114 protein-coding genes, 8 pseudogenes, 1 riboswitch and 3 other annotated features (2 of these 126 running past the window's edge) are annotated in these 115,343 nt (G+C 38.8%); of the genes and pseudogenes, 85 read left to right on the forward strand and 37 right to left on the reverse strand.

The annotated features are described in order from the left end of the window. Together ACWF5P_RS00590 and ACWF5P_RS00595 are read right to left on the reverse strand one after the other, a co-directional pair. Positions 1 to 336: the 5' portion of an ornithine cyclodeaminase family protein gene (locus ACWF5P_RS00590; protein WP_434167758.1), read on the reverse strand. Its footprint begins 648 nt before the window's first position; the window shows 336 of its 984 coding nt (coding positions 1-336); the start codon lies at positions 334 to 336; its stop codon lies beyond the left edge, outside the window. 33 nt (positions 337 to 369) lie between these two features. Then, positions 370 to 1,668 (reverse strand): MFS transporter, encoded by a 1,299-nt coding sequence (locus ACWF5P_RS00595; protein ID WP_452444440.1) that lies wholly within the window; start codon positions 1,666 to 1,668, stop codon positions 370 to 372. Positions 1,669 to 1,832: 164 nt separating this feature from the next. On the opposite strand from ACWF5P_RS00595, the gene ACWF5P_RS00600 reads away from it, so the two are divergent. From ACWF5P_RS00600 to ACWF5P_RS00620, 5 genes and pseudogenes are all read left to right on the forward strand, one after another. Next, complete coding sequence (locus ACWF5P_RS00600) at positions 1,833 to 2,345, forward strand: helix-turn-helix domain-containing protein (RefSeq protein ID WP_452444441.1); 513 nt, start codon at positions 1,833 to 1,835, stop codon at positions 2,343 to 2,345. Between the two features lie 31 nt (positions 2,346 to 2,376). Then, positions 2,377 to 2,746 (forward strand): annotated as a pseudogene (locus ACWF5P_RS00605) (IS1595 family transposase); the annotation flags it as partial. A 65-nt stretch (positions 2,747 to 2,811) separates the two neighbouring features. Next, a complete protein-coding gene (locus ACWF5P_RS00610; protein ID WP_452444442.1) occupies positions 2,812 to 2,976 on the forward strand; it encodes a hypothetical protein in 165 nt (54 codons plus the stop codon). A 423-nt stretch (positions 2,977 to 3,399) separates the two neighbouring features. After that, positions 3,400 to 3,642, forward strand: a complete 243-nt coding sequence (locus tag ACWF5P_RS00615) for a hypothetical protein (RefSeq protein WP_452444443.1) — start codon at positions 3,400 to 3,402, stop codon at positions 3,640 to 3,642. Between the two features lie 292 nt (positions 3,643 to 3,934). Then, a complete protein-coding gene (locus tag ACWF5P_RS00620; protein WP_452444444.1) occupies positions 3,935 to 4,261 on the forward strand; it encodes a hypothetical protein in 327 nt (108 codons plus the stop codon). A gap of 198 nt (positions 4,262 to 4,459) precedes the next feature. Here ACWF5P_RS00620 and ACWF5P_RS00625 read toward each other — a convergent pair whose 3' ends face one another. Together ACWF5P_RS00625 and ACWF5P_RS00630 are read right to left on the reverse strand one after the other, a co-directional pair. Continuing rightward, the gene (locus tag ACWF5P_RS00625) at positions 4,460 to 5,650 is read right to left on the reverse strand and encodes an MFS transporter (RefSeq protein ID WP_452444445.1); all 1,191 of its coding nucleotides are present in this window, start codon (positions 5,648 to 5,650) and stop codon (positions 4,460 to 4,462) included. Positions 5,651 to 5,929: 279 nt separating this feature from the next. Further along, positions 5,930 to 6,751, reverse strand: a complete 822-nt coding sequence (locus ACWF5P_RS00630) for an alpha/beta hydrolase (RefSeq protein WP_452444446.1) — start codon at positions 6,749 to 6,751, stop codon at positions 5,930 to 5,932. Positions 6,752 to 7,049: 298 nt separating this feature from the next. On the opposite strand from ACWF5P_RS00630, the gene ACWF5P_RS00635 reads away from it, so the two are divergent. From ACWF5P_RS00635 to ACWF5P_RS00735, 21 genes and pseudogenes are all read left to right on the forward strand, one after another. Continuing rightward, positions 7,050 to 7,799, forward strand: coding sequence for a methionine ABC transporter ATP-binding protein (locus ACWF5P_RS00635; RefSeq protein WP_452444447.1), 750 nt, complete (start codon positions 7,050 to 7,052; stop codon positions 7,797 to 7,799). Then, positions 7,792 to 8,454, forward strand: coding sequence for a methionine ABC transporter permease (locus ACWF5P_RS00640; protein WP_452444448.1), 663 nt, complete (start codon positions 7,792 to 7,794; stop codon positions 8,452 to 8,454). Before ACWF5P_RS00635 ends, ACWF5P_RS00640 begins: the two co-directional genes overlap by 8 nt. Before the next feature lie 18 nt (positions 8,455 to 8,472). Then, positions 8,473 to 9,300, forward strand: a complete 828-nt coding sequence (locus ACWF5P_RS00645) for a MetQ/NlpA family ABC transporter substrate-binding protein (protein ID WP_452444449.1) — start codon at positions 8,473 to 8,475, stop codon at positions 9,298 to 9,300. A gap of 300 nt (positions 9,301 to 9,600) precedes the next feature. Continuing rightward, positions 9,601 to 10,182: pseudogene (locus ACWF5P_RS00650) on the forward strand (T7SS effector LXG polymorphic toxin); the annotation flags it as partial. A 762-nt stretch (positions 10,183 to 10,944) separates the two neighbouring features. After that, positions 10,945 to 11,385 (forward strand): annotated as a pseudogene (locus ACWF5P_RS00655) (LXG family T7SS effector ribonuclease toxin YxiD); the annotation flags it as partial. Then, positions 11,385 to 11,825: an SMI1/KNR4 family protein gene (locus ACWF5P_RS00660; protein WP_452444450.1), complete on the forward strand. Its 441-nt coding sequence runs from the start codon at positions 11,385 to 11,387 to the stop codon at positions 11,823 to 11,825. The pseudogene ACWF5P_RS00655 and the gene ACWF5P_RS00660, both read left to right, overlap by 1 nt. A 284-nt stretch (positions 11,826 to 12,109) precedes the next feature. Continuing rightward, complete coding sequence (locus ACWF5P_RS00665) at positions 12,110 to 12,550, forward strand: SMI1/KNR4 family protein (protein ID WP_452444451.1); 441 nt, start codon at positions 12,110 to 12,112, stop codon at positions 12,548 to 12,550. A 112-nt stretch (positions 12,551 to 12,662) separates the two neighbouring features. Beyond that, entirely contained in the window at positions 12,663 to 13,007 is a 345-nt protein-coding gene (locus ACWF5P_RS00670; RefSeq protein WP_452444452.1) for a tRNA-Val4, read from the forward strand. Positions 13,008 to 13,067: 60 nt separating this feature from the next. After that, entirely contained in the window at positions 13,068 to 13,370 is a 303-nt protein-coding gene (locus ACWF5P_RS00675) for a contact-dependent growth inhibition system immunity protein (protein ID WP_452444453.1), read from the forward strand. Between the two features lie 256 nt (positions 13,371 to 13,626). Further along, entirely contained in the window at positions 13,627 to 13,908 is a 282-nt protein-coding gene (locus ACWF5P_RS00680; protein ID WP_452444454.1) for a hypothetical protein, read from the forward strand. 182 nt (positions 13,909 to 14,090) lie between these two features. After that, complete coding sequence (locus ACWF5P_RS00685; protein ID WP_452444455.1) at positions 14,091 to 14,462, forward strand: immunity 22 family protein; 372 nt, start codon at positions 14,091 to 14,093, stop codon at positions 14,460 to 14,462. Between the two features lie 38 nt (positions 14,463 to 14,500). After that, positions 14,501 to 14,956: a DUF4274 domain-containing protein gene (locus ACWF5P_RS00690; protein WP_452444456.1), complete on the forward strand. Its 456-nt coding sequence runs from the start codon at positions 14,501 to 14,503 to the stop codon at positions 14,954 to 14,956. Positions 14,957 to 15,068: 112 nt separating this feature from the next. Next, positions 15,069 to 15,585 (forward strand): annotated as a pseudogene (locus ACWF5P_RS00695) (SecY-interacting protein Syd). Positions 15,586 to 15,702: 117 nt separating this feature from the next. Next, positions 15,703 to 16,212: an ankyrin repeat domain-containing protein gene (locus tag ACWF5P_RS00700; protein WP_452444457.1), complete on the forward strand. Its 510-nt coding sequence runs from the start codon at positions 15,703 to 15,705 to the stop codon at positions 16,210 to 16,212. 231 nt (positions 16,213 to 16,443) lie between these two features. Then, a pseudogene (locus ACWF5P_RS00705) lies at positions 16,444 to 16,533 on the forward strand (HNH endonuclease); the annotation flags it as partial. A gap of 6 nt (positions 16,534 to 16,539) precedes the next feature. Next, on the forward strand, positions 16,540 to 16,968 hold the full coding sequence (locus tag ACWF5P_RS00710) for an SMI1/KNR4 family protein (protein WP_452444458.1): 429 nt from the start codon (positions 16,540 to 16,542) through the stop codon (positions 16,966 to 16,968). A 48-nt stretch (positions 16,969 to 17,016) separates the two neighbouring features. After that, positions 17,017 to 17,478: a YrhA family protein gene (locus ACWF5P_RS00715; protein ID WP_452444459.1), complete on the forward strand. Its 462-nt coding sequence runs from the start codon at positions 17,017 to 17,019 to the stop codon at positions 17,476 to 17,478. A 215-nt stretch (positions 17,479 to 17,693) separates the two neighbouring features. Continuing rightward, on the forward strand, positions 17,694 to 18,122 hold the full coding sequence (locus ACWF5P_RS00720; protein WP_452444460.1) for an SMI1/KNR4 family protein: 429 nt from the start codon (positions 17,694 to 17,696) through the stop codon (positions 18,120 to 18,122). A gap of 273 nt (positions 18,123 to 18,395) precedes the next feature. Beyond that, positions 18,396 to 18,851 carry an SMI1/KNR4 family protein gene (locus ACWF5P_RS00725; protein ID WP_452444461.1) on the forward strand — a complete coding sequence of 152 codons (456 nt, stop codon included), beginning with the start codon at positions 18,396 to 18,398 and terminating at the stop codon, positions 18,849 to 18,851. A 290-nt stretch (positions 18,852 to 19,141) separates the two neighbouring features. After that, complete coding sequence (locus ACWF5P_RS00730; protein ID WP_452444462.1) at positions 19,142 to 19,651, forward strand: ankyrin repeat domain-containing protein; 510 nt, start codon at positions 19,142 to 19,144, stop codon at positions 19,649 to 19,651. Positions 19,652 to 19,703: 52 nt separating this feature from the next. After that, positions 19,704 to 19,778 (forward strand): annotated as a pseudogene (locus tag ACWF5P_RS00735) (excalibur calcium-binding domain-containing protein); the annotation flags it as partial. 176 nt (positions 19,779 to 19,954) lie between these two features. Here ACWF5P_RS00735 and ACWF5P_RS00740 read toward each other — a convergent pair. Beyond that, positions 19,955 to 22,051 (reverse strand): GmrSD restriction endonuclease domain-containing protein, encoded by a 2,097-nt coding sequence (locus ACWF5P_RS00740; RefSeq protein ID WP_452444463.1) that lies wholly within the window; start codon positions 22,049 to 22,051, stop codon positions 19,955 to 19,957. Positions 22,052 to 22,418: 367 nt separating this feature from the next. Here ACWF5P_RS00740 and ACWF5P_RS00745 point away from each other — a divergent pair, with 367 nt between their 5' ends. Further along, positions 22,419 to 22,619: a hypothetical protein gene (locus ACWF5P_RS00745; RefSeq protein WP_452444464.1), complete on the forward strand. Its 201-nt coding sequence runs from the start codon at positions 22,419 to 22,421 to the stop codon at positions 22,617 to 22,619. Positions 22,620 to 23,115: 496 nt separating this feature from the next. Here ACWF5P_RS00745 and ACWF5P_RS00750 read toward each other — a convergent pair whose 3' ends face one another. From ACWF5P_RS00750 to ACWF5P_RS00775, 6 genes and pseudogenes are all read right to left on the reverse strand, one after another. Then, positions 23,116 to 23,268 carry a hypothetical protein gene (locus ACWF5P_RS00750; RefSeq protein ID WP_452444465.1) on the reverse strand — a complete coding sequence of 51 codons (153 nt, stop codon included), beginning with the start codon at positions 23,266 to 23,268 and terminating at the stop codon, positions 23,116 to 23,118. A 115-nt stretch (positions 23,269 to 23,383) separates the two neighbouring features. Further along, positions 23,384 to 23,602, reverse strand: a pseudogene (locus ACWF5P_RS00755) (YdbC family protein). Between the two features lie 32 nt (positions 23,603 to 23,634). Further along, entirely contained in the window at positions 23,635 to 26,733 is a 3,099-nt protein-coding gene (locus ACWF5P_RS00760; RefSeq protein WP_452444466.1) for a type I restriction endonuclease subunit R, read from the reverse strand. Between the two features lie 25 nt (positions 26,734 to 26,758). Beyond that, the gene (locus tag ACWF5P_RS00765) at positions 26,759 to 27,964 is read right to left on the reverse strand and encodes an AAA family ATPase (RefSeq protein WP_452444467.1); all 1,206 of its coding nucleotides are present in this window, start codon (positions 27,962 to 27,964) and stop codon (positions 26,759 to 26,761) included. Between the two features lies 1 nt (position 27,965). Further along, positions 27,966 to 29,198: a restriction endonuclease subunit S gene (locus ACWF5P_RS00770; protein ID WP_452444468.1), complete on the reverse strand. Its 1,233-nt coding sequence runs from the start codon at positions 29,196 to 29,198 to the stop codon at positions 27,966 to 27,968. Continuing rightward, complete coding sequence (locus tag ACWF5P_RS00775) at positions 29,195 to 30,742, reverse strand: type I restriction-modification system subunit M (protein ID WP_452444469.1); 1,548 nt, start codon at positions 30,740 to 30,742, stop codon at positions 29,195 to 29,197. Before ACWF5P_RS00775 ends, ACWF5P_RS00770 begins: the two co-directional genes overlap by 4 nt. Positions 30,743 to 31,970: 1,228 nt before the next feature. Here ACWF5P_RS00775 and ACWF5P_RS00780 point away from each other — a divergent pair. Together ACWF5P_RS00780 and ACWF5P_RS00785 are read left to right on the forward strand one after the other, a co-directional pair. Beyond that, positions 31,971 to 32,405, forward strand: coding sequence for a hypothetical protein (locus tag ACWF5P_RS00780; RefSeq protein WP_452444470.1), 435 nt, complete (start codon positions 31,971 to 31,973; stop codon positions 32,403 to 32,405). Between the two features lie 196 nt (positions 32,406 to 32,601). Beyond that, entirely contained in the window at positions 32,602 to 35,412 is a 2,811-nt protein-coding gene (locus tag ACWF5P_RS00785; protein WP_452444471.1) for a DEAD/DEAH box helicase, read from the forward strand. Between the two features lie 5 nt (positions 35,413 to 35,417). On the opposite strand, the gene ACWF5P_RS00790 is transcribed toward ACWF5P_RS00785, so the two are convergent. The 4 genes from ACWF5P_RS00790 to ACWF5P_RS00805 form a co-directional block, all read right to left on the reverse strand. Then, positions 35,418 to 35,831, reverse strand: a complete 414-nt coding sequence (locus tag ACWF5P_RS00790; RefSeq protein ID WP_452444472.1) for a (deoxy)nucleoside triphosphate pyrophosphohydrolase — start codon at positions 35,829 to 35,831, stop codon at positions 35,418 to 35,420. Positions 35,832 to 36,108: 277 nt separating this feature from the next. After that, positions 36,109 to 37,578: a protein kinase family protein gene (locus ACWF5P_RS00795; protein WP_452444473.1), complete on the reverse strand. Its 1,470-nt coding sequence runs from the start codon at positions 37,576 to 37,578 to the stop codon at positions 36,109 to 36,111. Between the two features lie 169 nt (positions 37,579 to 37,747). Continuing rightward, positions 37,748 to 38,296, reverse strand: coding sequence for an SMI1/KNR4 family protein (locus ACWF5P_RS00800; RefSeq protein WP_452444474.1), 549 nt, complete (start codon positions 38,294 to 38,296; stop codon positions 37,748 to 37,750). A 541-nt stretch (positions 38,297 to 38,837) separates the two neighbouring features. Next, the gene (locus ACWF5P_RS00805; protein WP_413020404.1) at positions 38,838 to 39,332 is read right to left on the reverse strand and encodes a L,D-transpeptidase family protein; all 495 of its coding nucleotides are present in this window, start codon (positions 39,330 to 39,332) and stop codon (positions 38,838 to 38,840) included. 204 nt (positions 39,333 to 39,536) lie between these two features. Here ACWF5P_RS00805 and ACWF5P_RS00810 point away from each other — a divergent pair, with 204 nt between their 5' ends. The 3 genes from ACWF5P_RS00810 (at position 39,537) to ACWF5P_RS00820 (ending at position 41,290) form a co-directional block, all read left to right on the forward strand. Then, positions 39,537 to 39,875, forward strand: coding sequence for a hypothetical protein (locus tag ACWF5P_RS00810; protein WP_101223228.1), 339 nt, complete (start codon positions 39,537 to 39,539; stop codon positions 39,873 to 39,875). A gap of 156 nt (positions 39,876 to 40,031) precedes the next feature. Further along, positions 40,032 to 40,757: a ZIP family metal transporter gene (locus ACWF5P_RS00815; protein WP_101223227.1), complete on the forward strand. Its 726-nt coding sequence runs from the start codon at positions 40,032 to 40,034 to the stop codon at positions 40,755 to 40,757. Between the two features lie 161 nt (positions 40,758 to 40,918). Next, positions 40,919 to 41,290: a hypothetical protein gene (locus tag ACWF5P_RS00820; RefSeq protein ID WP_101223516.1), complete on the forward strand. Its 372-nt coding sequence runs from the start codon at positions 40,919 to 40,921 to the stop codon at positions 41,288 to 41,290. A gap of 125 nt (positions 41,291 to 41,415) precedes the next feature. Here the strand turns inward: ACWF5P_RS00820 and ACWF5P_RS00825 are convergent, their stop codons facing one another. Continuing rightward, a complete protein-coding gene (locus ACWF5P_RS00825) occupies positions 41,416 to 42,285 on the reverse strand; it encodes a 5'-methylthioadenosine/S-adenosylhomocysteine nucleosidase (protein WP_452444475.1) in 870 nt (289 codons plus the stop codon). A gap of 182 nt (positions 42,286 to 42,467) precedes the next feature. Further along, a riboswitch (purine riboswitch) is annotated at positions 42,468 to 42,571 on the reverse strand. Between the two features lie 535 nt (positions 42,572 to 43,106). Here ACWF5P_RS00825 and ACWF5P_RS00830 point away from each other — a divergent pair. Then, positions 43,107 to 43,445 (forward strand): hypothetical protein, encoded by a 339-nt coding sequence (locus ACWF5P_RS00830; RefSeq protein WP_452444476.1) that lies wholly within the window; start codon positions 43,107 to 43,109, stop codon positions 43,443 to 43,445. A gap of 103 nt (positions 43,446 to 43,548) precedes the next feature. Here the strand turns inward: ACWF5P_RS00830 and ACWF5P_RS00835 are convergent, their stop codons facing one another. The 3 genes from ACWF5P_RS00835 to ACWF5P_RS00845 form a co-directional block, all read right to left on the reverse strand. Continuing rightward, on the reverse strand, positions 43,549 to 43,902 hold the full coding sequence (locus ACWF5P_RS00835; RefSeq protein ID WP_452444477.1) for a hypothetical protein: 354 nt from the start codon (positions 43,900 to 43,902) through the stop codon (positions 43,549 to 43,551). Between the two features lie 184 nt (positions 43,903 to 44,086). Further along, on the reverse strand, positions 44,087 to 45,007 hold the full coding sequence (locus ACWF5P_RS00840) for an NAD(P)-dependent alcohol dehydrogenase (protein WP_452444478.1): 921 nt from the start codon (positions 45,005 to 45,007) through the stop codon (positions 44,087 to 44,089). 157 nt (positions 45,008 to 45,164) lie between these two features. Continuing rightward, positions 45,165 to 46,076, reverse strand: a complete 912-nt coding sequence (locus tag ACWF5P_RS00845) for a LysR family transcriptional regulator (RefSeq protein ID WP_452444479.1) — start codon at positions 46,074 to 46,076, stop codon at positions 45,165 to 45,167. Positions 46,077 to 46,496: 420 nt separating this feature from the next. Here ACWF5P_RS00845 and ACWF5P_RS00850 point away from each other — a divergent pair, with 420 nt between their 5' ends. The 6 genes from ACWF5P_RS00850 to ACWF5P_RS00875 all read left to right on the forward strand — a co-directional run bounded on the left by ACWF5P_RS00850 (position 46,497) and on the right by ACWF5P_RS00875 (position 51,658). Beyond that, positions 46,497 to 47,780 carry a GntT/GntP/DsdX family permease gene (locus ACWF5P_RS00850; RefSeq protein WP_434167727.1) on the forward strand — a complete coding sequence of 428 codons (1,284 nt, stop codon included), beginning with the start codon at positions 46,497 to 46,499 and terminating at the stop codon, positions 47,778 to 47,780. Between the two features lie 44 nt (positions 47,781 to 47,824). Beyond that, positions 47,825 to 48,601 (forward strand): 3-hydroxybutyrate dehydrogenase, encoded by a 777-nt coding sequence (locus ACWF5P_RS00855; RefSeq protein ID WP_101223220.1) that lies wholly within the window; start codon positions 47,825 to 47,827, stop codon positions 48,599 to 48,601. Positions 48,602 to 48,736: 135 nt separating this feature from the next. Continuing rightward, positions 48,737 to 50,164, forward strand: a complete 1,428-nt coding sequence (locus ACWF5P_RS00860) for a GntP family permease (RefSeq protein WP_101223219.1) — start codon at positions 48,737 to 48,739, stop codon at positions 50,162 to 50,164. A gap of 413 nt (positions 50,165 to 50,577) precedes the next feature. Continuing rightward, positions 50,578 to 51,069 (forward strand): DUF6773 family protein, encoded by a 492-nt coding sequence (locus ACWF5P_RS00865; RefSeq protein WP_434167726.1) that lies wholly within the window; start codon positions 50,578 to 50,580, stop codon positions 51,067 to 51,069. Positions 51,070 to 51,097: 28 nt separating this feature from the next. Further along, complete coding sequence (locus ACWF5P_RS00870) at positions 51,098 to 51,295, forward strand: helix-turn-helix transcriptional regulator (protein ID WP_034309784.1); 198 nt, start codon at positions 51,098 to 51,100, stop codon at positions 51,293 to 51,295. A gap of 108 nt (positions 51,296 to 51,403) precedes the next feature. After that, positions 51,404 to 51,658, forward strand: coding sequence for a sigma-G-dependent sporulation-specific acid-soluble spore protein CsgA (locus tag ACWF5P_RS00875; RefSeq protein ID WP_101223217.1), 255 nt, complete (start codon positions 51,404 to 51,406; stop codon positions 51,656 to 51,658). A gap of 43 nt (positions 51,659 to 51,701) precedes the next feature. Here ACWF5P_RS00875 and ACWF5P_RS00880 read toward each other — a convergent pair whose 3' ends face one another. Together ACWF5P_RS00880 and ACWF5P_RS00885 are read right to left on the reverse strand one after the other, a co-directional pair. Then, positions 51,702 to 52,343, reverse strand: a complete 642-nt coding sequence (locus ACWF5P_RS00880; protein ID WP_101223216.1) for a hypothetical protein — start codon at positions 52,341 to 52,343, stop codon at positions 51,702 to 51,704. A gap of 163 nt (positions 52,344 to 52,506) precedes the next feature. Further along, positions 52,507 to 53,370, reverse strand: coding sequence for a LysR family transcriptional regulator (locus ACWF5P_RS00885; protein ID WP_230178190.1), 864 nt, complete (start codon positions 53,368 to 53,370; stop codon positions 52,507 to 52,509). A gap of 159 nt (positions 53,371 to 53,529) precedes the next feature. Here ACWF5P_RS00885 and ACWF5P_RS00890 point away from each other — a divergent pair, with 159 nt between their 5' ends. The 7 genes and pseudogenes from ACWF5P_RS00890 to ACWF5P_RS00920 all read left to right on the forward strand — a co-directional run bounded on the left by ACWF5P_RS00890 (position 53,530) and on the right by ACWF5P_RS00920 (position 57,139). Next, complete coding sequence (locus tag ACWF5P_RS00890) at positions 53,530 to 53,808, forward strand: DUF2798 domain-containing protein (protein WP_434167725.1); 279 nt, start codon at positions 53,530 to 53,532, stop codon at positions 53,806 to 53,808. A gap of 184 nt (positions 53,809 to 53,992) precedes the next feature. Then, positions 53,993 to 54,211, forward strand: coding sequence for a DUF1659 domain-containing protein (locus ACWF5P_RS00895; protein WP_402899170.1), 219 nt, complete (start codon positions 53,993 to 53,995; stop codon positions 54,209 to 54,211). Between the two features lie 42 nt (positions 54,212 to 54,253). After that, the gene (locus ACWF5P_RS00900; RefSeq protein ID WP_230178192.1) at positions 54,254 to 54,472 is read left to right on the forward strand and encodes a DUF2922 domain-containing protein; all 219 of its coding nucleotides are present in this window, start codon (positions 54,254 to 54,256) and stop codon (positions 54,470 to 54,472) included. 40 nt (positions 54,473 to 54,512) lie between these two features. Beyond that, complete coding sequence (locus ACWF5P_RS00905) at positions 54,513 to 54,662, forward strand: YvrJ family protein (protein WP_101223211.1); 150 nt, start codon at positions 54,513 to 54,515, stop codon at positions 54,660 to 54,662. A 143-nt stretch (positions 54,663 to 54,805) separates the two neighbouring features. After that, positions 54,806 to 55,003, forward strand: a pseudogene (locus tag ACWF5P_RS00910) (KGG domain-containing protein); the annotation flags it as partial. Between the two features lie 182 nt (positions 55,004 to 55,185). After that, positions 55,186 to 55,632, forward strand: coding sequence for a glucose starvation-inducible protein GsiB (gsiB, locus tag ACWF5P_RS00915; RefSeq protein ID WP_434167724.1), 447 nt, complete (start codon positions 55,186 to 55,188; stop codon positions 55,630 to 55,632). 124 nt (positions 55,633 to 55,756) lie between these two features. After that, complete coding sequence (locus ACWF5P_RS00920) at positions 55,757 to 57,139, forward strand: DUF3238 domain-containing protein (protein ID WP_452444481.1); 1,383 nt, start codon at positions 55,757 to 55,759, stop codon at positions 57,137 to 57,139. 88 nt (positions 57,140 to 57,227) lie between these two features. On the opposite strand, the gene ACWF5P_RS00925 is transcribed toward ACWF5P_RS00920, so the two are convergent. Further along, on the reverse strand, positions 57,228 to 57,620 hold the full coding sequence (locus ACWF5P_RS00925; protein WP_283866342.1) for a thiol-disulfide oxidoreductase DCC family protein: 393 nt from the start codon (positions 57,618 to 57,620) through the stop codon (positions 57,228 to 57,230). A 374-nt stretch (positions 57,621 to 57,994) separates the two neighbouring features. Between ACWF5P_RS00925 and ACWF5P_RS00930 the strand changes: the two genes are divergently transcribed. From ACWF5P_RS00930 to ACWF5P_RS00945, 4 genes are all read left to right on the forward strand, one after another. Further along, positions 57,995 to 58,972: an acyltransferase family protein gene (locus ACWF5P_RS00930; protein ID WP_434167722.1), complete on the forward strand. Its 978-nt coding sequence runs from the start codon at positions 57,995 to 57,997 to the stop codon at positions 58,970 to 58,972. A gap of 408 nt (positions 58,973 to 59,380) precedes the next feature. Then, positions 59,381 to 59,518, forward strand: coding sequence for a hypothetical protein (locus tag ACWF5P_RS00935; protein WP_452444483.1), 138 nt, complete (start codon positions 59,381 to 59,383; stop codon positions 59,516 to 59,518). A gap of 358 nt (positions 59,519 to 59,876) precedes the next feature. After that, positions 59,877 to 60,986 (forward strand): D-alanyl-D-alanine carboxypeptidase, encoded by a 1,110-nt coding sequence (locus ACWF5P_RS00940; protein WP_434167721.1) that lies wholly within the window; start codon positions 59,877 to 59,879, stop codon positions 60,984 to 60,986. A gap of 281 nt (positions 60,987 to 61,267) precedes the next feature. Then, positions 61,268 to 61,780, forward strand: coding sequence for a DUF3189 family protein (locus tag ACWF5P_RS00945; protein ID WP_434167720.1), 513 nt, complete (start codon positions 61,268 to 61,270; stop codon positions 61,778 to 61,780). Between the two features lie 214 nt (positions 61,781 to 61,994). Here ACWF5P_RS00945 and ACWF5P_RS00950 read toward each other — a convergent pair whose 3' ends face one another. Next, complete coding sequence (locus tag ACWF5P_RS00950) at positions 61,995 to 62,174, reverse strand: small acid-soluble spore protein H (RefSeq protein WP_101223203.1); 180 nt, start codon at positions 62,172 to 62,174, stop codon at positions 61,995 to 61,997. A gap of 219 nt (positions 62,175 to 62,393) precedes the next feature. Between ACWF5P_RS00950 and ACWF5P_RS00955 the strand changes: the two genes are divergently transcribed. From ACWF5P_RS00955 to ACWF5P_RS00975, 5 genes are all read left to right on the forward strand, one after another. Continuing rightward, positions 62,394 to 62,789 carry a GNAT family N-acetyltransferase gene (locus ACWF5P_RS00955; protein WP_434167719.1) on the forward strand — a complete coding sequence of 132 codons (396 nt, stop codon included), beginning with the start codon at positions 62,394 to 62,396 and terminating at the stop codon, positions 62,787 to 62,789. Positions 62,790 to 62,996: 207 nt separating this feature from the next. Continuing rightward, on the forward strand, positions 62,997 to 63,647 hold the full coding sequence (locus ACWF5P_RS00960) for a hypothetical protein (protein WP_434167718.1): 651 nt from the start codon (positions 62,997 to 62,999) through the stop codon (positions 63,645 to 63,647). Positions 63,648 to 63,895: 248 nt separating this feature from the next. Next, positions 63,896 to 64,768, forward strand: a complete 873-nt coding sequence (locus ACWF5P_RS00965; RefSeq protein ID WP_427571529.1) for an AraC family transcriptional regulator — start codon at positions 63,896 to 63,898, stop codon at positions 64,766 to 64,768. 150 nt (positions 64,769 to 64,918) lie between these two features. After that, positions 64,919 to 65,374, forward strand: a complete 456-nt coding sequence (locus ACWF5P_RS00970) for an SRPBCC family protein (RefSeq protein ID WP_434167716.1) — start codon at positions 64,919 to 64,921, stop codon at positions 65,372 to 65,374. A 751-nt stretch (positions 65,375 to 66,125) separates the two neighbouring features. Further along, the gene (locus ACWF5P_RS00975; protein ID WP_434167715.1) at positions 66,126 to 66,305 is read left to right on the forward strand and encodes a DUF4083 domain-containing protein; all 180 of its coding nucleotides are present in this window, start codon (positions 66,126 to 66,128) and stop codon (positions 66,303 to 66,305) included. Positions 66,306 to 66,347: 42 nt separating this feature from the next. On the opposite strand, the gene ACWF5P_RS00980 is transcribed toward ACWF5P_RS00975, so the two are convergent. Beyond that, positions 66,348 to 66,887 carry a hypothetical protein gene (locus ACWF5P_RS00980; RefSeq protein ID WP_434167714.1) on the reverse strand — a complete coding sequence of 180 codons (540 nt, stop codon included), beginning with the start codon at positions 66,885 to 66,887 and terminating at the stop codon, positions 66,348 to 66,350. A 322-nt stretch (positions 66,888 to 67,209) separates the two neighbouring features. Here ACWF5P_RS00980 and ACWF5P_RS00985 point away from each other — a divergent pair, with 322 nt between their 5' ends. Next, positions 67,210 to 67,395, forward strand: a complete 186-nt coding sequence (locus ACWF5P_RS00985) for a YjcZ family sporulation protein (protein ID WP_434167713.1) — start codon at positions 67,210 to 67,212, stop codon at positions 67,393 to 67,395. A gap of 61 nt (positions 67,396 to 67,456) precedes the next feature. Here ACWF5P_RS00985 and ACWF5P_RS00990 read toward each other — a convergent pair whose 3' ends face one another. Together ACWF5P_RS00990 and ACWF5P_RS00995 are read right to left on the reverse strand one after the other, a co-directional pair. Then, positions 67,457 to 68,299, reverse strand: coding sequence for an alpha/beta fold hydrolase (locus tag ACWF5P_RS00990; protein ID WP_452444485.1), 843 nt, complete (start codon positions 68,297 to 68,299; stop codon positions 67,457 to 67,459). 302 nt (positions 68,300 to 68,601) lie between these two features. After that, complete coding sequence (locus ACWF5P_RS00995; RefSeq protein WP_101223195.1) at positions 68,602 to 69,378, reverse strand: 3-hydroxybutyrate dehydrogenase; 777 nt, start codon at positions 69,376 to 69,378, stop codon at positions 68,602 to 68,604. A gap of 257 nt (positions 69,379 to 69,635) precedes the next feature. Between ACWF5P_RS00995 and ACWF5P_RS01000 the strand changes: the two genes are divergently transcribed. The 7 genes from ACWF5P_RS01000 to ACWF5P_RS01030 all read left to right on the forward strand — a co-directional run bounded on the left by ACWF5P_RS01000 (position 69,636) and on the right by ACWF5P_RS01030 (position 78,059). Then, on the forward strand, positions 69,636 to 70,583 hold the full coding sequence (locus tag ACWF5P_RS01000; RefSeq protein ID WP_434167712.1) for a 3-hydroxyacyl-CoA dehydrogenase NAD-binding domain-containing protein: 948 nt from the start codon (positions 69,636 to 69,638) through the stop codon (positions 70,581 to 70,583). Then, complete coding sequence (locus ACWF5P_RS01005; protein WP_452444486.1) at positions 70,580 to 71,755, forward strand: acetyl-CoA C-acetyltransferase; 1,176 nt, start codon at positions 70,580 to 70,582, stop codon at positions 71,753 to 71,755. The genes ACWF5P_RS01000 and ACWF5P_RS01005 overlap by 4 nt, the downstream gene beginning before the upstream one ends. A gap of 64 nt (positions 71,756 to 71,819) precedes the next feature. Beyond that, positions 71,820 to 73,490 carry a sigma-54 interaction domain-containing protein gene (locus ACWF5P_RS01010; RefSeq protein ID WP_452444487.1) on the forward strand — a complete coding sequence of 557 codons (1,671 nt, stop codon included), beginning with the start codon at positions 71,820 to 71,822 and terminating at the stop codon, positions 73,488 to 73,490. Positions 73,491 to 74,046: 556 nt separating this feature from the next. Then, on the forward strand, positions 74,047 to 75,432 hold the full coding sequence (locus tag ACWF5P_RS01015) for a GntT/GntP/DsdX family permease (RefSeq protein WP_434167710.1): 1,386 nt from the start codon (positions 74,047 to 74,049) through the stop codon (positions 75,430 to 75,432). 32 nt (positions 75,433 to 75,464) lie between these two features. Continuing rightward, a complete protein-coding gene (locus ACWF5P_RS01020; protein ID WP_434167709.1) occupies positions 75,465 to 76,160 on the forward strand; it encodes a 3-oxoacid CoA-transferase subunit A in 696 nt (231 codons plus the stop codon). A 17-nt stretch (positions 76,161 to 76,177) separates the two neighbouring features. Next, a complete protein-coding gene (locus tag ACWF5P_RS01025) occupies positions 76,178 to 76,825 on the forward strand; it encodes a 3-oxoacid CoA-transferase subunit B (protein ID WP_101223188.1) in 648 nt (215 codons plus the stop codon). Positions 76,826 to 77,135: 310 nt separating this feature from the next. Further along, positions 77,136 to 78,059, forward strand: coding sequence for a M15 family metallopeptidase (locus ACWF5P_RS01030; RefSeq protein ID WP_452444488.1), 924 nt, complete (start codon positions 77,136 to 77,138; stop codon positions 78,057 to 78,059). Between the two features lie 16 nt (positions 78,060 to 78,075). On the opposite strand, the gene ACWF5P_RS01035 is transcribed toward ACWF5P_RS01030, so the two are convergent. Next, entirely contained in the window at positions 78,076 to 78,924 is an 849-nt protein-coding gene (locus ACWF5P_RS01035) for an HAD-IIB family hydrolase (protein WP_434167707.1), read from the reverse strand. Positions 78,925 to 79,053: 129 nt separating this feature from the next. Between ACWF5P_RS01035 and ACWF5P_RS01040 the strand changes: the two genes are divergently transcribed. Continuing rightward, positions 79,054 to 80,043 carry a substrate-binding domain-containing protein gene (locus ACWF5P_RS01040; RefSeq protein ID WP_434167706.1) on the forward strand — a complete coding sequence of 330 codons (990 nt, stop codon included), beginning with the start codon at positions 79,054 to 79,056 and terminating at the stop codon, positions 80,041 to 80,043. A gap of 213 nt (positions 80,044 to 80,256) precedes the next feature. On the opposite strand, the gene ACWF5P_RS01045 is transcribed toward ACWF5P_RS01040, so the two are convergent. Further along, complete coding sequence (locus ACWF5P_RS01045; protein WP_434167705.1) at positions 80,257 to 80,766, reverse strand: GNAT family N-acetyltransferase; 510 nt, start codon at positions 80,764 to 80,766, stop codon at positions 80,257 to 80,259. A gap of 164 nt (positions 80,767 to 80,930) precedes the next feature. On the opposite strand from ACWF5P_RS01045, the gene ACWF5P_RS01050 reads away from it, so the two are divergent. The 12 genes from ACWF5P_RS01050 (at position 80,931) to ACWF5P_RS01105 (ending at position 93,355) form a co-directional block, all read left to right on the forward strand. Further along, positions 80,931 to 82,412 (forward strand): sigma 54-interacting transcriptional regulator, encoded by a 1,482-nt coding sequence (locus tag ACWF5P_RS01050; protein ID WP_434167704.1) that lies wholly within the window; start codon positions 80,931 to 80,933, stop codon positions 82,410 to 82,412. A 268-nt stretch (positions 82,413 to 82,680) separates the two neighbouring features. Further along, a complete protein-coding gene (kamA, locus tag ACWF5P_RS01055; RefSeq protein ID WP_434169722.1) occupies positions 82,681 to 84,123 on the forward strand; it encodes a lysine 2,3-aminomutase in 1,443 nt (480 codons plus the stop codon). Between the two features lie 2 nt (positions 84,124 to 84,125). Then, positions 84,126 to 84,392 (forward strand): YokU family protein, encoded by a 267-nt coding sequence (locus tag ACWF5P_RS01060; protein ID WP_179891117.1) that lies wholly within the window; start codon positions 84,126 to 84,128, stop codon positions 84,390 to 84,392. A 65-nt stretch (positions 84,393 to 84,457) separates the two neighbouring features. Then, positions 84,458 to 85,321 (forward strand): putative beta-lysine N-acetyltransferase, encoded by an 864-nt coding sequence (gene ablB / locus ACWF5P_RS01065; protein WP_434167703.1) that lies wholly within the window; start codon positions 84,458 to 84,460, stop codon positions 85,319 to 85,321. Positions 85,322 to 85,333: 12 nt separating this feature from the next. Further along, entirely contained in the window at positions 85,334 to 85,573 is a 240-nt protein-coding gene (locus tag ACWF5P_RS01070; RefSeq protein ID WP_434167702.1) for a 4Fe-4S domain-containing protein, read from the forward strand. A gap of 44 nt (positions 85,574 to 85,617) precedes the next feature. Next, complete coding sequence (locus ACWF5P_RS01075; RefSeq protein ID WP_434167701.1) at positions 85,618 to 86,985, forward strand: aspartate aminotransferase family protein; 1,368 nt, start codon at positions 85,618 to 85,620, stop codon at positions 86,983 to 86,985. Positions 86,986 to 86,995: 10 nt separating this feature from the next. Then, a complete protein-coding gene (locus tag ACWF5P_RS01080) occupies positions 86,996 to 87,694 on the forward strand; it encodes a 3-oxoacid CoA-transferase subunit A (RefSeq protein ID WP_434167700.1) in 699 nt (232 codons plus the stop codon). Further along, positions 87,679 to 88,341 (forward strand): 3-oxoacid CoA-transferase subunit B, encoded by a 663-nt coding sequence (locus tag ACWF5P_RS01085; RefSeq protein ID WP_434167699.1) that lies wholly within the window; start codon positions 87,679 to 87,681, stop codon positions 88,339 to 88,341. The genes ACWF5P_RS01080 and ACWF5P_RS01085 overlap by 16 nt, the downstream gene beginning before the upstream one ends. Positions 88,342 to 88,360: 19 nt before the next feature. Then, entirely contained in the window at positions 88,361 to 89,551 is a 1,191-nt protein-coding gene (locus ACWF5P_RS01090; RefSeq protein WP_434167698.1) for an acetyl-CoA C-acyltransferase, read from the forward strand. A 2-nt stretch (positions 89,552 to 89,553) separates the two neighbouring features. Beyond that, entirely contained in the window at positions 89,554 to 90,879 is a 1,326-nt protein-coding gene (locus ACWF5P_RS01095; protein WP_452444489.1) for a peptidase, read from the forward strand. A gap of 121 nt (positions 90,880 to 91,000) precedes the next feature. Then, positions 91,001 to 92,494, forward strand: coding sequence for an amino acid permease (locus ACWF5P_RS01100; RefSeq protein ID WP_452444617.1), 1,494 nt, complete (start codon positions 91,001 to 91,003; stop codon positions 92,492 to 92,494). A gap of 261 nt (positions 92,495 to 92,755) precedes the next feature. After that, positions 92,756 to 93,355 (forward strand): DUF7010 family protein, encoded by a 600-nt coding sequence (locus ACWF5P_RS01105; protein WP_452444490.1) that lies wholly within the window; start codon positions 92,756 to 92,758, stop codon positions 93,353 to 93,355. Between the two features lie 44 nt (positions 93,356 to 93,399). Here ACWF5P_RS01105 and ACWF5P_RS01110 read toward each other — a convergent pair whose 3' ends face one another. Further along, positions 93,400 to 93,675, reverse strand: coding sequence for a hypothetical protein (locus ACWF5P_RS01110; RefSeq protein WP_452444491.1), 276 nt, complete (start codon positions 93,673 to 93,675; stop codon positions 93,400 to 93,402). Positions 93,676 to 93,797: 122 nt separating this feature from the next. Continuing rightward, positions 93,798 to 94,018, forward strand: a binding site (T-box leader). A gap of 30 nt (positions 94,019 to 94,048) precedes the next feature. Then, positions 94,049 to 94,270: a binding site (T-box leader), on the forward strand. A 31-nt stretch (positions 94,271 to 94,301) separates the two neighbouring features. Next, positions 94,302 to 94,523: a binding site (T-box leader), on the forward strand. A 60-nt stretch (positions 94,524 to 94,583) separates the two neighbouring features. Here ACWF5P_RS01110 and thrS point away from each other — a divergent pair. Next, positions 94,584 to 96,491 carry a threonine--tRNA ligase gene (thrS, locus tag ACWF5P_RS01115; RefSeq protein ID WP_452444618.1) on the forward strand — a complete coding sequence of 636 codons (1,908 nt, stop codon included), beginning with the start codon at positions 94,584 to 94,586 and terminating at the stop codon, positions 96,489 to 96,491. Between the two features lie 137 nt (positions 96,492 to 96,628). Here the strand turns inward: thrS and ACWF5P_RS01120 are convergent, their stop codons facing one another. Together ACWF5P_RS01120 and ACWF5P_RS01125 are read right to left on the reverse strand one after the other, a co-directional pair. Next, complete coding sequence (locus tag ACWF5P_RS01120; RefSeq protein ID WP_452444492.1) at positions 96,629 to 97,168, reverse strand: hypothetical protein; 540 nt, start codon at positions 97,166 to 97,168, stop codon at positions 96,629 to 96,631. 132 nt (positions 97,169 to 97,300) lie between these two features. Then, complete coding sequence (locus ACWF5P_RS01125; protein WP_434167694.1) at positions 97,301 to 97,927, reverse strand: LysE family transporter; 627 nt, start codon at positions 97,925 to 97,927, stop codon at positions 97,301 to 97,303. A 268-nt stretch (positions 97,928 to 98,195) separates the two neighbouring features. Between ACWF5P_RS01125 and asnA the strand changes: the two genes are divergently transcribed. From asnA to ACWF5P_RS01145, 4 genes are all read left to right on the forward strand, one after another. Beyond that, positions 98,196 to 99,191: an aspartate--ammonia ligase gene (gene asnA, locus ACWF5P_RS01130; protein ID WP_434169719.1), complete on the forward strand. Its 996-nt coding sequence runs from the start codon at positions 98,196 to 98,198 to the stop codon at positions 99,189 to 99,191. A gap of 333 nt (positions 99,192 to 99,524) precedes the next feature. Next, on the forward strand, positions 99,525 to 100,757 hold the full coding sequence (locus ACWF5P_RS01135) for an MFS transporter (RefSeq protein WP_230176604.1): 1,233 nt from the start codon (positions 99,525 to 99,527) through the stop codon (positions 100,755 to 100,757). A 152-nt stretch (positions 100,758 to 100,909) separates the two neighbouring features. Further along, positions 100,910 to 101,542: a LysE family transporter gene (locus ACWF5P_RS01140; RefSeq protein ID WP_434167693.1), complete on the forward strand. Its 633-nt coding sequence runs from the start codon at positions 100,910 to 100,912 to the stop codon at positions 101,540 to 101,542. Positions 101,543 to 101,733: 191 nt separating this feature from the next. Continuing rightward, positions 101,734 to 103,071, forward strand: coding sequence for an amino acid permease (locus ACWF5P_RS01145; RefSeq protein ID WP_434169718.1), 1,338 nt, complete (start codon positions 101,734 to 101,736; stop codon positions 103,069 to 103,071). A 57-nt stretch (positions 103,072 to 103,128) separates the two neighbouring features. Here ACWF5P_RS01145 and ACWF5P_RS01150 read toward each other — a convergent pair whose 3' ends face one another. Together ACWF5P_RS01150 and ACWF5P_RS01155 are read right to left on the reverse strand one after the other, a co-directional pair. Further along, a complete protein-coding gene (locus ACWF5P_RS01150) occupies positions 103,129 to 104,802 on the reverse strand; it encodes an RNase J family beta-CASP ribonuclease (RefSeq protein WP_434167692.1) in 1,674 nt (557 codons plus the stop codon). Between the two features lie 144 nt (positions 104,803 to 104,946). Continuing rightward, positions 104,947 to 105,843 carry a TetR/AcrR family transcriptional regulator gene (locus ACWF5P_RS01155; RefSeq protein WP_260358477.1) on the reverse strand — a complete coding sequence of 299 codons (897 nt, stop codon included), beginning with the start codon at positions 105,841 to 105,843 and terminating at the stop codon, positions 104,947 to 104,949. A 257-nt stretch (positions 105,844 to 106,100) separates the two neighbouring features. Between ACWF5P_RS01155 and ACWF5P_RS01160 the strand changes: the two genes are divergently transcribed. Continuing rightward, positions 106,101 to 107,549, forward strand: coding sequence for a DHA2 family efflux MFS transporter permease subunit (locus tag ACWF5P_RS01160; protein WP_452444619.1), 1,449 nt, complete (start codon positions 106,101 to 106,103; stop codon positions 107,547 to 107,549). Between the two features lie 576 nt (positions 107,550 to 108,125). On the opposite strand, the gene ACWF5P_RS01165 is transcribed toward ACWF5P_RS01160, so the two are convergent. Then, positions 108,126 to 110,129, reverse strand: a complete 2,004-nt coding sequence (locus ACWF5P_RS01165) for a YhgE/Pip family protein (protein WP_452444493.1) — start codon at positions 110,127 to 110,129, stop codon at positions 108,126 to 108,128. Between the two features lie 120 nt (positions 110,130 to 110,249). Between ACWF5P_RS01165 and ACWF5P_RS01170 the strand changes: the two genes are divergently transcribed. Together ACWF5P_RS01170 and ACWF5P_RS01175 are read left to right on the forward strand one after the other, a co-directional pair. Further along, on the forward strand, positions 110,250 to 111,152 hold the full coding sequence (locus ACWF5P_RS01170; protein WP_452444494.1) for a LysR family transcriptional regulator: 903 nt from the start codon (positions 110,250 to 110,252) through the stop codon (positions 111,150 to 111,152). A gap of 156 nt (positions 111,153 to 111,308) precedes the next feature. Further along, complete coding sequence (locus ACWF5P_RS01175) at positions 111,309 to 112,010, forward strand: alpha/beta fold hydrolase (protein WP_452444495.1); 702 nt, start codon at positions 111,309 to 111,311, stop codon at positions 112,008 to 112,010. Between the two features lie 41 nt (positions 112,011 to 112,051). Here the strand turns inward: ACWF5P_RS01175 and ACWF5P_RS01180 are convergent, their stop codons facing one another. Beyond that, complete coding sequence (locus ACWF5P_RS01180; protein WP_434167688.1) at positions 112,052 to 112,660, reverse strand: TetR/AcrR family transcriptional regulator C-terminal domain-containing protein; 609 nt, start codon at positions 112,658 to 112,660, stop codon at positions 112,052 to 112,054. A gap of 191 nt (positions 112,661 to 112,851) precedes the next feature. Between ACWF5P_RS01180 and ACWF5P_RS01185 the strand changes: the two genes are divergently transcribed. Further along, positions 112,852 to 113,610 carry an SDR family oxidoreductase gene (locus tag ACWF5P_RS01185; RefSeq protein WP_452444496.1) on the forward strand — a complete coding sequence of 253 codons (759 nt, stop codon included), beginning with the start codon at positions 112,852 to 112,854 and terminating at the stop codon, positions 113,608 to 113,610. 387 nt (positions 113,611 to 113,997) lie between these two features. On the opposite strand, the gene ACWF5P_RS01190 is transcribed toward ACWF5P_RS01185, so the two are convergent. Both ACWF5P_RS01190 and gudD read right to left on the reverse strand, forming a co-directional pair. Next, positions 113,998 to 114,699 (reverse strand): FadR/GntR family transcriptional regulator, encoded by a 702-nt coding sequence (locus ACWF5P_RS01190; RefSeq protein WP_101223161.1) that lies wholly within the window; start codon positions 114,697 to 114,699, stop codon positions 113,998 to 114,000. A 161-nt stretch (positions 114,700 to 114,860) separates the two neighbouring features. Beyond that, on the reverse strand, positions 114,861 to 115,343 hold the 3' end of the coding sequence (gudD, locus tag ACWF5P_RS01195; protein WP_452444497.1) for a glucarate dehydratase. 876 nt of this gene lie beyond the right edge of the window; the window shows 483 of its 1,359 coding nt (coding positions 877-1,359); the start codon falls outside the window, past its right edge; the stop codon is at positions 114,861 to 114,863.

Here is a 115,343-nt window from a genome sequence, read left to right on the forward strand (position 1 = left end):
CCCCGTTCTGAGACGTGTTAAATAGGAGGCATTCAACAATGCTAAATGTTCGCCATTTTCTGCATCTGACAGCATGATGACTCCTTGTGTTGTGGCCATCCCCCTTGAAGGATTCTTTGGAAAAATGGTAACAACTTTGACCGCCGAAACTTCTTCAGATAAATCAGCGCTTGGCATGTAAAGTGCCGATGCCTCGTGTTGAGGGAAAGCAAGTACCGTGCGATGAGGGTTGTCTATACTTTGAGCACCGTGTGCACGTAATACGGCCTTTACATCCGATATTGCGTCCTTCATTCCATATGATTGTTGAATTTCCTTTTCATTTATAACCAACATTCAATTGACCTCCTTGAAGTAAAAAACCATAGATTACATGGCGCTAGTATTATGCGTTTCGTCTAATTTCTGATTGCTGCGATCCTTAACTGCCCAAATCGCTGCTAGTGACAGGACAGATGCAAAAATAATATAGATGGCGACAGGAACATAGGAGTTATTAAACCTATTAAGTAAAGCCGTTGCAACTAGCGGCGCTGTTCCTCCTGCCAGAGCTGCTCCGATTTGATAACCAAGCGTGATGCCGGTATAACGAATCCTTGCATCAAAAATTTCCGAGAACATCGTTCCAAGAACAGCAGTGATGGGAGCCCAAATAACCCCTAAACCTATCACTGTTGCAATGATTAATAGGAGTACTGATTTTTGCTGCAGCAACCAGAAGTATGGGAATGCAAACAGTGCCATCCCAATCGTTCCGCCTATAAACAGCTTTTTACGGCCAATTGTATCGGATAACATCCCCATGAATGGTATTAAAATTGTCGTTATAATTGTTGCAATCATGACTGCAGTCAATGTAGCTGTCCGTGAGAAACCGAGATTCGAAGTAGCATATGATACGACAAATGTGCTGAAAATATAAAATGGCGCTGTTTCTACCACTTTGGCTCCCACTGCGATAAGCACTTCACGCCAATAATTCTTAAGAGTTTCTACAATCGGCAGCTTTGGAACTTCTCCGGATTCCTTTACTTTTTTGAAAGACGGAGTTTCATCAATTCCTTTACGAATCCATAGGCCAAAAAATACAAGCAAAGCACTAAAAATGAATGGTATACGCCATCCCCAAGTCATGAATGCGTTTTCAGGAAGCAGTGTCATAATAGATAAGGCAACGGTTCCAAGCAGCATTCCTATTGTAACACCCATCTGGGGAATAGATCCGAACAAGCCCCGTTTTTCAGCGGGAGCATATTCAACGGCCAATAAAAGCGCGCCTCCCCATTCACCGCCAATTCCCAGACCTTGAACTAAGCGCAACGTGATTAATAAAATCGGCGCCCAAATACCAACGGCTTGATACGTAGGAAGAAGCCCCATCCCAAATGTTGCGACCCCCATTAAACTAAGTGTTATAACAAGTGTTTTCTTTCTCCCGATGCGATCGCCAATATGACTAAAGATCACTCCGCCAAAAGGGCGGATGAAGAATGCTAACGCAAAGGATGCATAGGAAAGCAACAGCCCTATTGTCGGATCCTCATTCACGAAGAATAGCTGGTTAAACACGAGAGCTGCAACGGTTCCATATAAAAAATAGTCAAACCACTCAATCGAACTTCCGACTAAACTCGCAATTAAAATTCGCCGCATTTGTTTCTTCTCCATCTTGAGTCACCCCATTAAAATTGAAGTGTCACTTCAATTTATTATTTCCTTCATTGTAAATAATTTTAAATTTTCTGTCAATTATTTTATTAATGACGGAACATTCATCAAAATTTGTACTGTATAATGTAGCTAGATACTATGTAAAAAAAGGGGGCATCTCTATGCCTTTTGATTCAATCGGGGAAAAAATGAAGTCATTGAGGAAAGAGCGAAAACTAACATTAAAGTGCCTTGCTGAACAAACAGGCGTTTCGATCAGCTTTTTATCACAAGTAGAACGAGGAAAATCAAGCGTCACATTAGAGTCATTAAAAAAAATCGCCGATACATTAGATGTCAGCCCAAGCTTCTTTTTTTCTGATGACCGCTCCCAAGAAAATTCAGATTACAATCATGAACAATTTCATTATCAGAATTTATCCAGCGGCATTCGTGATGCTGTTTTTTCGCCTATTCTAGTCACGTTAAAGCCAGGGGAGAATAAAGGAAGCGCTTTTTCTCATAGCGGACATGAATTCTTATTCATTATCGAAGGGAAGTTAACAGTGGAAATAGAGGGGGAAAGAATAGAACTCCATGAACAGCAGTCGTTCATGTTCGATGCTAGAAAAGCCCATTACTGGTTTAACTTCTCGGATCAAATTGTCCGGTTTTTGATGGTGTCGTCGAAATAACGTCACGGTATATGTCCAGTTAACGAAATAGGATGAAGCGATTGGCGGTCAGTTATCCGATTCAAACGTGCTTTGTACCGATTCATGGCGGGCATTCAGTTCCTATGCCAATTCAAAAGGTTTAGACCATTACCGGATTCAAGTCCGACGGGAAACAGCGTGTGAAAGACGTTTACCACATTCAGAACGTGAACAGCTACCATAGCCGACTCAAACGTTGAATTGACCGCATCAACGGCGTAGCAACCAAGTATCTTCAAAATTACTTGGCTTGGTTTCGCTACTTAGACAGCAAGGAATATAGGAACACAACGTCGAATAAGAAAAATATGTTGGTCGCCTCTTGTCTGTTTACTGTAAATGAAACAAACATTAAACTTCGACGAACGGCTTCTTATTGATGGACTAATCGGTAAAAATATGAAATTTTATATATGATATATTGAGTTCTGGAGGGAGATGTATTATGCAGAAGGCAATCGTAGTTTATTATATTACCGATAAGAAGAATAACTTAAGTGATTTAAATCAACTTTTGCAAGAGGGGTGGAAGGTTGTCTCTCAGAGTGCTATGTCAGGTGCAGGTGGTGGTGGAGCAGTTTATTCACTTGTTACATTAGAGAAAGATTAGGAAACAATGATTCGGGATTCATTGCCACTAACGGGTAACGAAAGTTTAATTAACCGCCTTTACAAAGGGCGGTTTTTTTGAGGGGTAAAACAACATTAAGATTTAACATAGCCTATCGGAAAGAAAGCGGAGTTTTCCATATTTGAAAATCCTGAATTCAATTTTGGAATCTTTTAATCTGTATTTATGGTTATTATGCCATTATAGGAATGAAAATTAAAAATGGGGGGAAAAGGAAAAAACAGTGATGAGTTGCCTATAGAGTTATTCGAGGAACTTGAAGGTATTTATACCTTTTAAGAGAACCATGTATGAAGTAGAGTTTGAACAATTTTAGAGATGAAGATAGATACTTTGGATAATATGAATTAAGTTTCAGTCTCACTCTCACTCATATTTACTAAGGGTCAGGGGGATAACATATTGAAAAAGTTTTTATTATCATTATTAGGTGGAGTTATAATTGGAGGAATTATTAGTTGCGTTTTTATGGATTATGAGACTTCGAACTATATAATTCAAAATTATAATGGACTTGATGAGAAAGAAATAAAAGAATGGGATTTTTCTTATATCACACAAGCTGGCTTCATAATTTTAATAACCACTCTGTTTATTTATTTTTCTTTGGTCGTATTAGAAAAGCGTGTAGACAAAAACAAATAAATGTGAAAAGTTATTAAAATTATTATAAATATTTCTCAGACATTACCTGGTTGTTGGACCGATAAAGTTATCAAGAAGACGACACCGCCATTTTAATTGGCAGTGTTTTTGGATACTCATAATTGTAAAAAAAAGTAATTTTAATAAGGGTACAGGGTCAATACTTGGACGGCCAACATCGGAATACATACCTTCCACTTTATAAAAATTATTGGAATTTAGAACCGTGGCGGCCAGTACTCATATTAAGAATTGTAATCCAGTATAAGTTATTTTTAGAAGGAGGTATAAGATGCTAATTGAAAGTATGAGTGATTTTTTTTATGAGCCAGTATACATACCTATTTTAGTGCTGCTGCTTGGATTATTATATGTAGGTATTTTAGTAGATAGTTTTACAAAAGTTAAGTTTAATATCATAGGATATTTTTTAATAGGAATATCTATAACAACATATCTTCTTGTTGGCTTGTATATGACCGGAAAAGGATATTATTTAGACGGGCACGCTCCGGAAATGTTAGTTTTTGGAGGTTTTGGGTTTTTAGAGCTTACCTTATTAACTTATCCTTATATATTCCTTATATTGGCGGTAACTCTAGGAAAAAAGGGCATATAATTCAGGCGGCCTAAATTGCAATTGTCCGCTTGGTTTTTAGCACCTAGTCTTTTAAAAAAAGAAGTATCAAAGAACAACTATCGTTCTTGATACTTCTTTCTTCCATTTATTTGAAGATATGTTTATTTTGCCATGAAAAGATTTTTGTTCTATTGGAGGTAACCAAAGGAAGCATACCAATGCGTTTTTAGTTTTCTCTTATGCTGCTTTCTTTTGTTTTTGGTCCAAGCGATAACTTAAGAATGTTAGAAGACTTGCAAAGATTGCAACCAGCCCACCGACCCATGTCACATTCAGCAAATTTCCCTGATGGTAAACAACTCCGCCCAGTGCGGAACCAAAGGCGATACCGACATTGCTTGCTACTGGCATCAGTGAAGCAGCTAGCCCTGTAGCTTTTGGTTGATAAATACCGGCAAGGTCTATCAAATAAAGCTGGGTAGATGTTGTTAAAAGGATGGCCATTAACGACATCAGGCCAATGTTAATCAATCCAAAGATAAAATGATTTGTCGTCCAATATAAACTGATCAGAACGATTGCCTGCACAAGGAAAACAAACCGGAGGCGTCCGATCGCATTGTAGCTGGCAATTTTACCAGCAAGGATGTTGCTGAAAATGGAAATGAATCCGTAGCCAAACAAGATCAAACTGATTGAACTGCCTGGTGCTTCCATTCCTTTCAGGATCGGAACGAGATACGTATAAACGGCATACGTTGCTCCAAATCCAAGAGATGGAATGAAAAAAGCCATTAAAATTCGCGGGTGTGTTAACAAAGAAAATTGATCACGCATCGAACTGCGAATTGTACTTTGCATAGTAGGCAAAACGAAGAAAGATGCCAGAAACGCAATAGCTCCGAGAAAAGTCGTTAACAGGAAGGATGCATTCCAGTCGTACCATTCAGCGATGACAGTGCCTATCGGTACTCCAATCACGTTTGCAAGCGTAAAGCCACCGAAAACGAATGATATAGCAAGTCCGCGTTTAGCGATCGGCATGGTTTCACTTGCAACAACCATGGCAAGTGAAATTAAAACGCCTGTTACAATCGCAGTCAGCATCCGAAGTGCAAGGAGCATGATGTAGCTCGTCGAAATCACGCACAAAGCATTCAGGACGATGAACGAACCTATCAAAAACAACATCCATTTACGCTTTGGAAAATGACTCGTTGCCGACATCACGAGCGGTGTGGCAACGGCAAACGTAAGCGCAAAAGCAGAAACGAGTGTGCCTGCTTTGGCATTTGTGATATGGAGACTCGAGGAAATATCGGTTAGGATCCCGACGATAACAAATTCGCTTGTCCCGAGAACAAATGTTAATAAAGTAAGTGTTAAGATGAGCAACCAATGTCGCTTGGTTAATTCTGTGGTGTGCATAAATACCTCTTTTCTTAGATGAATGTAGATGTGTCACAGGGTAGATAAACAATTTAACTATCATACCACAAAACATTTTTACGAGGAAAACCCTTGCTTAGTTATCGTTTGTTATTTCTTGCTAAAAAGCTTGTAGCTGAATCATTCACTAGCAGTTGAGCTGTATGTAGCGATGGAGGAAAATCATGCTTCTGTAGTGCCGACCATTATGAGTAGGGCCTTTCGATTCGCCAATAGATAAGGACTTTTGAAAAAGCAGCCCCCAAGACTGGAGGAAAATCACCATTCTTGGGGGCTGTTGTAATGCAATCGATCCAGCGTTTCGTTTTTAGTTTCCATGCCATATAACCAACGAAGGGACTGAATGAAGTAGTTAGTAAAGAATAGGTCATCATGAGTTCCTTCTGGATCAGACGCAAATAATAGATTGGATTCCGAATAGCCTTCCTTGATAAATTCAAGGTGGGCCTTCTTCGTGTAGCCAACCATATGCTTTTGTATCGTTTTTTTATAAATTCCCTCTAATTCCCCGACATATAAATAAAGCTGATGATCTTGACGCTTCACAGTTGGTTTGATATGGATATTTCCTTGCCGTTCGATCTTTTCTCCTTGAAGATAGCGAAGAACATCCTCGTACCAAAAGGAAGCCGATAATGAGATATATTGATGGAATACCTCTGGATAATAATAGGAGGCGAAAATCGAAACAAGCCCTCCTAATGAGCAGCCGGAAATAGCTGTATGAGAAGGTTCAGGATTCGTAGCATAATGGGCATCTATATATGGCTTTATTTCGGTTACAACAGTATGTAAATAAATCTGTGCTTGTCCTTCAAAGGTAGGAGCATGTGGTGCAAGTGATGGCGCATCCCACGGCGTATAGTCATTTTTGCGATCAATTGGTTCAATTCCAATAACGATAAGTGGCTCAATTTGACCTGAAAGAATTAAATGATCGATATAGTTTGCAGCTTGCTTGGCAGTTTCTCCAGCATCATGCATATAGATCGTTCGGTATTTCTTGGTTTGATCGTAATTTGAGGGTAAGATGACACATACCTCATAGTTGGCAATTTTCTCATCAAGGTACTGAATCATGTATTTTCCTCCATGTCCTTTAAGAATATTCGTATTTTGAAGATTAGAAAACAACATTTGATAATGATAACCATTATCAATTATAATGTACGCTCCATTATTTTGAAAGGAATAATCCGATTAATAGAAAAATCTAGTCATAAGGATGATAATAGGGTTGGAAGTCTTTAACTGTTAATTTGTGTCTTTGCATTAGATCCTCATTAGTTGATAAAATGATTTATCAGCTGTGTTTCTTTGATGAAACTATAATGAGGAGCGCTATACTTACCTGTCAACAAATAGAAAGTGGGATTTTATGATTAACCTGGATCAAGTGAGTAAAAAATTTTCACAGTTTCAGGCAATTAAGTCTGTTACTTTAACAATACCTAAAGGTGAAATTCATGGAATAATCGGAGCAAGTGGAGCAGGGAAATCAACGTTGCTGCGGCTAATGAATTTGTTGGAGACCCCAGATGCAGGTGACGTGGAGGTAAACGGCCAAAGGTTGACAACATTGAACAATAAAGCACTTCGAGGGGCACGGAAGTCGATTGGCATGATCTTTCAGCATTTTAATCTTGTGGCAAATAAAACGGTTCATGACAATGTGGCAGCCTCTTTAGAGCTGGCAAATTATCCAAAGAGAGAACGTCGGAGCCGTGTTATTGAGTGTCTTCAATTTGTCGGATTGGAGAAGGAGATGGAGAGATATCCTGCACAATTAAGCGGGGGACAAAAGCAACGTGTTGCCATTGCGAGGGCATTGGCAAATAACCCGCAAGTGTTGTTATGTGATGAACCGACCTCTTCCCTTGATCCAAATACAACGGCTGAAATATTAGATGTGCTACAGAACATAAACAAGCGCTTCGGTGTGACGATTGTCATTGTTAGTCATGAGCTGGATGTCATTAAAAGTATATGCAATCGTGTATCGATCATGGCAGAGGGAGAGATTTATGACACGGTCTTAATCGAACCAAATGGGATTCAAAAAAAGGATAATCGTCCAGAATACTTTATCGAACAATTAGCAGAGAATGGTGGGCTAGGTCATGCCTGAGATTTTAGTTCAATATGAGGCAGAAATTTGGCAGTCAATTGGAGAAACCATTACGATGGTTGGTGTGTCCATTTTTGCTGCGATTTTGATTGGATTGCCTGTCGGGACCTTGCTATTTCTTTGTAGGAAGGGTCATTTGCTTGAAAATCCGTGGGCTTTCTCGATTTTAAATTTACTTGTCAATATTATCCGTTCATTCCCATTTTTATTATTGGTTGTTTTTTTAATCCCGTTTACAAGGCTCATTATCGGCACAGCCATTGGTACAGCAGCTGCTTGCGTTCCATTATCGATCATTGCCATTGCCCATTATTCGCGATTGGTCGAGCAATCTTTATTGGACGTGCCAAAGGGTGTGATCGAGGCAGCCATTTCCATGGGGGCTTCTGTAAAGGATGTCATATTTAAATTTCTTTACGTGGAGGCTCGTTCAGGGCTTGTCCTTGGACTAACAACATCGATTATCAGCTTTATTTCCTATTCAACAATCATGGGAGTGGTCGGAGGCGGCGGTATCGGCGACTTTGCCATCAGGTATGGCTATCAGCAGTTTAAAACAGAGCTAATGATTTATATGATTATCATTATGATTATTCTAGTACAGCTTATCCAATTCATTGGAACAGCAGTAGCCAGAATGATTGATAAAAGATAAATAATGGAGGGAAACATCATGAAAAAAATACTCTTTCTCATGACAGCAATTATGTTGCTTTTAGTAGGATGTGGCAAGGCGGATGAAGGAAAAGAGAAAGAAAATGCGCAGAATCAGGAGAAGGAAGAGGTAACATTAAAAGTGGCCTCACTCATTCCCCCAATGACGGAAATTCTTGAGCTTGTTAAACCAAAGCTAGCAGAGGAGGGCATTAACCTGGAAATGGTTGTATTAGGTGATAATGTGCAGCCTAACACCGCACTGGCGGCAAAAGAAGTGGATGTGAACTTCTTCCAGCACGTTCCTTATATGGAGGAATTCAATCGAAACAAAAATGCCGAGCTTGTACCTGTGAAACCCATTTATTTTGCCAATTATGGTGTGTATTCCAAAGAATACGATTCAATGGATAAATTGCCAGAGGGTGCCGTTATTGCCATTGCAAATGATGTGTCGAATATTGATCGTTCATTGGCATTGCTGGCACAGCATAAAGTTATCACTTTAAAGGAAAAAAAGGGTCCATACTATACAATGTCTGATATCACTGAGAACCCTAAAAACTATAAGTTTAAAGAAGTCGATTTATTAATGCTGGCGAGAACGTATGATGAAGCAGATGCGATCGTGATAACACCTGCTTACGCTGCACCGCTTGGTTTGACACCAAAAAATGACGCTCTTCTCACAGAAGGTGTTGAAAATGACTTTGCGATTACATTAGTGGCACGCAAGGATAACGTGGATTCTGAGCCAGTCCAAAAATTGGCCAAGGCTATGACAAGCCCGGAGGTACGCAAATTTTTAGAAGAGAAATATAGTGAAACGGCCATTCCGGCATTTTAATTCTGATACAAAGAAAGGGTTATTCCTTCAACAGGAATAGCCCTTTTTTACGTGTCGGTTTAACATTGCCAATTTTGTGGCTCCTGGACAGCCTAGCTTTGTTCAATAATCCAAAGCTTAAAGAAATACACTTTTACTTCATTTTTAATCCGTTTAGTAAAAACTCCTTCCAATTCTTGAATAAATATAGAAACTCTTCTAAAATATATTTAGTCCATAATTTTACAGTGAATAAAAATATTACATACAAATGAAATCTAGTTATAAGAAAAGAAGTTGAAAGGACTTTCCATTATGTCGATGATTTACGAATCTCAAACACTAGTTTCTGCCATGCAAACGCGTGTCGGACAATATAAGGACCTAAAAGAACAGCTCACGGAATTAAAAAAAGGATTTGAGAGTATCGTTCATTTGGATGATGAGCTACAGGGTCAAGGCGCAGAGGCCATTAAAGGGTTTTACAAAGCACAGATCGATGTCGTGGATTCTTGGCTGCGTCTAATCAATCGGCATATTGCCTTTTTAAGTGGAATTCAAGGAGATACAATCGAAGCGAACCTTAGTGAAACCATAGTTACGGTTCCTTTTTTAGAGGAAGAGCTGACAAATGCGACTCGAAATTCTAAGGAAATGGTCACCGCCCAAAAAGATGATCTGAAAAAAATATTTGCTGGAATTGATGACATCATTCAGTTAGAGCCCTTTTCCGATGATGCGTTCTTTGAAAATATCGAGAAAGCTGAAACAAAACGGACCCAAACGATAGACAAAGTAAACGAAATCGATCATAAGTGGACGACTGAATATGCCAAATCCGAAGAGGACCAAGCGGCAGTGACGGCACTCATGGAGCAATTGAAAGTATCCAGTACAAGGGGAGGAGTAGTATCCCCGCTCTATTTTAATGCAGCAGCTTATAAAAATAGCGAAGCTTATAAAAACCTGGAAGTAAGGAAAAAAGAAACCGCGCAATATCTGAAGGTTAAGAAAGAAGAAGCGGAGAATCGCCGGATCAAAGACTTGAAGGCACAACTCGATCATGTAACAGATCCAGATGAGTTCCTCAAAATCGCCAAGCAAATCGGGTATGAAAACTTAGGGCAAACCCACCAGCAATATGTTATGCAGCTAGAAGCATCCAAGCAAACGGCAGACATTGCAAAAGGAATCGGCGTAGGCCTTTATGATGTAGGTAAAGACTTCGTGACAGGAGTTTGGGACTTTGTCACAGACCCTGGGGAAACGGTTGAAGGTGTAGCAAATTCAATCATGCACCCGATAAAAACCTATAAATATATTTCAAAGGCAATATCTGATTCATATGAACGGGATATGGTAAATGGCGATGCCTACTCGCGGTCTCATTGGGTAACTTATGCCCTCGGAACAGTCGTCACATCAGTAGTAGGAACAAAAGGAGCAGGTGCCGTAACGAAAACTGGGGTAGCGACCACAAAAGCGGCAGCAGTAAAAGGCGTTACGAAGGCAAAAGAACTTATCTCAATCCCTAACCTATTGCCATACAACCCAAAAAACCAACTGTCGTTGGCAGATGGAGTACCTTATAATGTGGTTAATGGTGTTGGGTTGAAGGATCAGTTAATTTCAATGGCGAAAGTGGAGTCTGAGATTAATAGTAAGGGTAATAAGATAGATTCTGATACAATAAAAAAATATATTAGAGATATAGAAGGACGAACTGGAAGAGAGTTACCTAAAAACCAAATAGAGAAGTTGAAGGAAGCTTTAAGAAATAAAAAATATAAAAAAATGTCACCAATAGAAACAGCTAAGCATAGGGCAGAATTTGATAAAGTAAAAAATAAAGTAATCAAAGAGTGGGAAGAAAATACTGGGCAAAAGTGGCCTATGTATAATGAAAATGTTATTTCAGAAAGAACAGGTAAAATAATTAGGAAAAAAGGAGATAAGTATGATGCACATCATATAATTGAAAATACCTTTGGAGGAGAACATGAATGGTGGAATATGCATCCTGCAAAATTCCCAAATGAACATCAAGCTGGTATTCATGGAACAGGTTCACCAGCAAATACACTATTTAAAGGAGGTAAAAAATAATGAACTATGAATTTATTAAGGCAAACCAAGAAAATAGTTTTAATCCAGTGACTGAAAACGAAATAAAAGAGGTTGAGAAGGATCTCGATTTAAAATTTCCTAAGGAGTTAGTTAATTTTTATATAGAGGTTGGCTACGGGTTTATTGAAGGTTCAGAGTTTAATATTAATCGTATTATGGATCCTTATTCCGTAAGAGATTTTCGATTAAGAGTTAATGATTTTGAGTTTTATCCCGACATAGAAATCTATGATGAATTTGAGAATAACAAACTAATATTTTTTGAAGGAAGTGAATCAGCTTTAATGTCAATCGAATTGAATGAAAATAATAGAAGTCCAGTTTACTATTATGATATTCAAATTGCGACTTCTCTTGAAGAATTTTTAAGAAAGATAGAAGAAAATGATAAATATTACTTGGAGTTACTAGCTGATTAAAGAACGAAAATAAAACTCATACCTTGATTGGTTTTACGCCTTTCAAGGTTTTTTACTTTAAATTATATAAATCAGCTGAATTGATTGATAAAAAAGAAAATGATTTGTTTGAGAATCGAGAACTCATGATGGTAGTACCATCAAGGAGTTTTATTTTTATACTGGCTGTGAGGAAAAGTGTGAGATCTTAGCGGAATCTTAAAATTTCAATAAGAGTATTGGAAGTGAAGTATTTTAGATATTGAAAGACAAGGATTGTAATTGCATAAAAGGAGGAATATAAATTGGAAAAAGAAAAAATTATAGAGATTATCAATGAAAATAATGATTCGATATTTTTAACTGGTGGAGTCAGTGTTGATCAAATAGGAGATATTGAAAACATGCTCAATGTAAGCCTACCAGATAGTTATAAATGGTTTTTAGAGCAATATGGTGAAGGTATACTACTTGTAATTGAAATTTATGGTGCAGGAGCAAAAGAAACAAATATTCCTTCTTGTGTAAAATTTACGGAGAAATCACGTGAAGATGACAATCTACCGAAAGAATATGTAATGGTAGAAGAATTAGGTGAGTTGGCGTACTGTATCGACACGTCAATATTCCGAAATAATGAGTGTTCAATTGTAAGCTGGGATCCAATTAATGAAGAAGTTGGAGAGGAAAAGTTTGATGACTTTTATAAGTATCTCTATTATCGTTTGGATGAAATGTTAGATTAGTATTGATAAGAACATTACATGATAAAAATAAGTGAGGTATGAGCGATTAATCTTAGGATTAATCGTTCTATTTATATTTATATATAAATGATCTAAAAGGGGATCAAAGCGTATGAAATATTCGTATGAATTTAAAAGAAACCCATTAGGATATCTAAGAATAATCCTACCACAAGAAATTAACCTTTTCTCAGACTTTATTGAAGATATTGTATTTGACACAGAAGTGGATGAGTATATTGATATTGTTCAGAAAGTAATGGAAGGTGAATACGATGAATTTGAAATAGAAGGGAATGCTACCAGTGTCTTGATAAAAAAAGATACAACGGTTCTTCACCACTTTTATATCTTCGATAAGCCAAATGAGAATGAAATGGAAACTGAACAATTTAAAGAACTTATGCTAATATGGAAAAACAAAATTCCAGAAAGGTATAAAGAACCTAAGAATTAAGTTTTATAGATTTAGATAAAGCACAGGGCTATCCAAATTAATACTAAAGGTTGTGATGTTATGTTGTCTTCTAATAAATTAGAAGAACCAGTTTTTCAGTTCTTGGCTGGAACTTTTCATCAGGATATTGAATCTCCAGAAGAGGCATTAGAAGAATTATTAACGGAGAAAAGTAAAGAGTATCTGGAATCTGCTATTGTCTTTTTAACAGATTTTATTGGAAGGGAGTATTCAGATATCGAAAAGAATGAATACGTTCAATCTTGTGCAGATGGTGTGTACTTTCCCGCTCTTGGTTTAGAGCCACTTCAGTGGCTCTATCAAGTAATTGAACAAATAAAAGAAGCTGTTAAAACAAAATAGAAAACCTTGATTGGCTAAAAGCCTTTCAAGGTTTCTCTTTTGTATGGGGCTCCCTGTGCCGAGTAAACAGCTTTTTATACAGAGAATAAGAATAAATCGCTTAAATCCCTATATGATGTTTTACCAAATAATATAGTACCTACAACAACAATAATAATTCTTCTTCTGAATTCTGGAAGAAAAGAGCGTTAACTTTTTTAAATAAGAGGAGAAGTTCCTAGCAAGTTTATAATAATTTCTCCAAAGGAGTGAGGTTATGTTCTTATATTTCCGTAATGAATGTTTGGGTGAAATACAGAATGATAATAAAGAAGGCGTGTGGTTTTATGGATCTATCGTAGCCTATGAAAATTTAATAAAGTATAAAGATTTTCTAGCGGTTCTTGTTAATGAGGAGAAAGAATTCAAGGAAGGTAGTTTTAGTGAAGAATGGCTTAACGATGATAATTGGTTTATTGTTGATGAGCATCAAAATAAAAAGGGAATATATTTACCGGCAATACATGAAGATGGGGAGATAAATTGGCGGTATAGATAAGTTGCAATTTGCCTTGAAAAGCGTAGGTCTTTCAAGGCTTTTCTGATAATATTTTAAGGTAACTAAACAGCTATTAAACATCGAATATAAAGCACAGATTCTCAAATGACTATAATACCTTTATTAGAAGGCGGTACTTCATCTTTACCAGAAGGTCTTAGATTAAAGCAGGAGGTTTTATAATGGAAAAACAAGGACTAGTTTCTATATGGTTAGGTAATATCAAAAAAGAAAACTCTATAGAAGAATATGTGGATATAACATATGCTGAAGATGGGGAGTCTGTTCCTTCTAAATTTTTTATGGATTTTAATATTGATATGGATGATACTGACGAGGATTTTATTGAAAAAGAAGTATTAGAAAATAGTAATGATATTTCTATATTGTTAGAAGGCTGTTCATATGAAGAAATTATAATCCCTAAAATTAATAAACACTTTAATTTAAGAAAGTCATATAATGCTGTAATTCTAATTTATAATTTTGAGTATGATAATAAAATTAATTCAATAGGTGAGTTTGATTTTATCACTTCTATTAGTTATGTATAATAGTAATTTTAAAATTATTGAAATTAAGGTGAGTTACTGTGGATAAAAAAGTTATTAGTTTCCTTGAACAGTTACTTTATAATACAGATAAACACTATATGATCAGTGAGCTAACGAATACATACAACCCTTTATTACTTCATTATTTTGCTGCAAATTATAATTGGAATAGTGGATTTGATGTACCAAGAGTTATTTTAGAAAACGAAGCTTGTGATTTAGGAACAGGTTTACTAATGTTTCATTATGCGGAAGGCATTCGTATGTTAGAAAATTCAGAGGAAGTTTCAAGTTCTTCATTAGAGGAATGGAAAGATTTTTTGAATAAGATTTATAATAAACTTATAAACTTTGAATTTAAATCCCAAAATATTTCCTTTGACCCTGAATTAACCAAAATTCAAAAGTATAAGTTGAAAAAGAATAACCCAAACATTCCTGATATTCTTATTAATAAATCACCAGGCGAAGTGGTTGACGTTCCTGAAATATAATGTAAATGTTTTAAACCTTGATTGGCTTAAGCTTTTCAAGGTTTTTTATGTCTTATAATTGGTTTAATAAAGTTAAACGAAAAGGGTGATATCTTTGTCTATTAAGAAATCAATGGGCCAATACTTCAGTATGAGACATGAGCTTGCTGATGAAGGAATGAACTTTTTATTTAAGGCTTCAGTTACTGAAGAGCTTAATTCAAATTTATGAAGGTGAAGTTGACGAAGAAGATTATATTACATGGAAACCTGTAGAAAAAACTACTTCACATGACTTAAAGGAGGTAGAAGAGAACTTAGGGGTGGGATTCCATAAATCAATTATTGAATATTTTAATTCGTATTGGTTCGCTAATTTAGACGGATTTTTAAATGATTTCTATATTAAATTAGATGCGGTTTTGCCAAACTTCGAGTTTGATTCATTCCGAGGGACCTTAGAGGGGTATAAGAGCAAACATAACAATAGACTAGAAAATATCCCTTTAGGTATCGAAGGGAATGGTTTGTTAGTGGTAATTGATAATGAGAACGGTAAAGTAAAGTTAGAGGATTTCGAAAGGAATTCATTTGAGGTTATATCAGAAAGTATTGAAGCATTAATTTCTAAACTAAGAATAAAAAGATAGTCGGAATTGACATTTGATAAAACCGAGGTGGTTCTATCAGAAAAGAACAATGGTGGGTGCAGGTCTTTGATGATATTTTGAAATACTAGAATACCTTGTAAATAAAGGAGAAACTAAATGGATAAAACTCAAATTGCGAAAGACATTAGAAGTGCCATAAAAAGTGACCAATTGGATACGTTAAGAGATTTACTTGAGAAAGAACCAGAAATGTTAACAGTGATGACTTCATTTGGAATGTGGTTGCATGTAGCTACCAAGAAGGGACACCTTGAAATGGTTGAGTACGTAATTAATAAAGGGATAGATATTGATGCTAGAGGTGGTACATTTGATGCTTCGGCATTAAATTTGGCAGCAGGTGCGGGGCATTTGGAGATAGTAAAGTATTTAATAGAGGCTGGCGCAGAATTAGATGAGAGCTTAGCGAAAAGAAACCCATTATTTGGAGCAATTTATGGTGGGCATAAAGAAGTAGTTGAGCTTCTAGTTGAAAACGGAATAGATATTTCAATTAGATATACGGGAGAGAGTATTAAGAATATGGATGCATATGAATATGCTAGAGAATTTGGGCAAACAGAAATTGCTGATTATTTAAAGCTGAAGATGGATGAAAAAGAATAAAGGGATCATACTGTTACTATAAAACTTACAAATTTAATGCTACTTAAAAACAGATGAACTTAAAGCACTTGATTGTCTATTAGTGCTTTTTTTGTTTATTAACGTGAAAAGTTAAAAGAGCATGAAGTGTCCAACATAGCGTAAGGGTAATTGATTACGATTTAGCTAAAGATTATATTAGAAATATCGAGAAAACAAGATTAAAAAATACAAAGCGCAAACGGAACAATTAATTTACATCCTGCCAAATTTCCTGATGAACATCAGGCAGGCATTCATGGTAAAGGATCTCCATCAAATAAATTGTTTCCAAGGAGGTAATTGATGGTGGCTAAATTTGATTATATAAAAAATAATCATAAGTTTTTTCCATTAAAAGAAAAAGATCTTATAGAAGCAGAGGAAAGACTCGGATTTAAATTTCCCCCTGAACTAAGGGAGTTTTACTTAGAAGTTGGATATGGTTTTTTAAAAGGCAATAATGAGAATTCAATAAGTAGATTAATGAATCCTGATACTATTGCAGATATTACACTAAGGGAAGGTATCTTTGAGTATGACCCTGACTTAGAGGGGATATATGATGAAGCAGACAAACTTGTTTTTTATGAAGTAAACGAGGGTGTATATTTAACCCTTGATTTAAATGATACTCAAAGGACCTCTGTACACTTCTTTGACAATAAAATAGCTGATTCATTAGAGAGTTTTATAAAAAAAGTTGATGAAGACAATGAATACTTTTTTGATATTTGAGGATTATGTTTACCCTTCAAAACGGTTTAAAAGAAAGGAGGAGTACATATGCCTCAGTGGAAAGACTTATTGATAGAAGTAGAAAAAATTGAAGGGAAATATGATGGTTCACTTAGGAATCCAGTATCGAATTCAGAAATTATAAAAATGAAACAAACTATTCAGCAGAAACTTGGAAACATTATTATTCCTGAATCTTATATTGAATTTCTAAAGAAAGTAAATGGATTAGACTTTAATGGATTAGTAATCTATGGAGTTGATGAAACGCTACTTGATAACGAAGTAGATGAAGAGGTTCAGGGGTTTATTGAAACAAACGAGTTTTGGTATGAAAATGATTGGCAAAAGCAATACATATTTATGGGGGATTCTGATATTGCATGGTTTTGTTATGACCTAAATGAGAGAGTATATGTAGAACTTGATAAACCCTCTGGAACTTTAATTCAGTTCTTTGATAGTTTCGATTCTATGTTGAGTGATGCACTTGAAGCAAGCCTTCTGTAATTCTATACGCCGAAAGTATTATAATGAAGGATCATATAATGCTGGAATTGGGTGACAAGAACAAAGAAAAGCACTTGATTGTCTAATATAGGCAACAAATGCTTTTTTGCTAATAAACCAAAACACCATTCACAACAAAAAGCATTGGGCTATCAACTAGGTATCATACATCAGTGGATAACAAGGGGACTAGAAGCTTTAGGAGGGAATTAAAAATGAGTATTTTGCCTGAGAAAATAGATCAAATTCTAGGAGAGGACATTTATAAACGTGAAGATAAAAGTAAAGTAAATGAGACATTAAATAGTTTAGAAGTAGATGTATCAGATACATTCCGTGGATTTTACCATTATTATGCTGGACCTTTTTGGGAAGAATTTGTACCTTTTGAATTACTTGATATCGTAGATGAAGAGAATAATATTGAATCATATACATTTATTTGCCGAAAAGAGCATGGCTTTCCGAAAAAGTATTTGATTTTAAGTGAAATGTCAGCAAATGCTGTATTAGTGCTTGATACTATAACGGATAAAGTCTATACGGTGAATTTTGAGGGCGGAGATGAGCTGCTTTTAAAAGGAGAATTAAAAGAAACGTGGCCTACATTTTATGAATTTTTGAAAGCATATTTTAACTGCTAGTAGAGGAAGCTCTAAACCACCACATCTTAGGCAAACAATGGATCAAACGTTAACTTGAATCTTCAGTAACGGTCGTATTCTTAGCATTGTATGTCAATGTATTAATCTTTCAAACCCTTGGCACCTCTGGTGTCAGGGGTTATTTCGGGCCTTCTTCATAATATTTTTTTTCTGTCCGATAAATTAGCAAAAAAAATTCAATCAATTATTCCCTGCATGTGTTCTTCAGACTTGTCCGTACAATACGAAATTTAAGTTTAGTAGGTGATTTTGGTGAAATATTCAGCTATACAGGAGTTTATTGAGCAGTTTGGCAAAGATGATGATTTTACTGGAGGGGTAAGTGAAGACAAAGTTAAAGAAACAGAAAATAAATTACAAGTCCCACTTCCGGAGAGCTACAAATGGTTTTTAAAAAACTATGGCTCAGGGGGAAGTTTTGGTATTGATATAATTGGTTATGACTTTGTAGGTCCATCAGTAGTAACTGCTACCAATGATCATCAAAAGTATTATGGTTTAATCGATGGAATAGTGGTTATAGAAGATATTGATGAATTTGCCTATTGCCTCGACACTAATAAAATGAAAAATGGAGAATGTCCAGTTATAATGTGGGATAATCAAGAAGGCTATGGTCGAAAGCTTGCTGATAATTTTGTGGATTATTTTATTGACCGCCTTGAATTGGCAAAAGAAGAATGGGATGAAGATGAAGAAGATTGGTAAAAGCTGAGGGGAATAGTTATTTATCATGTTTTGTTATAAGTAAGAAATATTTTTATAAAAGAAGAAGTGGATGGAGCCTGAAATCAAAGGGACTATCCATTTTTTTATTCATTAAGGTTTGGGCGCCAAATGCCGTAATAGAACAACATAGTTTTGATGCTTTAGAGGAAGTAGTGAATCGTTAAGGGCTGTTGAAGCAATGGACGGTGACTTTGATGATATTGTTGAAGCTCTTGAAGATTTAGGAGACATAGCTAGTACAAGATAGTAGAAATACAGGAGGTAATGTTATGGATGAAAAAAGTCTAAATAAAACTATAAGAAACGCTATTAAGCTCGGTGATATTAATAAAGTAAAGCGTTTAATAAAAGATAATCCAGAATCTTTACATACAATGACACCATTTGGTACGTGGTTACATGTTGCAGCAAAGAAAGGACATTTTGGAATAGTAGAATATCTGATACATAAAGGAATCGATGTTAATACAAAAGGTGATATATTTGATGCTTCTCCTTTAAGATTGGCTGCAGGAGCGGGGCATTTGGAGATAGTAAAGTATTTAATAGAGGCAGGCGCAGAATTAGATGTAAACTTAGCAAAAAGAAACCCATTATTTGGAGCAATTTATGGTGGGCATAAAGAAGTTGTGGAGTTTCTAGTTGAAAAAGGAATAGATATTTCAATTAGATATACGGGAGAGAGTATTAAGAATATGGATGCATATGAATATGCTAGAGAATTTGGGCAAACAGAAATTGCTGAATATTTAAAGCAGAAGATGGATGAAAAAGAATAGAAAAGAAAAGAGACTTTCTGGTTAATAGTATTTGCAATAGGTAAATACAACCCCTTATGTTTCAAAGGCACTATATGATGCCAATAAAAAAAGCGATCGTGATAAAGACTTGATCGCTAGTGAATGATAATTATTCTATATTATTCAAAAGACCCTTCCTGAAGAAGGGTCTCTTTCTATTTTTTTAGAGATTAAATGTTAATGTGAAATTTAATATGAAATGAATATCAATCAAGAATAAATAGAATAACTACTTAAACTAGAGTAAGGATTACAAATTTAGTTTGCTTATATATTCCTTATTCATTCTGAATCAGAGTTTAATATAAATGACTGCTGAATAAGGTCCATAATAGGTTCTAAATCAGTCTCAGATTTTAAGCTGATTTCAATGTCTCCATTTCCCCGGTGGCCAATATCTGTCACATCTCTTCCAAGATGATCAGGATCATGTAATTCACCGAATTTACAATTTAGCCAAATCTTTATAGTTTGTTTTGCTGGTAATAAATCTACGAAATTTCTATTCCCATACTTAAAGGCGATATAAAATTTCTTTACTTCCTCATGTACGGAACTATCTATGTTTAAGATACGAGTTTTTAATAAGTCATATAACTTATGGGTTTCAGAACTAAATGCATTGGCATGATGTTCAATTGAATAATCTGTTTTTGATTTTGACTCATTTTCGTTTTTCTTAAATCGTTTTAAAACATCTTCTGAAAGAGTCGGAGACTGCCAGACAGTAATTGCTCGTTCAGCTAAGATATTTGCTCTTTCTTCAATCGATTCTTTTTTCCATGTTGTAAATTTGGAAACACTACGATTTAACCATAATGGGCTATCTTTGAAGCCACCTACAAGAGATAATTTTTCAGAAAAACTTCGATCGCTTAATTCAGAATTATATCCAGTTAAAGTTAAATTGCCTAAAGTATGAAGGTAAGAAAGTTGGATTGCTTCCCACTCTGATCCTAAGGCTGTTTGCCATTCAACTGAAAGGTTTTTGTTTTGTGGCATTATATGTTCAATAGTATAATTTTCAACATTGACAATTTCTTTTCTATTATGATTTTCCAGCTTTCGTAACAGATAATTCCGATTTCTGAAGTTGTATAGATCTTTAATTAATAGGTCCCGACGAAATTCCTCATCAGATGGAAAGCGTCGATAGGATGTCTTAAATATAAATGCAGCTTTTAAGCTATTTAAGTAGTCAGTTTTATCAATCTCTTTTGACAAAGCTGCGAAAGTATTATTTAACGAATTTGTTGGTATACTACAAATTGCGCGTCTGAAAACGTAACTTTCAACTAATCTAAAAACAGTAATTAGTTCGTCTTTATTAATAATGTTTTGTACATAGTCATTGTAAACTTGCATTAAGAATGGATTTGCGGTATCTACTCTAAGTCCACGTATATCACGAAATACATTTTCAAGTACAGGATCTTTATCACACAAATTAAGATTTACATAATATTGCCCATATGAGTAAACATCGATAATTATTTCTTCAGTTGATAGGTGAGCGTGTTCAGTTACATAGGATTTAAATGCCTCGTATACAAAACCAATTTTGGGAATTACTCCTGTTTTAAGAGTTATATAATCCCTAATAAAGCGGTCAAAATAGCTTGAATCAGGCAGTTTGTCGAACTTCATTTCTAGCTTATACCAATATTTGTTGTATAGGTATTCCTGATCTTTTGGTTGCAACCCCATCAGGAAATAGTTTCGAATTAAATCAGCTTGTGATAAATCAAGCCCTGTGGAATTAAGACTCTCAAAGATTAATTGGGGGTTATCTTTATCACGATCTAAAGCTATATCCACAACAATAAGTTTATTAAGAGCTTGATAAATCTCATCTAAAGTTAATTTACTTTTCATTATTTTATCCTTAAAGAACTTCTGATTCTCTATAACTCTTTTTGAATAATCATCCTCGAATTCATTTCTTTCAAGTAAATCAATAAAAGTTTGACGATCTTTTTGGGTTAATAATAGCTTGTATTGGGTGTCATCATCTTCTTCAGCATTAAAAAGGAAGTAATTACGAATTTTCTTTGATGTAATTGATTCGCAGGTTTTAATCTGTTCTTCCATTACTTCAGAAAATGCAGATAATATTAGACTTAAGGTTGTTAACCTTTGCTGACCATCTATTACTAAAAGTTGGGGCACAGAAGTTACATGATATAAACCTTTCTCAACATAAACTATTGAACCTAAGAAATGTGCTGAAAGATTCTCATCTTCAGAAATTCGTTCAATATCGTCCCATAACTGAGCACATTGTTTTTTTGTCCAACTATATGTACGTTGATAAATCGGAATAACAAATTGCTTTGGCCCTTTTAGAAATTGTAAAAAGTTTGTCTCGGTGGCTTTCATAAATGTACCTCCATTATTCTTTACATAGTACATATTATAACTAAATATAGATACTGGGTATAATTAAACAGATCATGGTTGAAACATCAGGTTTATATTAAATTTAAAGTTGTCGATATTTATTTATGAGTAGAGAAGGTAAAACTTTTGAATGTGATAAGGTGAACCGTATCACAAGTGATGGTAAACAAGAAAATAGAATTTACAGTACATATAAATAAACTAAGAGAATTAAGGCATAATTATTCTAATTAAACTGCGTTGAGAAGACAAGTTCAAAAAGAGCTTGTCTTTTTTATTGGTTACTTAAAAAAATCATATATTTTCTTTTAGATTGTATGTAGCCAAAAGGAAGGAGGTGACATAAATGATTACAGTATTCGGTAGTCATGTTGTAATTGAGGTTAGTGGCATAAGTGCAGAAAAAGTCTCAAAAAAAGATTTTAATAAAAGTATTGATGAAATTTGTATTGCATTAAAGAAAAATGCTGATGATATTAAACACTACGTAGATAATTACCCGAATTCACATTTTAGTAAAGGACATCAGTTGAGAATTTATAAATAAATATTCTAGGGGTGTGAGAGTATGTTTGTTATTGAAAACCAAAAGTTATGGTGTGAACTTTTTTATGACGAAGATTTAATTGAGCAAGAATTATTAGAAAGTATTGAGTCTATTTAGGTGAGGTAAAACATTCAGATTTAAACGTAAAAGGTCAGCATGAGAATAAAATTACTTTTGGTAAAGTCCAATCCCAACTGAAAAGAAACAATCATAAGGGGGCGTAAATAGTGAAATTCGGCATTGAAAAATTACGTGAACTTCCTAGAAAGTCTTCAAATGACTACTTCAAGATTTTCAGGAGTAATCGCTCCTTCAGAAATACATTCCCGACCAAAGCTATATTTTAATGAGTCGTTGTCACATCTATTAAGACCTTCAGAGAAAGTATGATTAATACTAGAATTTGAGCAAAAAAATAACTGAAAGAGAAGCCCCTTCCAGTTAATAGTAGCATATTATTTTGTTGTGTTTTGTCGGATTGTGTAGATGCAAAATACTATATATCTGTTTTTACTAATGCTTCTGATAGTTCATCATCTCTAGAATTTTTACCATATTCAATCTTAAATATTAATTCACTTAGCATTTTCTTTAATTGACTAACATTCGTTGCTAAATATCCGTCCATTGTTGCACCAGTTTTTTTCATGAATTGTTCCATTTTCTGGTTGTTGAAGTTTTTTTTTCATGTAGTTCGTGATTGTACTTTTGTTACATCTACAATTTATTCAACCATTTCGATCTCCCTATTTTTTGAACAAAAGTTAGTTTATATCACTTGATATAGCCTTCAACTTCACCAACTCTTCCTTACTCAAAGTTACTCCTTTACCCATCCTCTCATGATCAGGAGCCCAATCACGAATGTCCTATTTGGGGTCACGGCCGTTCCAACTGATAAGATTCAGTTCCTTTCTCCAACCTTTTGGTGATTCTGACAATCTACCGTGTATTTGAGTTACTTTATATTTGAATTCTGCCATTTCTCCACATTGTACTTTCTATTTTAGATTTATTAAATCTTTCCACCTACTCCCTTAAACTTATCTACAAAGGCAGAGATTTTCTGAAAAACGCTCTGCTTTTTTGTTAAATACTGAGGATTAAGAGGACTCATTTTAGGAAGAACTTCATTAAGCTCCGTTCCATTTTCACTGGCATATTCTCTTTTTAGTGAATTTAAAATATATCTTTTTGCAGCCTCTTCATTAAGTTTTTCAGTATTAATCAACTCTTCTGCTTCACGTTTTTGCTCAGTTTGAGCAAATGAGAAGAAGGCATCAATAATACTTGCTTTATCTTGAATACTGTCTAAATCAGCTTGGTTGATAAAATCAACTACTAAGCTTTCTTTTGCACGGTTTCCTATGCTAGATCGAATTAAGCGACGAACCTCTTCAACCAATGTTGCTTTATCTTTTACTTTCTTGTTATGTTCAAAAATAAGTTCAAGAATGTAATCTAAATTAATCTCTTGGGATTTTAAAAGATCTACTTCAAAGACAACATCATCCCAATCAATAGAAACATTTTCCTTTTCTTTTCCATTTCTTTCACGGCGGAGCCAATCACGAATATCATTATATGTAGAACGATAATCTTGAATAGCTCTTTCTTCTAACACCTGAATCTCTTGCATAACAGCAATATCTTCATCAGTAACATAGTGAGTAGATTTGAAATCTTCTAAAGCTTTAGGATCAGTAATATCTATTTCTTGTAAAGCTTTTAAACCTGAAAATTCATCATAGTTCTGCAGGATATTTTCAATACGCAAATATTGACCAAAGAGTTTCGCAAACTCTTTTTTTTCCTTTTCAGTAACAATATCATCAACATTAAGAAAACGTTCCTTTAATTCTTTTACTACATCTACGTATCCACGACGGGCTTCACCAGTTGTCACATCAGTGAATCCTTGCATATACTCCTTGTAGCTTTTCTCCAGCACCACATTTTTAGTGTTTTTATCTCCAAAAAGAGTAATGGCGTCTATGGTTGCTTGTTCTAAATCTCTAAAAGTAACAATATTTCCAAAGGTTTTGGTGGAATTATAAATACGATTTGTTCTCGAAAAAGCTTGCATTAAACCATGATACCTAAGATTTTTATCAACGAATAAAGTATTTAATGTAGGTGCATCAAAACCAGTTAAAAACATTCCTACAACAATCAACAAATCAATCTCTTTGTCTTTTACTCGTTTAGCAAGATCACGATAATAATTTTGAAATTCCTTACTTTCTACGCCATAATTGGTTTTAAACATGGCATTATAGTCTTTAATGGCTAAACTTAAAAACTCTTTTGCACTACTATCCATTGCTGAAGGTTCAAAAGTTTCATCAAGAATTTCACCTATAGCATTTTGCTCTTCATTAGCAGCAAAGGAGAAGATTGTCGCAATCTTAAGGGGTTTACTGCTTTCCTGTTGTAAGTTATTTAATGATTCATAGTAGAGTTTGGCTGCGTCAACACTGCTCACAGCAAACATGGCATTAAATCCGTTTCCATTCGCATTTAAACGATGGGTTTTTATTCTAAAATTATTCAGAATATATTGAGAAATCTCTTTAATCCGTTCAGGATGTAGTAATGCTTCTTTATTTTCTGCTGCCGATAGCTTTTTCTCGTCCTGTTCTTTTTCAATCGTTTTGAACTTGGGACGTACATCGTTATAATCTACTTTGAACTTTAAAACTTTTTCATCTCTAATGGCATCCGTAATTACATAAGAGTGTAACTCTCGACCAAAGACAGAAGCAGTCGTTTCAGAACCTAACGCATTTTCTGGGAAAATAGGCGTACCTGTAAATCCAAAATGATAGAACTTCTTAAACTTTTTATTGATATTTTTTTGAGCTTCACCAAATTGTGAACGGTGGGCTTCATCAAAAATAAATACCACTTGCTTATTATATATAGGTAACTCTGTTTCGCTTTTAATTAAGTTATTGAGTTTTTGAATCGTCGTCACAATAATTTTATTATCATCTTTTTCAATGTTACGCTTTAATCCTGCGGTACTTTCTGAACCATTAACACTATCAGGGGAAAAACGCTGATACTCTTTCATCGTCTGAAAATCTAGGTCTTTCCTATCTACAACAAAAAATACTTTATCTATAAAATCCAGTTCAGTAGCTAAACGAGCTGCTTTAAAACTCGTAAGCGTTTTCCCCGAACCTGTTGTATGCCAAATATATCCACCACTTTCAGTAGTTCTCCAATTTTTGGCTAGGTATGAACTTTCAATTTTCCATAAAATCCTTTCCGTGGCAGCAATTTGATAAGGACGCATAATCAGCAGGTTATCGCTCACATCAAAAACGGAGTATTTCAGTAGTACATTCAATAAAGTATTTTTCTGAAAAAATGTAGCCGTGAAATCTTTTAGATCTTTAATCAGGGTATTATCCGATTTTGCCCAATTCATAGTAAAATCAAAACTGTTTTTATCACGTTTAGTCGAATTAGCAAAATAACGGCTATCTGTCCCATTAGAAATCACGAAAATCTGTAAATATTTAAACAGAGAGTTTTCTGAATTAAAGCTCTCTTTACTATATCGATGAACCTGATTAAAGGCTTCACGAATGGCAATTCCACGCTTTTTAAGCTCTACTTGTACTAAAGGTAAGCCATTGACTAAAATGGTAACATCATATCTATTGGCTTGGGTTCCTTTTTGTTCAAATTGGGAAATTACCTGCATTTTATTGTTGGCAATATTCTTTTTGTCTACTAGGTAAATGTTTTGAATATGCCCATCATCAAAAACAAAGTCATAAATATAATCGTTATGAATTTTACGGGTTTTATCAATGTGGTTATCACTGGGTTTATCTAAAAACTGCTCACAAAATCTAATCCATTCAGCTTCTGAAAATTGTACATTATTAAGGTTTTGAAGTTGCACTCGGACATTAGCAAGCATTTTCTCAGGAGTAGTTAAATTAGGTAAATGTTCATACCCTTGATTTACTAGATCTTGAATCAGTTCTCGTTCTAGAGCAGCTTCTGTTTGATAGCTAACTCCTTGTTGGTCTATTTTCGTATATTTATCTAATACTATAAAGTTATTTGATTCTGCGATGGGTTTGAAATCTATCATTAAATTCCCTCCCGAAAATTAATATTTATTCTCTTTCTTCTTGTTTAAATCTATATATTTCACTAATTTCATTAACAAGATGTCTTAAAACATTTTTGTCATCTTTTGTGAGCACAACAATTTCTTCAGCCGAATGCTTTGAATGACTAGATAAGTTTAGAATCCTTTTTTCATATGCATCCCGACTTCCTTTAACAGGTAATAACAATTCTCCCCAATCAGAATAACCTAAAAAAGTGGAAGTTTTCTCTAAAATATTTCGAAGAAAGTTAAAATGATATTTATGTACTTGATCAGTTTCAATAGCTTTTTCAATTTCATTTTTTAGAAAAAGATGATAAGAGAACGGCGAATCATTAGGCTGTCTTATTAGTTCATAAGTTCCCTCTTCTTTCTTTTCTAGTCTATGCTTTTTAAAGTGTTTATTGTTGTTGTAACCTATACTTTTATTAGAATTATTAAATTCATTACAAAGCACATTATAAAAAAGAGGATTATGTGTGGTTATAATGAATTTAAGGTCTGTTAATGCACTTGATTTTATTAATTGTGCTAAATTTACTGCTATTTCAATCAAGTGGTTATCGTCTAATGAACTTACAGGGTCATCTATAAATACATATTCCAACTGGTCAAACTGATTTGTCTCTCTGTCACTTGGTTCAGCTACATTTAAAACATCAATAACTTGTTCGAGTAGCGAATAAAACACACACCATACAAAGTTACTTTCTTCACCTTTTGAGATTTTAATGTTGTTTGAACGCTCATCATTACCACGCTCATATGAGAAGGTTATTTCTGTAAAAGCTTCTACGTTTATATTTTTTCCAGCTTTATTTTTAATGATATATTCTTCATTAAAATGTGGAGTTAATTTTTCATCGGTATAACGTTGAAAATAAGAAATAATATTTCTATCTTGTCCCTGCTCTGCAAAAATCCATTTTGTAAATGCGTTAGGGTGGATTTTAAGTTTTGGTTCAGCATCATTGTCTAAATCATTATCCCAATAAAATAAATCTTCCGTAAAGGCATTATAATAAAGGATTTTTTTACTAACTGATTCCGATTCCTCTAGCTCTGTATCAACATCTACTCTCGGTGCAACTAACAATTTGAATTCCCGTGATAGCCTAGTTTTACCAGTTCCATTAAAAGCATAAATCAGTTGAACTTTTTTATCACTATCTTTTAACTGTTCTGCAATATCCGTTAATAATGCTCCCATATTACACCTCTACTTCCTCTTTTGGAAAGCTAAGAAGCATATTACGGTAATATTCGTAATGTTTTTGACGCAATTCTATTTCACGAGGTAAACCCTCGGTTATAGAAGAGGTCAATGTGTCGAATTTATCAAGGATAGATACGATTCGGGCTTGTTCTTCCAGAGTTGGAATAGGGATTTTTGCTTTACTTAAACCGTTAGCATTAATCGCCGAAATTTTCCCCGAAGATATATGTTTCTTTATTTGGTTATGAAAATGCTTGGTTCGTAAAAAGTATGAAACATACTTAGGATTCAAAGAACTTCTATATGAAAAACACGCATCATGAATAACAACCCCCGTATTACCAAGCCAAGCAGTTCCTTTTCCAATATCTTCAATTGTTTCTCCAGCGGCAACAATTACCACATCACCATGATCTGCAACTCTCAGCTTTGCAGCTAAATCATGATTAACGAACGATTTTGTCTTCTCCGCCCAGATATTATAATGCGTATACATTTCACCATAGTGAATACATGGGAACCCCTCTGAAAGCATATCAGTTTTTACAAATCTCTTACCTCTTGTAAATTCACCCACTTCCCCTAACGATTTCCATTCAACTTCACACTCTTCAAAAGTAAACAACTTATCACGATAATAGTTATATTGCTTTTTACGAGCTATAAGCTCGGCGGTAAGCTCGGCGGTAAGCTCTGTGAACGCATCCAAAATATGGACGATTTCCTCTTGTACTTTTAGAGGTGGGATGGGGATTTCTAAAGATTTGATAATGTCTGAGTTAAGATTACTTACTGAGCCACTGTTAATCTTACTTATCCAATAGCTTCGAACTAACTCTGAAGAAAGGTAATGGTATAAATAATCGGAATTTAATTTATCCCCAAAATCACTTATTGACGCCCATCCATCGTGAATAGCCCCATCAATATTTAGAATGTAAGGTCGTCCAAAGCTCATAGAGTTTGACATTATGAAATCACCTTTTTTTAATATTCTTGATTTCATAGCACCTTCTGGTGTAATTCTTTGTTCTGTCTTATTCACATATTTTGTATTAGGTGAAGTGTCACCTATTTTAATCCAAGGAACACCATCTTCTTTATCAGTAATAAAATTCGCTATTGGTCGAGGTGAAGCACCTCTTTGGATTTTAGCAACTTCCCCCAACGTCTTCCACTCTACCTTAAACCCGTCAAGGAATTTATCGATAAAATTCGGCTTAATCATGATTCAATCACCTCAATAATGTCATCAATTTCGGCACGAAGTTGTTCTATCTTTGCTACAGTCGTTTTTATTTCTGCATTCAGCTCATTGATATTGATGACTTCTCTTGTGTCTATTGCTTCCACATAGGAACTAACAGAAAGGTTGTAATTATTTTGAACAATTGAATTATAATCAATAGATTTTGCAACATGATCAATATCGTCTTTGCTGTCAAACATTTTCATTATTTGCTCAATATGTTCATCTCTAAGTATGTTATTATTGGTTCCTTTTTTATAGAAATCTACTCCACTTGCATCAATAAATTGAGTTTTATTATCGGTTTTATGCTTAGAAAGAACCAAGATATTAACCGCTATTGAAGTCCCATAAAAAAGGTTCGGTGCTAATGAAATAACCGTTTCAACAAAGTTATTATCAATCAGATACTTTCTGATTTTTTGTTCTGAACCACCACGGTAAAAAATACCTGGGAAACAAACGATAGCAGCACGACCTTTGCTTGAAAGATAACTAAGGGCATGAAGTACAAAGGCAAAATCAGCTTTGGACTTTGGAGCTAATACTCCTGCAGGGGCAAAACGCTCATCATTAATAAGGGTTGGGTCATCACTTCCAATCCATTTTACTGAATAGGGTGGATTAGATACAATAGCATCAAAAGGTTTTTCATCACCAAAGCTAGGGTCTAATAGCGTATTTCCTAAAACAATATTAAACTTATCGTAATTTATATTGTGTAAAAACATATTCATACGAGCAAGGTTATAAGTTGTATGGTTAATCTCCTGTCCATAAAAACCATCTTCGATAATATGAGCATCAAACTGTTTCTTTGCTTGTAATAGCAATGAACCTGAACCGGCTGCAGGGTCATAAATTTTATTAATGGTTGTTTGCTTGTGTATTGCTAATTGAGCAATAAGTTTAGATACAGACTGCGGGGTGAAGAATTCTCCTCCAGATTTTCCAGCATTGGCAGCATAATTAGAGATTAAAAACTCATAGGCATCACCAAAAAGGTCAATTTGACTATCTTCAAAACCACCAAAATTAAGCCCTTCAACTCCTTTAATCACAGCAGCTAAACGACTGTTTTTATCCTTTACAGTATTTCCTAATCTATTGCTTGTCGTGTCAAAATCAGCGAATAATCCTTTAATATCCAATTCAGAAGGATAACCATTTGCTGAACTTTCAATAGCAGAAAATATAGCAGCTAAATCAGTATTCAAACTTTCATTTGTGTTGGCGGTTTTCGCAATATTAGCAAACAGCTGACTCGGATATATGAAATAACCTTTTGTTTTAATGGCATCCTCTTTGATTTCTTTCGTTATAATATCATCAGGAAGGTCTGCATACTTGACACTTTCGTCTCCAGCTTCAATATAGCTAGAAAAGTTCTCGCTAATGAAACGATAAAAAAGTGTTCCTAAAACATATTGTTTAAAATCCCATCCATCTACTGAGCCACGGACATCATTGGCTATTTTCCAGATTTGAGATTGTAATTCGGCACGTTGTGCTGCACTTGACATTTGTAAACCTCCAATTTTTCTTCTTATACATTGATTATAGAAGCACTTCTAAATAGGTTTGAAGTTTTCCTTCCACCTTTAGTTTCTTACCATATTCACACATGCAATGTTCTTTTCTTTTCTTCTAACGTAACGTTAAAAGGCATCTATGATGATCTGTATATCTGTTCTATTATGATTTCGCAAGATACGCAAAATGACCTTTCCATGTTATAGGTCCTCGCAGTATTACCAGCAGGCGTTTTTATATCTTACAACCTCACAGATCATACAGCTCGATAATGACACGATTGTACTTCATGTTTTCGCTTTTCACTGTAACATGCAGAGTGTGATTATTTTTTTCAATTGGTCTGTAAACTTAAAATAATGTTTGCCTACAACCTATCTTCTACATTTATCCCCAAAATCTTTAGCCACTAGGCTTTATAGCACCTTACCTACTCCACTTATTCTACCTAAGTTTTGACACCAATTACTACCTTTACACCGACATAATACTTCATGCAAAATCACTCCGTAATACCAGCATAATAGTCCAATTGTCTTATTTCACAACCCTACTGGAAAATCCTTTATTCGACAATGAATTACCACATTATACACCATTCCACCGTCAGCTTACTATCAGCGAGTATGTGTTCACATGAAAAAACTCCGTATAGTGATGGGTGGAGGTATCAAAGACTTCAATATGATTAGTTAAACTAACGTCAAGTTACATGAAGGCCAACGGAAATAAAATCACTAGACTCCTCCAGAATATCCCAATATTCCCCAACCTATATCCCGATTATTATAGAAATCGTTGCTACGCAGTAATAGTCTACTATGTACTAATCAAGTTATAGATTTTTCTTCCATATATAGCTTCTTTAATAAAATTAGCATTGCTTAATAAGTAGGTATGAGTATTAGCATCTATACAGTTTTATAGCAATTAATGATTCAAGATGTTTTAAAATATACTGCCAAAACCATCATTATTTAAATGCCTGATACAATATTATGAACTAGGAATTTCTAAGGAAACCAAGCAAATTAAACTGCTTGGTCTTTTTATTTTTAAAATTTTGTCTCCACTTAAAAAAATTCATCAAATTAATATAAGTTACTATGTGGTTGAAAAAAAATTCTGTTATTACGAGATTGGTTGCTAAGCAATTTAACAATAAGTCACCACAATTACCCTTCGATTTAAACTATCGTTGGAAAACGAAAGGCTCTCATGGTAATAACAAGTAGTTACATGTTAAGTGCTTCAATGAGGGGGTTTCTTAAAGGGTCTCTTGTAATTAAGTACTTAATCTATCAACGTTTTCGTTATCACCAATGCCTAAAGATACAAAAAACAAACGGGGCATTTATTAAGCTCTATTATCAACCAAATAATGAAATATGGAAACCAGTTGGAAAGCTTCATATAGAAACTCACCCCAAAAATATAGTAGCATTTTCAACTTTATTAAATAGATTAAAAGCAATTAGTAAGGGCGTTTATTTTATTGCTACAGATGTAGCATTTGATGTTCCAGTTCCACTTAACAATATATTGGTTACTTCTAATACAGGAAGGAAAATGAACTTATTTAATGGTACAAGATATTTTGGTGGAAAGGTGTTTTACCATCTAATAAAGCTCGCAGAACCGTATCAAAAATGACATTAATTTTATTACTAGTAACATAAAATATTATTTGAAATAAACGAAGATTATACAGTTGACCCTTCTGGTTAGCTGTTTTTTTATGGTAATTTCCATGCTATCATTATCTAAGCATTAATGTTCAAGATAATTATGCAATGTATCTATAGATAACTGAAACATTCTCTTATATAACCACAGTCAGGAGCAAATCATGAGCATCGAGAAAAAGCTAATTGTTAATTCAGACAAGGGTAATTTATTAAATGAATTAATTTCTTCTATTAATGAGTGTGAAAAGTTTTATTTCAGCGTGGCCTTTATTAATTATAGTGGTCTTCAGCTGTTGTTGGATACCTTCAAGAACGCGGAAAAAAGGGGAGTAAAGGGGAAGATTATTACTTCTACTTATCTGAATTTTACTGAAGCGAAGGCTTTAAAGAAAATAAATGAGTTTAGTAATATTCATTTGAAGATTTTTGAGACAGATAAGGCGATTGGTTTTCATACGAAAGCGTATATTTTTGAATTTAAGGAAAGTTATAAGGTGATTATTGGTTCTTCTAATATTACTCAAAGTGCACTTAAGAGTAATATTGAGTGGAATGTTGAGATTATTGCTAAAGAGGATGCTCAATTTCTGAAAGATGTTTTAAAGGAATATGATGGCTTATGGAATAGTAGTGTCGTAGCGGATGACAATTTTATTAGTAAGTATGAAGAGTTTTTGAGTAAATTAAAGGACTATACGAATACTCAGCAATTTATTTATGAAGGGTCTGAATATATCATTCCTAATAACATGCAAAAACGTGCGGTTGAAAACCTTGAGAGAATTAGATCGTTTGGGGAAAAGAAGGCCTTAGTTATAGCAGCAACAGGTACAGGTAAAACATATATGTCTGCTTTTGACGTAAAGGGATTCATGCCTAAAAGATTGTTGTTCATTGTACATAGAGAAGAAATATTAAAAAAAGCAAAAGAGACCTTTGAAAAGCTCCTTCCTAATGAAAAACTGACATTTGGATTACTGACTGGGAATCAAAAGCAAAAAAATGCCGATTATATTTTTTCTACCATACAAACTTTGTCTAAATGCTATGAGGAATTTAAACGAGACGAATTTGATTATATTATTTTTGACGAGGCTCACCATGCAACAAGCCCTAGTTATAAAGCAGTGCTAGAATATTTCGACCCACAGTTCACGTTAGGGATGACAGCTACTCCAGAGAGAAGCGATCAACAAAATGTTTTTGACCTATTTGATAATAATGTGGCATTAGAAGTTCGTTTACATGAGGCTTTAGAGGATGAACTGGTTATTCCCTTTCATTATTTTGGTATTACCGACATTGAGGGAATTGATTTAAGTGATGTAGATATTGACGATGTAGCGGAGATAACGAAGAGATTAAAGGTTAACGAGAGAGTCGACTTTATTATTAAGAATATGAATTTCTATGGCCATGACGGTGAAAAAAGAAAAGGTCTAGGGTTTTGCGTAACTGTTGAACATGCACAATATATGGCACAAGAATTTAATAGTAGGGGTATTCAAAGTATCTGTTTATCTGGAAATGACTCAGTCGAGCAGAGAACGTATTATATAAATAAGCTTGAAGATGATCATGATGATTTAGAATTTATTTTCACGGTTGATATTTTTAATGAGGGTGTTGATATTCCTTCAGTAAATACCGTATTAATGTTAAGACCTACTAATTCTCCGATTGTTTTTATTCAACAGCTGGGAAGAGGCCTTCGTAAACATAAAGACAAGACTTTCCTAACGGTACTTGATTTCATCGGGAATCATAGTAAAACGTTCTTAATTGCCATCGCATTAAATGGAAGCCGTTATTATGACAAAGAAAGCTTGAAGGTTGCAATTGCAACTGGATTTGCAAATATTCCAGGTTGTACGCATATTCAAATGGATAAAATCTCTGAAGAACGGATATTAGCGCAGATTGATAAGGAAAACTTTAATTCATTGAAGTATTTAAAGGAAGAGTACTTTGAATTTAAGAAAATGAATCAAGGTAAAATTCCTTTATTATTAATGGATTATATGAAATTTGATGGAGCTCCAGATCCGATTAAATTTATTAATCGCGAAAAAACATATTTGCAATTTGTAGCAAAAGTAGAAAAAGAAGATTCCTTGAAAAGGCTATTACTAGACGAAGCTTTTGAAGGAGTATTAAGGGAGTTATCGAGTAAGTTACCTCTAAAGAGAGTGTATGAATTTGCTATTGCTAAATATCTCTTAGATCATGAGGATATTTCTTTAGAAACCGCAAAACGTGAGATATTGAAGCTGGTTAAAGAGGTAGATGAAGATAGCGTATTGCATACCTTGCAGTGTCTAAATCAGGATTTTTATGATCCTGGTCAGAAAAAGAGGAACTTGAAGTTATTTACACTTGAAGATGGTCATTTATTTAAGACAGCTTCTTTTCAAAAGGTGCTACAGAATGAGGAATATAGAACGTATATCGAAGATCTGATCATTTATGGAATCTTTAGATATGAAAAGGAATTTAAAGAAGACTACTATGGTGTGCCACATTTTAAGCTGTATGAGCAATATCAAATGGGTGATGCTGCATTACTATCAAATTATCGCAAAAGCCACAGTGCTTTTAGGGGTTCTGGTCTACTTTCGAATGGTAATGACTATTTCTTATTTATTGATTTACACAAGGAAGAAGATATTAAAGAGAGCATTAATTACCACGATGAATTTATAAACGAACGCATTTTTCAATGGCAGACTCCAAATAGTACAGCCCCAAGTTCTGAGAGAGGAAAGAATATTGTATTCAATCAGGATAGAGGGATTCATTTACATTTATTTATTAGAAAGTATAAAGAAATAGACGGAAAGACAGAACCGTATATTTATATCGGTAAGGGTAACACGGTGGAATATGAAGGGGAAAAGCCAATTACCGTTACAATGGAATTAGAGAATGAAGTCCCAGCTAGTTTATATACTGAGTTCACTAAAAGAGTATAGTCTTCTCATTTGAGAAGACTATTTTTTTCATTTATTAATTGTTCCACAGCTGGAATGTCAGCAGGAGCCCATTTTAGAGAGCTTAGATTCTCTCCCTTTAACCATATCAGTTTAGAATGCTCATTGGCCGTTGGGGTACCTTCAATAATTCTACATTTTATAGACAATAAATTAATTATAAAGGTTTCATATTCATGCGTATTATCATTAAAGATTGAAGTCTCTGTTTCAACCTTACATTTTAATTCTTCATCAATCTCTCTTTTTAATGCAGTAAAAATATCTTCGCCTTTCTCTACTTTTCCACCTGGGAATTCCCACATGTTCGGGATGCTCATATCTGGAGAGCGTAACGCACATAGTATTTCATCTTTTTCATTTTCAATAATGGCTGCAACTACTTTAACTTGCTTTTTCATGTTATCCTCCTATAGGTTTGCTATGATTAAATAATATCATGATTAAGTGAGGTTTGTGATAAATACAAAATCCCACTTATACAACAATCGGTAAAGCATACTTGAAAAAATGAAAGTGTTTAGAAAATAAGAAAATTCGAGAGATTTCACTCTTCATATATTGAGGGAGTTAGTTCTACCCTGGAACATTTAATTTTTACACCCTATACAAAAAGGCCGACCATTAACAATGGTCAGCTTTATAATAGGAGGATTGGGAGAGTTCGTCTATTAAGGATTAAATTTGTAAACTATCAAGTAAGTTTTTTGCGGAGTATCTTATATTTGCACATTCTGTTAAAAGATGTTCTGCAATTTTTTTTGTTTTTAAATCTTGAACATTGAGACAAAGGTAATATGCAATACTAGCAAATATATCGTAATTTTTCCAGCCGTTATATCCAGTAGCCTCAGCAAAATTTTCCATCATCGAATCCATTATTTTTTCTTGATAAAAACTTTCAAATTTTAATATCAAACTACCAAAATGGGAAAGTTGATGTGTAACAATAAATTTAGATAGTGTATCATTATTAGCTAAATCTATTACAAATTCATGTACTTGGCTGTCATATTGATTGTTCAAAATTTTATTTAATGTACTTTTCCGAGTTTCTTCTTGACCTTGGTTTTTTAAAATCATTTCAATCTCAGTGATGATTTCGGTGCATGATGAGTACCTTAATGTTTTATCTCGACAAGTACAACGTTCAACAATTGATTTTAATTTATGATTAGGATTAGTTTCGTTGTGCAACATTACAAAATCAATAATTTTTCCAATTGAAAAAATATCACTTTTTTGATCTAGTTTTGTGAAATCAGAAATTGCTAATGGGTCCACAAAAAGATGATTATTTTTCTCTGTAAAAGAAGATTTCATGCTTCTTTCAATAGACAAATCCTTACTTAATCCAAAGTCACAAACTACAAATTCATTATTTATTTTTAAAACATTTCCTAAATGTAAATCTCTATGAATAATTGATTTTTCATGTGCATATTTCATCCCTTTTAACAAATCCATAATAATTTTTAATTTTACTTCAAGAGATATTTCAAGTTGATCTTTCAGAAAATCATATAAATTTTTTTCTCCTTGTTCCATTAAATAGGTATTATTTTCAGGGTTAAATTCATAAACGTTTAATATTTGAGGACAGCCACTTAATTTCTTCATATTCTCATATTCGTATTGCATTCGTTTGTTTAATTTCTCGTCGTTTAAATATAGCGGTTTTAATTCTTTTCTTAAAATACCTTCTTTAACACGAACTACATTACAGTATGAACCAGAATCAAGAATATCATTTGGTACTACAATTAGATAACCGTATTCTGGAATTTCTAGTTTTACATTATTTTTTTTGAGGACATTAGATACTTTTTGAATAATAAGTTTACACTTTTCTTCATTAACCTTAGAGTGTTTTAGAATATTTAGTATATTGCCCAATACCTTTAATCGTTTATTTTCGTCTACATTTTTATATTGGTCTACTAAATAAATATCATCAGTAAATTTAAATCCACCATTATCATGGAAATAATCTACAATATCTAAATAATCAATGGAAAGAACAGAGCTCTCAAAGTACCAATCTAAAATTAGTCCATAATAATTCCAATTGGTTTCAGTTGTTTTTCCTTCCCAAAATTCTTGGTCAAAATAGCTTAATATTTTTTCGTATTTTTGAATAGTTAACACAGTGTCATTCCTTTTTGAAAAACCGTACTTTAAAAATATTCTATCATAGTTGTTTGGAATATTCAGGATATATTTATTTGTTTCATGTAATTAATTAGCAGTTTTTTCTTTAGGGTACCTGCCAATGTGAATATTGCTGATGAAAAGAGTTCATTCATTAATTATTATTTTACCTAGTTCTATAGTAATTTTCAGCTGTGTAAATAGGCCAGCTCCAAAACGGCACACCTTGTGAAATAATGTAGCGGTCTAAAAAGATTTCAAAATTAAGATTTAGAGATGAAAGTTCTGTAAACTCCAGAATATTAAGGTAATTTGGATCCCCAACCTTTAGTTTTTCTGTATCTAATATGAGATAACAATCACCCAATAAATGCCCAATAGGAAGCCCAAGTCCCTCCATTAACTCAAGTTCTTGAGCTTCCTTTACTTCATCTAAACTAAATAAATGGAGGCCGCCCCCTATGTTAATATCTTCTTCTGCGATCAATTCATATATTCTTGCCCCATTATGGAGTGTTAAGAAGGCCTTATAGTCTTCAGGAAGCTTGATGTTATTTTCCCTTTCAAACATTTCAATTTCAGTTGATTGTATTGGAGCATTAAAAGAACAAGAAACGTTACCAACTTCACCTTCGTGTGATATTGTCTTCATTTGGTCGTTGTTATCCAGCAATTTTTTAAGTCCAGATAGGGTGTTATGTATAAAATGACTCAATTCGCTTGTCCCTCCAAATCAAATTAATATGAAGCCCGCCAGAGTTACTGTTTGTTGATGGAGTCATCTTGGCAATGGAAATAAATTAGACATTGAATTTGTTCCGCCACAGTTTAATGGCGATTCATGATGTATATCATTTTGATGTGGAACATGCTTTATTGAAACAGAAATCAAAAGTAAAATCAATCAATGGTTTCTGCAGTTGTTTTTCCTTCAGTTGGAGCGTAATTATAGAATGTCATTCCCGCTGACCCAAGAAGAATGGTGGCTACTAGAACACCAGTAACCCACATGATGATTTACTTTTTCATATTTTCACTCCTTAGATGCTATCGTTTCATTGCTCTTACCTACTTAATTATTAATAATATCATGCAAAAATTAATTGTAAAATAATTACTTTTTAGGGAGCGGTTTTTTAAAATCAAAACAAAAAAGAACAGCCGACGTCAGGCTGTCCTCTTCAGTCTCCACATTATCTTCATGATACGTGCCTACCAACCTCTGATAAAAAACTTCCAGAGTTATTAATCATCCATTAAGGATGAATCGTAACCGGTGTCCCGATTGGAACAATCCTTGATAATTCCTCCACGTCCCGATTATGCATGCGAATACAGCCTTTTGAGACGGCTTTACCAATCGAGCTGGGGTCATTCGTTCCATGAATGCCGTAGTGCTCCTTGGATAGACTCATCCACATTGTACCGAATGGGCCTCCGGGGTTGGGGGCTTTATTAATGATGATGAATTGTCCTACTGGTGTACCGAACAGCATTCTTCCAACGGCGATTGGATATTGTTTCTGCAATACTCCATTTTTTAGCAGTCTTAGCTTACGGTTGTTAACGGACACATCGATCTGAAATGGAATGGTATCAGCAGGTGGAAAACCAGGGATCATGATGGGTTGACCAGGATTAATGACATTTGGGTTTATGGTCGGGTTGGCAGCGATGATTGCCGATAGCGGTTTCCGGTAGTCCCTGGATATCTGTGTCAGTGTTTCGCCTGGTTTAACTGTATGAATCAGTCTGAACACCTCCATAGGTTATAGTTGTCATGTTTCATTCTATGTGATTTTTCAAAAGTGTTTCGTAACTCGTCGTAAGCTGTTATCTATTTTTAATAAAACTTATATGTTAAGTAACTAAGCCGAAAAGAAACCGAAATGAACATTTGATAAAATAAGTTTTTATGGAGATGGATTTTTGTTAGTTAAAGAGGGGGAATAAAGGTGGAGGAACATGTGAAAAAGGCTTTAGTAGAATGGAATGAAGAAATTAGTGATGTGTTAAATGGGATAGAAAAAGAGTATGATGAAGTTAAGCGTGAACTTCAGGTTTATTCCTATAAATTCAATATTACCAAACAGGTTGTACAATCCACTATTAATGATGAAATTATTCGAAGCATCCGCGAGCTCTATCATAAACCTTTTGAACAAAAATTGAACGAATTGAAAGAATCGATAAAAGAGCTGGAAGAAAAGAGAAAGGTTTTTCAAATGTTTGTCGATAAAATCGAAAAGGTTAGTGAAAGAGAAGAAGGAAAACCGCAAATATCAGTCATATAAGGCAGCGAGGAGCAGGATACTCTACCATTCTATACACAAAAACCATGGCAGCGAATATAACTGCTTTTTTTTGATGGAATTGCCAAAAGCGGCCCCTTGTTTACCCCAACATCAACCCGGGTACACTATCCTATAAAAAGGAAATGGGGGAGTTCTATGTGGAATGCGGTTTTTTGGGGAGGGGTTTCGGGTTCTGCCGTCCTGCTTGGCGCACTTGCCGCAATCTTCATACCGATCAAGAAAAACATCATTGGCTATATCATGGCTTTTGGTACGGGTGTATTGATTGGCGCCGCGGCATATGAGCTGCTTGCTGATTCGGTGAGTGATGGTGGAATCTGGGCGACGGGGATCGGATTCATAGCAGGGGCCGGCGTGTTTACTGCCTTGGATTTTCTTATTTCCAAAAAAGGTGCGGATAAAAGGAAACGGTCCAATAATAACTCTTCGAAGGAAGCGGGCCTAGCCATTTTCATCGGAACCGTGATGGATGCCATACCGGAGTCGATAATGATCGGCGCAAGCTTAATAAGCGGTGGCTCGGTAAGCTGGCTATTGGTCATTGCCATCTTCATCAGTAATATTCCGGAGGGGCTCTCAAGTACAACAGGTTTGCTCAAAAGTGATTACTCCAAGAAGAAAATCATGCTGCTGTGGTTTTCCGTCCTGATCATTTCGGCATTATCCTCGATGTCGGGCTATCTATTCCTCGATCATGCCCCGGACTATGTCCTGGCAGCGATGGCAGCCTTTGCAGGCGGGGGAATCATCGCCATGATCGCCTCAACGATGATGCCTGAAGCATATGAAGACGGAGGGCCGATCACGGGCATATTCACCGCTGCTGGCCTGCTTATATCTTTGGTTCTGGATTCGATGTGAAAATGTCCCTTTGGAAGGAAGGGGCAATTTTTTTGTGAAAATTCTATCATAGAAGGAAATACACAAGGAATCTATCTCGGAAAAAGAATTGTTGGTGTTAAAATATCATTTCAAATCATACACTCTTCATATAGATTTTAGACATTGAGGAGATGTTAGAAATGAACTTCGAGATGCAAATAGCGAATATGTTAGCTGATAATTTAAAAGGGTTCATTACTTTTGTCCGGGAAAATCATGAAAATGAAAACAACTGCTTTTGTTTAAATAAAGATAAATTGTATCAATTGAAGCTTCTTGTTGACGAGTTTAAATTTCAAGTATTGGCAGATGAACTTAAACGAATCAATCGGTTTACCTGGGATGAAAACTACACGCATTTATTAGTTGATAGATTCAGAAAAGGGATGGAGATCATTGAAGAGTACGTTGAAAATAACTACAGCGATTTATTCATTTTCACCGCTAGACTTTACACATTGAATAGTCTCAGCTTAACCTTTTGCAAGGAGGAAGAATCAATAGTCCGCTAACTTGGGCATCCGCGAATAAAAGAAGAGCACATATCATCGTATATAATATGTGCTCTTCTTTTATTTTTTTATAGGGATAGGTGACCAAAAAGATTCTAATTCTTATATATGCTCCGAGCCCGCTCTTATTTGCTTGGCATCGTAGAGATATATTTTTTAACCACTTCATACACATATTCTTGATTGGCTGCTGCAGTATTAGGGTTATATTTACCGCCGTTCACTTTATTATTGGATAGCACTCGTATACCTAAGAAGGGCACATCGTAAGCTTTGGCGATTTGTGCTGCCGAAGCTCCTTCCATTTCTTCCACGGATGTACCATATTTCGTATGGAACCACTTAATCCGATCCACTTCATTATTCCAAACGTCTGCAGAACCGATAGTACCATCGACAACCTTACCTTTTGTGTAAGTGTCTTTAACTGCATGAGCAGCTGCGAGTAGATCCTTATCTCCCTCGTAGAAGCGTGGTTTTTCAGCGTTAGGATCTTCTCCTGCACTTCCTTCAGAAGCCATTAGGTCCATTGGTTTCCATATGGTTGGATCGATTCCTTCGTTTTCAGCTTTATCAGCCGTTTTTAATGAACCTAGGTTTACCGTTCTTTTTCCTAAAACAATATCAAAAACGTTTAAGCTTGGATCATGTCCGCCTGATGTCCCTTGATTGATGATGGCAATAGGGTTATATCTTTCAATGGCCAATGCTGTAGCGGCAGCTGTGTTTTCCATCCCTTTACCTGTTTTGGCAACGATTACAGGATAATTGTCTAAAGTTCCAATATAAAATACAAAATCTCCTGATTTTTCTTCTTTAACATTTTTTAACCTTTTCGCGAAATTTTCAGCTTCAATTGGCATTGGACCTTGAATCATGATAGGCCTTTGAGTCTTTTTTTCGACCGTTTCATTTTTGGAAGCAGAACTGCATGCTGCAATTACCGACACGAAAAGTAAAGCAATGATTCCTAATATAGTATACTTTTTTAACATGTTTTTTCTCTCCTTAAAAACAAATTATCCGATTGTTTGAAACACTCGCAGATATGGTCCAAAGAAAAAGGTCCAGAACGGCAGAATGATTACTGCCTTCTAGACCTACGATAGTCAAAGTATAGATAATCAAGCAAAAATGAAGCGAATGCTAAATCATTAGCTGCTCAAGAAAGCGGGCAGCTGAATATACTTTAACTCGTAGTCTAGTTCTTTCACTGGGAACCAGGTAGAAACGCTCAGACCATATTTCCGAGCATATACGAGTAAATTACGATTATTACTTTGCTAATATAACAAACAAATGATAGATAATCAATAAAAAAGTGAACATTAAAATATAAAAATAATTTAATGTTCGTGTTTAGGGAGTGGTTCGATAAAATCATAATTATAGCTTCTTGTTGAGGAGTTCAAGTTTCAAGTATTGGCCGATGAGCTTAAACGAATCAACAGGTTTACCTGGGATGAAAATTACACACATTTATTAGTTGATAGATTCAAAAAAGGGATGGAGATCATTGAAGAGTACGTTGAAAATAACTACAGCGATTTATTCATTTTCACCGCAAGACTTTACACATTGAATAGCATCAGCTTAACCTTTTGCAAGGAGGAATCTCAATAATCTTCCCACCTATGGATAATATTTTTTAATGAGTGCGGGATAATAATTTACATATGTTAAAATCTAATAGAATTTATCTGAGTATTTAGCGTTATGAATTAATTATTATATTTTACTTTTTCGTTGCGTTTTGGCATCTTTTTGAGATAATCCACAATTAATGCCTCGAATAATAGAGTTAGGAGATGAAACAATGATAGTAAGTGAAGGAATGGCGAGCTTATACAGGACTTTCGAAAGAAATGGTTATGAAAAAGAAAAGGAGACTAGTAAGGCTACAGAATTTAAAAACATCCAAACTGGAGAGGTAATATACTTATTGCCTACTCAAGAGATTGGTGTTGTTTTGGATCCAAAGACAGTAGAAAACAATGAAGATTTTAAAAGTGAAAAGAAGTATCATAGTACTGCATTAAAAAAATTTCCTAAGAGAGTGAATAAAGGCCAAACTCCAATACATTATGGGTATTCTTTTAAATTTAAATCAATAGGTGAGTTAGAGTCCTTTATAAAGAGATTCAATGAGATTTGATAATGCTAAATTGAAATCGCTCTTTTCTCCTTAAACCGAGCCGGATTAGGAATCAGTAATCGGGCTTACTCTAACTAGTTTCCTTGCAAAGGGTTGCAAGTATTTAGGTGATCACCCATAAAAAGATGGCTAAAGCAATTATTGAATAGATGATACCAAGCACTGCTTTCCACTTTGATGAAGCGTTCAACCATATAAAGTAGCTGCTCACTATCATTCCAATTGAAAAAAGCACGCCGCTAATCACTTTCATCCATGTTGCTTCAAAAATTGGTTCGACCAACAAGAATACCAAACTGAGTGCGACTAAACCATATGTAGCGGTAAAACGCTTACTCGATACATCAGTCTTCAGGTCATTTCGTTCTGCTTCTGACATCTTTTTATAACCCCGCCACATCATGAAGGCCGGAATCCCTATAAATAAAGCTAATCGTACAATTGCATCTATATTCATTGAGTCCTCCAGTAATTGCTGTATACCTTCCATATACGTTTGTTTCTAGTTAAAGTTTCAACATATAAGAATGCTGGAAAGGACTCCTTTAACAGAATTATATGACTCCATACCCCTTCAGATCCAATTGTCTAAGGGGTATTTCCATGTCCAAGAGACTAGTTAAAACATGTGCAAGGTTTGGTCAGGGGTTATCATGAACAGTTATCACAACATTTCCCTTTTTATGTCCTAGCTCTACGTATCTATGAGCCTCGGGTATCTGTTCCAGCGGGTAGCGTTTATCAATGACCGATTTTATCTTTTCAGTTTCGATTAGCTCCTTGAGAAATAGTAAATCTGCCGTGAGTACCTTTGCTATTCCTTGCCCTTCAACGGACACGTATCGACCGTTCGGGGTTAGTGCTTTTTTGCATGTGGCTTTTGAGCTTTTCCCGACTGCATCAAAGATGATGTCATATCGCTCTTGTCTTTCCGTGAAATCTTCTTCGGTATAATCAATTACTTTATCGGCTCCCAATGATTTCACCAATCCAAAATTAGCGGCACTGCATACTCCGGTAACTTCTGTTCCAAAGTATTTGGCAAGCTGTACCGCGGAAGTCCCTACAGAACCGGATGCACCGTATATGAGGACTTTTTGTCCGTCCTGGATATTGGCTTTTCTAAAAAAATGCAGAGCTGTCGTTCCACCAAAAGAAACGGCTGCGGCTTCCTCATAGGTCACATTGACGGGCTTTATTGCGATTGCCCCGTCTTCAGGTAAGCATGTGTATTCGGCATGAGCCCCAAAATTCATTCCAGTCATGGCGAAAATCCGGTCGCCTTTTTTGAATTTTTTCACATTGCTCCCTGTTTCCTCTATCTCCCCGGCTAGCTCCACTCCGAGTATCGGTTTTCGCGGTTTTCTAAGCCCCAGAAAGATCCGCATCGGCAGCCATAATAAGAAGGGGCTCTTGAAGCTCCGGACTCTTATGTCCCCTGAAGCGACTGTTGCCGCATGAACCTTCACCAGAACTTCGTTGTCCTTGGGAGTTGGTTTTGCTACCTCTTTGAGTTCCAGTACATCAGGCGAACCGTATTTTGTGCATACCATTGCTTTCATCGCAAGTCTCCTTAGTTTTTGATTCAGTCTTTTAATACTATGATTTAAGCTGAACTATAAAACTACATGTAAACGAAACTGAAGAAACTTCTGAAGAAACGCTAAAAAGCAGTGAGATTTCACCTCCGAAATCCACTGCTTTTACATTTTTTTATATTTACTTGGTGTTTGTAATGTCATTCTGCACTAGACCAACACCTTCATTCAGCATCTTCAATAATTCTTTCAAGGCGAAGGAATGGTAGGCGTCTTTTTTGGTGATGATCCCGAGTTTCCAGTGGAGGTTCGAGTTTTTTAACGGGATGATTTTAACATTTTCGTTGGTTTGCTTATGATAAATCGATCTGGGCAGGAGGGTGATGCCCAGTTTGGATGAGACGAGTTCGATGATCAGGTCCCATTGTGAGCTTTGGTATGAGATTTCAGGGGTGAATCCGTCTTTTACGCATGCCTGGATAATGTAATCATGTAAAGTGAAGTCTTCTGAAAAAAGGATGAATTTCTCGTCTTTCAATTCAGTTAAGGTGACGGCTGAATGGCTGGCTAGTCTGTGCTCTTCATGAAGAAATAAAACGAATTCGTCTTCAATGAAGCGGTAAATATTGAAATTAGCTTCACTGGCAGGCAATACGACGATGCCGAGATCGATTTCACCTTCTTCGACAAGCCTTTCAATCAGCTTTGCTCCCAGTTCGACCAACTCTAGGGAAACTTTCGGATAACGTTCCTGAAAGCTGCGGGCAATTTCCGGGAAAAACAGCGTGCCGATCAACGGAGGGATGCCGATTTTCACAACGCCTGTTGTAACGTCCCTGAGGTCATCCAAAAGTACGTTCAATTCGGATAATGCCGCAAATGCTTTTTGGCCTTGCTGATATACGATTTGTCCGGCATCCGTCAGGCGCAGGTGTCTCGTTGAGCGGTCGAAGAGTTCCACACTCAGTTCTTCTTCGAGTTTTTTGACGGCTTTACTTAAGGAAGGCTGTGTTAAGTAAGAATTGGCGGCGGCATTCGTAAAACTTTTATGTTGGGCCACTTCCATGAATGATTTTAAATCTCGTAATTCCATATCTTTCTCCTATTTATTCGTCATTAGCATAAAGTGTATTCTTATTATTCATTTTACTTATAAATTAAGGAGATGTAAACTATATGAGGATTAAAAAGCAAGTATATATAACCCTATTTTAATAAAATATTCTTTACTGTAAAAGTGTAAGGAGAAAGGGCTTTAGTAGGAGCTGTATTTATGATGTTTTATGTTAATGAATATATTTCCATCCTATCAATCAGCTTATTCATCTTTCTCGAAATGCGGACAAGGTAGGTTTATGAAGTTATTTTAAGATAACAAAAAGAGGGTATCTTTTAGGGTTGAAGCTGCAAGACAAGGATTTTGAAGTCTGCGGCATAAGGGATTTACACATCAAGGGGGAAGCATGATGGAAAGCAAAACTATTTACATCACCTTGGAAAGAGGTGATTTCGAGTGTTAAGTATAATTGTAGGCTTAGTATTGCTGATGGCTTTGGCCTATTTGGGATGGTCCATCATTTGGGTGGCCCCGCTGGTGGCTGGAGTAGTAGCATTGATGAGCGGATTGGATGTATTTGATACGTATACCGGGACGTATATGACCGGATTGGTCGGATTCGTTCAGAAGTGGTTCCCAATCTTCCTGCTAGGAGCGATTTTCGGAAAGCTGATGGAAGAAACGGGTGCAGCGAAATCCGTTGCCAAGAAGGTAACGCAGATCATTGGTAAAAAGAGGGCGATTCTAGGGGTACTGATCGCTTCCGCTTTATTGACATATGGCGGAGTCAGTTTATTTGTGGTTGTGTTTGCCGTTTATCCGATCGCGCTTGCGTTATTTAAAGAAGCAAACGTTACGAGAAGGCTACTTGTTCCCACTTTTGCGCTTGGGGCATTCACTTTCACGATGACGGCCATACCGGGTACACCGCAAATCCAAAACCTGATACCGATGGAGTATTTCCATACGACACCCACTTCAGGCATGATCATCGGTATCGTCACTTCATTGATAATGGCAGTTGGCGGGTATTTCTGGTTATCCTACAGAGAAAGATCTCTTTCTGCTAAAGGAGAAGGCTTCATTGAATCGGATGATGCGGTTACCGGTTCTGAGCAAGACGAAAAAGTACCGAATTGGTTATTGTCCTTGGTTCCGCTTCTTATTGTTGTCCTATTGCTTAACGTTGTGAAATTAGAACCTATCTATGCATTATTATTAGGGGTTCTGAGCATTATGGTCATTAATATCAAGGATTACAAAAAGTTCATTTTCTCTGTTAATGAGGGAGCGAAAGGGTCAGTGATGGCCATCCTGAATACTAGTGCCGCTGTTGGATTCGGAGCTGTCATTGCGGTTATACCTGCATTTGATAACATCACTTCTTGGCTGCTTAATATTTCGAGCAATCCGCTCGTTGCTGAATCTCTTGCCGTACAAATCATGGCAATCATCACTGGTTCAGCTTCAGGAGGTATGGGTATTGCGCTTAATGCACTTGGCGATACTTTTTACAGCTTGTCACAATCGACGGGAATCAGCCCGGATGTATTCCACAGAATGGCGGCAGTCGCTTCAGGTGCATCCATTTTCCCTAATAATGGTGCTCTATTGACGCTATTGGCGGTTACAGGATTGACTCATAAAGAAACATATAAGGATGTTTTCGTGGTTGCGTTCATCATCCCGACCATTGCCATGATCGTCGGCATCATAATGGGTGCCATCGGTATCGTTTAATAAATATCGATATATTAATTAATCTACTCTAGGAGGAATTCATAATGGTTGAAAATAAAGTCGTTATTATTACAGGTTCTGCTCGCGGTATTGGATTTGAAATTGGTAAGCATTTCGCTGAAAGTGGAGCCAAAGTGGTTCTTTCCGACATTAATGAAGAATCGGTGAAAGATGCTGCGGAATCATTGAAAAAACTTGGTTTCGATTCAATTGGAATCAAAGCCGATGTTACAAAAGAAGAAGATATCGTAAATATGGTGAAGGAAGCTAAAGAAACATACGGTTCGGTTGACATCGTGATTAACAATGCCGGGCTGCAGCATGTATCACCAATCGAGGATTTCCCGACTGCTAAATACGAATTGATGATAAAAATCATGCTGACAGCGCCGTTCATTCTAACTAAAGCCGTGTTCCCAATCATGAAAGAACAAGGTTTCGGCCGCATCATTAACGTCTCTTCCATTAACGGTGTTATCGGATTCGCAGGTAAAGCGGCTTACAACAGCGCAAAACACGGAGTGATCGGTTTAACGAAAGTTGCTGCTTTGGAAGGTGCAGAACACGGTATTACTGTTAATGCTTTATGCCCTGGATATGTCGATACTCCGCTTGTTCGCGGACAAATGGCAGACTTGGCGAAAACACGTAATGTTCCGATTGAAGATGTATTGGCAGAAGTCCTTCTTCCATTAGTGCCTCAAAAACGTTTATTGGATGTTAGTGAAATTGCTGATTATGCATTGTTCCTGGCAAGCGATAAAGCGAAAAGCGTAACAGGTCAAGCTGTTGTCATTGACGGTGGCTATACAGCTCAATAATCAATAATTATAAAAAAAATAAAGGTGAACCTTTCTGACAAATTTTAATTTGTCAGAGAGGTTCACTTTTGGCGTATTTTTAACTAGTTTAGGGAAATTATTCAAACTTGGAATATATGTTTAAGGGGGACTTTCATGGACTTAATGATTATATTGCTGGCGCTGGGGCTATTGATGTTTGCAGCCTATCGCGGCTATTCTGTCATTTTATTTGCACCTATCTTTGCACTTTTACCTGTTTTCTTCATTGACCCGGGGAATGTTTTGCCGTTCTATTCCGGCGTATTCATGGAAAAGATGGTCATTTTCATAAAAAACTATTTTCCCGTCTTTTTATTAGGGGCCATTTTCGGGAAGATCATCGAAATGTCGGGAATCGCCGAATCGATTGCGAAGACGATTGTCCGCTTGATCGGTGCCAAACAAGCGATGCTGACGATTGTCCTTTTGGGTGCGATTTTAACCTATAGCGGCGTGAGTTTATTTGTTGCGGTTTTCGCCATTTATCCTTTTGCCGTTCAATTGTTCAAGCAAGCCGACATACCTAAAAGGCTTATGCCGGCTACCATCGCACTTGGTGCATTCACGTTCACGATGGATGCTTTGCCGGGAACTCCCCAAATTCAAAATGTCATTCCTACGTCCTTCTTTGGTACAAACATTTATGCGGCTCCAATACTTGGAATCATAGGCGCCATCTTTGTCTTATCGGTTGGATTGGCCTACTTGGAAAGCAGAAAAAGAAGAGCCAAAAAAGCAGGGGAAGGATATTATGGGCTTGCTGCGAAAAATGCCGCTGATCCTGAACAGGAAAAAGGGGAGCCCGCTCCTGATTTACATTCAAACCAATCTGTATTCCGGCAGATTTTAGCATTCGTTCCGCTTGGGTTGGTTGCCATCATGAATAATTATCTATCTAAAGCCATACCAAACTGGTATCCTGATGGATTTGATTTTTCCGCAATGGGATTAGAAGATTATTCTGTTGATGTAGCAGCGAATGCTGCAATCTGGTCGGTGGAGATTGCACTGATCGTCGGGATCATCACAGCCCTTGCCTATGATTGGAAACGAGTGACGAAAAACATGAAAGAAGGACTGAACAACAGTATTGGCGGCTCATTGCTTGCCGTCATGAACACTGGTTCGGAATATGGTTTCGGCGGAGTCATCGCTGCCCTTCCAGGATTTGCGAAGATCAGTGACGGGATATCCGGTGTGTTCTCGAATCCGCTTGTCAACGGTGCTGTCACCACTAGTGCACTGGCAGGCATAACAGGGTCGGCCTCCGGGGGGATGGGAATTGCATTAAGCGCAATGGCTGATAAATACAATCAAGCAATCGCCGCGGCCAATATCTCACCTGAAGTGATGCACCGTGTAGTCGCGATGGCATCAGGCGGCATGGATACACTTCCGCATAACGGAGCCGTCATCACCCTGCTTGCCGTCACAGGATTAACGCATAGACAATCGTATGGAAGCATATTCATGATCACCATCATTAAATCATTGGCTGTCTTTGTCATCATTGCCCTCTATACTTGGTTTGGCATTATATAAAATGGTGAATTCACGAGTAAAACTCCAAAACTCACGAGTAAAAGCCTAGAATTCACGATATCGACGAAAATACAGGTTTATCTCCGAATATAGAGATATATCGACGTTACTTGAAGGTTTATCTCCGAAAATGTAGATATATCGACGAAAACTGCAGGTTTATCTCCGAAAATGGAGATATATCAACGAAAATTGCAGGTATATCTCCGAAAATGGAGATATACGAGTAAATCCCCAAAACTTTAGAGTAAAACCCTAAATAAGGTTATTGAGGTATCCAAACTTGATGTTTGGATATCTTTTTTTATACATATTGCAATTTATAAAATATAAAATGTAATATATATGTTGCAAAAAGTTAAATAAATCATATAATAAGGGTAAGCGATGGAATTATTGGAGGTCGATCAGAGATGAATCTATTCAAACGAACGAAAAAGATCACGGATGAGCGGGTTGAGAATGTTAGAAATAAAATTTATAAAGAAATGTATTACGTCATTTTGGCCATTTGCCTGGTGAGTGGACTTTTCAAACTATATAAATATGGTGCAGGCAGCGGGGAGTTATATCTGGAGTTCGCGATCCTTGTTGCAGGAGGGCTGTATTACTTAGCTCGTTCCATTTTCTTAGGTGTATTCTGGGATGAGGTGGAGATGCATGACCGCACAAGCAAAACACCGATGAGCAGGAAGACGATTCTTGGGACGGTTGCTTTAGCACTCATCATCGCTATATTCATGGGGGTGAATAGTGCTGTATCCTATGCCGATAGCAGTTCCCAGGGCGTATGGTATTTTGTATTGGTATCGTTTGTATCCGTTATGATCTATTTGCCGATTTTACTTCTGTTTTTTGGTGGTATATACTTGCTGGCGAAGAAAATCGGAATGAAGAATAGCTAAGATAATAAGAAATAGTAGGTGCTTTCCCTTGAAAAATATAAAACTGAAGCTTGCGAGAGTAGAAAAGGACTTGTCACAAGAAGAACTGGCCAAGATTGTCGGCGTATCCAGGCAAACGATAGGATTGATTGAATCCGGAAAGTATAATCCCTCATTAAGTTTATGTGTCGGAATTTGTAAAGCATTATCCCGCACATTGGATGATTTATTTTGGGAGGAAGACTGATTAGGGTATCCATTGACTTGGATATCTTTTTTTTAGGAATTTATCATCAAAAAATGGGGGAAGGTATAGCATGTAAGCAAAAATCTAACATTCGAGAGGGATGGTTTGATGGATCGTACGATTGGCTACTTACGTGAGATATTGTCTAACTATACGGACCAATATCCTGAAGCCCAGGAAATTTATAATAAAATCAAAAGCGGACATTTTCATTCTGAAGAAGAACTCGTCAATAAACTATCCGGTAAAGAAGCCAGTCTCCTTAACCATATTCTTCCTCAGGAAATTAAACATGCGAAGGAAGCTAGTGATACGGAACGGGTCACGCAATTATCAGAGGTATATGAACTGATTATTATATGATAAAACCTTGTCCATGATGATCATGGACAAGGTTTTATTGGTTTTATTCCATTTCACTTAGTGAATCCATATGACTGGCTATCATGGCGATGATCGTACTTGCTTCTTCCTTGCTGAAAATGAAATTCGTTTCATCCTTTATCAGGTCATCATCAGCTGTCCGAATCCGATTGATCCGTTTCAGTACACCATCACCTGTTTCCTGGACGATACCGAATTGATAGGTGACCTCGACTTCATTATCCTGGATATAGGCAGTCACTTCAGGCGTTTCCCAATCTACATCGATTTCGTATATTTCGGAATCGTTGCCGTCTGGATCATACAAATCATCATTATCATCATCCATATCATATTCGTAATCATCATCTTCCTCTTCCAAATAGTTATGGAAGCTCTCATGGACAGCATCGACGATATCTTCAATGTCCGAAAGAATGACCTTGCTGATCTGTCCTAAATCAGGCTCGAACGATTCCATATAAAATTCTTCATTGTACGGATCAAAAAACAGCGTGGCAAAATAATCCCGCTCATTGTCATCCAGCTCTGTATAAAACTCGATGCGTGGATGCTTAGACCCGCGCTCCACGATCAAACTGCCATTGCGGTCGTATTTTTCACAAATTGATTTAAGATGATCCTGCAATTCCCCGCTTACTCTGTCAAACCATTCTAATGACATCAACATCCACTTCCTTTCGTGATTATTATTTCCCAGAAAAGGCGAATTTGACGTGCCATTTAAAGCCAACTGCTATTTATCTTCGCATCAAAAAGGTCAGTTATAAAAAAATAATTTCAAGGGAAAATAAAATGAAAAGCAAAAACGATAATAAAAATAGAGGTTAGATTTCCCTATACCTTTCAATAATAAAGTCAATAAAATATCTGCTTGCTATTGGCAATACCCTTTTATCTTTGTATGCCAATGTAATTGTTCGGATAATAGAAGGGGAGATGGCTTTCGTTACAATATTATAGGGACATTTATTTAAGAGCAGTTTCGGTAAAATCGAAATGCCAAGCTTTTGTTCAATCATGGACATAATCGCATAAGGATCATAGACCCGGTATTGTGTATCAGGTTCAAAATTGTACTGTTTAAAAATTATTAATGGTTCATGTATAACTCCCTCATCCAACAGGATATAAGGATCTTTTAGCAATTCCTCCAAGGAGACTTCTGTGGATGATGCTAAAGGGTGATCTACTGGCATTACAGCCACCATTTCATCTTCTTGCAAGGGAATCGTAGTTAAATCCGTAACATTTGAATTCACAAAGCCAAAGTCTACGCTGCCTTCTTTAATCCAGTTTGAGATTTCCGAATAATTTCCTTGATGTAATTCAAAATGAACAGTCGGGTAAAGTTCCTTGAAATCCTTGATCAATCCCGGTATCCAATGACATGTAACACTGGAAAAGGTGCCAATTCGAATAAGACCGCTTTGCAGTCCCTCCATCTCTTTATGCTTTTCAGTCAGTTCCCTATGTGAATTACAAATCTTCCGGATATATGGCAAAAATTCCTCGCCATCTGGTGTCAGGGTAATACCCTTTCGAGAACGTAAAATAAGAGTGGTGGAAAGCTCTTCCTCTAATGAATGCACCATTTGGCTAATGGCGGACTGCGTATAGCCAAGTTCTTCAGCAGCTTTTGTAAAACTGCCTGTTTCTATGGTTTTGATAAATGCATAATAAGAATTCAATCTGACTAACCCCTTTGCATTAGTAATTCTAATAGACCTATTATAAAAATTGGTTTTACTAATGTAAATGGAAGAAATAAAATATAGTTGGGAACAGAACAACAGAAAATAAAAAAATCAAGGAACCTAAAATAGATCAGGAGTTGAAGTAGAAAAATAATGAAAATTAACGTTAAATACAGAAATATTATTTATGCATTTTTAATGGCATTTAGTATGTCCTTTTTTATTTCATTTATATTAGTCTCAATAAATAGGGGTTATGATCATATATTCCTAGCTACTTGGTTAAAAACTTGGTCACAGGCTTTTATCTGTGCTTTCTTTGGAGCTTACTTTTTCCCGAGAGTAATACAACAAATAATGAGAAGAATTGATTTTGTAGAAAAACCGATAATAATTGAGAAAGATTTTTTAGTGAGAGAAGAAGACAAATGATAATTGCCAGTAGATAATCAAAGGATTTCCTTAAAAAAAGTAAAGAATATGGACTTTTAAAAAATACTGATATAGAGCTGCCCAAATGATGGGGAGCTTTTTATGCGTTTTCCGTAAAAGTTTCAAGACCATGCTACTTTCATCCTGTAAAAGTTTATATAGAGTGTGAAAGGGGGTGAGTGGTATGGCAAATCAAATTCCAGTATCAAGTACGTTGCGAATCGATTTTGAGACGGGGTTAAATGAAAAAGGCGCCCTCGTTTTCAAGCGGAGGACATTTTCAAACATCAAGGTTGAGGCGACGGCGGACCAGTTGTTTTCGACAGCAGTTGCAATCGCAAGTGTACAGAATTATCCAATGGGTGAAGTGACCCGAGTGGATACGTATTCTTTGATTGGCTAATCGGTTTTCGAAAGATGTCGGAAGAGGGGGAGGTGATTTGAAATGGCTAAAGTATTGGAATTGATTTTCGTTACAGCGGAAGGAAAGTCAGCGACGATTTCCGTTGATAATCCGAAGGATCCGGTCGGAGTAAACACGGTTAAACAGGCAATGGAAAAAATCATTGCGGGGAATGTGTTCGTTACATCCTCCGGGAATTTTGTCGATTTGAAGGCGGCGCGCCTTGTCGAGCGGAATGTGGAGGAAGTCGAACTTATTTAACGAACGGGAGGTTACACACTTGAAGTGAGGTGAATAAAAAGTGGATCAAATTCTGCCATTTGTCAGTGATATTGGGTTCCCGATCATTGTTACCCTCTATTTGCTTCATAGAATTGAAACGAAATTGGATACTTTGAATGAAACCCTTGTAGAGCTGCCAAATCGCTTGCGAGAAGGGATTCCCAAGTAGGTTAGGAAGCATCATGAGTGATATCATTCATGATGCTTTTCCTTTTGAAATTTTAATAGATTCTAGTTTTATATCAAATCTATCGGGTATACATAAAACTGTAGCTAGTTCATAAAAAATCCAAATAATAAGGAGGAGTTTTAATGACTAACAACAATGAAAAAATGAGCAGGGAAGAAGCAGGCCGCAAAGGCGGGGAAGCGACAGCAAAAAATCATGATAAGGAATTTTTCCAAGAGATTGGTCAAAAAGGCGGAGAGGCCACTTCCGAAAATCATGATAAGGACTTCTATCAGGAAATTGGCAAAAAAGGCGGAGAGGCTAGAGCCAATCAACGTGATGGATCCGATGATTGAAAAATGTGCAGGAAAAAGCAGGACTTAATAGCGAGGAAAAAAGTCACCGCTAAATAAAAGAAGCGACCTGAAGTATTTAGCTGATTCTAGTTTTATAGCTGTTCAAGCGGGTACATGTCATATGTAGCTAGTACATGAAAAATCCAAATAATAAGGAGGAATTTTTAATGGCTAACAACAATGAGAAAATGAGTCGTGAAGAAGCAGGACGTAAAGGTGGAGAAACAACAGCAAAAAATCATGATAAGGAATTCTATCAAGAGATTGGCCAAAAAGGCGGAGAAGCAACATCCGAAAATCATGATAAGGACTTCTATCAGGAGATTGGCCAAAAGGGCGGAGAAGCCACATCCAAAAATCATGATAAGGACTTCTATCAAGAGATTGGCCAAAAGGGCGGAGAAGCCACATCCGAAAATCATGATAAGGACTTCTATCAGGAGATTGGTAAAAAAGGCGGAGAAGCGACATCCGACAGTCATGGCAAGGAATTCTATCAGGAAATCGGCGAAAAAGGCGGAGAGGCACGGGCCAATCAACGTGATGATTCCGATGATGGAAAAATGAGCCGTGAAGAAGCAGGACGCAAAGGCGGGGAAAAAAGCCGCCGTTAAAATATAATCCAGTTAAACTTATAAATGACCGAGGGACTACCATTCCCTCGGTTTTTTTATGCCATCAGCAAGTCCCGAGGAAATAACCTCCACAGCACATTGCAAAGTGTGCTTGGAGATTAAAGTGGGTAAAGAAATAACACTAGAAAAGAAAGAGGTGATGAAGAAGTTGATTGCCCATTATCCATTTCCCCGTTTAAAAGTAGGCGGAGTTACATTCACTGCAAGGCATTCATTGCTTGCTCTTGGTCTTGCGGGAATCGCTTATATCATTTCCAATAAGAGGAAGCATCAAGCGGTATTCAAAACGGCTTCATTGATGTGTAAGATCGAACGGAAAGAAGATTCCATAAAGCTTATTTGGCCTGATGAAGGCGGTTACTATCGGGTATTCAGGGGGCGAGAGCTGATTTACAGCGGCTCGGAGCCGAAGATTGCAGATCGGGGTCTGACTCCAGGAACCATCTATACGTACACGATAGATAGCTGCAATGAAAAAGAACAGGCAGTAAACAGGATGAAAATACAGACATCAACGACCGCCGAGAATAAAAAAGAAGATAATATCCTTTTGGATTTGGTATTCACCACGATTGTCGCAAAAGGCCAAGCCAGCCTGGAATGGGAGCCCATCAAAGGAATAAAAGAGTATACGATTTATCGAAATGGCGTGGATATTGGGAAAGTGGGTGGATGTTCCTTCAGTGATCGAAGTATTAGTGAAGATCAGGAATACACATATACCATTAAAGCAAAGCGGCCCCTTCCGCGTTCGGAGCAGGAGTCCTTTGCCGTGAAATCCCTTCTAGCGAGTATTGTCGGAGCCGTAAAAAAAGGTTCATCCCAAGCAAAGGCAGCGATCGAGGAAATAACGAATACGAAAAAGATTGGGCCTGTAAAAAAGCTTTTACAGCCAGTTGAAAACGATGTGGACGGTAAAAAGAAAAGAAATTGGCAGCTGCGCTATACCACCTTTTTACCGGAAGAGTGGCTGAAAAACCCCAATCTTGCATCGAAGGTTCCCATTTTTAAAGGTGACAATCGCGGGTTTGATCCTGAATCATCCAGTTTCCGGACTAGAGTCGATGTGTATATTCACGAAAAGGAACGAAAGGCCGAGATTGAATTTTCCAAAGCGGTCGGGAAAAGTGAAGCCTACAATCATGATGGCGATTTCCTTGAGGAAGGAGTGGCCTCGGATGAAGACATTGTAGTGAAGCGCGTATTATCCAATCATGAGAAAACGACCATTCAGCTGACACACTCTGTAGGCAACCCAGTCATCATTTCTCCAGCCGTGGATTATAAAGTGATTGGGACCTTTTACCGAAATGGCGAAATCAATATAGCAGGCTATCATGATCAGGCACCGCATCACGAAGTCTACCTCAAGGAGGCAGATGACCCAGACTGGGCACCCCTGCACCTGGCGGAAAACAAAGGGCTCGAAATGATGGCGCATCCTACGGCCAATCATTTATGGAGATACTCCTCATTTACACAATGAAAAGGACGAAAAGCCGTGAGCGCTGATCGTCCTTTTTTTTGTTGATACTAGAAAGTTGACCATTTCCAATCCAACAAATACATTTTCTTTATAAAAATCGCTTTCGAACACTTGGCGACGGCAGCATACAGCTTTCTTCTTTCTTTCCGAACCATTTGTAACGGTTTCTGGCAATGAAATCATAAACGAAGTTCCGGATGAAGCTTGGAACGATGATGAAGCCGTAAAGCAGTTTCCATGCCCCTTGTAAGCGACGGCAAATCCTCAAGGCTGCAGACGATTTATAGTAGGCCTTATCCTTTTCAATCAGGACCATGCTATCTATATCTGCTGGAACATCATACTTCTTCAGCAACTCTTGCCCCGCCTCACTTTGAAGCGAAGCGTAATGAAAAAGCCCCTGCGGATCCCGCTTTATAATGAACTGGACACTCGAATCGCAAAAGTTGCATTCACCATCAAATAATATGATTGGATTCATGAACATTCCTCCTATAGAGAGACGTTATCATACTCATGCTTATATAATACACTACCCGTTCTGCTAAGGCGAAAACGTCTGGAACTGCTTGGGATTTGATTTTGAAAGTGATTGTCCGTTCCGGCAAGTCATTAACGGGTGCGTTAGCGCGTCTCGATTGGCGGGTGGAGTTTTTTGTTTAAGTCTCTGTTATCAAACTGTTATTTTCCATTAACTATACTGTAAACAAGCTATGATATGGTAGATACTCCAATGAAGTTCCGTAAATAAACAGCCGGCAATCCTATATTAGTGGAAAGCCGGCTTTTTCATTCAAACCATAATTGAGGATCAGAAGATATAACTAGCAGTTTCTTTATAGGGGGTAAGATTTCATGAAGCGTGATCCGTATTTTGATAATGCGAAAGCTGTTTTAATCGTACTAGTTGTTTTGGGACACACATTAGCTAGAATGGTGGAAGAAAATGAATGGATTTTAACAATTTATTTGTTTATTTTTTCATTCCATATGCCAGCTTTTATTTTAGTATCCGGCTATTTTTCAAGAAAGATAAAAAGTAAAAAGGACCTCTGGGGGCTAATTAAGAAAATATTAATTCCCTATGTAATATTCCAGGTGATTTATACCTTCTATTATCAGAAGTTATTTGATGAGCCAATTGAATTCACAATTTTGACTCCGAGATGGGCTTTATGGTTCTTAATAAGCTTATTCTGCTGGAATATATTATTGTTTATATTTTCCTCGAGGAAATATGGAATCGTTTTTTCAATAATTGTCTCTCTAATAATCGGTTACTTTGGTGAAGTGAATGAATGGTTAAGTTTGTCGAGAACGTTCTTTTTCTTTCCTTTCTTTTTAATTGGTCATTTTTTAGAAAAAAATCATTTTGAATGGGTTAAAAAGAAAAGTAATGCCCTAATAGGCTGGGCTGTACTAGGTTTAATCTTTATCGGTATTTATTTCTATGGGGAAATGACTTGGAGGGAATGGTTTTATGGCCGCTTAGGTTATAAGGAATTAATGGAAAGCTCCATTGCCCTCGGTTTTATATATAAGTTTCTCGTTTATTTAATTATGGGAGCAGCAACTTATTGTTTTTTATGTATTGTTCCTAAAAAACATACTTTTTTTACTGAAATAGGATCAATTACATTAGGTATTTATCTTTTTCATATGTTTTTTCTGGAATATGTTTATAACTCATTTATATATGATTGGATCAAAGAAAGTGGCCAGTACTATGTTTTATTAGTCATACCTGTAACCATTATATTTATATTATCAAGAAAACCGATAGTAAAAGTGGAATGTGTGTTAATAGGAATGAAAATGAAAACGAAAACATAACAGAATTTTAACTCATATAAAGTAACTAGCCCATTTGTTTGAAGGGCTCAGGCTGTAGACAAACTCGATGAAGAACAAGTTAGTCTCAATTTTCATTTAGGTTTATTAAACATGGAACGTCGATTTCCACTTCAGGCACTCGCTTTCCGCGGGCGGTCGGGGAGCCTCCTCGGTGCTTTTGCGCCTGTGGGGTCTCCCCTCGACCCGCTTTTCCCGCAGGAGTCTCGCACCTTTCGTTCCAATCAACTCTGTTTTGAAATTTAGATAAAGCCCCTTTTGTTTACAGTTTTTATGAGGGTTTATTAAACCTGGAACGTCGATTTCCACTCCAGGTACTCGCTTTCCGCGGGCGGTTGGGAACGGTCTCATCTCGAACTATGATTTTAATACAAGACTAGATTATCCTTCATGTTTTTTTACTGTAATCCTTATTGGATTGAAGAAATTTGCGACACTCCTGCCGAATTACTGGCTAGCCGAGGCACCGCAGCCGCTTGCTTTGATGCGGCTTGGCAGACAGTCGGCGGAAAGGGAGCGGATTTCTGAAATCATCTGGAACGTTTTTTAAATAAAAAAACTGCAGTCAAGCTGGCTTTTCTTAGATTTTATCTACAGACAGAATCCCTTCAGTTTGAAGGGTTTTTTTCATGAAAAGAAATTGCCAGATATTTAGTGATCTACAAAAAAATCTATTTAATGGAGATTAAATGGATGACCCACTAAAAGGGTTACAACCCTTATAAAGTTATTTCAGGAAAGAAAATGAAGTTCATTCCCCGAAATGTTTCCAAAATTATTAAGGGGTAATTACTTTTGTATTTCACTTTCAATAAATCAACTCTAAACATTCAGATTTATTTTATTATGACTATATAGGATTTTACTATCATCAAAGGAGCGGCATATGAAAAAGTTTTTCTTCATCTTCATTTTGGCTTTAATCCCCTTCGCCTCTACAACTGTAAGTGCAGAATCTGACTTACCCCTCAATAGTGAAGCCGGTATCATTATTGATGCGAAAAGTGGAAAAGTATTATACGAAAAAAACATGAATAAAAGTATGTATCCAGCCAGTCTAACGAAAGTTGCCACGGCTATATATGCTATAGAACACGGGGATATGAACGAACTAGTGACTGTAAGCAAGAAAGCAGCGAAGGCAGACGGGTCTTCGGTATTTATTGAACCTGGGGAGGAAATAGAGCTTTCCAAATTAATTGCAGGAATGCTAATCAACTCCGGAAATGATGCAGCCATCGCAATTGCCGAGCATATGTCTGGCAGTGAAAAACTGTTTATGGAAGATTTGAATGAGTTTTTAAGAAAAGAAGTAAACGTCACCGATACTCATTTTACGAATCCCCATGGATTGTTTGACAAAGACCATTTAACTACAGCCAGTGACCTTGCGAAAATTACCCAATATGCAATGAAAAATGAAACTTTCCGTGATTATTTTGGGAAGAAGGCTTTACCATGGGAAGTGGAAACATGGGACACGACTCTAATTACCCATCATAAAATGTTAAAAGGCGAACTTCCCTATAAGGGAATAACCGGCGGGAAAACCGGTTTCGTCAGTCAATCCGGCTACACCCTGATTTCCACTGCCACCAGAGGTGATCAGGAATTGATTGCTGTCACTCTAAAAGCTCCTTCAGACAAGGTTGCCTACGCTGATACCAAGCTTTTATTCAACTATGGCTTTGATAACTTTATATCAGGCAAAATTGATAAAAAAAGCAAACTTTATTCAGCGGACTACTCTCATTCCTACACGCTGAACGAAGACTTATACTATACTCATTCAAGCAGTGATCAACCTAGTCTAAAAACGGGTAATGATGGAATTCTCTCAATCATGAACCAAGAAGGGGAAGCAATAGAATCCTTTGACCTTAAAACGGTCGCTGATGTTAGGAACACAGTATTGCCTGCCCCGATTAAAAAAGAAACAACCAATGATAAGCTAATTAAATTATCTGTCCCATCCCTAGGATTGGGAGGGTTTTAGAACTCGTTACTATACATACCCCAGTTTATAAATAATAAAAACAATAAAAGAGTGCCCTTATCATGTATCACTGATAGGTGTACTCTTTTATTTTTATTGATGATTCGAACACAGGAATATTCTTATCTACTGCAAAACGATCTTGTTTTTAGATAGGACAACTTTATTATGTCAAATAAGATCATATTCCTGAATTCGGATATTTCCCTAAAATAATCAACCGAATTGGAAATGGAGTATATGACCATAATAGTATTAAAAAAACTATTAGGGATGATTTCATGATGTATATCTATAATGATTATGGGGGGACACATACCACGTCTATGGCTGCCGCATATCATTTAAAACAATTACCTCAATCGGAAAGAAAACTAACTAAGGAAGAAATATTAAATGTAAAATATTTCAATAAATTAACGAAAAAGGAATTTGGAAAGCTGATTTTTCGCGGGACCGATGAAGATGGCAACTCAGTTTATACAATTGGACATAAAAGAGAAAAGCTTGTGGTTCCAGCATTAAAAGAATTGACATTACTACTAGAAGAGAAATTTCATTTTAACGAAAAAATAGTATTCTCCAATACATCACCAACGGTACCTATTGCTATGTCTATAGGGGGTTACCTATCAAGAGCAATAAAAGTTGATTTTATAGGTGTACCATTATTAGTTATAGGTGCAAAACAATGCTGTGATAATATTTTTCGGTTGGTTGAAAATACGAAACAAATAGGAAAAGCAGCGAATGGGGAAAAGGTGATTATATTAGAGAATGAAATATATAAGTAATATTAATTATTGTAAAAGATTGCTTAGCCCATCGAAATTCGTTTTTGAAAGTGCAGTTTGTAACTTTATTAGGAATTAAAGTCAACGATTGATGTTGGCTTTTTTTTAGCTTCTGGGAGAATATACGCTATATAGACGTGGTGCTTGTTCAATGAACTTAATCGAACAATAAACCACCACCCGAAAGTGGAGGTCTATTATTGAATCGAGGAAATTACTGCTCCTTTAAGCTGGTTACAGAAACACTTTGTTTTTTATTTGGATCATCAAGGGGATGGATTGTAGCTGTTCCATTTTGTTCATCGACGTGCTCGATATAGATGCTTTCCTCATTATAGGTTACATTAACCATATTTGGTGAAGAAGCAATTTCTTCTGCTCGTTGTGCTTTCATTTTAGCCACCTCCTTTGATTTTGCAACATGTATAATATTTGTTTCGGGTTACTTAGTTATACTTGTTGTATTAAAATTCTTCCAAGAATTCCTTAAACCTTACTTAAGATCGAGTTATGTTTAAGGCAGCTTTTAACATTTCGGCAGGTTAGTTCAGAAGATTAAAATCAGTGATTTGGTATAATTACAGAAAATTAAAAAGGGTCAGGGGGATGTAAAATGAATATTAAGGGGTTTTCGATTTCCACTAATAAAAAGCATTTAGATTTGGATTTAATACATAATTTTTTGAATCAGGAAGCTTACTGGTCAAAGGGAATACCCAAGGAAACAGTAATAAAGTCAATCGAAAATACGACCTTATGTTTTGGGGTTTATAAAGGTGAAATAGGAAATGAAGATATTGAACAAGTTGGATTTGCAAGGGTAATAACCGATTTAGCAACCCATGCGTACCTTTGCGATGTGTTTATATTACCTGACTATCGTAAATTAGGATTATCAAAATGGTTAATGGAGGTTATCACCAATCATTCCGATCTAGAAGGGGTTCGCAGGTTTATGTTAGCTACCAATGATGCACATTCATTATATAAAAAATACGGTTTTAACTAGATTGATAATCCAGAGCTATTTATGCAAAAAGTCCGTAAATCCCCATCTTAACAATAAGAGTATTTTCATTAACACGTGCGAAAGTTCTCTAAGGGGCAGTGACGAATTGCTCTTTTCTTATAGAGCAAAAGGGGCATTAGCTGAAGTGGAAATTCTGACCTATATGCAGGAATACAGTAAATTTACGAAAAGATATGAGGAATTAAAATGGAAAAATTTAATTTGATCAAGCAAAATCATAATGTAGTTCCAAATTATAAAGTAAATGATAAGGAAGTTTCTTTTGAAATATACATTAGTCCCAAACAAGAGGTCTGCATTATTGGGAAATTAGATAATAACTATATATGCTGGTGTTCTATAACTCCTATTTCTGACTATGAAAATAATTCTGCTATTTTTCAATATGTATCGAATCTCCAAACCAAAACGATATCAAATGATTATAAAGCTTTAGGAGATCGGTATAAAGAAGTGAAAAATTGGCATAGAATGCAGATTAGTAAGAGACCTTATCAAGATCAGTATCTTTATTATTCTCCAGTAAATTCTTCCTTCTTTACGGAAGGTAAATTTTTCGGAAGAGAAATCTATACATTTTATAAACAAGAGAGAGCCAAATGTGATTACAGGTTAATTGACGATGCTTATATAACTATTTTAAAAAGATATAAAAGCATTTTAAATAAAGAAAATCAAGAATATAGTTATTATCATGAAATGAACCCACTAATTAGGATAATAAAAGATGAAAGTTACATAAAACTATGTCCAATATCAGAAATCAGACAATTATATTTAGAATGCCTTGAAAAATGTGATGATTTATATAACCGATATATGACAGAGGTTCGTTAAAAAATATTTTGCGGATTGGTTTTGAGGGTAGTCCTTTATAAAAATTAGAAATAATAAAATGACATACAGAGTGTTAGTTTTCATTACTTTTGTAAAAGGAAGTAATTGCATTTTCATTGAAAGTCTATAAGAAATCGTGAAGGTTTGTTAAACTAACGGAAAAGTTTATATCCTGCATAATCGTCCACAGAATGTCGGATGATTAGTTTCAACTCCTGCTATTCTGTTGATATAAGGGAGGTCATTGAATGGATTTGCTCAAAAATATGAATGGTGCCATTAAATTCATTGAAGAAAATCTTACGAACGAAATTGACTTTAAAGAGGTTGCAAGGATAGCTTATTGCTCGGAATATCATTTTAAAAGGATGTTCTCCTTCCTTGCAGGTATTTCACTATCCGAGTATATCCGCCGAAGACGGCTTACACTTGCAGCGTTTGAGCTTAAAGATAACAACATGAAGGTCATTGATATAGCGATAAAGTACGGGTACAGCTCACCGGACTCTTTTGCGAGAGCGTTTCAACATTTGCATGGCATCACACCATCTGAAGCGAGAAGTAATGGCCATTCACTTAAAGCCTATCCACCGATGTCCTTCCAATTATCCATTAAAGGAGGCAGTGAAATGAACTATCGAATTGAAGAAAAAGAGGCGTTTCACATAATTGGAATTAAAAAAAGAGTTCCAATCATTTTTAACGGGGTTAATCCAGAGATTGCATCGATGTGGAAAAGTTTAGACGAGAAAACGATAAATGAACTTAAACACCTATCGAATGTCGAGCCATTAGGACTGCTTAGTGCATCTGCGAACTTTTCCGAAGGCAGGTTGGAGGAAAAAGGGGAGCTTGATCATTATATCGGCGCAGCAACAACGAGGGAATGTCCAGAAAACTTAACACAGCTGAAAGTAGATGCATCTACATGGGCGGTATTCGAAGCAGTCGGACCCTTTCCTGAAACACTGCAAAATGTATGGGGCAGGATTTATTCCGAATGGTTTCCATCCTCTAACTATGAACAAAGAGAAGGGCCGGAAATCCTTTGGAACGAAAATAAAGATATAACCTCACCAACATTTAGAAGTGAAATATGGATCCCCGTTATGAAAAAGTAAATATAGGCAAAAGATTTATTCGAAGAGCTGTCTTAAGGCAGCTTTTTTTCCTGTGGAAAAAAAGGAAGGTTAATGAGGGAGAGCTAGGTAATATTTGCTTTAACGAGCTATAATGATGGATAGAAAGTGCTTATATAAGGAGATTGAAAAATGCCTGTTATTGAGTATCAACAATTTATTAAAGCACCAGTTGAATTATGTTTTGACCTAGCGAGGAGCATGGATATCCATACTAAAACGACAGCGAAAACAAAGGAAATTGCTGTTGATGGTGTGACAGAAGGGCTTTTAGAAAAGGGAGATACTGTTACTTGGGAAGCCATTCACTTTGGTATTAAACAAAGGCTGAAAGCCAAAGTGACATTAATGGAAAAACCATATAAGTTTGTGGATATTATGATGAAGGGTGCCTTCCATTCATTCATACACACACATCAGTTTATAGAAGAACAGGGCGGAACTATAATGATGGATAAATTTCAATATAAGTCACCGTTCGGTCCGATTGGAGTTTTAGCTGATAAGTTGTTTTTAGAGAAGTATATGAGAGCATTTATCGTTTCTCGTGCAAAGGCACTGAAAAAGATTGCCGAGAATATGAACTAGGTTAGTGGCAGGTCAGTTCATAAAGAAAGCAGGTAGAAGCAAGAAATGTTGAATTTGACCCAACTATCACACTTAATAATTATGACATTTGTGAAATTGAACTACATGAGAAAACACTACTGGTAAGTAGTTATAGAACTAATGGGTGCTTTAGCTGAAGTTCGTAGCTGTCTTTATCACCGGCACCCTGAACGTTAGCAATTGGCTCGGCTCAGCGGTACAACCGTGTTAGGCCCGCGGATACAACCGGCCTTTATTTATAATTACGGATCAAATCGTTTGGCTGCGATTTGATCTTTTTATTTGTTTTTATAAGAATAACACAGGTAGAACAAATGTTCCAGTATAAAAGTGTAAAATTATTACTTTTTTTGAAAAATCAGCTCTGATAAAAAGTATTGTTGATTTTCTGAAGACTATAGGGGCAGGTTAGCTAGGGAGCCTTAGTGTTTTCCAACTTTGCAAGAGTCATATGCTATAATTAGCCAAAAAAGGAGAATTTTATTTGAATGCACTAATTATCTCTATATATTTAACTATTACACTTGTATCGCTTACTTTCGCTGGACCTTATTCTCCATTGGTGGGACTTGCAGTTGGATTGCCATTACATATTCTAATATTACTTACACAAATATATAAAGAATTAAAAGTGATATCTAAAAAACTATACGAATAATTTTGTCAACTCTACGTCTGTGCAGTAGACATGAGTTATGGTTAAACCAAAAAAGGAAAGGGGTGAAGTTCTTTGGGTTACAATATCGGTGATATGGTATATCAACTTATTATGTTTGTTTTGTTGATTGGGGTGATTTTTGCTGTTTACTTTTTTGTTCGTTCTCTTCTTACAAGGTCAAAACAAACCAATAAAATAGAACAAAAACTTGATAGAGTAATTGAGATGCTTGAAAAGGATAAAAGAGATTAATTTCTTTTAATCCTTTTCTTTTTTTGTTCCACACAAGCCACTCTAGCGGCGCAGGTTAGTCGAATAAGAAGCCGAATATACTCTAGTGATTTCATCTAATGCAAAAAAGATTATTGAGCAAATAACCGCAAAGATAAAGAAACCTCCTGGGTCAATAAAGTATGTAGCCAATCCAAAACCAATATGTATTACTCCAGATAACCAGAAACGAATATTGAAATACTTCATTGAAATAAATTCAGCAATGAGTGAGACTGGTAAGCCATAAAAGAAATTTCCCATTAAACTATAAAAAAATACAATAAGAATAATCTGAAAGAAATCTCCATCTAATTTAAAGGATGGTTCTTCAAAAATCGAGACAAGAAATAAACCAATAGTAAAGGTTAATGATGAGTAGAATGCCACTTTAATTTTTCTGAAATGGTCTTTAAACAGAAGCTTTCTAATCACAGGAAATAAAAACGCAATCGTTATTAAAGCAAGTAAAGTTTTAATTATGATCGGTGTAGTTGAAACTAGTACTATTGTCAACAGAACAAGCATGGAGAAAACAAGAATATAAGAATTTCCTTTTATCATAAATACCTCGAACCTTTTTACCTTCATTGTACAATAAGCTGATGTTAGTAGGATATTACAAAACAATTATCATCTTCACAGAGATAAATCCTTTTTGAATGTTCGTATTATTAGTGATAAGGTGTCCGGCAGTTCGACGCTGTGTCAGGTGAAGGTGTATGAAATTTCAAAACAGTAAAAATACGCTGTTAAACTGTTTTATTTGTGATCAAGGGTGGTTAAAAAAGTTTTCGGTGATTTTGTGTCAATATCCTAATTAGAACATATGTTGAATTAACCCATTTAATTTTTTCCTCCTAAAACAAATAAGGAGATGTTTCTATTGTCAAATTGTGGTCATGAATCAAATTGCGGTTGCGGTAACGATGTTGGTGGATTTGGTGGCGGTTTCGCTTTTATAGTCGTTTTGTTTATCCTCTTAATCATCGTTGGAGCTGCTTGTTTCGGCGGCGGCGATAGAGGTAACGATTGCTGTTATCCCGTTCAAGGATATGGCGGTTTCTGCTAACAAATGTATAAAGAAAAGCCGACCTTTATTGGTCGGCTTCCTTTATGCTAACTTATTTTAATTATCGCGAAGTAAGCTTTATGACTGATTCGATAATCATATCCCAGTCTTCACTATGAATCTCATGCCCTGATCCATCAAGAGTCACTAATTCAGCATGAGGGATGGCTTTCGCAAGAGCAAGTCCGTGCTCGTATGGCAAGGCTGGATCTTCTGTGCCGTGAATGATGAGGACAGGTACGGAAATCTCACCCATTCGATCGAAATATTCGTCTCCGCCAGCAAGCATGGCATGATTGAATCTGCTCGGTAGCTGTTTGGCACGGTCAGCCTCTCTTTTTGCCAGTTTATGCATTCTTTCCTGCTCATAAGGTTTGGAACCGGCTAAAGTTTTCCATCCATCCGCAAGATAAGCGATGACCGTCTCCCGATTTGACCAATCAATGGAAGCACTTTTTGCATGATGATCCAATATGCTCTGATCCATTGGAGGCAGTTTTTCCATTACTGTCCCGAACACGCTTGATGCAATTAGCGTAAGCGTATTTACGCGTTCCGGATATCTTAAGGCAAGAATCTGGCCGACCATACCGCCTAGGGACATTCCAACGATAGAAGCCCGCCCTATGGAATAAGCGTCCAGGACACCAGCGGCATCGTCAGCCAAATCCGTTATTGTATAGTTGGAGGTACCGGGTTCATAAACGGTAGACCGGCCCAGATCCCGATGATCGTAGCGAATGACAAATCTCCCCGAAGCGGCAAGGCGGAGACAGAAGTCATCATCCCACCAGTCTAATGAAGACATCGCTCCCATGATCAAAAGCACGGCAGGGTCCTTAGGGTTTCCAAAACTTTCAGTACATATATCCACTTTATTTATTTTCAGTATCTGTTCACTCATGTTTTTTACCTCCGTATTAAATATTATCCAATAGCCGTTACGATGGCGCAGATCAATATATACTTTCCGGAGCATGATGATTGGCCTGCGCTTTTAATTATCGCAGTCTAACCCACTTAATAATCATGACGCGGCCTCCTTTTAATAGTTGTAAAAGTGGGAGGTATCCCTATATTACTTTAACATGGGGGATTTCTTTGCGCCACCAAATTTTCCCACATTTCCATGCGGACAGAAAACCCCGAATACAGAGCACCTTTTTTGGTGCCATTTATTCGGGGTTTTTAAAATGCATTTTCGTTTTATTGAGCTGTATATCCGCCATCTAACACGACTGCCTGGCCTGTGACGCCCCTTGCTTTGTCGCTTGCGAGGAAAATGGCGTAGTCGGCAATTTCACTTACATCGAGTAAGCGGTTTTGTGGGACAAGTGGATATATGACCTCTTCCAAAACGCTTTCCAGTGGAACTTGTCTTGTTTTCGCCAGGTCCTCCAGTTGACCGCGGACGAGAGGCGTGTCCACGTATCCTGGGCAAAGGGCATTGACGGTTATGCCAAAAGAGGCGCTTTCCAAGGCGGCGACTTTCGTCAATCCGATTACACCGTGTTTGGCACTGTTGTACGCTGCTTTGTTGGCGAATCCAATCAGACCGTTAATGGAAGAGATGTTGATTATCCTGCCGAAGCCCTGTTCTTTCATGATGGGCAAAACGTTCTTAATTGAAATGAACGGCGCGGTCAGCATGATTTTGATCATAAGTTCGAATTTTTCAGTTGGAAACTCTTCAATTGGTGCAACATGCTGAAGGCCGGCGTTATTGATGAAAATATCTATTCGTCCGTATTTGTCTTTAGCTTGTTTGATTAGTTGGATAATATCATCTTCACTTGTTACGTCAGCTTTTAAGCCGATAACCTCCAAGCCGTTGTTCCTAAGGTCTTGAGCAGCTTTTTCAACTGTGTTTTGATCAAGGTCGGACAAAACGACCTTTGCGCCATTTTCAGCAAATATCTTTCCAATCTCAAAGCCGATCCCTCTAGCGGATCCGGTAATTATCGCCACTTTATCTTTAACCATATTACATTCCTCCAATAAAAAATGTAATGGTCCAGGTCTGTCATTTTATGTCGTAATCAGGGAATATTTCACAAGGTAAGCTCCATTGGAAATATAAAGGGAAGGTTATTAAAAATATGATTTAGGTTAATGAGTAAGAGTCTATCATGATTTTCTTGATAACAAAAGAATTTTATTTCACCTTATCGTTGGCATGGATATTGCATATATAAAAAGGCGAGTAAATAAAGGTAATTGAAACGGAAAGGGGAAGCTGGATGATTAAAAAAATAGCCATTATCGGTTCTGGTGTAATGGGGAGTGGAATCGCTCAGTCTTTTGCAGTTAGCGGGCATTTCGTCACCATTAACGATATTAAGGATGAGTTGCTACACCGTGCCCAAAATCGAATTTCTGAGAATCTATCATTGCTCATCGAGGAAGGGGTTTTGACTGATCAGGAAAAGCAAGTAGCTTTAGCCCATATTACATATAGCGTGGATTTGGAAGGGGCAGTAAGAGATGCTGATTTTATCATTGAGGCCATTCCGGAAGTCATCGAGCTGAAGTTGAATCTATATGAGCAAATGGAGGAAATAATCAAGCCGGATGCCATTGTTGCCTCCAATACATCGACCTTTCCAATTTCTCAATTGATGGAGAAGGCATCGTTTGCGGACCGAATGATCATCACGCATTTCTTTAATCCTGGCCATTTGGTTCCATTGGTTGAAATTGTTAAGCATGACGAAACAAAGCCGGAAATCGTAAAGACAACAATGGATTTGATGCGTAAAATCGGCAAGTCTCCGATTCTCTTGAAAAAAGAAATAGCAGGATTCATTGCCAATCGTCTCCAGACTGCCTTGATGCGGGAAGCCTTTTATCTATTAAAAGAGGGCGTTGCCAATGCTGAGGATATCGATACAGCGATAACGGCTGGACCAGGTTTTCGATGGGCATTCACCGGACCGATCGAGATTGCTGACTTTGGCGGTCTGGACACTTGGCAGCGTGTTTTCGATAATGTTTCACCGGCATTGGATCAGAGTAAGGAAGCCCCTGATTTGATTAGTGATTTGGTGGCCGAGGGAAAGCTTGGGACGAAGTCGGGAGAAGGGATTTTTACGTATGAAGAATCTACCGTTTCCCAGAAAATCAATGAGCGGGACCGTAATTTTATTAAACTGGGAAAATTAAAAATGGAGAAGGAGGAAGTGTTATGAGAGAAGTAGTGATTGTAGGGGCAGCAAGAACACCAGTTGGTGCGTTTGGAGGCAGTCTTGCCAATGTTTCAGCGGTCGACTTGGGAGTCGTGGCAGCTAAGGAAGCGATTAAGCGGGCAAATATCTCGGCTGATTTGATCGATGAAGTATTGGTTGGGAATATTCTCTCTGCTGGATTAGGGCAAAATGTGGCACGTCAGGTTGCGATTCATGCAGGGATTCCGGAAACAACGCCGGCCATGGCCATTAATAAACTTTGCGGATCTGGCCTTCGTACAGTCATAATGGGAGCGCAATTCATTGCCCTTGGAGATGCTGATGTGATTCTTGCCGGGGGTATCGAAAGCATGAGCAATGCTCCGTATTTACTTCCAAATTATCGTTTTGGGCAGAAAATGGGTAATGCCGAAGCGGTGGATTCAATGACTTATGACGCCTTAACGGATGTATTTAATCAATATCATATGGGTGTGACTGCAGAGAATATTGCCGAGCAATGGGAAATCAGCCGTGAAAAGCAGGATGAATTTGCTTTAGATAGTCAAATGAAGGCTGAAAAGGCGCAGCTTGAAGGACGATTTGCAGATGAAATCGTACCTGTTGAATATAAACGCAGAGGAAAGACGATCTTGGTGGACCAAGATGAACACCCGCGTCATGGGCTGACGATAGAACAACTTACGAAGCTGCGTCCTGCTTTTAAGGAAAATGGAACGGTTACGGCAGGAAATGCATCCGGAATCAATGATGGGGGTGCGATGTTGGTCCTGATGTCTAGAGAAAAAGCAGACGAGCTGGGATTGGAAGCATTAGCGACAATCAAGTCATATGCAAACGCCGCGCTTGATCCGAAAATCATGGGATACGGTCCTGTGCCTGCTACAAGGAAAGCTTTGGCAAAAGCGGGATTGACAATAGAAGATATTGATTTGATGGAAGTGAATGAAGCCTTTGCGGCACAGTCACTCGCCGTGCTTAAGGACCTTGAACTGAAGCCGGAGAAAGTGAATGTGAATGGAGGGGCGATTGCCTTGGGTCATCCGGTAGGCGCTTCCGGTGCCCGCATCTTAGTGACTTTATTGTATGAAATGAAGCTTAGAGATGCAAAAACCGGCCTTGCCACCTTATGTATCGGTGGCGGGCAAGGAACTGCGCTGATTGTGGAGCGGTAATGACTTGGCCTCATTTTCCTATGATATAATGGAGGAAACTTCAGACGGGTTAAGGAGAATAGGAATGGTCAGCGATAATAAAACTATTCAATTGGAATTAGTGAAAGCGATATTGGAAGAATTGCCTTTTGGTGTTTTGGTGACGAAAAACGAAAAAGAAATCGTTCTAAGCAATCGCGTATTATCTGAGGCTTTTGCTGAGAATCAATTTGAGATGCAAATAAAATTGATTTTAGAAAAAAACCTTGTACCAGCTGTAAATACTCCGATCCGCTTGAATGGTAATAATGGGATTGTCAGAAAAGCCATCATTCAAATGGGTGATGAGGAGTATCAGATTTACCTCCTATTGTTTACAAATAATAAAAGTGATTTTCTTAATATCGATAATCATGAAGAACTTCTGTTTAAGGATATTATCGAGTTTGCCTATGACGGCTTGGTGATGGTTGATACGGAAGGGTATGTCCAAATGCTGAGCCACGCTTATGCGGATTTTCTTGGGGTCGATCAGGAAAGCTCGATAGGGAAACATGTAACGGAGGTCATTGAAAACACCCGTATGCATGTGGTCGCCAAAACTGGCAAGCAAGAGGTCGCTGAATTACAAAAAATTAAAGATAATTATATTATTGCGACCCGCTCCCCGATACGGAAACAAGATAAATTAATAGGAGCGGTCGGAAAGATCCTTTTTAAGAATGTCGGGCAATTTACCGCTCTTTCCAAGCGGATAAATTCACTTGAAGTAGAGCTGAAAAAGTACAAAGGCGATTTTCGCGAGAGAAATAAGGCCTCATATACGTTTGATCATTTGATGGGAAGAAGTCCTGCTTTCATGGAAGTGAAAGGTCAAGCCAAAATTGCAGCTAAAAGCGACTCGAATGTGTTGATTTTGGGCGAAAGCGGAACAGGTAAGGAGCTGTTTGCCCATTCCATTCATAATGATAGCAGACGGGCCATGGGCGTGTTTGTCAAAGTGAACTGTGCCGCCATCCCGGCAGAGCTGCTGGAGTCAGAGCTTTTTGGTTATGAAGAGGGTTCTTTCACTGGTGCAAAAAAAGGCGGAAAAGCAGGTAAGTTCGAAGCGGCTGAAGGCGGAACGATTTTTCTCGATGAAATCGGTGAGCTGCCACTGCATATGCAGGTGAAGCTGCTCCGTGTTTTACAAGAAAAAGAGATTGAGAGAGTAGGTTCTACGGGAAGTATTCCGATTGATGTACGGGTAATCGCTGCAACGAACCGTAATCTGGAGGAAATGGTCTCGAAAGGGGAATTCCGGCTTGATATGTATTACCGGTTGAAGGTCTTGCAAATCCAGGTTCCTTCCTTAAGGGAGCGACCGGAGGACATTGAAATACTGGGAAATCATTTTGTTGAAAAGTATCAGAACCTTATGAAAAAACGCGTAATGGGAATGAGTGATCAAGCATTACGGCTGCTTCGTCTTTATAAATGGCCGGGGAATATTCGTGAGTTGGAGAATATCATTGAACGCGCAATGAATATTGTTGAAGAAGGGGAAATGATACGTTCCAAGCATCTCCCTAAAGAAATAACGGGTCATAAAGAATCAGTATCGATCCGTACCTTAGCTGAAGTAATGGATGAAACGGAACGGGCTGCAATCGTTTCATGCTTGGAAATGACCTCAGGCAATAAATCAGAAACGGCAAAGAGACTCGGAGTTAGTCGAACAACGCTGTATGAAAAAATGAATAAATATGGTTTATGAATGCAGAAAGTGCCCTTTAGCCCAAGGGCACTTTTTTTATACTTTTTAACACCAATTAAGAATAGATACACATTTGTGCATATTTTTCACTAGCAAATATTTGCGTGTGTTAGGAAATCCGTACATAAAACGAAAGAAAATTTGAAAGTTGTAAGAAAAGTCTTACACTTTTTTAAAGTTTATATTTAGGTGTACTGAAACCTTGACAGTTTTAAGGGACTTTAGCTCTTAAAAGGGAAATAAACTGTTGGAAAAGGCTTTAAAGATGAGATTTTTCATTGCATTAAAGTTGGCACAATAATTGCATAATTACTTAGTGAATGGCCTATCTGTCATTTTATACTGTTTTTTCACGTAAAATGAAAAGGGATTTCGTAATTCAGCAAATTGTTGAAAGCGTTCTCAAAAATTGGAAGATCATTCAGCCTGACTTGGGGAAGGCAGGCTTGGATGGTAAAAGCGGAAAGATTAAAAATGTGGAATTTAGGAGATTAATAGTTCTATTTAAATGCCGCCGAAACAATTTTGGGGCAAGGGGAGAAAAGGGGGAATTGAGTTGGTGATTCAAATTTTAGCCATTGTTGTGGCGCTGGGACTTTTAATCTTTTTAGCCTACCGGGGCTATCCGGTCATTATCATAGCGCCGGTTGTTACTTTACTGGCGGTCATCTTATCCGGTGGACACTTGCTGCCGAGTTACACAGAGACATATATGACGTTTGCGGCTAACTATATAAAAGCGTTTTTCCCGATATTTTTATTAGGGGCCGTATTTGGAAAAGTCATGGAGATGAGCGGTGCAGCTGCATCCATCGCCAAGACCATCGTAAAATCACTAGGCTCAAAGCAGGCCATTCTTGCTGTAGTGCTGGCGTGTTCGGCGCTGACATATGGCGGGGTTTCATTGTTTGTAGTGGCATTCGCCGTTTATCCATTCGCAGCGGCAATTTTTAAAGAAGCAGACATTCCAAAAAGATTATTGCCGGGAACGATTGCATTAGGCGCTTTCACTTATACGATGGATGCCCTTCCTGGAACACCTCAGATTCAAAATATCATTCCAACGAATTATTTCGGAACAGATACGTATGCAGCTCCAGTAATGGGGATTATTGGCGCGATCATGGTATTTACAGGAGGAATGATCTGGTTAGAGCGTCGCCGTAAACAAGCGTTGGCAAATGGTGAAGGATACGGGGAAGGACATATTAATGAGCCAGAAAGTGCAGAACAGCAAAACCTGCCTAACTTTTGGCTGTCCATCGTACCGCTCATCCTTGTCGTAGCATTTAATTTTGCTTTCAGCCGCAGTGCCATTTCGGTTAAGCACTGGTATGATGCATCGATGTTGAAGGAAACTTTCAACATTGCAGATGTAAGCACTGTCACTTCATCCTGGTCTTTGATTGTGGCACTGACAATCGGTATCATTGCAGCGATGCTTCTGAATGTTGGACGCATCAAGGTCAAATTGGCAAGTGGATTAACAGCTGCGGCAATGGGATCATTGCTTGCGATATTCAATACCGCTTCTGAAGTTGGTTTTGGGAATGTTGTGAAAACGCTACCTGGATTCTCGGTCATTCAAAACTGGGTGTTCAATGCAAGCGGTAATCCACTTGTATCCGAAGCTATTGCCGTCAATGTGCTGGCAGGGATTACCGGATCTGCATCTGGTGGACTTTCGATTGCGTTGGAAGTAATGGGAGGTCACTATTTGCAGGTGGCCCAAAGTGTCGGAATCACCCCGGAAATGCTTCATCGAATTGCATCCATGGCATCTGGCGGAATGGATACACTGCCGCATAATGGTGCCGTCATTACCTTACTTGCCATTACTGGACTGACACATCGTCAATCTTACAAGGATATCTTTGCGATTACGATTTTGAAAACAGTGACCGTGTTCATCATAGCTTTTGCAACTTCACTGTTTATTTAATAGAATAGTATTTAGAATGGAGATGATGGAAAATGAGTAAAATATTAACATCTTTTGATAGCGCTATTCAACAAATCGAGGATGGAGCAACCATTATCGTAGGCGGGTTCGGATTAAGCGGAATTCCAGAAAAACTGATCATTGCTTTGCGTAACAAAGGTGTAAAGGATTTGACGATTGTCAGCAATAATTGCGGTGTCGATGACTGGGGTCTGGGGCTATTGCTTGAAAACAAACAGATCAAAAAAATGATCGCTTCTTATGTAGGGGAAAATAAGTTATTTGAACAGCAATTTTTAAGCGGCGAGCTGGAGGTCGAGCTAGTTCCCCAAGGAACGCTGGCCGAGCGTTTAAGAGCGGGCGGAGCGGGAATTCCTGCCTTTTATACAGCTACAGGAGTAGGAACGGAAGTCGCAAATGGTAAAGAACATAAAGAGTTTGATGGCCGCACATACATTATGGAAAAAGGAATAGTCGGAGATTTTGCCTTTGTAAAAGCCTGGAAAGCAGATCATTTCGGTAATCTTGTATATCGTAAAACGGCAAGGAATTTTAACCCTGTCGTTGCCACCGCAGGGAAAGTCACGCTTGTCGAAGTGGAGGAGCTTGTGGGCACAGGGGAGCTCGATCCGGATGAAATTCATACTTCAGGAGTTTATGTACAGAAAGTGCTTGTAGGGAATGACTATGAAAAACGAATTGAAAGACTTACAACTGCTAACGCATAAAAAAGGAGGAGTATCGAATGACTAGACAACTAATCTTAGAACGGGCCGTTAAAGAAATCCAAGACGGTATGTGTGTAAATTTAGGGATTGGAATGCCGACCTTGATTGCCAACATGATCCCGAATGACTTTAATGTCATGCTTCAATCGGAAAATGGCTTACTGGGAATCGGCCCTTATCCACAAAAGGATGAAGTCGATCCGGATTTGATCAATGCAGGAAAAGAAACAGTAACCGCAAAAGCAGGGGCATCATTTTTTGATAGCGCTGAATCGTTTGCAATGATTCGCGGCGGCCACATCGATCTAGCCATTTTAGGCGGGATGGAAGTTTCCGAAAATGGGGACTTGGCAAACTGGATGATTCCAGGGAAGATGGTAAAAGGAATGGGAGGAGCGATGGACCTCGTCCAAGGCGCAAAACGTATTGTTGTCATCATGGACCATGTGAACAAGCATGGGGAATCCAAAGTGAAAAAAAGCTGTACATTGCCATTGACGGGAGAAAAAGTCGTCCATTGCCTGATTACCGAACTGGCTGTTTTTCAATTTACAGAAGCTGGCATGGAATTGATTGAACTGCAAAATGGCGTAACACTTGATGAAGTGAAAAGCAAAACAGAGGCCGACTTTACAGTTAGCCCCTCTATTGAAATTAAAGCGTAAGTTAAAGAGAAAAATAAAATAATACATTATTAGACTGCTTTCATTCGCAAACGGGCGAACGGAAGCAGTCTAATTTTTTTTGTGGAATTCCCTATCAATAATGAAGGAACGAAAGGCCTTTTAACCTCAGTTATCAATACTTGGCAGACAGTCGGCGGAAAGGGAGGGGATTTCTGAATCAGCAGGAACGTTTGTTAAATAAATAACATATCACTTCTATTCTCTAATACATGAGAACAAACTTTTCCAACTCTGCTACTTTTCCGTTAAAAAGGCTTATATAAACTTTGATGGGAACTTAAAAGGAGGGATGACAGTGAAAGTAGCATTACGGACATTATTGGAGCAATCAGTGAAAAAGATGGGCAAAGGGATGAATCCTGTTGTGAAGGCATCAGCATTGGAAATGGTGGAACGTGCTTATAATGAAGGAATCACTGTACAGATAAGTGCAGGTTATCGCTCTTTGGAAGAACAAGCCAACCTTTATGGTCAAGGACGAGTTTACAGCTACAAAGGAAAAAACTATAGTAATCTAGCTAAACCCATTGTGACGAACGCTAAGCCAGGGCAATCCTATCATAATTATGGACTGGCTATTGACTTCTTCATTGTGAGTGATGATGGCAGGAGGGCGATATGGACAGTTAATTCAAAATGGCAGCGAGTGGCTGCCATAGGTAAGGGTTTAGGATTTAAATGGGGCGGGGATTGGAGTTCATTCAAGGATTACCCCCACTTGGAGATGACAGGCGGGTTATCTTATACACAGTTACAAACAGGAAAAGAACCCGGCCTTACTTTCAAATTAGAAAAAAGGAAAATGCAGAAAACCGGCAAAGGAGAATATCCTATCATTTCGATTCAAAAAACGTTAAATAGCCGATATGAAACGAATATTGAGTGTGATGGGTTTTATGGTCCCAAAACTCGAAAGGCCCTTATAATAGGTTTACAAACGGAATTGAATAAGCAATTCAATAAAAAGCTTGTTGTCGATGGAAAATGGGGGCCTAAAACGAAGAATGCAACCGTCACAATAAAAAAAGGAGCTAGCTGCAATATCACATGGATCCTGCAAGCAGCGTTATATATGGAAGGGTTTAACCCCGGTACTCTTGACGGAGAATTCGGGGAAAAAACCGAGGCGGCATTATTCAAATACCAAAAAGCAAGCAAGATTTCTGCTGATAAGCTTGCAGGCAAAGTAACATGGAATGAATTGTTTGCTTGATGGAAATCCGATTCACTCAAATAGTAATGATGGATTGTAAAGTTCTTAATATTCCTTTGGAGTACGTACCTGTCGCTATTTTAGTATGAGCTTCCTTCGCTTCTTGAGTTGCATTCCCTACAAGGTAACCATGTTTAACACTTTTTAACATGAGCAGATCATTGCCGCTATCCCCGAAAGCAAAGGCATGCTCCCGACTCAGCCCGAATTTGTCTAGCATAAAACGGACAATCTCGTTTTTTCCAGTGCCTAATGGAATGAAGTCTATATCATAACTATCTTCAGGATCGCCGGCAAGGGGATTGCAACGATTGATATTTACCCCTATCCCGTACTCTTTGGCCACCCTCTGGATGGTGGCTAAATTCTTCTTGTCGACAGATTCATGTTGTATTTGATAATAATAATTCCTTTTGTAGCGTGAACTTCCCATTTGAGTCTGAGGAATCAATGGTATATTGCCGTTAAGTAGAACATTATAAATTTCATCGATTTTCCTCTTATTAAATTCTTCGTTATTAATCTGTGAATGCCAATCTGGATCACTTTCCAAAAAGTTATTTTCCGAGAAATAGGTGATTTCGGTACCTAAGTCACTTGCAATAAAATGGGGGAAAAATCTGAATCCACCATGTTCCATTTTATGTAATATTGATTCGGTACTACTCCCAGTGACCCAGCCAAAGACAAGTTTTTCATCCATGCTTTTTGCTTCTAAGTAATTTTCAAGTTCATATACATCTTCCTGTCTCTCGTGACTCATGGAATGAGGATAATAGGTTTCATCGAAATCACAGAATACAATGTATTTTGGGTCTTCAACCTTTGGCAATAACTGAAACCCGCCCTTTTTATTCAATAACATAACAATCCCTCCAAATATAACTTTTTAAAAATACAACTCAGAAAAATTTTGTTAATATATTAGCAACGGTTTAATCATAACTTCTGAAATCGATAACATGTCAACCACATATTACAAGGATGGGATTAAATGACGAGAATTAGTGAGATAGCCAAGATATGTAATGTCTCTAAAACAACGGTATCCAGAGTCTTAAATAATCATCCATATGTATCAAATGAAAAAAGGGAACAAATCTTAAAGGTCATGGAAGAGCTTGATTATGCACCAAGTTCACTAGCCCGGAATTTTAGGTCAAATAAAACCCAAACCATTGCAATATCAGTCCCAAGTTTCGATCATCCATTCTTTGCCCAATTGGTTAAAGGAGTATCTCTGGCAGCCTTGGAAAATGATTATAAAGTTCTTATTTTTCAAACCTTTTATGATGCGAAAAATGAATTAGATGTTATGGGGAAATTAAAGAATAGAGAAGTAGAGGGTGTTATTTTAGGAGCGTTAGAAAATGAATGGAATGTAATCAAGCCTTATTTGAAATACGGCCCAATTTTACTGTGTAATGAATACCATCATTCCGCTTCTATACCGATTATCGGATATGACGAATTCGAAGCGACATACAAAGCTGTTAATCATTTAATAGAAAAAGGCCATAGGAAAATAGGTTTTTGCTACGATACTTCTTATAGTCAGGCACAGGGTCAAAGAAAAGAGGGGTTTATAAAAGCGTTAGCGGATAATGATTTATTACATAATGACGATTGGATATTTGGACATGGATTTAATATTGAAGATGGATTCCGTATTTGTGATGAAATAGTCAAATTAAAAGAAAAACCTACTGCCTTATTTACTGGAAATGACCAGGTAGCAGCAGGAATTATTAAAAAGGCAACTGCGTTGGGCTATAAAATACCGGAATGCCTGGCTATAGTTGGTTATGATAATCAATCTATTTGCCAAGTCACAACCCCTACCATAACCACAATCGATATACCGATTATGGAACTAGGACAACGCACTGTAATAGAATTGATAAAATACTTAAATGAAGATTTGAAATTAAAGCGCGACATTATTAAATTGCCTACCAAACTTAAAATCAGAGAATCAACCTAACATTCATAAAGATATAAAAGCTTCTTATTCAGTTTATTATCCTTTCAGACAGACACTAAAGAAATTCTGTAATTCGTCCTCCCCCGGGAATAATCTGACCACCCCCCAGAATAATTCGACTTTCCCGGGAAATAATTCACCTAAACCCAACATAATTCGACTTACCACGGTATGATCCTTCCTATACACAAATCCACTATTCATCTAAAGAATTCATTCAAGTTCCAGGCACCAATCATTGCATTTCATAAAGCTCCCTGGCGGGTATTCGAATTCACATTCGGATATGAGATTGAAGCCGAGCTTGCGGCAAATTGCGTTTGATGCAGGATTAGTGATCGAAGGGAATGCGTGAATGTATTTGTAATTTCGTTCGGCTTTGATTTTCTCCATCAGTGCCTTCACGGCATGAGATGCGATTCCTTTTCCTTGAAAGGAAGGGAGGACGCTCCAACCGATTTCGTACACAAATTCATCGTTCCACACTTTCTGCCAGTAGCCAACGGAACCGGCTGCCTTTGCCTCTGGAAACGGGGTGATGCTAAACATGCATCCCTTATCTCCAATCTGTAGATACCGCTGATGACGCTTCAGGATTTGTTCATTACTTTCTGGTCCGCCAAGATGTTCCATCATTTCTGGGGCATTAAGTTGAAATAGTAATTGAAGGTCTTTATCTTCCCACGGTTTAATTTCTAATCTAGTTTCCGAAATCTGACTCACCCCTAAATTTTATATATTTTCTCTTATAATTTTCTTGGCTTAATGCGAGATTCCTTTATTTGACCTTATTATTCTATTGCCTTTGTGCTGAAGTTTGATTTTAATAAGAATAAAGAGATGAATGTTTCCCATTAAATGCTATAATTTACAGGTGATTCTATCAAATGACAGAGAACGGAGATGAAGAAATGAAATCTTCAGTAAATCAGTTTTCCACTCAATTTGAATGGATATTGAATGTGATCAATGTGGGTGTCCATATTGTGAATAAAGATGGGGATACGGTTTTTTACAATGAAATGATGGCGCATATCGACGGGCTGGATCGGGAGCAAGTGCTGGGGGAGAATATTTTTCAGCTTTATCCTTCATTGACTGATGAATCCAGTACGCTGCATGTAGCATTGGAAAAAGGCAATGAAACGATTGAGTCGATTCAAACATATGTCAATTTAAAGGAGAAAAAAATAACGTCGATCAATAGTACGTATCCTTTATATGAGGATGGTGAAATTATTGGGGCAGTGGAAATCGCTAAGGATATTACGAAGGTCATGAATATGTATGACCAAATTGTCGATTTGCGTTCCCAGCTGGCCGAGACCCATAGGAAAAATAAGTTCTCTGAAGGGTCGGCGACCTATCATTTTAGTGATTTGATCGGTAATAGCCCTGCTTTTCAGCAAGCGATTTCATTGGCTAAAAAAGCGGCCCGTACACATTCCCCAGTCATGATTTATGGACCAACAGGGACAGGGAAGGAACTGGTCGCGCAAAGTATACATAATGTAAGTGCTCAGCGAAATCAGCCTTTCATCGCGCAAAACTGTGCGGCCGTTCCAAAGGAATTGATGGAGGGGCTGCTGTTCGGCACGACGAAAGGGGCTTTTACCGGAGCGATGGATCGCATGGGCATTTTTGAGCAGGCAAATGGCGGTACTCTTTTCCTTGATGAGCTCAATAGCCTCGACCTCGGTCTGCAGGCAAAATTGCTGCGGGTGCTTCAGGAAGGTGAAGTGCGCCGTGTTGGAGGTTCGAAGGAGCAAAAGATTAATGTGAAAATCATTGCTGCGATGAACATTTCTCCAGAAGAGGCGTTGGAGCGGGAAATCATTCGTTCGGATTTGTTTTTTCGCCTCAATGTCGTAACGATCCAGATGCCTTCTCTTTCCGAGCGTAAAACGGATATTCCGGAAATCGTCAATCACTTTATTCAAAAATTCAACAAATCATTTTTTACGGAAGTGCGCGGGATCAGTCAAAAGGCGATGCAGAGGCTTCTTCAATATCCATGGCCCGGGAACATTCGTGAACTGGGACATGCCATCGAGTTAACCTTTAACGTCATGGACGCTGGGGAAGATATGATTGATGAACATCATCTTCCTGCTTATCTTTTCCCTTCAGGAAATTATGCTGCAGCAAATGCGCAGAGCCAGCCTTCCCCATTGAAAAACAGGATTGATTTACCTGTCGTTCTTGAAGAAATGGAAAGGGAAATGATCATCAATATGTTCGAGAAATATAACGGGAATATCAGCAAAACGGCAGAAGCCCTCAATATTAAAAGGCAGGGACTGCAATATAAGTTAAACAAGTACGGCATTGAAAAAGTTTATACGGCAGGGTCGAAGGATTCAAAGTGAATGCAGGTTTTTTGCAAACGCTGCCACTTTCTTGATCATGTTGTAACCTGAAGAGGGCTCTTTTGTATAGAGACCCTCTTTTTTTGATTTTTTGCTTGGCGCAAAGAATCTGGCTGCAAAAAATTATGCGTATTGAAAAATTTCTTGCGATTTTAAGCTCGATTTGTCCCTTTTTGCTTATGTTTTCCATGTTATTCATGTTGGCATCATTCTTGCGAGAGTATATATATAAGTTCTAAGAATAAAGGGGGCATTTTAAATGAATTTGATGGGATTGGATGTAAAACATAAAGAATACCTAGGTGGACGCAGGCATTATAATGATATCGAATTGTGGAAGGATGTAACGGAAGAGCAGTGGAATGATTGGCTCTGGCAATTGACCAATACGATTAAAACACTGGATGATTTGAAAAAGGTCGTCAACCTGACACCTGAAGAAGAAGAAGGAGTCCGGATTTCGACTCAAACGATTCCGTTGAACATTACGCCTTATTATGCTTCTTTGATGAATCCCGATGATCCTCGCTGTCCGATTCGTTTACAGTCGGTACCGCTTTCGGCAGAAATGAACAAGACTAGATATGATTTGGAGGATCCGCTGCATGAGGATGAGGATTCCCCTGTTCCAGGATTGACGCATCGATATCCGGATCGCGTTCTATTCCTTGTAACGAACCAATGCTCCATGTACTGCAGATATTGTACTCGACGCCGTTTCTCAGGTCAGGTTGGCATGGGTGTTCCCAAGAAGCAGCTTGACGGGGCGATTGAATATATCCGGAACACTCCGGAAGTGAGGGACGTGCTGATCTCTGGCGGAGACGGCCTGCTGATCAATGATAAGATCCTTGAATACGTATTGAGTAACCTACGTGCCATCCCGCATGTGGAAATCATTCGGATCGGCACACGTGCACCGGTCGTTTTCCCGCAGAGGATTACAGAAAATTTATGTAATATTCTGAAAAAGTATCATCCGGTTTGGTTGAATACACATTTCAATCATTCGCTTGAACTGACGGATGAAGCGAAAAAAGCATGTGATATGCTGTCGATGGCAGGCGTACCGCTTGGTAATCAGGCAGTCATCCTGGCTGGAATCAACGATAGTGTACATATCATGAAAAAGCTTATGCATGACTGTGTAAAAGCAAGGGTAAGACCTTATTACATTTATCAATGTGATCTATCTGAAGGGATTGGCCATTTCCGGGCGCCGGTTTCAAAAGGACTTGAAATCATTGAAGCGCTGCGCGGCCATACATCAGGATATGCAGTGCCTACCTTTGTGGTGGATGCTCCTGGCGGAGGCGGAAAGATTGCCTTGACTCCGAATTACCTTCTTTCGCAAAGTCCGGATAAAGTCGTTTTACGGAACTTTGAAGGAGTTATCACAAGCTATCCGGAGCCGAAGAATTATGTTGCCGGCAGTGCAGATGCTTACTTTGATGAAGTGTATGGTACTGCGGATAGGAAAGAAGCCGTCGGGATTTCCGCTCTCATGACGGACGAGAAATTCAACTTGGTGCCAGAAGGCCTTCGTCGTCTTGACAAGAGAAAAGCGTATGAAGTCACTGAGGAACATGCTTCATTGAAGGATCGCCGTGATAAACGGGATGAAATGAAGGAAAAATTAAGGTTGGCACAAGAAAAAAAGAATGCCTTGGCCGCCAGCGGCTCGGTGAAATCTGAAGGCAAGGAGGAATGAAGATGGATTGCTTGTGGTGCAACGCCCCAAACGTGGAAGAAAGTGAAAAGAAGGATTGTTACTGGATCATGCCTGACGGGAAACGCTCAATAAAAGTCCTTCAAGTTCCGGCCGTGAACTGTCCTGAGTGTGGAATCTATGTGTCCGATTCGATGAATCAAAAGGTGGATGAAGCCTTATCTATATATGATGTGAGTGAATATCCTAATGAGTTCACGTATGATCAGCTTCTTCAGGCACCTATCAAAAAATTATTCAATTGGAAATAGAATGCCGGGAGAAGCGGATGATAGGCATCTCTTCTCCCGAATTCTTTAAATAAGGGGGGTACATAATGCCTGTTCAAAAGCTGCCTTTTTTCACCCAAGCGGAGACTGGGGATTGTTATACGATGGAGCTCTATCATGATCATGCCAATCAGCGCTTGCGCATGGATGATTATCGGGGAAATATCAAAAAAGCGATCGATCGGGCCCTTGCCATCGCAAAGGAGCAGGGCTTTACAAAAGTGATACTTAAAGCAAGGAATGAAGATTTATCGGCGGCGTTAGGTCAAGGATTCATGCTGGAAGGAATATTGAGCAAGTATTTCAAAGGGAATGATGCCTATTGCATGGCCTTCTATTTAACGGATGAAAGGCGGACAAGCGACTTTTGGGTCAAGGAAGATATAGTCATCCAAGATGTAACCACGGTTCCTAGACCGAATGCATCTCAGCAAATACCTGACGGTTATATCCTCCGGTCTGCTACGGAGAAAGATGCACAAGAGCTGGCGAAGCTATATGGTGCCATTTTTGAAACCTATCCTACACCGATGAATGATGAGCGATATATCAAGAAAGTGATGGAGGAAGGGACGATCTTTAGTGTTATCGAATTTGAAGGAACCATCGTGAGTGCTGCATCCGCTGAAGTGAATGAGATGTATCATAATGCTGAAATAACGGACTGTGCAACAATTCCCCAGCATCGAAAGCATGGTTTCATGAAGGTGCTCATCTCCGCATTGGAACAAGAATTGTTCAGGAAAAACATTTATTGCTCTTATTCATTAGCGCGATCATTGTCAATGGGCATGAACGCAGTCTTTCATCAGCTGGGGTATGAATATGGAGGCAGGTTAACGAAGAATTGCAATATTTGGGATAAGTATGAGGACATGAATATTTGGGGTAAAGATTTATCCCTCAAGTAGGAGGATTTTTCTATGGCTAAATACACATGGGTTGATAAAGAAACCTGCATTGCTTGCGGGGCGTGCGGTGCAACAGGTCCTGAGATTTATGACTATGACGATCAAGGGATCGCTTTCGTCATCCTGGACGATAATCAGGGGATTGCCGAAGTTCCTGAAATCCTGCATGATGACATGCAAGATGCCATGGAAGGCTGCCCTACGGAATCCATCCTGATTCAGGATGAGCCTTTTAGTCTTTTAAGAACGTAATAGATTAATAGATAATATGTACGAACGTTAAAAGGAGAGATGAAATGGAACGAAATCATTTGATTAAACCTACTTTAGATCAGGACTATCCCACTATCTCTCATGGGAATGGAATTTATCTTTATGATACAGATGGAAAACAGTATATAGACGGCTCATCAGGTGCGGTCACGGCAAGTATTGGACATGGTGTAATGGACGTTGTCGATGCAATGACGGAGCAGGCCCGCAAGGTTTCTTTTGCATATAGGTCTCATTTTACGAGCGGAGCCGCAGAGGCATTGGCCAAAAAGCTAAGTGAGCTGGCTCCAGGGGATTTGAATTGGTCATTTTTTGTGAATAGTGGATCGGAAGCGACTGAAACGGCAATGAAGATCGCAATTCAACATTGGCAAGAAAAAGGGTTTGAGCGAAAAAATCGCATAATCTCCAGGTGGACGAGTTATCACGGGATCACGATGGGCGCTTTATCGATGTCAGGCCATGTACCAAGAAGAAAACGTTTTGTGCCGCTATTGGAGGATTTTCCTAGCATATCTGCTCCCTACTGCTATCGCTGTCCTCATAATAACGAAACTTCAGGATGCAAGCTTAAGTGTGCAGACGAACTGGAGACAGCGATTCAAAGGGTCGGCTCCGAAAATGTCGCAGCCTTCATCGCAGAACCGATAATCGGGGCATCCGCTGGTGCTGTAACACCGCCGGATGGCTACTATCAAAGGATTAAGGAAATCTGCGAAACCTATGACATTCTCTTTATCGCCGATGAGGTAATGACGGGAATCGGCCGGACAGGAAAAATGTTCGCAATGGAACACTGGGGAGTCACCCCGGATATCATCGCATTGGGTAAAGGAATGAGCGCCGGGTATACTCCAATCGCAGCCACGATGATTACTGACCGTGTCATGGAGCCCATTTTAAAAGGCTCGAAATCTATCATGGCTGGACACACATATAGTGCAAACCCTCTATCTGCAGCCGTTTCATTGGAAGTGCTTTCCTACATTGAGCGCAATGACCTGGTTCGCGCAGCGGAAGAGAAAGGCCAATATCTGTTTAAGAAGCTTCAAGGCTTGGCCGAGAAATTCGACATCATCGGTGATGTAAGAGGGAAAGGGCTTCTCCTTGGACTTGAGTTTGTCTCAGATCGGGTATCAAAAACGCCATTCGACTTGCAAATCGGCCTGACTCCAAGGCTTGTCAATAAGGCTTTTGCGAAGGGGTTGATAATCTATCCTGCTGCAGGTGCGATTGAAGGAATCGCTGGTGATGCGGTTATCATATCTCCGCCATTAATCATTACGAATGAAGAAATCGATCGCCTCGTCAAGATACTGGAAGCTTCCCTCGAAGAGTTGCAGCAAGAATTGCACGCGGAAGGTTTGATTGAAGACATGCAGGCTATTTAGGAGGAACGGTATGAAGCAGGTCATTACGAAGAAAAACAAAATTGTGACCATGGAAGAAGCGCTGGAGCATATTTCCGATGGATGCACACTCATGTATGGCGGATTTGGAGGAGTGGGGACTCCTCCGACGCTTGTACAGGGTATCCTTGACAAGGGCGTTAAGGAATTGACCTTGATTGGCAATGATACTGGATTCCCTGATATCGGCATTGGCCGGCTTGTGACTGCTGAAAGGGCAAAGAAAGTGATTGCCTCGCATATCGGATCCAATCCTAATGCCGGCAAGCTCATGACTGAAGGAAAGCTGCAAGTCGAATTTTCACCGCAGGGTACATTAGCCGAACGGATTCGTGCCGGCGGTGTAGGCTTAGGCGGGATTTTTGTCGATGTCGGGATTGGTACGATAGCCGAAGAAGGCAAGGACAAGATTGTGATAGAAGGAAAAGAATATTTGGTGGAAACCGCTTTGACGGCTGAGGTCAGCATCGTCCATGCCAAAAAGGCCGACTCACTTGGGAATTTAGTGTACGACAAGACTGCATGTAATTTCAATCCGCTGGTCGCGATGGCTGGAGCCTTCACGATTGCTGAAGTGGACGAAATCGTTCCTGCAGGCGAATTGGATCCGGAATGTATTGCCACACCAGGCATTTATGTAGATATGGTGATTCCGACAAAAGGGGTGAATTGGAAATGGGCATGGCAGTAGATGTACGAAATCGCATCGCGAAACGCGCCGCCAAGGAAATCCATGATGGACTGATCGTCAATTTAGGCATCGGCATCCCTACCTTGGTGGCAGATCATATTCCTCAAGATATCTCTGTGCTGTTCCATGCGGAAAATGGAGTTCTCGGTACCGGTCCAAGTCCTGATCCCGGGAAAGAGGATCCTGCCCTCTGTAATGCGGGAGGTTTCCCGATCACCACTGTACCGGGAGCTTCTTACTTTGACAGTGCAACGGCATTTGGAATGATCAGGAAAGGATACATCGACATCACCATACTTGGAGCCCTGGAAGTCAGTGAAAAAGGGGATTTGGCGAATTGGATCGTCCCAGGAAAGCGGGTGCCGGGGATGGGCGGGGCAATGGAGCTGGCCCAGAAAGCCAAAAAGGTGATCGTCCTGATGAATCACGTGAATAAGCAGGGTGAATCGAAGATCTTGAAGACATGTACGCTTCCATTGACGGCAAAGCAGAGTGTGGATTTAATCATTACGGAAATGGCAGTCATGGAAGTTACATCGGAAGGATTGGTGCTGAAGGAAGTCATGACGCCATATACCGTGGATGATGTGATAAGGAATACAGAGGCAACATTGAAAATCCATGCTGCCGTTAACACCATTGAATAGGTAAGAGGAGGAAAAAAGCTTGAATGAGGTTGTCATCGTTGCTGGGGCGCGAACTGCAGTTGGATCCTTTGGAAAATCACTCAGGAATGTTAAAGCTACCGAATTGGGCCGTCAAGTATTGGAAGGTTTAATGGAGAATTCCGGTTTGGGTAAAGAAAAAGTCAATGAAGTGATTTTCGGACACGGCTATGTCCACGGAGGCGGACTTAACTCGGCACGAATTTCGTCGCAGCTGGCATGTTTCCCACACAATGTCCCAGGACACGTTGTAATCAAAGCATGTGGATCAGGTTTAAAGGCCATTACCAACGCCGCTTTAACTATCGCTGCTGGTCAAGAAGACGTCATTATTGCCGGCGGAGTGGAGAGCATGAGCAATGTGCCTTATATAGTGAAAAATAGATGGGGCGGTAAATTTGGAAACTTAACGATGGAGGATGCTCTGCTGGCAGATGGATTAATATGTTCCTTGGAAAATGATCATATGGGAATCACTGCCGAGCGATTGGCTGAAAAATATGGTATCCGTCGTGAAGAACAGGATAAATTTGCTTATCAAAGCCACAAGAAGGCTTGGAAAGCTATAGAAGAGGGTCGCTTTAATAGAGAAATTATTTCGCTTAAAATCAAGGGTCGAAAAGGACTTCAAATCTTCAACCATGACGAAGGGGTACGCGAGGACATTCATCTAGATCAACTAGCCAGTCTTCAGGCAGTATTCAAAAATGAAGGAACCATTACGGCAGGAAATGCCTGTCCTATGAATGATGGGGCTGCAGCTGTACTTTTAATGTCCAAGCAGCAAGCAGAAGAAAAGGGATTAAAACCGCTCTTGAAAATAAAGGCTTTTGCCAGTGCAGGAGTTGAACCTGGAGTTATGGGGATTGGACCAGTACCCGCTACTCGAAAGGCATTGGAAAAAGCAGGTCTATCGTTAGGGGATATCGGACTGATTGAACTTAATGAAGCCTTTGCTGCCCAAGCACTTGCAGTGATCAAGGAGTTAGATTTGAATCCGGATATTGTCAATGTCAATGGGGGGGCAATTGCACTTGGTCACCCTGTAGGAGCAACAGGTGCAAAATTGACAGTCACACTGATGCATGAAATGTTGCGTTCACAAGTTAAGTACGGAATGGTAACGTTGTGTATGGCAGGCGGAATGGGACTTTCAGTAATCTATGAGAATATGTGTAATGAAGGAGGATAAACGTGCCGGATATAAAAAAACGGATAAACCAATGGATCAAGGATCATCGGGAAGAAGGAACGAACCTATTGCAAAAAATGGTACAAGCCCCGAGTACGCAAGGAAATGAAGCGGGAGCACAGGCCATCGTCGCCCAAAAGCTGCAGGAAATGGGTTTGCAAATCGATAGTTGGGAACCTGACGGCGGCGAGCTGAAAAAGCATTCTTATTTTTATTCTCCGCGCAGTGAATTTTCCAACAGCCCCAATGTGGTAGGTATCATGAAAGGGACTGGAGGCGGACGTTCCATCATCTTGAACGGACACATCGATGTGGTTCCGGACGGAGACCGGGATCAGTGGGACGACGACCCATATAGCGGAGCGATCAAGAATGGAAGGATGTTTGGACGCGGCGTAACCGATATGAAGGGTGGAAATGTATCGCTGATCCTGGCGATGCAGGCATTGAAGGAAAATGGCATCCAATTAAAGGGAGATGTCATTTTTCAAAGTGTGATTGAAGAAGAAAGCGGCGGGGCCGGAACATTAGCGGCAGTCCTGAGAGGATATAAAGCCGATGCCGCCCTGATCCCTGAACCGACGAATATGAGAATCTTCCCGAAACAGCAGGGTTCGATGTGGTTCCGAATCCATGTTAAAGGACGGTCAGCCCATGGCGGAACAAGGTATGAAGGCGTTAGTGCGATTGAAAAAAGCATGACCGTCATCAATCATATTCGTGCCTTGGAAGAAAAGCGAAATGCACGTATCAGTGATCCGCTTTATCAGAACACGCCCATTCCGATTCCAATCAATCTAGGTGTCATTGAAGGCGGTAATTGGCCGTCATCCGTTCCCGACCTTGTGAAAATTGAAGGAAGGATGGGCGTTGCGCCGGAGGAAACGATGGAGCAGGCGAAGGAAGAAATGGCTGCCTGGTTATTGCAGCTGGGGGAAGCGGACCAATGGTTCAATCAAAATCCGCCCGTATTGGAATGGTTCGGGGCACGCTGGGTTCCAGGGTCAATTGATGTAGAGCATGAACTGATGAATGCACTTGTTCATCAATATCGGCAGGTTGCCGGACAGGACCCGGTCATTGAAGCCTCCCCTTGGGGAACGGACGGGGGATTGCTGACACATGTCGGTGAAACGCCAGCAATCGTTTTCGGACCAGGAGTAACCGAGGTTGCCCACTATCCAAATGAATACATCCTGCTCGACAACGTGTTCTCCACAGCCGAAATCATTGCGCTTACTCTAATTCAATGGTGTGGAATGGAGACTGAGCAGGATGGGGTCACCCAGTCCGGGAATAGGGAGACGATACCAGGCAATGGCAATTAAACTAAGATAGCTTCCCAGCAAGTGAAGCGAACGATTAGTCTTTCACAAAGCGGTTGTTAAAAAACTCTTTTATTCTTGAACTTTTAACTTTAAAAGAAAATGAGGTAGGAACCTTATGGACATGAATCTCATTGATAATCAAGAACCGACAGTTAAAAGGAATCCCATTAATAATCAAGAACCGACAGTTAAAAGGCAACTGAAAGCAAGGCATATGACCATGATTGCCATCGGCGGTTCAATAGGAACCGGACTATTCCTGGCGAGCGGGGCAACCATCCAGAGCGCAGGGCCCGGCGGTGCCCTCGCTGCCTATGCCTGCATTGGGATCATGGTTTATTTCCTGATGACGAGCTTAGGGGAAATGGCGACATATATGCCTGTGTCGGGATCCTTTTCCACCTATGCCACACGCTTTGTTGATCCCGCATTCGGCTTTGCACTTGGCTGGAATTATTGGTTTAACTGGGCAGTCACCCTTGCCGTGGAAATAGCTGCAGCAGCCATCATCATGAAATTTTGGCTCCCTGATGTACCCAGCCTGATATGGAGTGCCTTATTTCTTGGAATTGTCTTCACCCTCAACGCCCTATCCATTAAAAGCTATGGTGAATCTGAATATTGGTTTGCACTAATAAAAGTCATTGCCATCATTTGCTTCATCATTATTGGTTTATTGACCATATTGGGGATTTTTGGCGGAAAGGTGATCGGATTTGAAAACTTCACCATGGATGAGGCACCATTCAAGGGAGGATTTTTATCGATCATCTCAATCTTTCTAATCGCCGGATTTTCTTTTCAAGGCACAGAACTGGTTGGTATTGCTGCCGGGGAAAGTGAAGAACCCGAAAAAAATGTTCCGAATGCAATCCGCCAAGTATTTTGGCGCATCCTCTTATTTTACATCGGGGCCATCCTGATACTTGGTCTCTTAATACCGTATACGAGTCCAAGCTTGTTGAACGGAGATGTCGAAAACATTTCTGTAAGCCCTTTCACGCTTGTCTTTGAACGGGCAGGGTTGGCATTCGCTGCATCCGTCATGAATGCAGTCGTGTTAACCTCCTTACTATCCGCCGGGAACTCGGGGCTATATGCATCAACAAGGATGTTATGGTCGATGGCAAAAGATCATCAAGCTCCCAAATTCCTGGCCAAAGTCAACCGCAGGGGAATCCCGATGAATGCCTTGATCATGACATCCTTAATTGGAGGATTCGCATTCTTGACCTCCATTTTCGGGGACCATGTATTTACATGGCTATTGAATGCATCCGGGCTGACTGGCTTCATCGCCTGGATTGGAATCGCCATAAGCCATTATCGCTTTAGACGTGCCTATGTTGCACAAGGTGGTGACCTAAACGAATTGAAATATAAAGCAAAATGGTTTCCATTCGGTCCGATTCTTTCATTCGCCCTGTGCATGCTCGTCATTGCAGGACAGAATTATGAAGCATTCCTAAGCGGCAGCATCGACTGGTATGGCGTTGCTGTCTCCTATATCGGATTGCCGATATTCCTGGTAGTCTGGTTAGGATACAAGTTTTATCACAAGACCAAATTAATAGCATTAAAAGATTGTCAATTCGATAAATCAGATGTGGCTTGATACCAATGGAAAAAACCTGAGACCCCTTTGGGGACTCAGGTTTTTTTATGGGGATTTGTATGAAAATCCAGGTATATCTCCTAAAATAGGAATATATCTCCGAAAATCCAGTTATATCTCCGAAAGCGGAAATTATCTATTAAAGTTCGCGATATGGTAATTTTTTTAATAAAATCATTTTATTGCAGCTGAATAATCGGGGAGGGTGCGCAATACTATTATTCTATGTACGATATTACTGTGGATGAAAGGAAACTGATGATGAAAGAGGCGTTTCGCGGTTCTGGAATTGGAGTCATTTTCATGGCGTTCTTCGGTACACTATGGGCAGGTACCGGTGTAATGGGATTGCAGGGGTGGGGGTTTCCCTACGTGGAACTCGCAGCCATATTGGTCGGAATCATAATGGTTATCGGAGGCATATCATTAATTCATGCATCACAAAAAATGTCCAATCAAGTTTCAGAAAATGGGGCTAGGCGTCTGAAGCGTATCGGATTTTTGTTTAATATGGTCTTCATTGCCGAAGGTTTGCTGATCGGGATTGCCATTGCCATCTGTAACTTGATAGATCAGAACGATCTTATACCAGGCGTCATCGCCATTATTGTTGGGATTCATTTTTTACCTTTGGCGTCACTTTTCCAAATCAAGGTTTACTATGCAACAGGAGTGCTTCTCTGTTTATTGGCGCTTATCACATTGCTTATTGTGCCAGACACCGTCATGTTTGGGGAGCATCAAATCCTTGCACCGTTATCATTGCTCGGCTTCGGATGTACGCTAATTCTCTGGACCACTGGACTTACGCTATGGCTTGGAATAAAGAATTCAAGTCGAATGATAGCCGATGAAGATTGAACTCATCAAAAAACCCGTCATGAAGAACGGGTTTTTCATTTCGATTAATTTTTCATCCAGGTCAAGAGCCTGACAATTTGAAATGGCTCATTCCAAACGAGAATGAAACTTAAAAGAAAGAATGCAGCCACGGCCAAAAACTTCGACTTTCCTTTTTCATTGATAAACATGGCCCCGAAACTGCAAAACATACCAATAAGCAACGCACCGAATCCTGAAATCATAAGCAGCTCGGAAGCTTTTGCTAAAGCAAGGGAACAGCAAAATGATAGTGTACCAATCACTGCAAATACGATAGACCAATTGCTTAAACTTTTCATAGAGACTCCTTTTTTACTAATTATACCAATTTAGTGTTTGTAATGAAATTAATAAATTTGAGGTTGTCACTTATGGGAATATATTGTAATATATATAACAATATAAAAATCCATTTACATTTTTAGAAGCATTGATAAGGACATGAATCATTTTTACGGTCTGCAGAGAGGGAGGGGCAGCTGCGAACTTCCTGGCTTAGGAAACTGATTTACCGCCTTTGAGTTATATCGGTGAACAAGAGTAACTGATATCGTCTAAGCTGCGTTACAAGCTCCAGAGCCATGAGTGTTTTTTGCTTATGGGAAATTGGGTGGAATCACGGGTAACGCACTCGTCCCTTACTTAGGGATGGGTGCGTTTTTTATTATTATAATTTTTGCCATGATAAGGACAATAATCATTTTTACGGTCTGCAGAGAGGGGAGGGCAGCTGCGAACTTCCTGGCTTAGGAAACTGATTTACCGCCTTTGAGCTATATCGGTGAACAAGAGTAACCGATATCGTCTAAGCTGCGTTACAAGCTCCAGAGCCATGAGTGTTTTTTGCTTATGGGAAATTGGGTGGAACCACGGGTAAACGCACTCGTCCCTTGCATAGGGATGAGTGCGTTTTTTTATATATAAAAATATTGCCATGATAAGGACAATAATCATTTTTACGGTCTGCAGAGAGGGAAGGGCAGCTGCGAACTTCCTGGCTTAGGAAACTGATTTACCGCCTTTGAGCTATATCGGTGAACAAGAGTAACTGATATCGTCTAAGCTGCGTTACAAGCTCCAGAGCCATGAGTGTTTCTTGCTTATGGGAAATTGGGTGGAACCACGGGTAAACGCACTCGTCCCTTGCATAGGGATGAGTGCGTTTTTTTATTACTAAAAAAGGGGTGTTTATGTGATGGGTGAAAAAATGATTAAAGTTCAATTCCCGGATGGGCAGCAAAAGGAATATCCGCAAGGGATGACAGTGGAAAGTGTGGCAGGGTCCATCAGCTCAAGTTTAAGGAAAAAGGCAGTAGCAGGAATACTGAATAAGCAACTGGTTGACCTAAGTTTCAAGTTGAATAAGGATGCCGAACTGTCGATCTTGACTCTGGATTCGGATGAAGGATTAGAAGTTTTACGACATACATCGGCGCATGTTTTGGCGCAGGCTGTGAAAAGGCTATACCGAAATGTGGAATTAGGGATGGGGCCAGTCGTGGAAGATGGTTTTTACTATGATTTTAAGTTAGACCATCCTTTGAGTTCAGAAGATCTACAAGCCATTGAAAAAGAGATGGAGCATATCATAAGTGAAAATCTGGAAATTAAAAGGATCGAAGTTACTTATGATGAAGCTGTAAAGTTATTCGTGGGCAGAGGGGAGTCATTCAAGTTGGATATAGCAAAGAACATCCCTAATGGTGAAAAATTAACGCTTTATCAACAAGGGGAATTCGTCGATCTTTGCAGAGGGCCGCACCTTCCATCCACTTCATTTGTAAAATCGTTCAAATTGACTCGTGTATCTGGTGCCTATTGGCGGGGAGACAATCAAAATGAAGTGCTTCAAAGGGTGTATGGCGTGGCTTTCCAAAAGAAAAAAGATTTACAGGAGCATTTTGAATTTCTGGAAGAAGCGGCTAAACGCGATCACCGTAAATTAGGGAAGCAGTTGGAGTTATTCATGTTTTCGGAGGAAGCCCCTGGAATGCCGTTTTATTTACCGAAAGGACAAATTGTTAGAAATGAATTGGAGAAGTTCTCACGGGAGCTTCAAACTGAAGCTGACTACGACGAAGTTCGCACTCCTTTCATGATGAACCAGCGGTTATGGGAACAATCGGGTCACTGGGATCATTACCATGAGAATATGTACTTCACTGAGGTGGATCAAACAAAATTCGCGATGAAGCCAATGAACTGTCCGGGTCATATGCTTATATTCAAAAACAGTCTTTATTCTTACAGGGATTTACCCATCCGGATGGCCGAATTCGGTCAAGTCCACCGTCATGAATATAGCGGTGCATTGAACGGGATGCTGCGTGTCCGTACATTTTGCCAGGATGATGCCCACATTTATGTTCGGAAGGATCAAATCGAAAGTGAAATTAAACAAGTGTTTCATCTGATTGATAAGGTGTATCGCACTTTTGGATTCGAGTATTCCGTGGAGCTCTCGACTCGTCCAGAGGATTCAATGGGCGATGACTCCCTTTGGGAAGCTTCTGAAACAGCCTTGAAAAATGTTCTGGAAAGCATCGGGATACATTATCAAGTAAATGAAGGGGACGGGGCATTTTATGGACCGAAAATTGATTTTCATATTAAAGATGCATTAAAAAGAAGCCATCAATGTGCTACAATCCAGCTTGATTTTCAAATGCCCGATAAATTTGATCTGACTTACATTGATGAAAATAATGAAAAAGTCCGTCCGGTCGTCATTCATCGTGCCATTTATGGATCGATCGATCGTTTTTTTGGAATTCTGATAGAACATTTTGCCGGTGCATTTCCCGTATGGCTCGCTCCGGTGCAAGTACAGATCATCCCTGTCTCACAGGTTCATTTGAACTATTGTTTAAAGGTTCAAAAAGAACTGAAGAATAAAGGCATAAGAGTGAAAATCGATGATCGGAATGAAAAGCTGGGGTATAAAGTCAGGGAAGCACAGATGGGGAAAATCCCATATATGCTGGTTCTTGGAGATAAAGAAGAGAAAGAAAATGAAGTGAATGTCCGGAAATATGGGGAACAAGAATTTGAAAATGTCGCAATAGAAGTGTTCATTAAGAAAATGGTACAGCAAATAAAAGAACGCGGCAACTAACAAAAAAGCAGCTTAATCCGGAACTCACGAGTAAATGTGCGAAATTCACGAGTAAATACGCGGAACTCACGAGTAAATGCCCATTGGATTAGGTTTGGATAAAAAAAGACAGCCGGAATATTTCGGCTGTCTTTTTTCTATCTACAAATCCATACCCAGCCAACGCCCTGAACGAACTGCTGGAAACAGTTACCGCCCGGTCCGCCTTGACCGCCACCTTGTCCGCCGCCTTGTCCGCCTCCTTGACCGCCACCTTGTCCGCCGCCTTGTCCGCCACCTTGTCCGCCGCCTTGTCCGCCGCCTTGACCGCCGCCCTGACCGCCGCCCTGACCGCCGCCTTGACCGCCGCCACCGACAGGGCAAGTTAATCCTAGATATTGTAATCCGACTATATCTGTATGATGAATCTCATTCGGGATGCCACCCTCGAGTATCTGTACCATACCAGTAGCAGCATTGAACCCCATCAAAATAAAGGTGTGCTCGGTGTTACCCCAAAAACCTCTGAAACAATGACCTTGTCGGCCTGCGTTTAAATGACTCTGAATAGTAGCTAATGGAACCAGTGTTTGTACTGGCATTCTGTAATCATAATAAGGCAAATTGGCATAAGAATTATCATAATAATATGGATCATTATAATATGGAACATTATAAGGGTAATAATTATTATACATTTAAGAAATCCTCCCTTTGTGTTTACCCTTTCAAGCTATGAACAAAGAGGGATAAGTGTCCGACATGGACAAAGATGGACATTAAAATGGGTTGCCTATTTTATATATTTAATGAATGTAAGAGTAAACTCTTTATGTAAATAAAGCCTTGGCTGCTTGGATGGCAAAGTAAATGCCAATCCCTATAAGGGATATTCCTGAAATGATCGAGATGCCCATTAGAATGGGGTTGGATAAAATGCGTCTGAAGGTGCTGGCGATGATGGCCATTGCGAAATCCCAGGTTAAGAGGCCGACAAGGATCCCTGAACTGTATAAAAGCAATTGATCCATATCATATTTTGAAGCGGAGTTTGCCAGAATGGATCCGTAAATTCCAAGCCAAAACAAAATGGATAAAGGATTCGAAAGGGACATGATGAATCCTGTCAGGAATGAAGAAATAAGGGAATCTTTCGCTTTTCGTGCATTCACTTCAATCTTACCTGCACTTAACAGACTTTCGATTCCGGTATAGGTCAGGACGAAAAATCCAAACAGCCATAAAAATGTCTTCATGAAGGAGTTGTCCAAAAAGTGGACGACACCGAAAAAGACGAGGGCTATAAATACAAAATCAGCTAAAATGGCACCCCAGCCAAAAACCCAGGCATGCCAAAAACCCTTCTTGATTCCTTGGTCCAATTGAGCAGCATTTATGGGACCGATAGGAGCCGCCAGTGATAAGCCTAATAATACATAGCTGAAAAAAACACCCAATTCATCACCTCATCGTTTGTTACATCTTCACTTATTTGAATGTATTCAGATAATTAGACTTGTACCACATTTTTGACCCTTTTTTTGAGTGGATATGGTGAATCATTGTCCGGTTTGCTGCTTATGGATGTACCTAGTCGTGACATGGTGTTTTTGTAACAACACAGAAAACTCCTTCATAATGTAATTTAGTCAAATGGAAAGACGCCAATTTTAATGCATGCGCTATTCAAAGCGGAATTGGAGGATAATTATGCCTGAATTATCGATGCCGAATAAATACAAAACAATTCTTGATATCATGCATACGGATATTGCAATAAATGAAATTAAGAATCATTTTGAAGAAGGAATTTCAAATGCGTTAAACCTGATAAAAGTATCAGCACCTATCATTTTAAATGAAGGTAATGGCATAAATGACAATTTAAATGGTGTGGATCGGATTCTTACCTTTGAAGCTCTGGATATTAAGAATAAACAAATCGAAGTGGTTCAATCTTTGGCGAAGTGGAAAAGAATCACTCTATCTAGGTATGGTTTGGCGTGTGATGAAGGCATTTACACAAATATGAATGCGATAAGACGTGATGAAAAACTGGATCATTTACACTCTTTATTTGTGGATCAATGGGACTGGGAGAAAGTCATAACGAAGGAACAGCGTAACGTAGATACATTAAAATCTGAAGTAAAAAAAATATATAGAGCCATTAAATCGACCGAATGTTATATGTTTGAATTCCATCATCTGCTTAAGCCTGTGTTACCTGATGACATTCACTTCATTACGACCCAGGAGTTGGAGGATTTATACCCGAATCTGACTTTGAAGGAAAGGGAGAATGTGGCAGCGAATAAATATGGTGCAATTTTCATCATGAAAATTGGCGGAGAGTTACAATCGGGGGAAAAGCATGATGGACGTTCACCGGATTATGATGATTGGGACCTAAATGGAGATATCGTTTTATGGAATCCACTCTTGGAATGTGCTTTTGAAGTTTCTTCAATGGGAATTCGAGTAGATGAAAAGTCACTGTTAAAACAATTAAGATTATCCAAAAACGAAAATCGTAAGGTGCTCGATTATCATAAGGCCGTATTGGAAGGAAAGCTTCCGTATTCAATAGGTGGAGGAATAGGGCAATCCAGATTATGCATGTTTCTGCTGAAGAAAGCACATATTGGCGAGGTTCAGGTTTCGGTATGGAATGACCAAATATTAAAGGATTGTGAAAAAAGGAATATTATTCTTTTATAAAGACGAAAGGAGGAAACCCATTATTAAACAGAATGGGTTGAGTTTGTAGACAAAAGGGGCTCCAATTGAAATCACGTTGATATTTTACACTCTCTAAAATGTAGGCAATCTAAATTAATATCGAGTTGTCAACAGTCTGACCCATTCTTAAACAGAATGGTTTTTTTGTTTTAAAGGTAATAGGGGTAATTTTGGGTAAAGCGCTACTGAATAAATCTTTCTGCGCTATAACATAATAATTGAAGACATCTAATAATGATGCAAAACAAATTAGTTTCACAATGTTACCTTTTATGCAATAAGTTGCTTTTATAATGGATGAGGAGTGTAAGTATGGAGGGTCATGAGAAGCAAAATAAAGATGTAAGCGTATGGTGCCTGATCAGTATGGCATCGATTCCATTGGTAATGACACTTGGAAATTCAATGCTTATCCCGGTTTTGCCCATTTTCGAGGAAAAGGTGGGAATATCTTCATTTCAATCCAGTATGGTTATAACAAGCTATTCCGTAGCATCCATTTTTTTAATTCCTATAGCGGGTTATTTATCAGATAGATTTGGACGGAAAATGGTGATTCTGCCAAGCTTGATCCTAGCCCTTATCGGCGGCTTGATCGCAGGTTATGCATCATGGAAAATGGAGAATCCATACACATGGATCATCATTGGGAGGGTATTGCAAGGGATTGGGGCGTCTGGGGCCTCGCCCATCATTTTGCCTCTGGTGGGGGATCTATACAAGGATGATGATGAAAAAACCAGTTCTTGTTTAGGAATCATAGAAACCTCGAATACATTTGGGAAAGTACTGAGTCCAATACTGGGTTCCCTGTTTGCTGCATTTATCTGGTTTTTACCATTCTTCTCAATTTCATTCTTCAGTTTAATATCTATTGTCTTGGTCTTTTTCTTTATAAAGGTACCAAAGGAGAAGGATGATCCGAAGAAATTCAAAGAATTCTGGCATGATACGAAAAAAATATTCAAGCAGGAAGGGAAATGGTTATATACAGTTTTCCTGATTGGTGTATTTGTCATGTTGGTTTTGTTTGGTGTTCTTTTCTTTTTGTCTGATAATCTGGAAAAAATCCATGATTTGCATGGAGTTAAAAAAGGTTTAGTAATAGCGATCCCGCTGTTTTTCCTTTGTGTATCTTCTTATGTTGCCGGGAAAAAAATCAAGGGTGAATTACCAATCATGAAAAAAATCATCATGATCAGTATAGCTGTTCTTTCAATCAGCCTTGTATTTGTCGGTTTTACAAAAAACAAGGTTTTCCTTTTATTACTCGTAACGAGTTTGGTGGGCATAGCGATTGGTGCGTTATTGCCGACACTCGACGCAATCATCACTCAAAATATAAAAAAGGAACAGCGGGGTACGATAACTTCCTTCTATATGTCATCAAGGTTCATTGGTGTTGCGGCAGGCCCTCCGGTCATGTCCCTTGTCATGAAAAATCATATCAATTTGACCTATATCATTTCAGGGATCATTGGTATAGGCATCGTTTTGATTGTTATGAAATTCATTAGTTCAGACAAAAAAGAAGCTGCTGCCTAATAGGTTTTTATGGAAGTTCTCCGAAAAAGCCGGGCTTTCCCACGGCTTTTTTTGTTTGTAAATCGGGAAATTTTTTTTGGCAAGTGGTTATAGGCTAAGGGTTGTCACATAAAATGTACAAGTCATGAACTAGCTCGAAGGAGTGATGCTTTTTGAGTGTACATTTACTGCTGAGTTACTTTTTCTTGGGACTTACCCTTGCAGCACCGATCGGTCCGGTGAACTCTGCTCGTATCGATAAAGGAATCAAGAACGGGTTTTGGCATGCCTGGATCGTTGGGGCAGGGTCGATGATTGCAGATGCCTTGTTCATGATTTTAGTGTATATAGGTATGGTAAGGTTTTTAGAAATTCCGATTGTCCAGATTTTTCTATGGCTTTTTGGGGGATTCGTGCTTATTTATTCTGGGGTCGAAAGTGTTTTACGAGTCAATACGATATTATTAAATGAATATAGGAATAAAGATTCTTTAATTTCCTGTTTTTTGACAGGGTTCATCATGTCTGTGACCAGTCCATTATCCATTTTATTTTGGTTGGGGATATATGGATCTGTTTTAGCTAAAACAGCTTCAAGTTATGGGACATCCCAACTTTTCATTTATAGCGGGATGATCTTCCTCGGGCTTACCTGTTGGGATTTTTTTGTAGCGGCATTAACGAATGGATTTCGCAGGTTCTTAAATGAAAAAAGCTTAATGGCCATTTCGATCATCTCTGGATTATCATTGGTAGGCTTTGGGGTTTATTTTGCATATCAAGGTATTTCTGCCATCATATCATAAAGCACAATGCTTTAGTTTATTACATAAGGTAGGGTATTTGAAAACTTCTTCCTTGCATAATTCATTGTGGCAATATCAACACTATGAATGATGGAAGAGGAGGTAATGTCATGACGACAAAAGCCAATTGCAGTTCAGCGAAAGGGAAGGCTGTCCAAGATTCTAATGCATCGGGTGAACAACAAGGCGATATGAAATGGTGGCAGCTATCATTGGTCGGTGTAGGCTGTACGATCGGGACAGGGTATTTCCTTGGATCGACTATAGGGATTAAAACGACGGGGCCATCCATTGTATTTTCATTTGTATTGGCTGCACTAGGTACCTACATCGTTTATAATCTGCTTGCCAAGATGACTGCGGCCGATCCTCAAGAGGGTTCTTTTTGTTATTATGCCAATAAAGCATTTGGACGATGGGCTGGCTTTAGCTGTGGCTGGAATTATTGGTCCTCCAATATATTAATCATGGGAAGCCAGCTTACTGCGCTTTCGCTATTATCTCAATTTTGGTTCCCGAAAGTACCGCTGTGGCTATTTGCATCCGGATTCGCAATTGTTTCAATCGTGGTGGTATTGTTGGGAACAAAAGGGTTCGACAGGGTGGAAAACATCCTTGCGGTAATTAAGACAGCAGCAATCGTAATGTTTATCATTATAGCAATATGTGCCGTTTTCGGCTGGTTTGGTCTTGATGGAGGGAAACCGCCATCCTTTCCGAATAAGTTCAATGAATTATTCCCAAAAGGGTTAAAAGGGTTTTGGACATCACTAATCTATGCTTTTTATGCGTTTGGCGGCATTGAGGTCATTGGACTGATGGCGATGCAGCTTAAAAAGAAAGAAGATGCGCCAAAGGCAGGGACGATCATGCTCTTGGTTCTAACCATCATATATGTGGTTTCATTGGGGTTAGCCGTAACCATGATATCGTTAGGGGCATTCAGTGAAAAAGAAAGTCCATTCGTTTCGGCATTGGACAGCTATCATCTGACATTTTTCCCGCACGTATTTAATGGTGCAATTATAATAGCTGGTTTCTCGACGATGACCGCTTCACTTTTTGGTGTAACCAATCTTTTGGTAACACTCTCCAATGACGGGAACGCACCCTCATTATTCATGCAAAAGATTAAGAAATTCAAGGACCTTCCACTGCCTTCACTTGGTCTTGGAGCCTTAGGACTTTTAGGGTCAATCATCACTGCATTGCTCCTGCCAGGCAAGATTTATGAATACATCACAACATCTGCTGGAATATTACTTTTGTATAACTGGGCATTCATCATTCTTTCTTCATTTAAAATCTTGGAAAATAAGATTTGGAGTAAGATCACGGCCGTTTTCGGACTTCTTTTAATTTTAGCGGCGGTCAGTGGCACTCTGCTTGAAAAAGAAATACGTCCAGGTTTTTTCATCAGCCTTTTATTCATCGTGATCATCGGTCTTGCCGCCGTTTTCATGAAATTCAAGGTTTGGAATAAGAACAAGGCGATGGCCGCAAAAGCCAGTAAATCAGAACTTGATTGAAAAAAAGGAACTCGACTAACGAAGTCTAGTTCCTTTTGGTGTGCTTTCGATTTGGTGCTAAATTTCAATGATGATCGGAAGGATCATTGGCTTTTTCTTAGTTTGAGTAAAGAGATAGTGCCCCAATTCCTTCTTTATGGTTTGTTTGATGATGTTCCAACGGTATATCTTTTCACTTTGTAAGTCGTTGACCGTTTTCGTGACAAGACGATTCACATGTTTAAGGAGGTCCTCGGAATTTTGAACATATACAAATCCACGGGAAATTGTATCGGGTCCTGATACTATTTTTCGTTCCGACTTGCTTAATGTTATGACGATTACGAGCATGCCATCTTCGGAAAGCTGCTTACGGTCCCGCAGAACGATTTCTCCAACATCACCAACGCCGACACCGTCAACAAAGGTATTGCCGGCAGCCACCTTTCTCGTTTGACGGGCAACGGAGTTTTCAATATCCACCACATCGCCATTACTGATAATGAAAGTATTGCCCTTCTCTACCCCGACAGACTCAGCCAGTAATCGATGTTGGTGCAACATCCGATATTCACCGTGAATTGGAATGAAATACTTCGGTTTCATAAGGGTAAGCATGAGCTTCAACTCTTCCTGATAGGCATGTCCGGATACATGCATGCCTGTTACAGTCCCAGAACCGTAAATGACTTTGGCACCAAGTTGAAATAGGTTGTCGATGATTCGTGAAACATCCCGTTCATTTCCGGGTATTGGAGTGGAGGCAAGAATCACTGTATCATCAGGCAGTATACTCATATCCCGATAATTTGAACTGGAAAGGCGGGAAAGGGCAGCAAACGGCTCTCCTTGACTTCCTGTACATAAAACCGCGATCCTTTCAGGAGCATAATTATCGACTTCATGTGGTTGGATAAGCATCCCATCAGGTACCTCGAGGTAGCCGCGTTCAATGGCAACGGATACGACGTTCACCATGCTACGTCCAATCAGGGCAAGTTTCCGGTTTGTCTTCTGTGCAGCGTTCACAACTTGTTGAACTCGATTTACATTTGAAGCGAAGGTCGAAAGAAAGACTTTCTGTTTTGCCTGCATGAAGGCCTCTTCGATATGGCTGCCAACGAGATGCTCCGAGGGACTGGAGCCGGGGCGTTCAGCGTTCGTGCTTTCCGATAATAAAACCAAAACACCTTCACTCCCGATCTTGGCCATTTTATGAATATCGGGATACTGATCATTCATGGGAGTCAAGTCAAACTTAAAGTCCCCTGTATGAACGACCGTGCCTTCTGGCGTTCGCATGGTGACACCAAGGCAATCGGGTATACTATGATTCGTTTTGAAAAAGTCGAGAACCATCTCTCCAAATTCCAATCTTGAATCCGAGTCGATCTGGATTAACTCCGTATCACCCAAAAGGTTATGTTCTTTTAATTTCAATTCAATCAAACCTAGTGTTAAACGTGTGGCATAAATGGGTACATTCAATTTTTTTAAGAAATAGGGGATACCGCCAATATGATCTTCATGCCCATGAGTAACAATCAAAGCCCGGATCTTCTCCTTATTCTCCTGGAGAAAGGAAATATCAGGAATGATTAAATCGACTCCTAATAAACTTTCATCAGGAAACTTGGCACCACAGTCAATAATGACGATATCGTTTGCATATTGAACCACATACATGTTTTTACCGATTTCATTCACTCCGCCCAGAGCCAGTATGGACAAAGCATTCTCTTTCACACTCAAGTGGGTAGACCTCCCTTTATTATGATAAGGATAGTGTTTCCTTAGGCACCTTTTATAAAACCACTCTTTTTATAAAATCGGGGCAATGCAAGAAGCCGTAAAAAAACACCTGCCGATTTCGGTAGGTGCGTTTGTCTTCAATCTTCAACGGCTCAAGCAAGAGTTGATACTTTCTTCAAAAGAATCAATGTATGCTTGGACCTGAGAAGCATATCTAGTCTTCAAAGTGGCCAGCAAACTTTCTATCAAGAATTCTCGCGGTTTGTCAGACTGCATTAGCTCATCTTGGATGAAGTCGACCAATTCAATGGCTCTTGTTCGATTTTCATCGCAAGGAAAAGCTTTGTTTATCGCTTTTTTCAATTCCGTGGTGGAATGAAGCAAATCATTATGGCAAGGTTCAAGGTGGTTTGTAAAGTTTGGAAACCATGTGTCCATTAGTTCCGGATCAATGATCTGTTCCCCGCTTTCAGCCACTTCATTGACTAAATGGACAATGCGGTTCATGCAATAGCGGATAATTTGTATGTCCGGTGTACCGGCGGGATTAGCACGATAACTAAAATGATTCATGTGGGTCATCATCGAATGAAAGATAATGACGCTATCTAAAAGATAGGGTTTTTTGCTTTCCCCGAAGATATCGATAAAACGGTTATACATCCAGCGTAAGCTCAACAATAGCGTTTTATTGATGAATTGTTTTAATTCTTCATCGTTGGAAACACGGACTTCTTCGATCAGGATGAGCAATTTGCTTTGCTTGTTCACCATTAATTGCAGTTCTAGCTGCCGGATGAAAATTTCAATATCGGCGGAATCTTGACCAATCAACAGTTTTTCCCGTTCATGGCGAATCTTTGTATAAAAGGAACGGAAAATGGCTATAAATAATTCACCCTTCGAAGGGAAATAATTATAAAATGTACCTTTTGATATACCGCTGCCGTCTAGAATGTCCTGGATGGACGTCGCTTGGTAGCCTTTGTCAATAAAAAGCTTATGAGCCGTATCGATGACATTCTGCCTTCGATTATTCATCATATCACCTAATTTTCATTATACTGCTTGTATAAATTTAATCGTACTCTATTTTTCATGACAGCACAAACCCTTATTTAAACCAGTAAATTTCTATTGCAAAAATTGAACTAGGGGTATATTATTGATTTTGTGAGATTGGAATATACCGCTCGTCTAATTAAATGAACCAATAGTTTGAATGGAGGAATAGATAAAAAGTGAGTACTGCACAAATAAATGAGAAAAAGGGTTCGTATGGCATTTTGGCCATATTGATGGTCGGGGCTTTCATATCGATACTGAATTCAACCCTTTTAAATATTGCACTGCCATCAATTCAAATAGACCTGGGAATAGAGACTTCCACAGTTCAATGGCTGACAACTGGCTACATGCTCGTGAACGGAATCATGATTCCGACAACTGCCTTCTTAATAAGAAAATATTCGGTACGTAATCTGTTCCTGACAGCCATGCTCCTATTCTCAATCGGGACAATCGTGGCAGGTGTAGCGCATGTATTCCCGCTATTATTGAGCGCACGTATGGTTCAGGCTGCCGGTTCGGCAATCATGATGCCATTATTAATGAACGTACTTTTAACTTCTTTCCCTGTTGAAAAACGGGGCTCGGCAATGGGACTATTCGGTTTGGTCATGATGTTTGCCCCTGCAATCGGGCCGACGCTTTCAGGCTGGATCATCGAACATTATGATTGGAGAATGCTATTCCATTTCATTACTCCGCTAGCTTTACTAGTGCTTATTTTCGGCTTCTTTAAACTTAAAGACCACAAGGAAAAAGTCAATATCTCAATTGATAAAATATCGGTCATCCTTTCAAGCTTAGGCTTTGGCGGTTTGCTTTACGGATTCAGTTCGGCAGGCAGCAAAGGTTGGGATAGCCTTGAGGTATACGGCACACTGATTGTCGGTGCCATCTCCCTGACCCTTTTCATAACACGCCAGCTTAAAATGGAAACACCAATGCTTGAGTTCAAGATCTTCAAGCACCCGATGTTCGCTTTATCCGCAACGATCTCAATCGTACTGAACATGGCGATGTTCTCGGGGATGATCTTAATTCCGATGTACACACAAACAGTACGTGGCATTTCACCATTCGATTCTGGATTACTGATGCTTCCAGGTGCGTTATTAATGGCCCTCATGTCACCGGTTACCGGTAAGCTTTTCGATAAGTTCGGTGCCCGCATCCTTGCTTCAATCGGATTGCTTATCACCGTGGTAACTACGTATTTGCTAAGTAAATTATCAATGGAAACTACGTATACAGAAATTGTAATCCTGTTTTCTGTTCGTTCCTTCGGGATGTCAATGTCCATGATGCCGATCATGACAAATGGTTTGAACTCGCTGCCAGCCCGCATGAACCCGCACGGTACAGCCATGAATAACACACTGAACCAAATTTCCGGTGCGATCGGTACGGCATTGCTCGTTACGGTCATGTCTAACCGTGCAGCTTCTACTGCCGAAGATTTAATGACGAAAGCGATGAGCAAATTAACAAGCCAGCCCACCGCTGAGATGATGGGCCAAATGAAAGCCCAAATCGGGATGCAGGCAATGCTGGATGGAATTAACTTCTCCTTCTTTGTATCTACCTTCATTGCCGGTGTGGCGCTGATTCTGGCATTATTCATTAAGCGTGCATGGCCAGCTGAAGAAAAACCAGCTATGAAAAAAGATCAAACCGCTTAAATGAAACAATATAAGGCCCTATGCCGCCTGAATCGTCAGGCAGCATGGGGCTTTTTTTAATAACATCAGCCCTCTAGTTTGATTTACAGCGGAATTAATTCAGGCTACAGCGAATTATTCGATCTACGATGTAGTAATTCGACCCTCGCTGGAGTAATTCGACCTACCACCGATTAAATTCGACCCCCGCTGGGGTTAATTCGACCTACCACCGATTAAATGCGACCCACGTTGGAATAATTCGACCTACCACCGATTTAATTCGACCCCCGCTGGAGTAATTCGACCTACCGCCGATTAAATTTGTCCCCCGCTGGAATAATTCGACCTACCACCTATTTAAATCGACCTACGATGTAGTAAATTCGACCCCTGCTGGGGTTAATTCGACCTACCACCGATTTAATTCGACCCCCGCTGGAGTAATTCGACCTACCGCCGATTAAATTCGACCCACGTTGGAAATATTCGACCTATCCCTATTTAAATCGACCCATGAATCAAATATGTTTTACCCGGTGATTTCACTTTTATACAAAAAAGGCGCAGTGCCATTTGCACTGCGCTTTTTTTACATCAAGATGTCACTTCCTCTGAAGTTACTTTTGCATGCTGGATATGACTAGCTATCCAGCCAATGATCGCGGCAGAAACTAGATAGGCAAGTAGGATCCACATCTGCACCTGCAAGTTTTCCCAGCCGCCTAAGGAGATGACCTCTTGAAGTTCCTTTAGTGAATGGGCCATAGGTAAAAATTGACCGATTTTCGTCAATAGCGACATGCCCAGTTCGCCTGGGAATGTTCCTCCGCATGTAGCCAATTGGAACACGAGAAGGGTCACGGCCGCGAATTTTCCGACCACTCCGAATACGGTCACCAGCATAAGAATGAACGTCATGAAGGTAAATGAAACGATGATGCTAGATAGAATGAATACAGGGACACTTGCTACATGTAAATGGAATCCAAGCAGGACCACTGCATCCACTAGAACTGCCTGAATCAAGCCGATTACATATACGAGCATTAATTTATTCGTGAAATGAACGGTTCCGGTAACCCTAAGATTCTGCCTGCGGCCAAGCGGCAAGATATTGGAAGCCATGATGCCGCCTACATAAAAGGCCAAAGACAGAAAATAAGGGGCAATTCCGGTTCCATAGTTAGGAACTTCGGATAAATTGGATTGGACCAATTGCACGGGTTCAGAGAACATTGAAGTGGTCGAATCGTCGTACTGAAGACTAGCCGTTTTATCGGCAGCTTCATTAAGCTTGGAGGATAACTTGCTTGAGCCCGTTTCCAGCGAAGCCAGTCCTTCTTGTAGTTCCGTCGATCCACTGGCTAGCTGGCTGCTTCCGCCAGCTAGCGAAACGATTCCGGCATTTAAAGTGGAGAAACCATTTGTCCAATTAGAGAAACCATTCGCGAATTCTAGAGATCCCTCGTTTAATTGCTTGGCACCTGAGGTAGCTTGTGCCATTTTATCACCAAAGGCATTCATCCCGGTTTGAATGGTCTCTTGTCCATCAGCCACTTTTTCAGCACCTTCTCCCAATTGCCTTTGACCGGCATTTAAAGTGGCGGCTGTTTTGGATAAACCTTCTGATAGGGCAATGATCTGCTTGAAGTCTTGATCCTTTATTGCATCAGGATGACTTTTCATATAGGCATCCAATTGTTTCTTAAGAGTATTCGCTGTATCGGCAGCCTGTTCTTGCCCTTGCATCAATTTTTTATTTCCGGCTGACCAGTCCTCAACACCCTGTCTTACTTCATTCATCCCACTTTCCAATGAGTGATGTCCATCCGATAGCTGCTTCATTCCGGAATACAAGTTCCGCGAACCTGATGTTAATCCTTTCGCACCGTCAGCTAAGGCTTCTTGTCCATCCAAGAGCTTGGTGCTTCCTGTTTGCAGTTTCTGGGCGCCATCATTTAAATCCTGAATGCCATCATCCAATTTTTCACTGCCGCTTTTCGCTTCCGCCGTTCCTTGTTGAAGCTCTTCTGCTCCATCCCCGGCATTCGCCAAGCCTTTAGAAACCTCCTGGAATTTTGAAAGGATGCCTTCAGAATAGACTTTCGTAATGCTTGCGTTGATTTTTGCAGTCATCTTTTCAACAGCAGTTGAGCTGATTTGTGAGGCAACGAAGTTTTTACCTGGATTGACAGTATACAAAAGTTTAGCTCTTTCCGGTTTTTCATCCATTAAAGTCGTGACATTTTCCGAAAAATCCTCCGGAATCGTGACAACCATAAAATAGGTACCTTCTTCAAGACCTGTATTAGCCTTCTTTGCCGTGACAAAGTGAAAGTCCAATTCTTTTTGCTTTTTTAATTCTTTAACGAAATCATCTCCAGCTTGGACTGGCTTATCATCCATTTCCGAACCATTATCGAGATTGACCACTGCTACAGGGAGCTGATCCAACTGTCCATAAGGATTCCAATATCCAGCCAAGAAGAAACCAGAGTAAATCAATGGAACGACCAAAAGGAAAATCAAGGCGATTCTCCCGTGTTTATGTTTCCACATTGCTTTAATATCTTGCAATACAAGTTGTAAACCTTTCATTATTGAGCCTGCCCTTTCTAAATAAGAGATTATTTCATCATAATGGCTTTTTTAGATACTGTATAATACATAATTGGTTATGTAATAATAGATTTAAATCTATGCGAAAAGAGTGGGAAAATGGAAATATTACAGCTGCAATACTTTCAAACCGTAGCACGACTGGAACATATGACGAAGGCTGCGGAACAACTTCAAATAGCTCAGCCATCCCTCAGTAAAACCATATCCCGGCTTGAAGAGGATTTGGGTGTCGCACTTTTCGATAGGGAACACCGGAAAATCAAGCTCAATGCAGCCGGCCGAATATTCTTGAACCGGGTCGAACGCGCTTTTGCGGAACTGAATGAAGGAAGGCGCGAAATAGTGGAATTAGCAGATCAAGACCAAAAGAACATCACTTTGGCCGTTACCATTCCCAGGGTCCTGCCTGATTTATTGGGTGCATTTTTATCTCAGTACCCGGATGTCCGTTTTCAACAATTCCTAAAATCCATATCATCAATGAAGCAGCTTTTAATTGAAGGAGAAATCGATTATTGCATATCGTCCGTTCCGATCGAAGGACCAGACTTAAGGTGGGAACCGCTGATCACCGAAGAAATATACTTGATCGTGCCTCCCAATCACCGGCTGGCTGGCAGGGAAAGCATAACACTCAAAGAAGTGAAAGATGAACCGTTCATCAGTATGAATACAGGCTTCGGGTTCCGAAGCCTAACCGACCAATTTTGCCTCGAAGCGGGATTCGTCCAGCACATCGCCTTCGAAGGAGATGAACCAGCTGTCATCTCGGACCTTGTCAGGAAAGGGTTGGGGATCGCCTTCGTATCCGAATTGACATGGCTTCATCAAACCGGATCATTATCCCATAAAATTCGAATAACAGAACCTGTTTGTCAAAGAACAATAGGGCTTGGCTGGTCAGAAAAACGCTACTTCACCTCAGTAGCCAAGCAATTTCGGTTATTTGTCATGGATTACTTCGCTGCCGTCAATTCCTCTAGGCTAAAGGATGAATAAATGTGGTAAAGGTCGAATAAATCGCCGGTTAGGGCGAATAAATGGGTGAAGGCATAAAAAGTATATTTTAATTATAGAGAACATAGTATTCTAGGAGGTTTTTATTAAATATATCGGGTTCAAAATGACGAATCCGATCCTAGGAGATGAATGGAGATGGAAATACGGGTTAATCAAATTGAGTTTAATGGCCTCACGTTTCAATATCGGGAGAGCGGGGATGTTTCTGCACCGCCGCTTGTTGTTCTTCACGCGCTGGGGAAAAGTGCAGATTCATGGGATCAAGCGGCTGCCGCATTAGGAGAAAATTATCGTGTTTTAGCCTTAGATCAACGGGGCCATGGTGGGAGTGCGAGAACTAATACATACACTTTTGAATTGATGTGCGATGATTTGCTTCATTTTGCGGATGCGCTTAATTTGGGAAGGTTTTCGCTAATGGGGCATTCCATGGGGGGAACAGTTTCCTATCTGTTCTCGCAAACTTATCCTTCGAGGATAGATAGGTTGATTGTCGAAGACACGCCTCCTCCTTTTTCGGATAAGCCAATGGAGGTTCCTTCCAAACCATCTGTCCCACTGCCGTTTGATTGGCAGGTAGTGCCTTCGATTCTACAGCAGCTTAATGAACCCGATCCCAAATGGTGGGCGCGCCTTACCGATATTATGATGCCGACGCTTGTTATAGGGGGCGGGTCGAGCCATATTCCCCAAAACAAATTGCAGGAGGTTTCCGAGCTTATTCCGAATTGCGAATTGGTGACGATAGAGGATGCCGGACACTTTGTCCATGAAGATAATTTACCAGCTTTCTTGGCTGCCGTAACAAGGTTTCTTTCCAAAGGACAGGCGTTTTAATAGGCTTAAGAGGGTTGCCGATGCAGCCCTCTTATTCCTGCTTAAAATGTATGGTTTATTTTAAAGACGGAATTTACCGATTTATTATTCAGGATTTCAAGCAACTGTTCAGCCATATAGCCAGCGCTATATTTAAAGCCAGTGTTGACCCATTCGATGATCATGCCTAATATCGCATACGCTTGGTAGCTGGAGGCAAGTTCTATATTGATCTTAGGGTTCGGCCGGTAATCTTCCAGGTCCTCCAATGGAAGTTTCTTTAACTCATTACAAATCCTTTCCAGTAATGTAGGCCATGCATTCGTCTTTAGGATAAGGGTATAAATGTTTGCATAGTTAGCTACATGTTCAAATATTTTGATGACTGAAGCGGTTAGTTCATTGATGGTGAAAGTATCAACGTTCTTATAAGGTTCCCGGTAAGATATGATCAAATCCGCAATGACATCTTCCATGACCTCTTCAAGCAGTTCCTCTTTGTACTGATAGTGTTTATAAAATGTACCCCGATTAAGGTCGGCGAGTTCTACAATGTCAGTAATCGATATATCCCTGAAATCCTTATTTTGCATTAATGATATGAGGGATTCTTTCAAAGCCATTTTGGACTTCCTGATCCTTCTATCAATCCCAGTGTTATTATCAGTCATTTTCTCCACCCTTTGCCCGTTATTGTGCTTTTAATGAACATAATGACCACTTTCTGTTCATTGTTCAACATCGAGGTCATCATTTGCTGATTGTATAAGCCTACTGAAACTAATTATACTATAAAGGAAGGTAGTTAATGAACATCTGTACAATAAGTATCACTTCACTAGAATGAATGGGGGAGTTCATAATGAAATTACATTACAAAGTTGCAGTAGTGACAGGTGCAGCATCAGGCATGGGAAAACAAATTGCTATAGATTATGCTAGAGAAGGTGCGAAAGTCGTCGTATCGGATTTAAATCTTGATGGTGCGAACGAAACGGTAGAAGAAATAAAAGCGAATGGCGGAATGGCCTTTGCCATTAAAACGAACGTGGCGGTGGAGGAAGATATTCAACATTTGATCGATACCACGGTCAGTACTTACGGTACGGTGGATATTTTGGTGAATAACGCGGGTATCATGGATGGCATGGAACCGGCTGGAGACATTGAAGACTCTAGATGGGATCGGATTTTTGCCATTAACACGACTAGCGTCATGCGTTCGACTAGAAAGGTGTTGCCGATCTTTTTAGAAAAACAAAAAGGGGTCATCATCAATATTGCTTCTGCTGGCGGTTTGTACGGTGCTCGAGCAGGTGCAGCATACACTGCCTCTAAGCACGCAGTCGTTGGATTCACAAAAAACACGGGCTTTATGTATGCCAATAAAGGGATTCGCTGCAATGCAATAGCACCAGGCGGAGTTGAAACCAATATTGGTTCCAGCATGACGAATATCAATGAGTTTGGCTTCTCTCGCCAACAATTGGGTATGGCTATCAATCCACGCAATGGTAAACCTGAGGAAATCGCTAAAGTGGCATTATTCCTTGCTTCAGACGATTCCAGTTTTGTTAATGGTACTGTCATCACCGCAGATGCTGGTTGGAGTGCATATTAAGCCCGTAAAAAGAATGGTCAAGAACTTAGTGACTGATATATGCATTCCTGCTAGTTAGCAGGGATGCATTTTTTTGAGTGGAGCATAGGCAGGATCATTGTAGGGGGAATTTGGTTAGCCAGACAATTTGCTAGAGGAAGTTTCTACTTCATTCGGTAGTCCTGACATTGTCATTTCAATCGAAAGTGGATAAGTGGGGGCTGGATAGTTCGAACTACTATCCAGTTTTTCTCTCAAAAAGAATTATGCTATCAATTGGATTTAAAAGATAAGTTGAACTCTGAAATCTTGGAAGCAAAATAGGTTCCCAGAAAAAATCCACTTTCCCTATGAAATTGGATCACTGAGTGATCCATCAGTTTGCTGCGATACCTCTCAAACGATATATTAATTGGCGTGAGAATATTGAAGGACTTTCTGACGGACGTAATCAAGGTGTTTGTACATTTGGCTAAATGCTTCATGCGGATCATGTGCTGCAAGTGCCGCATAGATGGCTTTATGATACTTTACAGTCAGTTCCCGTTCTCTGAATTGAATCAGGCTATTAATTTTATTATGTGTAATCAATAAAGAATCGATCATGCCTTCAATAATGGGATTGTTTGCACTTAAAGCTATGATCTTGTGAAATTCTTTATCGGCCTCTCCATAATCGTTGTCTTCACTATTGGCAATCGTCTCAATCGTAACTTGCAGTTTCTCCAGTTGTTCGTCTGTGATCTTCTCGGCAGCCATCGTTACTAATCCCAACTCCAAAGCCATTCGCGCTTCGATGATCGCTGGTAAATTATCTGTAGCCAGCGCCAGCATGACAGAGAATGGATGTGTACCGATTTTATCGTTAAAAAAGGTTCCTTCACGTGTTTTTCGAGTAATGACACCTAGTGTATCAAGTGCACTGAGCGCCTCACGTAAAACAGGCCTGCTTACTTCAAGTTCTTTCATAAGTTCCATTTCAGGAGGCAGTTTGTCGCCCGCTTTCATTTGTCCGCTGACGAGCAGATGCACAATTTGATCCACGACTTGTTGTGAAAGAGTGTTGCGATGTACCGATTGTACGCCTAATTTTTTTGACGATTCTTCCATTGTGTAACCCCTTTTCTGTTAAATCCTATATGTATTACTACTGTAAGACTAATTATATAATATAATACACTTATTTGCATGTGAGTATGAGAAGACCTACGTCCAAAAAAAGTAAAATGCGCCTCTCTAAAGAGAGAGACGCACGCAATGTAGGAAAAAAATCATCTCACAAGGCAAGGAGATTTTGGATTGAACTTCCATCCGGAAACCAGGTATTGCATCGCCATTGAATCATCACGGGCACCAAGTCCTTTTTGTTTATAAAGCTGGTGTGCCTTCTCGATTTGATCCATATCCACTTCAATTCCAAGTCCAGGTTTGGAAGGGACATCGACCATACCGCCGACAATTTTAAAAGGTTCTTTCGTCAAACGCTGCCCATCCTGCCAAATCCAGTGGGTATCGATTGCAGTGATTTTTCCTGGTGCGGCTGCTGCAACGTGTGTAAACATGGCAAGTGAAATGTCAAAGTGATTATTCGAGTGTGATCCCCATGTCAATCCCCAGTCGTTGCACATTTGAGCGACACGGACGGAGCCCTGCATCGTCCAAAAATGCGGATCGGCAAGAGGGATGTCCACGGATTGAAGTTGAATGGAGTGCCCCATTTGCCTCCAGTCCGTTGCAATCATGTTCGTAGCGGT

Source organism: Peribacillus sp. NPDC055009 (assembly GCF_053608705.1).

Bases quoted from the DNA above. Each gene is read 5' to 3' on its own strand.
- ACWF5P_RS01005 (WP_452444486.1), top strand. From the start codon at position 70,580: ATGAGAGAAGTAGTGATTGTAGGGGCAGCAAGAACACCAGTTGGTGCG.
- ACWF5P_RS00610 (WP_452444442.1), top strand. From the start codon at position 2,812: ATGCAGAAGGCAATCGTAGTTTATTATATTACCGATAAGAAGAATAAC.
- ACWF5P_RS00750 (WP_452444465.1), bottom strand. From the start codon at position 23,268: ATGAAAAAAACTGGTGCAACAATGGACGGATATTTAGCAACGAATGTT.
- ACWF5P_RS00830 (WP_452444476.1), top strand. From the start codon at position 43,107: ATGATAGTAAGTGAAGGAATGGCGAGCTTATACAGGACTTTCGAAAGA.
- ACWF5P_RS00995 (WP_101223195.1), bottom strand. From the start codon at position 69,378: ATGGTTAAAGATAAAGTGGCGATAATTACCGGATCCGCTAGAGGGATC.
- kamA (WP_434169722.1), top strand. From the start codon at position 82,681: ATGGGATTGGATGTAAAACATAAAGAATACCTAGGTGGACGCAGGCAT.
- ACWF5P_RS01040 (WP_434167706.1), top strand. From the start codon at position 79,054: ATGACGAGAATTAGTGAGATAGCCAAGATATGTAATGTCTCTAAAACA.
- ACWF5P_RS01025 (WP_101223188.1), top strand. From the start codon at position 76,178: ATGACTAGACAACTAATCTTAGAACGGGCCGTTAAAGAAATCCAAGAC.
- ACWF5P_RS00820 (WP_101223516.1), top strand. From the start codon at position 40,919: ATGAACTTCGAGATGCAAATAGCGAATATGTTAGCTGATAATTTAAAA.
- ACWF5P_RS01145 (WP_434169718.1), top strand. From the start codon at position 101,734: ATGAAATGGTGGCAGCTATCATTGGTCGGTGTAGGCTGTACGATCGGG.
- ACWF5P_RS00895 (WP_402899170.1), top strand. From the start codon at position 53,993: ATGGCAAATCAAATTCCAGTATCAAGTACGTTGCGAATCGATTTTGAG.
- ACWF5P_RS01075 (WP_434167701.1), top strand. From the start codon at position 85,618: ATGGAACGAAATCATTTGATTAAACCTACTTTAGATCAGGACTATCCC.
- ACWF5P_RS00815 (WP_101223227.1), top strand. From the start codon at position 40,032: ATGTGGAATGCGGTTTTTTGGGGAGGGGTTTCGGGTTCTGCCGTCCTG.
- ACWF5P_RS00980 (WP_434167714.1), bottom strand. From the start codon at position 66,887: ATGATAAAAGGAAATTCTTATATTCTTGTTTTCTCCATGCTTGTTCTG.
- ACWF5P_RS00775 (WP_452444469.1), bottom strand. From the start codon at position 30,742: ATGTCAAGTGCAGCACAACGTGCCGAATTACAATCTCAAATCTGGAAA.
- ACWF5P_RS00855 (WP_101223220.1), top strand. From the start codon at position 47,825: ATGGTTGAAAATAAAGTCGTTATTATTACAGGTTCTGCTCGCGGTATT.
- ACWF5P_RS00950 (WP_101223203.1), bottom strand. From the start codon at position 62,174: ATGAAAGCACAACGAGCAGAAGAAATTGCTTCTTCACCAAATATGGTT.
- ACWF5P_RS00940 (WP_434167721.1), top strand. From the start codon at position 59,877: ATGAAAAAGTTTTTCTTCATCTTCATTTTGGCTTTAATCCCCTTCGCC.
- ACWF5P_RS00825 (WP_452444475.1), bottom strand. From the start codon at position 42,285: ATGTTAAAAAAGTATACTATATTAGGAATCATTGCTTTACTTTTCGTG.
- ACWF5P_RS01165 (WP_452444493.1), bottom strand. From the start codon at position 110,129: ATGAAAGGTTTACAACTTGTATTGCAAGATATTAAAGCAATGTGGAAA.
- ACWF5P_RS00880 (WP_101223216.1), bottom strand. From the start codon at position 52,343: ATGTCATTAGAATGGTTTGACAGAGTAAGCGGGGAATTGCAGGATCAT.
- ACWF5P_RS00760 (WP_452444466.1), bottom strand. From the start codon at position 26,733: ATGATAGATTTCAAACCCATCGCAGAATCAAATAACTTTATAGTATTA.
- ACWF5P_RS01185 (WP_452444496.1), top strand. From the start codon at position 112,852: ATGAAATTACATTACAAAGTTGCAGTAGTGACAGGTGCAGCATCAGGC.
- ACWF5P_RS00965 (WP_427571529.1), top strand. From the start codon at position 63,896: ATGGATTTGCTCAAAAATATGAATGGTGCCATTAAATTCATTGAAGAA.
- ACWF5P_RS00765 (WP_452444467.1), bottom strand. From the start codon at position 27,964: ATGGGAGCATTATTAACGGATATTGCAGAACAGTTAAAAGATAGTGAT.
- ACWF5P_RS00640 (WP_452444448.1), top strand. From the start codon at position 7,792: ATGCCTGAGATTTTAGTTCAATATGAGGCAGAAATTTGGCAGTCAATT.
- ACWF5P_RS01085 (WP_434167699.1), top strand. From the start codon at position 87,679: ATGGGCATGGCAGTAGATGTACGAAATCGCATCGCGAAACGCGCCGCC.
- asnA (WP_434169719.1), top strand. From the start codon at position 98,196: ATGCCGAATAAATACAAAACAATTCTTGATATCATGCATACGGATATT.
- ablB (WP_434167703.1), top strand. From the start codon at position 84,458: ATGCCTGTTCAAAAGCTGCCTTTTTTCACCCAAGCGGAGACTGGGGAT.
- ACWF5P_RS01035 (WP_434167707.1), bottom strand. From the start codon at position 78,924: ATGTTATTGAATAAAAAGGGCGGGTTTCAGTTATTGCCAAAGGTTGAA.
- ACWF5P_RS01180 (WP_434167688.1), bottom strand. From the start codon at position 112,660: ATGACTGATAATAACACTGGGATTGATAGAAGGATCAGGAAGTCCAAA.
- ACWF5P_RS00970 (WP_434167716.1), top strand. From the start codon at position 64,919: ATGCCTGTTATTGAGTATCAACAATTTATTAAAGCACCAGTTGAATTA.
- ACWF5P_RS01000 (WP_434167712.1), top strand. From the start codon at position 69,636: ATGATTAAAAAAATAGCCATTATCGGTTCTGGTGTAATGGGGAGTGGA.
- ACWF5P_RS00955 (WP_434167719.1), top strand. From the start codon at position 62,394: ATGAATATTAAGGGGTTTTCGATTTCCACTAATAAAAAGCATTTAGAT.
- ACWF5P_RS00685 (WP_452444455.1), top strand. From the start codon at position 14,091: ATGGAAAAACAAGGACTAGTTTCTATATGGTTAGGTAATATCAAAAAA.
- ACWF5P_RS00890 (WP_434167725.1), top strand. From the start codon at position 53,530: ATGAAAATTAACGTTAAATACAGAAATATTATTTATGCATTTTTAATG.
- ACWF5P_RS01155 (WP_260358477.1), bottom strand. From the start codon at position 105,843: ATGAATAATCGAAGGCAGAATGTCATCGATACGGCTCATAAGCTTTTT.
- ACWF5P_RS00645 (WP_452444449.1), top strand. From the start codon at position 8,473: ATGAAAAAAATACTCTTTCTCATGACAGCAATTATGTTGCTTTTAGTA.
- ACWF5P_RS01100 (WP_452444617.1), top strand. From the start codon at position 91,001: ATGAATCTCATTGATAATCAAGAACCGACAGTTAAAAGGAATCCCATT.
- ACWF5P_RS00900 (WP_230178192.1), top strand. From the start codon at position 54,254: ATGGCTAAAGTATTGGAATTGATTTTCGTTACAGCGGAAGGAAAGTCA.
- ACWF5P_RS00745 (WP_452444464.1), top strand. From the start codon at position 22,419: ATGATTACAGTATTCGGTAGTCATGTTGTAATTGAGGTTAGTGGCATA.
- ACWF5P_RS00635 (WP_452444447.1), top strand. From the start codon at position 7,050: ATGATTAACCTGGATCAAGTGAGTAAAAAATTTTCACAGTTTCAGGCA.
- ACWF5P_RS00790 (WP_452444472.1), bottom strand. From the start codon at position 35,831: ATGAAAAAGCAAGTTAAAGTAGTTGCAGCCATTATTGAAAATGAAAAA.
- ACWF5P_RS01070 (WP_434167702.1), top strand. From the start codon at position 85,334: ATGGCTAAATACACATGGGTTGATAAAGAAACCTGCATTGCTTGCGGG.
- ACWF5P_RS00990 (WP_452444485.1), bottom strand. From the start codon at position 68,299: ATGAGTGAACAGATACTGAAAATAAATAAAGTGGATATATGTACTGAA.
- ACWF5P_RS00720 (WP_452444460.1), top strand. From the start codon at position 17,694: ATGAGTATTTTGCCTGAGAAAATAGATCAAATTCTAGGAGAGGACATT.
- ACWF5P_RS00925 (WP_283866342.1), bottom strand. From the start codon at position 57,620: ATGAATCCAATCATATTATTTGATGGTGAATGCAACTTTTGCGATTCG.
- gsiB (WP_434167724.1), top strand. From the start codon at position 55,186: ATGGCTAACAACAATGAGAAAATGAGTCGTGAAGAAGCAGGACGTAAA.
- ACWF5P_RS01110 (WP_452444491.1), bottom strand. From the start codon at position 93,675: ATGAAAAGTTTAAGCAATTGGTCTATCGTATTTGCAGTGATTGGTACA.
- ACWF5P_RS01170 (WP_452444494.1), top strand. From the start codon at position 110,250: ATGGAAATATTACAGCTGCAATACTTTCAAACCGTAGCACGACTGGAA.
- ACWF5P_RS00930 (WP_434167722.1), top strand. From the start codon at position 57,995: ATGAAGCGTGATCCGTATTTTGATAATGCGAAAGCTGTTTTAATCGTA.
- ACWF5P_RS01030 (WP_452444488.1), top strand. From the start codon at position 77,136: ATGACAGTGAAAGTAGCATTACGGACATTATTGGAGCAATCAGTGAAA.
- ACWF5P_RS01080 (WP_434167700.1), top strand. From the start codon at position 86,996: ATGAAGCAGGTCATTACGAAGAAAAACAAAATTGTGACCATGGAAGAA.
- ACWF5P_RS00660 (WP_452444450.1), top strand. From the start codon at position 11,385: ATGAACTATGAATTTATTAAGGCAAACCAAGAAAATAGTTTTAATCCA.
- ACWF5P_RS00875 (WP_101223217.1), top strand. From the start codon at position 51,404: ATGGATCGTACGATTGGCTACTTACGTGAGATATTGTCTAACTATACG.
- ACWF5P_RS00835 (WP_452444477.1), bottom strand. From the start codon at position 43,902: ATGAATATAGATGCAATTGTACGATTAGCTTTATTTATAGGGATTCCG.
- ACWF5P_RS00730 (WP_452444462.1), top strand. From the start codon at position 19,142: ATGGATGAAAAAAGTCTAAATAAAACTATAAGAAACGCTATTAAGCTC.
- ACWF5P_RS00960 (WP_434167718.1), top strand. From the start codon at position 62,997: ATGGAAAAATTTAATTTGATCAAGCAAAATCATAATGTAGTTCCAAAT.
- ACWF5P_RS00715 (WP_452444459.1), top strand. From the start codon at position 17,017: ATGCCTCAGTGGAAAGACTTATTGATAGAAGTAGAAAAAATTGAAGGG.
- ACWF5P_RS00840 (WP_452444478.1), bottom strand. From the start codon at position 45,007: ATGAAAGCAATGGTATGCACAAAATACGGTTCGCCTGATGTACTGGAA.
- ACWF5P_RS00675 (WP_452444453.1), top strand. From the start codon at position 13,068: ATGTTGTCTTCTAATAAATTAGAAGAACCAGTTTTTCAGTTCTTGGCT.
- ACWF5P_RS01135 (WP_230176604.1), top strand. From the start codon at position 99,525: ATGGAGGGTCATGAGAAGCAAAATAAAGATGTAAGCGTATGGTGCCTG.
- ACWF5P_RS01060 (WP_179891117.1), top strand. From the start codon at position 84,126: ATGGATTGCTTGTGGTGCAACGCCCCAAACGTGGAAGAAAGTGAAAAG.
- ACWF5P_RS00785 (WP_452444471.1), top strand. From the start codon at position 32,602: ATGAGCATCGAGAAAAAGCTAATTGTTAATTCAGACAAGGGTAATTTA.
- ACWF5P_RS00860 (WP_101223219.1), top strand. From the start codon at position 48,737: ATGGACTTAATGATTATATTGCTGGCGCTGGGGCTATTGATGTTTGCA.
- ACWF5P_RS00680 (WP_452444454.1), top strand. From the start codon at position 13,627: ATGTTCTTATATTTCCGTAATGAATGTTTGGGTGAAATACAGAATGAT.
- ACWF5P_RS00620 (WP_452444444.1), top strand. From the start codon at position 3,935: ATGCTAATTGAAAGTATGAGTGATTTTTTTTATGAGCCAGTATACATA.
- ACWF5P_RS00700 (WP_452444457.1), top strand. From the start codon at position 15,703: ATGGATAAAACTCAAATTGCGAAAGACATTAGAAGTGCCATAAAAAGT.
- ACWF5P_RS00780 (WP_452444470.1), top strand. From the start codon at position 31,971: ATGGTAATAACAAGTAGTTACATGTTAAGTGCTTCAATGAGGGGGTTT.
- ACWF5P_RS00595 (WP_452444440.1), bottom strand. From the start codon at position 1,668: ATGGAGAAGAAACAAATGCGGCGAATTTTAATTGCGAGTTTAGTCGGA.
- ACWF5P_RS00935 (WP_452444483.1), top strand. From the start codon at position 59,381: ATGTTTTTTTACTGTAATCCTTATTGGATTGAAGAAATTTGCGACACT.
- ACWF5P_RS00670 (WP_452444452.1), top strand. From the start codon at position 12,663: ATGAAATATTCGTATGAATTTAAAAGAAACCCATTAGGATATCTAAGA.
- ACWF5P_RS01175 (WP_452444495.1), top strand. From the start codon at position 111,309: ATGGAAATACGGGTTAATCAAATTGAGTTTAATGGCCTCACGTTTCAA.
- ACWF5P_RS00630 (WP_452444446.1), bottom strand. From the start codon at position 6,751: ATGATTCAGTACCTTGATGAGAAAATTGCCAACTATGAGGTATGTGTC.
- ACWF5P_RS01190 (WP_101223161.1), bottom strand. From the start codon at position 114,699: ATGGAAGAATCGTCAAAAAAATTAGGCGTACAATCGGTACATCGCAAC.
- ACWF5P_RS01105 (WP_452444490.1), top strand. From the start codon at position 92,756: ATGAAAGAGGCGTTTCGCGGTTCTGGAATTGGAGTCATTTTCATGGCG.
- ACWF5P_RS00770 (WP_452444468.1), bottom strand. From the start codon at position 29,198: ATGATTAAGCCGAATTTTATCGATAAATTCCTTGACGGGTTTAAGGTA.
- ACWF5P_RS01120 (WP_452444492.1), bottom strand. From the start codon at position 97,168: ATGTATAATAATTATTACCCTTATAATGTTCCATATTATAATGATCCA.
- ACWF5P_RS00740 (WP_452444463.1), bottom strand. From the start codon at position 22,051: ATGAAAGCCACCGAGACAAACTTTTTACAATTTCTAAAAGGGCCAAAG.
- ACWF5P_RS00625 (WP_452444445.1), bottom strand. From the start codon at position 5,650: ATGCACACCACAGAATTAACCAAGCGACATTGGTTGCTCATCTTAACA.
- ACWF5P_RS01160 (WP_452444619.1), top strand. From the start codon at position 106,101: ATGGTCGGGGCTTTCATATCGATACTGAATTCAACCCTTTTAAATATT.
- ACWF5P_RS01020 (WP_434167709.1), top strand. From the start codon at position 75,465: ATGAGTAAAATATTAACATCTTTTGATAGCGCTATTCAACAAATCGAG.
- thrS (WP_452444618.1), top strand. From the start codon at position 94,584: ATGATTAAAGTTCAATTCCCGGATGGGCAGCAAAAGGAATATCCGCAA.
- ACWF5P_RS00865 (WP_434167726.1), top strand. From the start codon at position 50,578: ATGAATCTATTCAAACGAACGAAAAAGATCACGGATGAGCGGGTTGAG.
- ACWF5P_RS01050 (WP_434167704.1), top strand. From the start codon at position 80,931: ATGACAGAGAACGGAGATGAAGAAATGAAATCTTCAGTAAATCAGTTT.
- ACWF5P_RS00945 (WP_434167720.1), top strand. From the start codon at position 61,268: ATGATGTATATCTATAATGATTATGGGGGGACACATACCACGTCTATG.
- ACWF5P_RS00600 (WP_452444441.1), top strand. From the start codon at position 1,833: ATGCCTTTTGATTCAATCGGGGAAAAAATGAAGTCATTGAGGAAAGAG.
- ACWF5P_RS01010 (WP_452444487.1), top strand. From the start codon at position 71,820: ATGGTCAGCGATAATAAAACTATTCAATTGGAATTAGTGAAAGCGATA.
- ACWF5P_RS00845 (WP_452444479.1), bottom strand. From the start codon at position 46,076: ATGGAATTACGAGATTTAAAATCATTCATGGAAGTGGCCCAACATAAA.